Source organism: Streptomyces venezuelae (assembly GCF_008642335.1).
In the GTDB taxonomy this organism is placed as follows: Bacteria; Actinomycetota; Actinomycetes; order Streptomycetales; family Streptomycetaceae; genus Streptomyces; species Streptomyces venezuelae_F.
In genome coordinates, this window is record NZ_CP029191.1 from 3914171 (window position 1) to 4027464 (window position 113294).

The 113294-nt window shown below is 70.1% G+C and carries 104 protein-coding genes, 2 tRNA genes and 1 riboswitch (1 of these 107 cut by a window edge); of the genes, 57 read left to right on the forward strand and 49 right to left on the reverse strand.

The features are described from left to right. Positions 1 to 62 precede the first annotated feature (62 nt). Positions 63 to 153 (reverse strand) — tRNA-Ser (locus tag DEJ49_RS17600). Between the two features lie 193 nt (positions 154 to 346). Here DEJ49_RS17600 and DEJ49_RS17605 point away from each other — a divergent pair. Together DEJ49_RS17605 and DEJ49_RS17610 are read left to right on the forward strand one after the other, a co-directional pair. Then, a complete protein-coding gene (locus DEJ49_RS17605) occupies positions 347 to 775 on the forward strand; it encodes an SSI family serine proteinase inhibitor (protein WP_150185000.1) in 429 nt (142 codons plus the stop codon). A 167-nt stretch (positions 776 to 942) separates the two neighbouring features. Continuing rightward, positions 943 to 5292 carry a PAS domain-containing protein gene (locus DEJ49_RS17610; RefSeq protein ID WP_150185001.1) on the forward strand — a complete coding sequence of 1450 codons (4350 nt, stop codon included), beginning with the start codon at positions 943 to 945 and terminating at the stop codon, positions 5290 to 5292. A 16-nt stretch (positions 5293 to 5308) separates the two neighbouring features. On the opposite strand, the gene DEJ49_RS17615 is transcribed toward DEJ49_RS17610, so the two are convergent. From DEJ49_RS17615 to DEJ49_RS17655, 9 genes are all read right to left on the reverse strand, one after another. Continuing rightward, complete coding sequence (locus DEJ49_RS17615; protein ID WP_150185002.1) at positions 5309 to 6979, reverse strand: long-chain fatty acid--CoA ligase; 1671 nt, start codon at positions 6977 to 6979, stop codon at positions 5309 to 5311. A gap of 118 nt (positions 6980 to 7097) precedes the next feature. Further along, positions 7098 to 7679, reverse strand: a complete 582-nt coding sequence (locus tag DEJ49_RS17620; RefSeq protein ID WP_411757171.1) for a SigE family RNA polymerase sigma factor — start codon at positions 7677 to 7679, stop codon at positions 7098 to 7100. Between the two features lie 187 nt (positions 7680 to 7866). After that, entirely contained in the window at positions 7867 to 8745 is an 879-nt protein-coding gene (locus DEJ49_RS17625) for a DUF1906 domain-containing protein (protein WP_223832879.1), read from the reverse strand. A 52-nt stretch (positions 8746 to 8797) separates the two neighbouring features. Beyond that, positions 8798 to 9964 (reverse strand): lipid-transfer protein, encoded by a 1167-nt coding sequence (locus tag DEJ49_RS17630; protein ID WP_150185003.1) that lies wholly within the window; start codon positions 9962 to 9964, stop codon positions 8798 to 8800. Then, the gene (locus tag DEJ49_RS17635) at positions 9961 to 10389 is read right to left on the reverse strand and encodes a MaoC/PaaZ C-terminal domain-containing protein (protein WP_150185004.1); all 429 of its coding nucleotides are present in this window, start codon (positions 10387 to 10389) and stop codon (positions 9961 to 9963) included. The genes DEJ49_RS17630 and DEJ49_RS17635 overlap by 4 nt, the downstream gene beginning before the upstream one ends. Further along, positions 10386 to 11714 (reverse strand): acyl-CoA dehydrogenase family protein, encoded by a 1329-nt coding sequence (locus DEJ49_RS17640; protein WP_150185005.1) that lies wholly within the window; start codon positions 11712 to 11714, stop codon positions 10386 to 10388. Before DEJ49_RS17640 ends, DEJ49_RS17635 begins: the two co-directional genes overlap by 4 nt. A 1-nt stretch (position 11715) precedes the next feature. Beyond that, a complete protein-coding gene (locus DEJ49_RS17645) occupies positions 11716 to 12720 on the reverse strand; it encodes a bifunctional MaoC family dehydratase N-terminal/OB-fold nucleic acid binding domain-containing protein (RefSeq protein WP_411757238.1) in 1005 nt (334 codons plus the stop codon). Between the two features lie 62 nt (positions 12721 to 12782). Next, entirely contained in the window at positions 12783 to 13946 is a 1164-nt protein-coding gene (locus tag DEJ49_RS17650) for an acyl-CoA dehydrogenase family protein (protein ID WP_150185007.1), read from the reverse strand. A gap of 196 nt (positions 13947 to 14142) precedes the next feature. Continuing rightward, complete coding sequence (locus tag DEJ49_RS17655) at positions 14143 to 14454, reverse strand: hypothetical protein (protein WP_150185008.1); 312 nt, start codon at positions 14452 to 14454, stop codon at positions 14143 to 14145. 404 nt (positions 14455 to 14858) lie between these two features. On the opposite strand from DEJ49_RS17655, the gene DEJ49_RS17660 reads away from it, so the two are divergent. Then, positions 14859 to 15767: a bifunctional DNA primase/polymerase gene (locus tag DEJ49_RS17660; RefSeq protein WP_150185009.1), complete on the forward strand. Its 909-nt coding sequence runs from the start codon at positions 14859 to 14861 to the stop codon at positions 15765 to 15767. Positions 15768 to 17425: 1658 nt separating this feature from the next. On the opposite strand, the gene DEJ49_RS17665 is transcribed toward DEJ49_RS17660, so the two are convergent. Further along, entirely contained in the window at positions 17426 to 18103 is a 678-nt protein-coding gene (locus DEJ49_RS17665) for an AAA family ATPase (RefSeq protein WP_223832880.1), read from the reverse strand. Next, positions 18100 to 18858: a GntR family transcriptional regulator gene (locus DEJ49_RS17670; RefSeq protein ID WP_150185011.1), complete on the reverse strand. Its 759-nt coding sequence runs from the start codon at positions 18856 to 18858 to the stop codon at positions 18100 to 18102. Before DEJ49_RS17670 ends, DEJ49_RS17665 begins: the two co-directional genes overlap by 4 nt. A gap of 402 nt (positions 18859 to 19260) precedes the next feature. Here DEJ49_RS17670 and DEJ49_RS35980 point away from each other — a divergent pair, with 402 nt between their 5' ends. From DEJ49_RS35980 to DEJ49_RS17740, 15 genes are all read left to right on the forward strand, one after another. Further along, positions 19261 to 19416 (forward strand): hypothetical protein, encoded by a 156-nt coding sequence (locus DEJ49_RS35980; RefSeq protein ID WP_190329378.1) that lies wholly within the window; start codon positions 19261 to 19263, stop codon positions 19414 to 19416. Between the two features lie 154 nt (positions 19417 to 19570). Further along, positions 19571 to 19834, forward strand: a complete 264-nt coding sequence (locus tag DEJ49_RS17675) for a DUF6284 family protein (RefSeq protein WP_150185012.1) — start codon at positions 19571 to 19573, stop codon at positions 19832 to 19834. Then, positions 19831 to 20283 (forward strand): Pycsar system effector family protein, encoded by a 453-nt coding sequence (locus DEJ49_RS17680; protein ID WP_150185013.1) that lies wholly within the window; start codon positions 19831 to 19833, stop codon positions 20281 to 20283. Before DEJ49_RS17675 ends, DEJ49_RS17680 begins: the two co-directional genes overlap by 4 nt. Beyond that, on the forward strand, positions 20280 to 21173 hold the full coding sequence (locus DEJ49_RS17685; protein ID WP_150185014.1) for a DUF2637 domain-containing protein: 894 nt from the start codon (positions 20280 to 20282) through the stop codon (positions 21171 to 21173). The genes DEJ49_RS17680 and DEJ49_RS17685 overlap by 4 nt, the downstream gene beginning before the upstream one ends. After that, positions 21170 to 21994, forward strand: coding sequence for a phosphoadenosine phosphosulfate reductase (locus tag DEJ49_RS17690; RefSeq protein WP_150185015.1), 825 nt, complete (start codon positions 21170 to 21172; stop codon positions 21992 to 21994). The genes DEJ49_RS17685 and DEJ49_RS17690 overlap by 4 nt, the downstream gene beginning before the upstream one ends. A 75-nt stretch (positions 21995 to 22069) precedes the next feature. Then, positions 22070 to 22396 (forward strand): hypothetical protein, encoded by a 327-nt coding sequence (locus DEJ49_RS17695; protein WP_150185016.1) that lies wholly within the window; start codon positions 22070 to 22072, stop codon positions 22394 to 22396. Between the two features lie 2 nt (positions 22397 to 22398). Continuing rightward, positions 22399 to 22566 carry a pRL2-8 gene (locus DEJ49_RS17700; protein WP_411757172.1) on the forward strand — a complete coding sequence of 56 codons (168 nt, stop codon included), beginning with the start codon at positions 22399 to 22401 and terminating at the stop codon, positions 22564 to 22566. 68 nt (positions 22567 to 22634) lie between these two features. After that, a complete protein-coding gene (locus tag DEJ49_RS17705) occupies positions 22635 to 24761 on the forward strand; it encodes an FtsK/SpoIIIE domain-containing protein (protein ID WP_150185017.1) in 2127 nt (708 codons plus the stop codon). Positions 24762 to 24965: 204 nt separating this feature from the next. Beyond that, positions 24966 to 25400, forward strand: a complete 435-nt coding sequence (locus DEJ49_RS17710; RefSeq protein ID WP_150185018.1) for a hypothetical protein — start codon at positions 24966 to 24968, stop codon at positions 25398 to 25400. A 24-nt stretch (positions 25401 to 25424) separates the two neighbouring features. Next, on the forward strand, positions 25425 to 25832 hold the full coding sequence (locus DEJ49_RS17715; protein ID WP_150185019.1) for a hypothetical protein: 408 nt from the start codon (positions 25425 to 25427) through the stop codon (positions 25830 to 25832). Between the two features lie 85 nt (positions 25833 to 25917). Continuing rightward, complete coding sequence (locus DEJ49_RS17720) at positions 25918 to 26832, forward strand: bifunctional DNA primase/polymerase (RefSeq protein WP_150185020.1); 915 nt, start codon at positions 25918 to 25920, stop codon at positions 26830 to 26832. After that, positions 26829 to 27182, forward strand: coding sequence for a hypothetical protein (locus tag DEJ49_RS36425; RefSeq protein WP_223832881.1), 354 nt, complete (start codon positions 26829 to 26831; stop codon positions 27180 to 27182). Before DEJ49_RS17720 ends, DEJ49_RS36425 begins: the two co-directional genes overlap by 4 nt. Continuing rightward, entirely contained in the window at positions 27179 to 28342 is a 1164-nt protein-coding gene (locus tag DEJ49_RS17730) for a DUF3631 domain-containing protein (RefSeq protein ID WP_150185021.1), read from the forward strand. Before DEJ49_RS36425 ends, DEJ49_RS17730 begins: the two co-directional genes overlap by 4 nt. A gap of 185 nt (positions 28343 to 28527) precedes the next feature. Further along, the gene (locus DEJ49_RS17735) at positions 28528 to 28716 is read left to right on the forward strand and encodes a helix-turn-helix transcriptional regulator (RefSeq protein WP_150185022.1); all 189 of its coding nucleotides are present in this window, start codon (positions 28528 to 28530) and stop codon (positions 28714 to 28716) included. 66 nt (positions 28717 to 28782) lie between these two features. Beyond that, a complete protein-coding gene (locus DEJ49_RS17740) occupies positions 28783 to 30192 on the forward strand; it encodes a tyrosine-type recombinase/integrase (protein ID WP_150185023.1) in 1410 nt (469 codons plus the stop codon). A gap of 137 nt (positions 30193 to 30329) precedes the next feature. Here DEJ49_RS17740 and DEJ49_RS17745 read toward each other — a convergent pair. Both DEJ49_RS17745 and DEJ49_RS17750 read right to left on the reverse strand, forming a co-directional pair. After that, positions 30330 to 30414 (reverse strand) — tRNA-Ser (locus DEJ49_RS17745). 62 nt (positions 30415 to 30476) lie between these two features. Continuing rightward, complete coding sequence (locus DEJ49_RS17750) at positions 30477 to 32045, reverse strand: S1C family serine protease (protein WP_150185024.1); 1569 nt, start codon at positions 32043 to 32045, stop codon at positions 30477 to 30479. A gap of 256 nt (positions 32046 to 32301) precedes the next feature. Between DEJ49_RS17750 and DEJ49_RS17755 the strand changes: the two genes are divergently transcribed. The 3 genes from DEJ49_RS17755 to DEJ49_RS17765 all read left to right on the forward strand — a co-directional run bounded on the left by DEJ49_RS17755 (position 32302) and on the right by DEJ49_RS17765 (position 34879). Next, positions 32302 to 33150, forward strand: coding sequence for a glycerophosphodiester phosphodiesterase (locus tag DEJ49_RS17755; protein WP_150185025.1), 849 nt, complete (start codon positions 32302 to 32304; stop codon positions 33148 to 33150). Positions 33151 to 33203: 53 nt separating this feature from the next. After that, positions 33204 to 33821: an ATP-binding protein gene (locus tag DEJ49_RS17760; protein ID WP_150185026.1), complete on the forward strand. Its 618-nt coding sequence runs from the start codon at positions 33204 to 33206 to the stop codon at positions 33819 to 33821. A 68-nt stretch (positions 33822 to 33889) separates the two neighbouring features. Continuing rightward, positions 33890 to 34879, forward strand: a complete 990-nt coding sequence (locus DEJ49_RS17765) for a DUF5926 family protein (protein WP_150185027.1) — start codon at positions 33890 to 33892, stop codon at positions 34877 to 34879. Between the two features lie 242 nt (positions 34880 to 35121). Here DEJ49_RS17765 and DEJ49_RS17770 read toward each other — a convergent pair whose 3' ends face one another. After that, a complete protein-coding gene (locus DEJ49_RS17770) occupies positions 35122 to 35625 on the reverse strand; it encodes a hypothetical protein (protein WP_150185028.1) in 504 nt (167 codons plus the stop codon). 55 nt (positions 35626 to 35680) lie between these two features. After that, positions 35681 to 36358 (reverse strand): bifunctional DNA primase/polymerase, encoded by a 678-nt coding sequence (locus DEJ49_RS17775; protein WP_150185029.1) that lies wholly within the window; start codon positions 36356 to 36358, stop codon positions 35681 to 35683. A gap of 453 nt (positions 36359 to 36811) precedes the next feature. Here DEJ49_RS17775 and DEJ49_RS17780 point away from each other — a divergent pair, with 453 nt between their 5' ends. After that, on the forward strand, positions 36812 to 38347 hold the full coding sequence (locus DEJ49_RS17780) for a PP2C family protein-serine/threonine phosphatase (protein WP_150185030.1): 1536 nt from the start codon (positions 36812 to 36814) through the stop codon (positions 38345 to 38347). Positions 38348 to 38483: 136 nt separating this feature from the next. Next, entirely contained in the window at positions 38484 to 39944 is a 1461-nt protein-coding gene (locus tag DEJ49_RS17785) for an aminopeptidase P family protein (RefSeq protein ID WP_150185031.1), read from the forward strand. 82 nt (positions 39945 to 40026) lie between these two features. Here the strand turns inward: DEJ49_RS17785 and DEJ49_RS17790 are convergent, their stop codons facing one another. Next, entirely contained in the window at positions 40027 to 40515 is a 489-nt protein-coding gene (locus DEJ49_RS17790; protein ID WP_150185032.1) for a carboxymuconolactone decarboxylase family protein, read from the reverse strand. Positions 40516 to 40556: 41 nt separating this feature from the next. Here DEJ49_RS17790 and DEJ49_RS17795 point away from each other — a divergent pair, with 41 nt between their 5' ends. Continuing rightward, entirely contained in the window at positions 40557 to 42044 is a 1488-nt protein-coding gene (locus tag DEJ49_RS17795) for a PLP-dependent aminotransferase family protein (protein ID WP_150185033.1), read from the forward strand. A 16-nt stretch (positions 42045 to 42060) separates the two neighbouring features. On the opposite strand, the gene DEJ49_RS17800 is transcribed toward DEJ49_RS17795, so the two are convergent. Further along, the gene (locus tag DEJ49_RS17800; RefSeq protein ID WP_150185034.1) at positions 42061 to 42531 is read right to left on the reverse strand and encodes an ATP-binding protein; all 471 of its coding nucleotides are present in this window, start codon (positions 42529 to 42531) and stop codon (positions 42061 to 42063) included. Between the two features lie 252 nt (positions 42532 to 42783). Here DEJ49_RS17800 and DEJ49_RS17805 point away from each other — a divergent pair, with 252 nt between their 5' ends. The 9 genes from DEJ49_RS17805 (at position 42784) to DEJ49_RS17845 (ending at position 52755) form a co-directional block, all read left to right on the forward strand. Further along, on the forward strand, positions 42784 to 43683 hold the full coding sequence (locus tag DEJ49_RS17805; RefSeq protein ID WP_150185035.1) for a hypothetical protein: 900 nt from the start codon (positions 42784 to 42786) through the stop codon (positions 43681 to 43683). A gap of 174 nt (positions 43684 to 43857) precedes the next feature. Continuing rightward, entirely contained in the window at positions 43858 to 44583 is a 726-nt protein-coding gene (locus DEJ49_RS17810) for a YcnI family protein (RefSeq protein ID WP_150185036.1), read from the forward strand. Between the two features lie 90 nt (positions 44584 to 44673). Continuing rightward, positions 44674 to 45336: an SCO family protein gene (locus DEJ49_RS17815; RefSeq protein WP_150185037.1), complete on the forward strand. Its 663-nt coding sequence runs from the start codon at positions 44674 to 44676 to the stop codon at positions 45334 to 45336. Continuing rightward, entirely contained in the window at positions 45333 to 45857 is a 525-nt protein-coding gene (locus tag DEJ49_RS17820) for a copper chaperone PCu(A)C (protein ID WP_150185038.1), read from the forward strand. Before DEJ49_RS17815 ends, DEJ49_RS17820 begins: the two co-directional genes overlap by 4 nt. Before the next feature lie 14 nt (positions 45858 to 45871). Further along, a complete protein-coding gene (locus tag DEJ49_RS17825) occupies positions 45872 to 47854 on the forward strand; it encodes a copper resistance CopC/CopD family protein (protein ID WP_150185039.1) in 1983 nt (660 codons plus the stop codon). Between the two features lie 14 nt (positions 47855 to 47868). Further along, positions 47869 to 49113, forward strand: coding sequence for an iron uptake transporter deferrochelatase/peroxidase subunit (efeB, locus tag DEJ49_RS17830; RefSeq protein ID WP_223832882.1), 1245 nt, complete (start codon positions 47869 to 47871; stop codon positions 49111 to 49113). A gap of 59 nt (positions 49114 to 49172) precedes the next feature. Then, a complete protein-coding gene (gene pheA / locus DEJ49_RS17835) occupies positions 49173 to 50108 on the forward strand; it encodes a prephenate dehydratase (RefSeq protein WP_150185041.1) in 936 nt (311 codons plus the stop codon). Between the two features lie 548 nt (positions 50109 to 50656). Beyond that, complete coding sequence (serS, locus tag DEJ49_RS17840) at positions 50657 to 51934, forward strand: serine--tRNA ligase (RefSeq protein ID WP_150185042.1); 1278 nt, start codon at positions 50657 to 50659, stop codon at positions 51932 to 51934. Continuing rightward, on the forward strand, positions 51931 to 52755 hold the full coding sequence (locus tag DEJ49_RS17845) for an HAD family hydrolase (protein WP_150185043.1): 825 nt from the start codon (positions 51931 to 51933) through the stop codon (positions 52753 to 52755). Before serS ends, DEJ49_RS17845 begins: the two co-directional genes overlap by 4 nt. Before the next feature lie 293 nt (positions 52756 to 53048). Here DEJ49_RS17845 and DEJ49_RS17850 read toward each other — a convergent pair whose 3' ends face one another. From DEJ49_RS17850 to DEJ49_RS17870, 4 genes are read right to left on the reverse strand one after another with little or no spacing between them, the layout of a single operon-like run. Further along, positions 53049 to 53768 (reverse strand): ABC transporter permease, encoded by a 720-nt coding sequence (locus DEJ49_RS17850; RefSeq protein WP_150185044.1) that lies wholly within the window; start codon positions 53766 to 53768, stop codon positions 53049 to 53051. An 11-nt stretch (positions 53769 to 53779) separates the two neighbouring features. Further along, entirely contained in the window at positions 53780 to 54691 is a 912-nt protein-coding gene (locus DEJ49_RS17855) for an ABC transporter ATP-binding protein (RefSeq protein ID WP_150185045.1), read from the reverse strand. Next, positions 54688 to 55572: an ABC transporter permease gene (locus DEJ49_RS17860; RefSeq protein WP_150185046.1), complete on the reverse strand. Its 885-nt coding sequence runs from the start codon at positions 55570 to 55572 to the stop codon at positions 54688 to 54690. Before DEJ49_RS17860 ends, DEJ49_RS17855 begins: the two co-directional genes overlap by 4 nt. Further along, positions 55569 to 56618, reverse strand: a complete 1050-nt coding sequence (locus DEJ49_RS17870; RefSeq protein WP_223833194.1) for an ABC transporter ATP-binding protein — start codon at positions 56616 to 56618, stop codon at positions 55569 to 55571. Before DEJ49_RS17870 ends, DEJ49_RS17860 begins: the two co-directional genes overlap by 4 nt. Positions 56619 to 56878: 260 nt before the next feature. Here DEJ49_RS17870 and DEJ49_RS17875 point away from each other — a divergent pair, with 260 nt between their 5' ends. The 5 genes from DEJ49_RS17875 (at position 56879) to DEJ49_RS17895 (ending at position 62184) form a co-directional block, all read left to right on the forward strand. Further along, on the forward strand, positions 56879 to 57730 hold the full coding sequence (locus DEJ49_RS17875) for a M24 family metallopeptidase (protein WP_150185047.1): 852 nt from the start codon (positions 56879 to 56881) through the stop codon (positions 57728 to 57730). Then, entirely contained in the window at positions 57727 to 59544 is a 1818-nt protein-coding gene (locus tag DEJ49_RS17880) for an SDR family oxidoreductase (protein ID WP_150185048.1), read from the forward strand. The genes DEJ49_RS17875 and DEJ49_RS17880 overlap by 4 nt, the downstream gene beginning before the upstream one ends. Beyond that, positions 59541 to 60473, forward strand: coding sequence for a metal-dependent hydrolase (locus DEJ49_RS17885; protein ID WP_150185049.1), 933 nt, complete (start codon positions 59541 to 59543; stop codon positions 60471 to 60473). Before DEJ49_RS17880 ends, DEJ49_RS17885 begins: the two co-directional genes overlap by 4 nt. Positions 60474 to 60522: 49 nt before the next feature. Further along, the gene (locus tag DEJ49_RS17890) at positions 60523 to 61428 is read left to right on the forward strand and encodes a MerR family transcriptional regulator (protein ID WP_150185050.1); all 906 of its coding nucleotides are present in this window, start codon (positions 60523 to 60525) and stop codon (positions 61426 to 61428) included. Positions 61429 to 61596: 168 nt separating this feature from the next. Further along, positions 61597 to 62184: an RNA 2'-phosphotransferase gene (locus DEJ49_RS17895; RefSeq protein ID WP_190329379.1), complete on the forward strand. Its 588-nt coding sequence runs from the start codon at positions 61597 to 61599 to the stop codon at positions 62182 to 62184. A 20-nt stretch (positions 62185 to 62204) separates the two neighbouring features. Here DEJ49_RS17895 and DEJ49_RS17900 read toward each other — a convergent pair whose 3' ends face one another. Further along, positions 62205 to 63116 carry an LLM class flavin-dependent oxidoreductase gene (locus tag DEJ49_RS17900; protein ID WP_150185051.1) on the reverse strand — a complete coding sequence of 304 codons (912 nt, stop codon included), beginning with the start codon at positions 63114 to 63116 and terminating at the stop codon, positions 62205 to 62207. A 94-nt stretch (positions 63117 to 63210) separates the two neighbouring features. Here DEJ49_RS17900 and DEJ49_RS17905 point away from each other — a divergent pair, with 94 nt between their 5' ends. Next, entirely contained in the window at positions 63211 to 64137 is a 927-nt protein-coding gene (locus DEJ49_RS17905) for a Cof-type HAD-IIB family hydrolase (protein ID WP_150185052.1), read from the forward strand. 18 nt (positions 64138 to 64155) lie between these two features. Here DEJ49_RS17905 and DEJ49_RS17910 read toward each other — a convergent pair whose 3' ends face one another. The 6 genes from DEJ49_RS17910 to hisC form a co-directional block, all read right to left on the reverse strand. Beyond that, on the reverse strand, positions 64156 to 65232 hold the full coding sequence (locus DEJ49_RS17910) for a M23 family metallopeptidase (RefSeq protein WP_150185053.1): 1077 nt from the start codon (positions 65230 to 65232) through the stop codon (positions 64156 to 64158). A gap of 127 nt (positions 65233 to 65359) precedes the next feature. After that, entirely contained in the window at positions 65360 to 67102 is a 1743-nt protein-coding gene (locus DEJ49_RS17915; protein ID WP_223832883.1) for a GAF domain-containing sensor histidine kinase, read from the reverse strand. Positions 67103 to 67189: 87 nt separating this feature from the next. Continuing rightward, positions 67190 to 70765 carry a thiol reductant ABC exporter subunit CydD gene (gene cydD / locus DEJ49_RS17920; protein WP_150185054.1) on the reverse strand — a complete coding sequence of 1192 codons (3576 nt, stop codon included), beginning with the start codon at positions 70763 to 70765 and terminating at the stop codon, positions 67190 to 67192. Positions 70766 to 70801: 36 nt separating this feature from the next. Beyond that, a complete protein-coding gene (cydB, locus tag DEJ49_RS17925) occupies positions 70802 to 71806 on the reverse strand; it encodes a cytochrome d ubiquinol oxidase subunit II (RefSeq protein WP_150185055.1) in 1005 nt (334 codons plus the stop codon). Positions 71807 to 71825: 19 nt separating this feature from the next. Next, positions 71826 to 73376 (reverse strand): cytochrome ubiquinol oxidase subunit I, encoded by a 1551-nt coding sequence (locus DEJ49_RS17930; protein ID WP_150185056.1) that lies wholly within the window; start codon positions 73374 to 73376, stop codon positions 71826 to 71828. A gap of 304 nt (positions 73377 to 73680) precedes the next feature. Then, a complete protein-coding gene (gene hisC / locus DEJ49_RS17935; protein WP_150185057.1) occupies positions 73681 to 74763 on the reverse strand; it encodes a histidinol-phosphate transaminase in 1083 nt (360 codons plus the stop codon). Between the two features lie 412 nt (positions 74764 to 75175). Between hisC and DEJ49_RS17940 the strand changes: the two genes are divergently transcribed. The 3 genes from DEJ49_RS17940 (at position 75176) to DEJ49_RS17950 (ending at position 78667) form a co-directional block, all read left to right on the forward strand. Further along, on the forward strand, positions 75176 to 76297 hold the full coding sequence (locus DEJ49_RS17940; protein WP_055565761.1) for a LacI family DNA-binding transcriptional regulator: 1122 nt from the start codon (positions 75176 to 75178) through the stop codon (positions 76295 to 76297). 240 nt (positions 76298 to 76537) lie between these two features. Next, positions 76538 to 77593, forward strand: coding sequence for a metallophosphoesterase (locus DEJ49_RS17945; protein ID WP_150185058.1), 1056 nt, complete (start codon positions 76538 to 76540; stop codon positions 77591 to 77593). A 180-nt stretch (positions 77594 to 77773) separates the two neighbouring features. After that, positions 77774 to 78667: a hypothetical protein gene (locus DEJ49_RS17950; protein WP_150185059.1), complete on the forward strand. Its 894-nt coding sequence runs from the start codon at positions 77774 to 77776 to the stop codon at positions 78665 to 78667. A gap of 101 nt (positions 78668 to 78768) precedes the next feature. Here the strand turns inward: DEJ49_RS17950 and thiC are convergent, their stop codons facing one another. After that, positions 78769 to 80556, reverse strand: coding sequence for a phosphomethylpyrimidine synthase ThiC (thiC, locus tag DEJ49_RS17955; RefSeq protein ID WP_150185060.1), 1788 nt, complete (start codon positions 80554 to 80556; stop codon positions 78769 to 78771). After that, positions 80549 to 80704, reverse strand: a riboswitch (TPP riboswitch). It overlaps the preceding gene by 8 nt. Before the next feature lie 71 nt (positions 80705 to 80775). Between thiC and DEJ49_RS17960 the strand changes: the two genes are divergently transcribed. After that, the gene (locus tag DEJ49_RS17960) at positions 80776 to 82161 is read left to right on the forward strand and encodes a YibE/F family protein (protein ID WP_150185061.1); all 1386 of its coding nucleotides are present in this window, start codon (positions 80776 to 80778) and stop codon (positions 82159 to 82161) included. 88 nt (positions 82162 to 82249) lie between these two features. Here DEJ49_RS17960 and DEJ49_RS17965 read toward each other — a convergent pair whose 3' ends face one another. The 4 genes from DEJ49_RS17965 to DEJ49_RS17980 form a co-directional block, all read right to left on the reverse strand. After that, positions 82250 to 82693, reverse strand: a complete 444-nt coding sequence (locus DEJ49_RS17965) for an SsgA family sporulation/cell division regulator (RefSeq protein ID WP_190329380.1) — start codon at positions 82691 to 82693, stop codon at positions 82250 to 82252. 114 nt (positions 82694 to 82807) lie between these two features. Then, positions 82808 to 83521 (reverse strand): IclR family transcriptional regulator, encoded by a 714-nt coding sequence (locus tag DEJ49_RS17970; protein WP_190329615.1) that lies wholly within the window; start codon positions 83519 to 83521, stop codon positions 82808 to 82810. Between the two features lie 274 nt (positions 83522 to 83795). Continuing rightward, a complete protein-coding gene (locus DEJ49_RS17975) occupies positions 83796 to 84017 on the reverse strand; it encodes a DUF5326 family protein (RefSeq protein ID WP_150185062.1) in 222 nt (73 codons plus the stop codon). Between the two features lie 205 nt (positions 84018 to 84222). Beyond that, positions 84223 to 84540, reverse strand: coding sequence for a cupin domain-containing protein (locus tag DEJ49_RS17980; protein WP_055565768.1), 318 nt, complete (start codon positions 84538 to 84540; stop codon positions 84223 to 84225). A gap of 120 nt (positions 84541 to 84660) precedes the next feature. Between DEJ49_RS17980 and DEJ49_RS17985 the strand changes: the two genes are divergently transcribed. The 4 genes from DEJ49_RS17985 (at position 84661) to DEJ49_RS18000 (ending at position 88121) form a co-directional block, all read left to right on the forward strand. Next, positions 84661 to 85038 carry a phage holin family protein gene (locus DEJ49_RS17985; RefSeq protein ID WP_150185063.1) on the forward strand — a complete coding sequence of 126 codons (378 nt, stop codon included), beginning with the start codon at positions 84661 to 84663 and terminating at the stop codon, positions 85036 to 85038. Positions 85039 to 85272: 234 nt separating this feature from the next. After that, positions 85273 to 86451 (forward strand): cystathionine gamma-lyase, encoded by a 1179-nt coding sequence (locus DEJ49_RS17990; protein WP_150188311.1) that lies wholly within the window; start codon positions 85273 to 85275, stop codon positions 86449 to 86451. A gap of 223 nt (positions 86452 to 86674) precedes the next feature. Further along, the gene (locus DEJ49_RS17995) at positions 86675 to 87580 is read left to right on the forward strand and encodes a LysR family transcriptional regulator (RefSeq protein WP_150185064.1); all 906 of its coding nucleotides are present in this window, start codon (positions 86675 to 86677) and stop codon (positions 87578 to 87580) included. 58 nt (positions 87581 to 87638) lie between these two features. Continuing rightward, the gene (locus DEJ49_RS18000) at positions 87639 to 88121 is read left to right on the forward strand and encodes an NUDIX domain-containing protein (protein ID WP_150169858.1); all 483 of its coding nucleotides are present in this window, start codon (positions 87639 to 87641) and stop codon (positions 88119 to 88121) included. Between the two features lie 6 nt (positions 88122 to 88127). Here DEJ49_RS18000 and DEJ49_RS18005 read toward each other — a convergent pair whose 3' ends face one another. Both DEJ49_RS18005 and DEJ49_RS18010 read right to left on the reverse strand, forming a co-directional pair. After that, a complete protein-coding gene (locus tag DEJ49_RS18005) occupies positions 88128 to 89555 on the reverse strand; it encodes a globin domain-containing protein (protein WP_223832884.1) in 1428 nt (475 codons plus the stop codon). Positions 89556 to 89984: 429 nt separating this feature from the next. After that, positions 89985 to 90617 carry an HAD family hydrolase gene (locus DEJ49_RS18010; protein WP_150185066.1) on the reverse strand — a complete coding sequence of 211 codons (633 nt, stop codon included), beginning with the start codon at positions 90615 to 90617 and terminating at the stop codon, positions 89985 to 89987. 141 nt (positions 90618 to 90758) lie between these two features. Here DEJ49_RS18010 and DEJ49_RS18015 point away from each other — a divergent pair, with 141 nt between their 5' ends. Continuing rightward, the gene (locus tag DEJ49_RS18015; RefSeq protein ID WP_150185067.1) at positions 90759 to 91637 is read left to right on the forward strand and encodes a GNAT family N-acetyltransferase; all 879 of its coding nucleotides are present in this window, start codon (positions 90759 to 90761) and stop codon (positions 91635 to 91637) included. 124 nt (positions 91638 to 91761) lie between these two features. Here the strand turns inward: DEJ49_RS18015 and DEJ49_RS18020 are convergent, their stop codons facing one another. Together DEJ49_RS18020 and DEJ49_RS18025 are read right to left on the reverse strand one after the other, a co-directional pair. Further along, positions 91762 to 92190, reverse strand: a complete 429-nt coding sequence (locus DEJ49_RS18020; protein ID WP_150185068.1) for a GlcG/HbpS family heme-binding protein — start codon at positions 92188 to 92190, stop codon at positions 91762 to 91764. A 74-nt stretch (positions 92191 to 92264) separates the two neighbouring features. Continuing rightward, positions 92265 to 93473 carry an MFS transporter gene (locus DEJ49_RS18025; RefSeq protein ID WP_150185069.1) on the reverse strand — a complete coding sequence of 403 codons (1209 nt, stop codon included), beginning with the start codon at positions 93471 to 93473 and terminating at the stop codon, positions 92265 to 92267. A 138-nt stretch (positions 93474 to 93611) separates the two neighbouring features. On the opposite strand from DEJ49_RS18025, the gene DEJ49_RS18030 reads away from it, so the two are divergent. Together DEJ49_RS18030 and DEJ49_RS18035 are read left to right on the forward strand one after the other, a co-directional pair. Further along, on the forward strand, positions 93612 to 94064 hold the full coding sequence (locus tag DEJ49_RS18030; RefSeq protein ID WP_150185070.1) for a MarR family winged helix-turn-helix transcriptional regulator: 453 nt from the start codon (positions 93612 to 93614) through the stop codon (positions 94062 to 94064). Between the two features lie 49 nt (positions 94065 to 94113). Next, the gene (locus DEJ49_RS18035) at positions 94114 to 94566 is read left to right on the forward strand and encodes a GNAT family N-acetyltransferase (protein WP_150185071.1); all 453 of its coding nucleotides are present in this window, start codon (positions 94114 to 94116) and stop codon (positions 94564 to 94566) included. A gap of 88 nt (positions 94567 to 94654) precedes the next feature. Here the strand turns inward: DEJ49_RS18035 and DEJ49_RS18040 are convergent, their stop codons facing one another. The 3 genes from DEJ49_RS18040 to DEJ49_RS18050 all read right to left on the reverse strand — a co-directional run bounded on the left by DEJ49_RS18040 (position 94655) and on the right by DEJ49_RS18050 (position 97108). After that, the gene (locus DEJ49_RS18040) at positions 94655 to 96031 is read right to left on the reverse strand and encodes a serine hydrolase domain-containing protein (RefSeq protein WP_150185072.1); all 1377 of its coding nucleotides are present in this window, start codon (positions 96029 to 96031) and stop codon (positions 94655 to 94657) included. A gap of 69 nt (positions 96032 to 96100) precedes the next feature. Beyond that, complete coding sequence (locus DEJ49_RS18045; RefSeq protein ID WP_150185073.1) at positions 96101 to 96565, reverse strand: carboxymuconolactone decarboxylase family protein; 465 nt, start codon at positions 96563 to 96565, stop codon at positions 96101 to 96103. 63 nt (positions 96566 to 96628) lie between these two features. Further along, positions 96629 to 97108: a MerR family transcriptional regulator gene (locus DEJ49_RS18050; protein ID WP_150185074.1), complete on the reverse strand. Its 480-nt coding sequence runs from the start codon at positions 97106 to 97108 to the stop codon at positions 96629 to 96631. Positions 97109 to 97178: 70 nt separating this feature from the next. Here DEJ49_RS18050 and DEJ49_RS18055 point away from each other — a divergent pair, with 70 nt between their 5' ends. After that, positions 97179 to 98132, forward strand: a complete 954-nt coding sequence (locus DEJ49_RS18055; RefSeq protein ID WP_150185075.1) for an SDR family NAD(P)-dependent oxidoreductase — start codon at positions 97179 to 97181, stop codon at positions 98130 to 98132. Positions 98133 to 98165: 33 nt separating this feature from the next. On the opposite strand, the gene DEJ49_RS18060 is transcribed toward DEJ49_RS18055, so the two are convergent. Beyond that, positions 98166 to 98780 carry a TetR/AcrR family transcriptional regulator gene (locus tag DEJ49_RS18060; protein ID WP_150185076.1) on the reverse strand — a complete coding sequence of 205 codons (615 nt, stop codon included), beginning with the start codon at positions 98778 to 98780 and terminating at the stop codon, positions 98166 to 98168. A gap of 71 nt (positions 98781 to 98851) precedes the next feature. Between DEJ49_RS18060 and DEJ49_RS18065 the strand changes: the two genes are divergently transcribed. Next, the gene (locus DEJ49_RS18065; protein WP_150185077.1) at positions 98852 to 99763 is read left to right on the forward strand and encodes an NADP-dependent oxidoreductase; all 912 of its coding nucleotides are present in this window, start codon (positions 98852 to 98854) and stop codon (positions 99761 to 99763) included. Positions 99764 to 99786: 23 nt separating this feature from the next. On the opposite strand, the gene dnaB is transcribed toward DEJ49_RS18065, so the two are convergent. Continuing rightward, the gene (gene dnaB / locus DEJ49_RS18070; protein ID WP_150185078.1) at positions 99787 to 101268 is read right to left on the reverse strand and encodes a replicative DNA helicase; all 1482 of its coding nucleotides are present in this window, start codon (positions 101266 to 101268) and stop codon (positions 99787 to 99789) included. 460 nt (positions 101269 to 101728) lie between these two features. Between dnaB and DEJ49_RS18075 the strand changes: the two genes are divergently transcribed. Beyond that, positions 101729 to 103066 carry an MATE family efflux transporter gene (locus DEJ49_RS18075; RefSeq protein WP_150185079.1) on the forward strand — a complete coding sequence of 446 codons (1338 nt, stop codon included), beginning with the start codon at positions 101729 to 101731 and terminating at the stop codon, positions 103064 to 103066. 155 nt (positions 103067 to 103221) lie between these two features. On the opposite strand, the gene rplI is transcribed toward DEJ49_RS18075, so the two are convergent. The 4 genes from rplI to rpsF form a co-directional block, all read right to left on the reverse strand. Continuing rightward, positions 103222 to 103668 carry a 50S ribosomal protein L9 gene (gene rplI / locus DEJ49_RS18080; RefSeq protein ID WP_150185080.1) on the reverse strand — a complete coding sequence of 149 codons (447 nt, stop codon included), beginning with the start codon at positions 103666 to 103668 and terminating at the stop codon, positions 103222 to 103224. Between the two features lie 18 nt (positions 103669 to 103686). Next, positions 103687 to 103923, reverse strand: a complete 237-nt coding sequence (rpsR, locus tag DEJ49_RS18085; RefSeq protein ID WP_003949403.1) for a 30S ribosomal protein S18 — start codon at positions 103921 to 103923, stop codon at positions 103687 to 103689. Between the two features lie 73 nt (positions 103924 to 103996). Further along, positions 103997 to 104593, reverse strand: a complete 597-nt coding sequence (locus DEJ49_RS18090) for a single-stranded DNA-binding protein (protein WP_150169892.1) — start codon at positions 104591 to 104593, stop codon at positions 103997 to 103999. Between the two features lie 79 nt (positions 104594 to 104672). After that, positions 104673 to 104963 (reverse strand): 30S ribosomal protein S6, encoded by a 291-nt coding sequence (rpsF, locus tag DEJ49_RS18095; protein WP_016644628.1) that lies wholly within the window; start codon positions 104961 to 104963, stop codon positions 104673 to 104675. A 266-nt stretch (positions 104964 to 105229) separates the two neighbouring features. On the opposite strand from rpsF, the gene DEJ49_RS18100 reads away from it, so the two are divergent. The 3 genes from DEJ49_RS18100 (at position 105230) to DEJ49_RS18110 (ending at position 107911) form a co-directional block, all read left to right on the forward strand. Beyond that, positions 105230 to 105544, forward strand: a complete 315-nt coding sequence (locus tag DEJ49_RS18100) for a hypothetical protein (protein WP_150185081.1) — start codon at positions 105230 to 105232, stop codon at positions 105542 to 105544. A gap of 149 nt (positions 105545 to 105693) precedes the next feature. Beyond that, a complete protein-coding gene (locus DEJ49_RS18105) occupies positions 105694 to 106815 on the forward strand; it encodes a lipid II:glycine glycyltransferase FemX (protein ID WP_150185082.1) in 1122 nt (373 codons plus the stop codon). Positions 106816 to 106879: 64 nt separating this feature from the next. Then, positions 106880 to 107911, forward strand: a complete 1032-nt coding sequence (locus DEJ49_RS18110; RefSeq protein WP_150185083.1) for an alanine racemase — start codon at positions 106880 to 106882, stop codon at positions 107909 to 107911. A gap of 74 nt (positions 107912 to 107985) precedes the next feature. Here DEJ49_RS18110 and DEJ49_RS18115 read toward each other — a convergent pair whose 3' ends face one another. Further along, positions 107986 to 109521: a glycosyltransferase family 87 protein gene (locus DEJ49_RS18115; protein WP_190329381.1), complete on the reverse strand. Its 1536-nt coding sequence runs from the start codon at positions 109519 to 109521 to the stop codon at positions 107986 to 107988. Positions 109522 to 109649: 128 nt separating this feature from the next. Beyond that, positions 109650 to 112421: a transglycosylase domain-containing protein gene (locus tag DEJ49_RS18120; protein WP_150185085.1), complete on the reverse strand. Its 2772-nt coding sequence runs from the start codon at positions 112419 to 112421 to the stop codon at positions 109650 to 109652. Between the two features lie 373 nt (positions 112422 to 112794). Here DEJ49_RS18120 and DEJ49_RS18125 point away from each other — a divergent pair, with 373 nt between their 5' ends. Beyond that, positions 112795 to 113294, forward strand: the 5' portion of a protein-coding gene (locus tag DEJ49_RS18125) for a PadR family transcriptional regulator (protein ID WP_150185086.1). It continues 187 nt past the right edge of the window; 500 of the gene's 687 nt are visible here — the first part of the coding sequence; the start codon lies at positions 112795 to 112797; its stop codon lies beyond the right edge, outside the window.

A 113294-nucleotide genomic window follows, 5' to 3' on the forward strand; every position in this document is an offset into this window, starting at 1 on the left:
GAAACGTCCTCCAGAACCATCGAAGCCCCGGTCCGTGAGGACCGGGGCTTCGGATCGAGCTGCGGAGGCGGAGGGATTTGAACCCTCGATGGGATTTAAGTCCCAAACCGCATTAGCAGTGCGGCGCCATAGACCGGACTAGGCGACGCCTCCAGCTTGCACACCTGCGCGAGCGGGGGTGCGTGCAGATGATGACACAGCCAGTGGGTGTGTCACCAATCGCGGCACCCACGGTACTAGGCGTGCCGCCCGCAGGGCAAAGCGTTACGCCGCACCGCAACATCGCGGGGCGGACGGCGTTAGTTCCGTAGAGCCAACCGTCCCGAACGTACTCGTGGAGCCAGAAATGCTGCGTCGCCTCGTCCTCACTGCCGCCGCCTCCGTCGCCGCGCTGTCCGCCCTCCCCGCCACCGCCCAGGCCACCGCGGACGCGTCCCCTTCCGCCCCCACCGACCACCTCACCGTCACGGTCTCCGGGTCGGGCGGTGCCGGCGACGGGACGTACGAACTGAACTGCCACCCGACGGGCGGCACGCACCCGGACGCGGCGAAGGCGTGCGAGCGGCTGCGGGAGGTCACCGTCTGGGGGACCGACCCGTTCGCGCCCGTGCCCAAGGACTCGATGTGCACGATGCAGTACGGCGGACCCGCCACCGCACACGTCACGGGAACCTGGCAGGGCCGGCCGGTCGACGCGACGTACGACCGCAGCAACGGCTGCGAGATCTCGCGATGGGACGGTCTCGTACCGGTACTGCCCGCGACCTCCGCGTGACCAGGCCGTACGGAAAACTCACATCTTCTGCGTGCGACCTCCCTCTCATCCGGCGTCGCGCCCACAACCACTCCCCGTAGACTCCCTCCCGTGACACGCCACGGGCCGAGGGGCAAAATGGCCTGAGCGAGTCGGCAAGCAGCGGTAACCAGGGAGGAAGCGTCGTCGTGAGCAGCAGGCCATCCCGAGGCGCTGCTCGCCTCGCAGCCATACTCGACGCGCTCCCTGACGCGCTCGTCCTCGTCAACGCCAACGGCACGGTCGTGAACGCCAACGCCATCGCCCTTGAGGCGTTCGAGGCACCCGGCACCGCGCTCGTGGGGCGCGGTCTGCTCGATCTGCTGCCGCAGTTCGACTCCCGGCTCATCCCCGGCTCCATGCGACGCCCGGACACCATCGACGAGCGCGGCCGCACCAAGCCGACCCGGATGATCGCCCGGCGCACGGACGGCATCGAGTTCCCCGTCGAGGTCACGAGCTCCCCGCTGGAGGACAGCAGGAACGCCTACGACCAGCACGGGTACACGGGCGACGAACTGCTCATGCTCGTCGTACGCGACCTTTCGGGCACCGTGGACACCGAGGCCGAACTGGCGCGTTCGCAGCGGCAGACCGAGATGATCCTGCGGGCCGCGGCCGAGGGCGTCGTCGGCACGGACACCGACGGACGCGTCGTGCTCGTCAACCCGGCCGCCGCCCAGATACTGGGCTTCCGGGCGAGCGACCTCGGCGGGCAGGAACTGCACCCGCTGGTCCTGCACTCGCGCGCCGACGGCGAGCCGTTCCCGTACGAAGAGTCCCCGCTCGCCGACACCCTGCGCTCCGGGCGCAAGCACCGGGTGCGCGGGCAGGTCCTGTGGTCCAAGAGCGGCGCCAAGGTCCCCGTCGACCTGACGACGTCGCCGGTACGCGACGGCGACCAGCTCGTCGGCGCGGTCATGACCTTCACCGACCGCAGGCCCTACGACGAGCTGAACGAGAAGTACGAGGCGGCCCTCGCCCGGCACGCGGAGGAGCTCACCACCGCCGCCGAGGAGCGCGCCGCCGAGATCAAGGCCGCGGAGGAGCAGCGGGCCGAGGAGCTCGCCGCCGAACAGGAGCGGTACGCGGCGCTCGCCGAGCGCGAGAAGGACCGCTTCGAAGAGCTCGCCGAACGCGAGAAGGCGCGCTACGAAACACTGGCCGCGCGGCACGAGCAGCTGCTCGCCGTCCTCGGCTCGTCGCTGCGCGGGCCCCTGGACGAGCTGCGCCGCGAGCTGAACGCGCTCGCCTCCGACGACGCGGGCCAGCTGTGGCCCGAGGCCAACCAGGTCCTGCACCACCTCTCCGCCGGGTACGCCCGGATGACCACGCTCGTCGACAACGTCCTCGGCTACCAGCGTCTCGACGCGGGCGACGAACAGCTCTCCCGTACGCCGGTGCTGCTCGACGCGGTCGTCGCCGCCGGTGTGGAGGGCGCGGTCGAGCTGATCGGGCCCGGGCGCGCCCAGTTCGCGGTGCACGCGCCGCCGATCGAGCTCGTCGCCGACGCGGGACGGCTCGCCACGGCCCTCGCCCACCTCGTCGCGGACGTGGCGGGCATCGACGCGACCGGCAACGCGCGCTCGGACGTCGGCGCGGGCGTCTCCGGCGGCTATGTGGACTCGACGATCGTCGTCGCCGCCGCCCAGCGCGGCGAGGTCGTCCGCATCGAGGTGCGGGGGCCGTTCGCCGGCGGGGACCCGGTGCACGAGCCGATCGTGCGGGGCATCGTGCGGGCGCACGGAGGCGTGCTGCAGACGCACGAGGTGCCGGGCATGGGCGGCAGTGCGTATGTGCTGGAGGTGCCGATCGGGGCGGTTCCCGACGGCTCCGCGGAGGGTGGCAGCGGTTCGGTCGTGGTGCCTGCTCAGGCGTCCGGTCCCTCGGGTGCGGGTGCGGGTGCCGGTGCCGGTGGTGGGCGTCGGCGGGCTCGGCGTTCCTCGACGGACTCCTTCCTGGAGAGCGCGAGTGCGGGCGGGGGCGCGGGCGAGGGCGCGGGAGCTACGGGCTCGGAGGCCGGTCCGGCGGTAGCTGGTGAAGCCGGTGCCGGTGAAGGTGTCGCGCCGAGCGGGACCGGGCGGCGTCGGGGGCGGCGTGCGGCGGAGGCCTCTCCGGAGAGCCCCGGCGGGTCCGTGGCCACGGATCTCGTGGGTCCGCGGATGGGCGGACCCGGGGTGACGGCCCAAGCTCCGTCTCCGTCGCCGTCTCCGTCGCCGGAGGCCTCTGGTGGCGGTACGGGGCGGCGGCGCGGTCGGCCGAGCGCGGCCGAGGGCGCCGTGATGACGGCGGCGGAACACGCGGCCGGATCCGCCGCGTTGGGCGAGACGGTGCCGCCGCAGGGCGTGCCCGTGCCCAGCGGGGCGACGGGACGGCGCGCCCGGCGCGTCGGCGAGCAGCACGCGCTGCCCGCACTGGCCTCGGGCCCCGCGGAGACGCCCGGTGCCGGGCAGGGCGAGGGCGCGGGGAAGCCCACGGGGCGTCGTGCGCGGCGCGCGCTGGCCGCCGCCAAGGAGCGTGCCGCGGCCGAGGAGGCGAACAACGGACGCGTCTTCGCGCTGCCGCCCGCCACGGCCGACCGCGCCCCGGGCCAGGAGTACGCCGGCCAGGAGTACACCGGTCAGCAGTACGCGGGTCAGGAGAGCGGGGCCGTCCAGGGTGGCGGCGCGCAGGGCGGTGGCGTACCGGGCGGTGGTGTGCAGGGCGGTGGCGTACCGGGCGACACCGGGCAGCACGTCAACGCCGTACGCGGCGAAGACGACCACACCCCGCCGCAGCCGCATCCGACGCAGGCCCCGACGGGCCACCGCTCCCGCCAGGCTCCGCCCGCCCAGGGCCCGCGGAACCCGCGGCAGGGTGGCCGGGACGCCGAGTCCGGCCCGCTGCCCGCACCCGCTCCCGCGCCGCAGCCGTGGCCCGAAGGCACGACTCCGCCCGGTGGCGTGCCCGCGCAGGGCACCTCGCACTCCGCCGGTACTCCCGCACACGGCGTCCCGACGCCCGGCCGGGGCACGGCGCTCCCGCCCGAGCGCGGTGCGCAGGCACGGGCGGCCCAGCCGCTGCCCGCCGAGGCCGCGCCGGGTGACCCCAACTCGACGCAGGGGCGCGCCATCAGCGTGCGTACGCTCGGGCAGGGCGTGCCGTTCGGCCAGCAGATCGCCGAGCAGCAGGCGGGCCCGCAGCAGGGGGCGCCGCAGGGCGCTGCCACCATTCCCGGCCAGGGCCGACCGCAACAGCCGCAACAGCCGCAACAACCGTCGCAGGGGCAACAGGGACAGCAGGGGCAGCAGCACGGACAGCAGCCGCCCCGAGCCCCCCGCATCCCCCAGTCACCGCAGCCCCCGCACGCGCCGCAGGCCCCGCAGCCCCCGGCGGCCGCCACGGCAGGACCGATGCCGGCACCTGAAGCACCCGCAACCGGCCCTGCCCCTGGCCCCGCCGCCCCACAGTCGCAGTCGCAGACCCTCGGCGGCTCCGGCCGCAGGCGCAGGCTGTCCACGCCGCCCGACCCCGCGGCCGACGAGCGCCCCGAGGCCTCGGCACGCCCGCACCCCCAGCCCCAACCGCAGCCCCAGCCGTCCCCGTCGCCGTCGGCTGCTCCGGCGCAGCACCCGCAGTCGCGCATCGCGTCGGCGTCGGCCTCCGAGGGCGCGGGACGTTCGTACGCGATCGGCGCCCCGGACGAGGACGCGGACGAGGGTCCCGAGCCGCTCGACGGGCCCGGCGGCGCCGTGGAGGTCGCGAACCGGCCGCAGCCCCAGCCCATGGACGACGAACTGCCGCCCGAGCCGCTGGACAACCCGCGCCGCCTCCTGGTGTGGCCCGCGCCGGACGTCACCACGCAGCAGGCGCTGAGCGACCGCGGCTACCGCCCCGTGATCGTCCACTCCCGCGAGGAGGTCGACGCGCAGATCGCGGCGTTCCCCGCGGCGCTCTTCGTGGACCCGCTGACCGGGCCGATCACGCGCACGGCGCTCCAGTCGCTGCGGCAGGCCGCCGTGGCCGCCGAGGTGCCCGTCCTCGTGACGGCGGGGCTCGGGCAGGCGACGCGCGAGGCGGCGTACGGCGCCGATCCCGCCGTACTCCTGAAGGCCCTGGCGCCGCGCGACAGCGAGCAGCACCCTTCGCGCGTCCTGCTCATCGAGGAGCACGAGGAGATCGCGCTCGCCCTGACGGCCACGCTGGAGCGGCGCGGCATGCAGGTCGCGCGGGCCGAGAGCGACGCGGACGCGGTGACGCTCGCGGCGCAGATGCGGCCGAACCTCGTGGTGATGGACCTGCTGCAGGTACGACGCCGCAGGGCCGGAATCGTCGACTGGCTGCGCGCCAACGGCCAGTTGAACCGCACACCGCTGGTCGTCTACACAGCCGCCGTCGACGAGACCGAGCTCCCCAAGCTCGCCGCGGGCGAGACCGTCCTGTTCCTGGCGGAGCGGTCCACGAGCGCGGAGGTTCAGGGCCGGATCGTGGACCTGCTGGCGAAGATCGGCACGAACTGAGTACGTACGAAGCGCGTCAGAGCTTCGTGACGTCCAGTTCCCCGTCGGCGTACTGCCTGCGCAGGACCTTCTTGTCGAACTTGCCGACGCTGGTCTTCGGGACCGCCGGAATGAACGCCCAGCGCTCCGGGAGCTGCCACTTGGCGATACGGCCTGCGAGGAAGTCGCGGAGGGACGCGTATTCGGCCGTCGCGCCCTCGCGCAGCACCACGGTGGCGAGGGGGCGCTCGCCCCACCTGTCGTCGGGCACGGCGACGACCGCGGCCTCGGCGACGTCCGGGTGGGACATCAGGGCGTTCTCCAGCTCGACGGAGGAGATCCACTCGCCGCCCGACTTGATGACGTCCTTGGCGCGGTCGGTGAGCGTCAGGAACCCGTCGGCGGTGATGACGCCGACGTCACCCGTCTTCAGCCAGCCGTCGTCGCTGAACTTGTCCTCGGGGCGCAGGACGTCGCCACCCGCGCCGCCGTAGTAGGCGCCCGCGATCCAGGGACCGCGCACCTCCAGCTCACCGGCCGACGTACCGTCCCACGGCAGGTGTTCGCCGCCGGGCCCGACCAGGCGGGCCTCGACGGAGGCGGGGAAGCGGCCCTGCGTGAGCCGGTAGCCGAACTCCTCCTCGGTGCCCGCGGCGTGGGCCGGCGGGCGGGCGACCGTGCCGAGCGGGGACGTCTCCGTCATGCCCCAGGCGTGGCAGACGCGCATGCCGAGCTTGTCGAAGGCCTCCATGAGGGAGGGCGGGCAGGCGGAGCCGCCGATGGTGACCTGGCCGAGGGAGCTGACGTTGCGCGGCTTCGCGGTGAGCTCGGCGAGCAGGCCCTGCCAGATGGTGGGGACGGCGGCCGCGTGTGTGGGCCGCTCCTTCTCGATCATCTCGGCGAGCGGCGCGGGCTGCAGGAAGCGGTCCGGCATCAGCATGTTCACGCCGGTCATGAGGGTGGCGTGCGGCAGCCCCCACGCGTTGACGTGGAACTGCGGGACGACGACGAGTGACGTGTCGGCGTCCGTGAGTCCCATCGACTGGGCCATGTTGACCTGCATGGAGTGCAGGTAGATGGAGCGGTGGGAGTAGACGACGCCCTTGGGGTCGCCGGTGGTGCCGGAGGTGTAGCACATGGCGGCCGCGGTGCGCTCGTCGAGCTCGGGCCAGTCGTACGCGGTGGGCTTGCCCGCGAGCAGCTCCTCGTACTCGTGCACCTGCGCGTGCGCCCCCGCAAGGAGCGAACGGTCGCCGGGGCCCGAGACCACCAGGTGCTCCACGCTCGGCAGCTGCGGCAGTAGCGGCGCGAGCAGGCCGAGGAGGGAGCCGTTGACGATGATGACGCGGTCGGCGGCGTGGTTGACGATCCACACCAGCTGGTCCGCGGGCAGCCGCAGGTTGAGGGTGTGCAGTATGGCGCCCATACAGGGCACGGCGTAGTAGGCCTCGACGTGCTCGGCGTTGTTCCACATGAAGGTCGCGACGCGCTCGTCGTCCGTGACGCCGAGGTCCTCGCGCAGGGCGTGCGCGAGCTGTGCCGTGCGCTCACCGATCTCGCGGTAGGAGCGCCGCTGCGGCTCACCCTCGCCGGTCCAGGTCGTGACCTGCGACGTCCCGTGCACGGTCATGCCGTGCCGGAGGATGCGGGTGACGGTCAGCGGTACGTCCTGCATGGTGCTCAGCACGGCGTCCTCCTGATGCGACATCGCCTGGACATCGCCTACGCGGCAGTAAGGGGGCTGCGCTGATTCTGCGCGCATACCGCGCGGTATGTCACTAGTCCAGGGGATGATCGATCATCGTCAGCCGTTCCCATGGCCGCGCTCAGCGGGCCTGCGTCAGCTCCGGGTCCTCGCGGAGCTTGCCGAGCGCGCGCGACACCGCGCTCTTGACGGTGCCGATGGACACCCCGAGCACCTCGGCGGTCTGCGCCTCGCTCAGGTCCTCGTAATACCTGAGGACGACCATCGCCCGCTGCCGCGCCGGCAGCTTCATGATCGCGCGCCACATCGCGTCGCGGAGCACCTGCTGCTCGGCCGGGTCCCCCGCCGGCGTCACCTCCGGCTCCGGCAGCTCGTCGCACGCGAACTCGTCGACCTTCCGCTTGCGCCACTGTGACGTGCGCGTGTTCAGCAGGGCGCGGCGCACATAGCCGTCGAGCGCCCGGTGGTCCTCGATCCGGTCCCACGCCACGTAAGTCTTGGTGAGCGCGGTCTGCAGCAGGTCCTCGGCATCGCTCGGGTTCGCGGTCAGCGAGCGGGCGGTGCGCAGCAGTACGGGCTGGCGTGCCCGTACGTAGGACGCGAACGACGGGTACGCGGAGGGCCCGGCGGCCCTCGTCGGCCCCGTGCCCCGCGTCGCGGCATTCGATGCGCTGGTGCACACGGTCACCATGGATGCGGTCATGGCTCCACGCTAGAAGCGCCCCCTACTTCTACGGATCGGCCGCAGGTCCCGAAGCCGTGTCCGCCTCAGGTTGTACGAGTGGGGCTGGCTCCACCTCCTACAGGTGGAGGAGCGGGGGTGACCCCTGAGGGTTCACCCCTGAGAACCGCCCTGAGCCACCCCGCACCAACGGCACCCGGCACACGCCCTAGCCGACTCGCGCCACGGGAGCGTGCATCAGGTTGCGGTCGATGACCAGCGTGCGCCCGCCGTGCTTCTCCTTCTTGTTTCCCGCGTACTGGTGGATACGCCGTGCCGGACGCCACGCGTCACTCGCCAGCGCGGGCTCCCGGTAGAGGTCGGGCTTGGTGTGCCAGCGCGCGAACCACATCACCGACGGCAGGTCCCGTACGCCCGCACGCCGTGCCGCCTCCATGTGCCGGACCCCGGAGTCGGCGCTGCTGTAGAACCCGGGGACGTATCCGAGCCGGCGCACCTCGCGGTCCCAGGACCTGACGAAGGAGAGCGTCGTCGCCGCGCATCCCTTCTTCCGGTAGGTGTACGCCTCCATGTCCAGGTAGAGCGGGCTGTGCTGCCGGACGCCGATGGCCTTCGCCGCGCGTACCGCGTCGCTTCCCTCCTTCTTCCCCTGCTCCCAGGGGTGCTTCCCGATACGGACGTGCTTCTTGTTCTTGGCGATGACGCACGGCGGCTGCGACCCGACGTACACCGGGAGGACCCGCCAGCCCATCTCCTTCACGGCGCGCATCCAGGCGTGGTTCAGATGCGGCTGCCGCTTGCAGGCCCGGCCGCGGCCCCCGTAGTACACGCCGACGGCGCGGTACTTGGAGTCGCGCCAGCGGCGCATCGTGTCGGTGGACTGGGTGAGGCAGGTGTCGAAGGCCCACCCGCGGAAGGTCGTCACCTCTGCGGCCGCGCGTGGGGTGGAGCGGTCGGGCGCGGTGGCGCGGTCTGGCTGTCCTCCCGGGGTGGCCGGTGCGGCCGCGCCCGGTGGTGACGCGGTCAGGTCCATGCTCAGGGCCGTCAGGACGAGGACGAATCCAATGATCATCTTCCGGATACGCATACGGCGAGTGAAAGCCCGCCGGCCCGCCCCGCCGCCGGGACACGCGCCGCGTTCAGCCGTCCGACCCCAGAATCAGCCCCGATGTGGGGACCCCCGTGCCCGCGGTGACCAGTGTCCGCGCGGCGCCCGGTATCTGGTTCACGGAGGTGCCGCGCACCTGACGGACCGCTTCCGCTATGCCGTTCATCCCGTGGAGGTAGGCCTCTCCCAGCTGTCCGCCGTGCGTGTTCAGCGGCAGCCTCGCCGCGGCCACGAAATCCGCGGCCTCACCCGGCCCGCAGAACCCGAACTCCTCCAGTTGCATCAGCACGAACGGGGTGAAGTGGTCGTAGAGGATCCCCACGTCGATGTCCGAGGGGGCGAGACCCGACGTACGCCACAACTGCTTCGCCACCACCCCCATCTCCGGCAGCCCCCGCAGATCGTCGCGGTAGAAGCTGGTCATCTGCTCCTGCGCCCGGCCGGCGCCCTGGGCCGCCGCGGCGATCACGGCCGGCGGGTGCCGGAGGTCGCGGGCCCGCTCCGCACTCGTGACGACGATCGCCTGGGCGCCGTCCGTCTCCTGGCAGCAGTCCAGGAGCCGCAGGGGTTCGACGATCCAGCGGGACGCGGCATGGTCCTCCAGCGTGATCGGGTTGCCGTGGAAGTACGCCGCGGGATTGGTGGCCGCGTACTTCCGGTCCATGACGGCCACGTGCCCGAACACCTCCGGTGTCAGGCCGTACGCGTGCAGATAGCGCTGGGCCGCCATCGCCACCCAGGAGGCGGGCGTCAGCAAGCCGAACGGCAGGGCCCAGCCGAGCGCGGCGCCCTCGGCGGAGGGTTCGCGCCGCTGCACTCCCGAGCCGAATCTGCGCCCGGAGCGTTCGTTGAACGCGCGGTAGCAGACGACGACTTCGGCCACCCCGGTCGCCACGGCCAGGGCTGCCTGCTGGACGGTGGCGCAGGCCGCGCCCCCGCCGTAGTGGATGCGGGAGAAGAAGGACAGCTCTCCTACGCCGGCCGCCTGGGCGACCGTGATCTCCGGGTTGGTGTCCATGGTGAAGGTGACCATGCCGTCGACGTCGTCCGGGGTCAGCCCGGCGTCGTCCAGCGCCGCGCCGACCGCCTCCACGGCCAGTTTGAGCTCGCTGCGGCCCGAGTCCTTGGAGAACTCCGTCGCCCCTATGCCGACGATCGCGGCCCTGCCGCCGAGGCGGTCGCGCGAACGGACGCTCATGCGGGGCCTCCTGCGGGGCCTCGTGCGGGGACGGTCACCGTGACCGTGCCGGTGACGTGGTTGCCGATGTCGTTGGCCCCGACGACCCTGACCACGGCCGTCGCCCCTTCGGGGGAGGGATCGAGCTGCTCGACGGTTCCGCGCAACACCATCGTGTCGCCGGGGTAGTTGGGCGCCCCGAGCCGTATCGCCACCTTGCGCAGCACGGCCGTCGGGCCGAAGTGGTCCGTGATGTACCGCCCGACCAGGCCGTTCGTCGTCAGGATGTTCATGAAGATGTCGGGGGAGCCCTTGGCCCGCGCGAGCTCCGCGTCGTGGTGCACGTCCTGGTAGTCCCGGGACGCGATGGCCCCGGACACGATCAGGGTGCGGGTGATCGGGATCTCCAGCGGAGCCAGTACGTCACCTTGTGCCGTCTTCGTCATACGTCCCCCCTTGCGCTGTTGTCCTGCGCCGCGATCAACTCGCCCAGCTCCTCCAGCACTTCGCTGCCGCACCCCAGATACGCGTCCAGCTGCCGCCCCCACAGGAAGTGCCGGTGCACCGGATGGTCGAGGTCGGCTCCCGCGCCGCCGTGCAGGTGCTGGCCCGCGTGGACGACGCGCTTGCCCGCCTCCGACGCCCACCACGCGGCGGTGAGGGCGTGCGTGTCGTACGGCAGGCCCGTGTCCCTGCGCCACGCTGCTTCGTAGGCCGTGACGCGTATCGCCTCCGTGTCCATGTAGGCGTCGGCGGCGCGGAGCTGCACGGCCTGTTTCGCGGCGAGGGGGCGGCCGAACTGTTCCCGCTCGTTCGTGTGGGCCACCGCACGGGCCAGCGATCCCGCGCAGACGCCGGCCTGCAGCCCGGCGAACGCGGTCCGCGCGTCCGCCAGCACGCCGTCGTAGGCCCCGGGGCGGCCCGGACCCTCCAGACCCCCCGGACCCCCCAGACGCTCCCCGGGCGTGCCGTCGAGGACGAGCCTCCCCGCCGCCCAGGGCGCGGTCAGCTCCACGGGCTCCACCTGCGCGTCGGCGACCCGCACCAGCCACAGGGTGTGGTCTCGCGCCGCCACGAGGACGACCGAGGCGTCCCGAAGCCACGGCACCCACGCCACGGTGCCGCTCAGCACCCCGTCCACCGACGACGCCCCGGCCGCCGACGTCACCCCGTCCACCGATGACGCGCCGACCTCCGACGTCACTTCGCCCACCGATAACGCCCCGGCCGCCGACGCCGCTGTCCCGTCCACCGACGCCGTCGCCCCGCCCGCAGACGCCGTTATCCCGTCCGCCGCCATCGTCGTCCCGCCCGCAGACGCCGTTATCCCGTCCACCGCCATCGTCGTCCCGCCCGCAGACGCCGTTATCCCGTCCGCCGCCATCGTTGTCCCGATCACCGACGCCGTCACACCGCCCCGCGCCGGAAACGCCCCCGTCGCGACCGCGCTCCCCTGCCGGAGGGCGGGCAGCAACCGGTCCCGCTGTTCCGCCGTCCCGTGCGCGGCGACCGCCAGCACCCCATAGACGCAGCTCGCGGCGAACGGCACCTGCGCCGTCACCCGCCCCTGCTCCTCCAGGAGCAGCACGAGCCCGAGCAGCCCGATGTCCTCCACCGCGCCCGGCAGCCCGGCCGCGCACAACGCCTTCCACAGCTCGGCGTCCGAACCGGTGCCCGCCGCCGCGAGCCGCTCCGGTGTGGCCAGGTCGGCGAAGATCTCCGCGGCGAGGTCGCGCGCCGCGGCCTGCTCCTCCGTGGGCGTGAAGTCCATGTCAGCCCCCACCTCCCGCGTCTCCGGCGCCACCTGCGCCAGCCGTACCACCCGCGCCAGCCGCGCCGCCCGCCTCGCCCACGCCGCCCGCGTCGGCCCGGAACACCGGCAGCTCCACGTCCGCGTCCACCCGCAGGAACTCGAGCCGCACGGGCATCCCTATCCGCACCTTGTCGTACGGCACCCCCACGATGTTGCTGACGATCCGGACGCCCTCCGCCAGCTCGACGAGCCCCACGGCGTAGGGAGGGTCGAACGCGGGGAAGGGCGGGTGGTGCATCACCACGTACGAATAGACCGTGCCCTCACCGCTCGCCTCGACCGTGTCCCACTCGGGCGAACCGCACGCGTTGCAGCCGGGCAGCCAGGGGAAGCGCGGCGTGCCGCAGCCGCCGCAGCGCTGGATCAGCAGCCGGTGCCCGGCGACGCCCTCCCAGAACCCCGCGTTGTCGCGGTTGACGACAGGACGGGGACGCTTGGCCTTCGATTCCGGCAGCACTTCCACCTGCGGTCCCCGCTTCCGCTGCGCCGGGGCGTACTTGAGGATGCGGAAGCGATGTGTCCCCGCGAGCGCACCCCCCGCGTGGATGTCCATCCGGGTCGTGACGAAGTGCCCGGTCCCCAGCTTGGTCGTCTTGCGCTCCGACACCGACTCGATCACCGCGTCGAACGTGATCTCGTCGCCCGGCCGCAGCTCCCGCACGTACTCCTGCTCGCAGTCCGTGGCGACCACCGAGGTGTACCCGGCACCGTCGAGCAGGGCCAACAACTCGTCGTACGCCGACGAACGGCCGTCGTGGCCGGAGAGGCCGCCCATCGTCCAGACCTGCAGCATCGTCGCGGGCGCCACCGGGTCCGCCCCCGCGTAGGCATGACTGGTATCGCCCATCGCCTCGCACCAGTGCCTGATCATGGGCGCGTTGACGGGGTCCTTGCCGCGGCCCGCCTCCGCTGCGGCCCTGCCCTCGAACGCCCGCAACTCCTCGTACGCGATGTCCCGCACCACGGCCTGCACCACCCCCTCGACCGCTGCCCCCTCGCCCGCTGCCTTCTCCACCGCTGCCCCCGTCACCGCCGCCCCCTCCGCATGCCGAGCCGCATCGTCGCGACGATCTCGCGCTGCACCTCGCTCACCCCGCCCCCGAACGTGTTGATCTGCGCGGCCCTGTTCATCCGCTCCAGCTCGCCGTCCCCGAAACCGCCCGGCGAACCCGCCCGCACGAGCCCCGCCTCGCCCGCGATCTCCTGACACATGCGATACGACTCGACCGCCGATTCCGTTCCCATGAACTTCACGCCGCTCGCGTCCCCCGGGGCCAGCCGACCCGCCCCCACGTCGCCCACCAAACGCCAGTTGAGCAGGCGTGATGCCGCGAGCCGGGCATGCACTTCGGCCAGTCGAAATCGCACCCAAGAGGTGTCAACGCGGCGCTCACGAGTCACCGGATCGGGTGTACGCGCCCGGTCGAGTACCGCCGCGTAGAAGTCCTCGGCCTGCATGCCGATGGCGGCGAGCGCCACCCGCTCGTGGTTGAGCTGGTTGGTGATGAGACCCCAGCCGCCGTTCTCCTCGCCGACGAGGTTCGCGGCCGGTACGCGGATCCCGTCGTAGTACGTCGCCGTCGTCGTCAGACCTCCCACCGTGTCGATCGGGGTCCAGGAGAAACCGGGGGCGTCGGTCGGGACGAGGAGGATGGAGATGCCCTGGTGTTTGGGGGCGTCGGGGTCGGTGCGGCAGGCCAGCCAGATCCAGTCGGCGTTCTGCGCGTTCGAGGTGAAGATCTTCTGACCGTCGATGACCCACTCGTCGCCGTCGCGCACGGCTCTGGTCCGCAGTGCGGCCAGGTCGGTGCCGGCCGAGGGCTCGCTGTAGCCGATCGCGAAGACGAATTCGCCGCTGAGGATGCGGGGCAGGAAGGCGGCCTTCTGCTCCTCGGTCCCGTACTTCATGAGGGTCGGCCCGACGGTGTTCAGGGTGACCATGGAGACGGGGGCGCCGGCGCGGTAGGCCTCGTCGAAGAACACGAACTGCTCGTCGGCGCCGCGCCCTTGTCCGCCGTACTCGACGGGCCAGCCGAGCCCCAGCATGCCGTCGGCACCGATGCGTCGCAGCAGCTGCCGCTGGCCCTCGGCGTCCGTGCCGTCGGGCGGCCCGTCGGGCATCACGTCCCGGAAGTACGTGCGCAGGTCGACGCGGAGCCGGCGTTGGCGTTCGGTGGGGGCGAGGTGCACGGGGGCGGCCTCTCCGTCTCGTACGACAAGGGTTTCTGACTGTCCGTCAGATACGGTGCCGATGTCAAGAGACGAACGCCCCTGCACACACCTGTGCGGCGGCGCCGAAGCACCGCCGCACAGGGAGCGTCACACCCCACGGTTCACTGATGCACCGCCCTGGGAGCCGTCCCGATCGCCTCCCAGGGCTGCCGGCTCACCAGAGCTGGGCGAAGTTGACGGCGACGTTCTCGTTCGACTGGTCGATCGCCGTGAACGCGGAGCCGTTCACCTGAGCGCTGTTGTTCTGGTTGGACGCGCCGTTGCCGACGGCCTGCTGCTGCGTGGTGGACGAGTTGCCCGAGTTGTCGTCACCGACGCCACTTCCGTTCACGGTCGCCACACCGGCGTTCGATCCGTTGTTCGCGAAGGCGCCGTTGTCGGCCAACGCGACGCCCGAGAAGAGCGCGGCAGCCAGCGGCACGGCAGCGGCGGCGGCGATGATGCGGGCGGTACGGATGCTTGCCATGTCTTTTCCTCCAGAGCAGGTGGTCCGCGCCGGCCGGAGCCGGGCGTACCTGAAGTACGGCGGTTTTCCGGGCGGTTGGCCGACCACCTCGGAGTGCTGCACAACGTCGCGAGTCCAGAGTTGCCCACCGAATCCCCGGCGAACTACCCCGGAAGCCGCGATTCGCCCGCAAGCGTGATGACATGTCGATAAACCCGCCGCGCGCCCCACGGCCTGATCCACGGCCTCCGCCGACCGCAGTCGCGTCGCAGCTCAGCCCAGGCGCCGCAAGCGCAGAAGCGTTCCGCCAACAGCCACCTCCGCCCCCGTCCGCCGGGGCGCCGCCCTACCGGAACCCCCCTTTCCGGCCCCTGACCCCATCGCTCCCCCTTCCCTTCTTCGAACACGTGTACGAACATGGAGTCATGGCCACCACCGACCGCCATGCCACCACCCTCGCGCTCGCCCACGCTCTGTCCGCCGCCGAGCGCGGGCTCGCGGTGCTCCCGCTCTCGCGCTCCAAACTTCCCGCCCTGCGCTCCCCCCACCACGAGGACCCCCACCCCACGGCCCTCTGCCACGGCGAATGCGGGCGCCTGGGACATGGCGTGTACGACGCGTCGGCGGACCCGCGACGCATCCGCGAGCTCTTCGCCGCGGCCCCCTGGGCCACCGGATACGGCATCGCCTGCGGGCTGCCGCCCCACCACCTGATCGGCATCGACCTGGACACCAAGTCCGGTACGGACGCGTCGGCGGCCCTGCGCGAACTGGCGCTGCGCCACCTCTTCACGATCCCCGGCACCGTCGTCGTGATCACGCCCAGCGGAGGACGCCACATCTGGCTGGCGGGCCCGCCTGACCTCGTGATCCCCAACTCGGCCGGCCGACTCGCTCCCGGCATCGACATCAGGGGCGCCGGCGGCTACCTGGTGGGCCCCGGCTCCCGTACGGAACACGGCGTCTACAGCACCGTTCCCGGCACGGCCCACCTGCCGCCCGCCCCTTGTCCGCCCGCCCTACTGCGCCTGCTCACCCTCTCGCGCCGCGCACAACGGCACACACCCCCGCACTCCGCGCCGTCGCCCGGCACCCACGCGTCCCCCGAACCATCCCCGCACCAACGAGGCCAGGGCCTGGTCCAGTTCGTGCTCGCCGCCCACGAGGGCCAACGCAACACCCGCCTCTTCTGGGCGGCCTGCCGCGCCTACGAGAACGGCATCGGCGAAACCCTGTCCCCCCAGCTCACCGACGCCGCGATCCGCGTCGGCCTCACCGAACGCGAGGCCCTCTCGACCATCGCCTCAGCGGCCCGCCTCACGGGCCACGCGTGAGCCACGCGCGTGCGGGGACATGAAAAAAGGGTGCCTCTCTGAAGAGGCACCCTTTCTGGTCGGCAGTCACGCCGAACCACAGGCGGTGGGTGTGGGATTTGAACCCACGGTGGCGTGAACCACGACGGTTTTCAAGACCGCCAAGGGGTGCTAGAGATTCCCCTGATCAGGGACATCTTGATCTTCCCTCATGCCTCGCCTGGCCCACACATGGCCCACAAGCTCCACGTACGGCGGCTACAGACGAGATCGCCAGATGGTTAATCACGCCTGGATCGTCGCGCACCCACCAGCACTCCAACAAGCCCCAGTGAGACGCTCAGAGGACCCGCCGACGCTGGCACCACCGCAACGAAGCCACACATGGCCGTCGCGAGGGCGGCGATGCCGACACCAGGCCTCACCCGGCTCCACCAAGCGGCACGCGATTGAGCCGACAGCTCCCGGTCGCCTACGTTCTCTTGCAGCACCTATTCCCCTCCACTGGTTTGGGTGCGGCGGCCTTCCCGATGCTGCGGGGAGGCCGCCATCTTTACCTGAACGCCTGACCTTGGCGATTACGCCGCCCGGCTGGCGTCCCGACACACCTTGACCTGCGGAAGCGGGGTTTGCCCAGTTCCACGGACAGACCCTTTGGCCCGCATGTAGTTTCTAGTCCGTACGAGTCACTCAGCAGGTCAGAGCGCTATTGGCGTGCGGCCAAAGGGTCGCAAGAAGTGGGGGCCCTGGTGGCACGAGCGCAAGACCGGTACGCAACTCGGCTTCAGCAGGTCGAGGGCCTCCGCACGCAGGTCGATCTGGCAACAAGCCACCTCCGATCTCTGCGCAGCAAACTCCGCTTTTCCGTGCGGAGCGAATTCATACACTCCTATTCGGGAAACCCTACAATCTCTAGACTAAGCGCCCCCCGAGGCATCAACATTCAACTCTATTTGATCCTACTAATGGAGGCCCAAAGCAGATCACAGGGAGGACGCCCCGCACCGAGCTCTATACCTTTGCTTGCTGGCCCGAGCAATATCTCGTGGACTAATATGGTCGTGGCTTCAGCCAAAGGCAATCTCAACGCCGCAGTTCGCATATCGGAGCAGGGAAATCGCGCCCGCCAGGTCAGGTCAGCATTTAGCCGACTGGAACAGGAAGGGCTGGTGTACCTGAATTCTGGTCGACGTCGCAGCACATTTAGAGTGTCATTGCTTCACGAGTCCGGAGCACAGGAAGCGAGCCACCCCTATACCATCCCGGCCTTTGATGAAAGCGTAGTCCACCTACCTCAGAGTTTCTACACAAGGGGGTGGGTGCACTTGTTGTCACCATCAGAGATTCGAATGTACATGGCTCTGAGGCACCTGAGTCAAAGACTTCCCGGGAAACACTCGACCGAAGGCGTTTACTGCGCCGGTTTCGAGCGGGTCAACGCCTACGCAATATCACGAGACGTCTATGAGTCGCATATTATGCTCGCCAAATTTGGACTAATTCAGAATATGAACAACCCACTAAGACATCGCGACGGAAAATACGTGCGAGCGCAGGAAAAACTGGCAACAGGAAAAGCCCTACCGGCTCACAGGTTCAAGGTGTGTCCCGATACTGCCTTATTTGACTCTGCTTTCCACAGGATACGAAGGGGGCTCAGAAGTGTTCTCCCCTAAGCGTCATGACTGCAGAGCTTCGAGCGCTGCGACTGTGGCCGCGGGGTCGCCCTCGTACAACAGGTGAGGTTCATCTGCCTTTGGGGGGAAGAACCGGTTGCGGTACCGCTGTAGGTCGCTCTCGGCGAAGTAGATCGCGTTTGGGTCATCAGCGTGGAACTCGTTGCGCTTGCTGATCCTCGCCCACAGTTCTTCGTGGGTGGCGGCAAGGTAGACGAGTACGGGGGTGGCGCCGGCATCGACGGCAATTGCTCGCCACTTCGATCGGTCTTCCGGAGTCCAAAAGCCGTGGTCAACGACGACATCGTGCCCGGCCTTGAGCTGATCCCGTAGGTCGATCGCCACGTCTTCCAGGACCGGCCGCTCAAGGGTAGGGAAGACACCCCTTGGGAAGTCCACTCCGTAGACGCCGTGTCGACGGAACATCTCTTCATCCGGGCACAGCCGTACGTAGCCCCGCGCGGTGAGAGCGCGGGAGAGAGTCGTCTTGCCGGAGCCGGGGAGCCCGGCCATCAGGACACAGAACGGGGGGCGCGGGGTCATCGCTCTCGTCATAATTCGGGAGATGGCGGCCATCTCCAATTCGCCTTCGGGGGTGACTGTGCCAGTCCTGCGGGCGGCCAGCAGTTTATCCAGGCGGTCTTCGAGCACGCTCGCGAGCGTGTCATCCATGACCGTCACGGAGAGACCTCCGACTCCGTGCGCCACGTTCGACCGGGGCCTCCGAGGTCCACGCCGTACTCAACGATGTTGCCTTCGCTGTCGATGAACTTGGCTGTCATCACTACCACCGGAGCCGTCGGCGGGTTGTCGGAGTCCAGTTCCAAAAGCCGCGCGTATTCCGGGGTCAGCAGCAGGGCGGACGCGGTGTCGACTCGGTGACTGATCGGATGGCCGGTCGCTTGGGCGATGAGCTGTAGCGATGTACCGCCCGTCAGGCGCTCGCTCGCTGCCAACTGAGGAATGAGCTTCCCGTAGCGAGCGGGAATCCAGGATGTGCTGTGAGCGACGATGCCGTGCCGGTCCCTATAGACCCGGCTACGGCGAACCACGTCGGAGCCGGGCTGAATGTCCAGCGCTAGCGCCACTTCATCCGGCGCCGGCACTACAGCCGCCTGGTGGGAGTCGGACCGCTCGCCTTCTCCCCAGCTAGACCCGGTGCGGCGACCTCGGTCCTGCCGCTGGGCTCCTGACGACATCGGAGTCGGCTGGTCCAGAACTTCGGTGCCGATGCCGTGGATGCCACGCACAAGCCCCTCGTTGCGCAGCTTGCGCAGGGCCTTCTCGGCTGTAGCCGTGCTCACCTTCCACTCTTCCGAGAGGTTCTTGATGCTCGGCATGAGGGTCCCTGGCTGTAGCTGACCAGACGTAATCAGCTCCGTGTAGTGAGCAGCGATTTTCGCGTACGGCGCACGATTGTCGGCCTGGCCTGCCATGACACCTGCTTCCTGTCGTCACTTCCCTGAGGTTCCCTAGCCTACTGCTTGACACCACAGGGAACCCTAGGGAACCTTAGGGATGTGCCCGCCAGTCAGATCGGTTGAGCAGCGGACACGTCGACACACCTATGTCCGCGCCCGGCGGGTCCCGCTCATGCGGGAGCCCCTTTGACCAGGGGTTACCGCGCTCGTCGGGGAGTGGTCGTTCCTTGACAACTGAATGGGGATCACGCCGCCTCTCCTCGGCCAAGTAGGCGGCTACGCGGGCTTCCGCGTGATGTACAGCGCAACCCATCCTCCGCAGCGCACTGCCGCTGCGGCCGGTTGCCTCCGCTGTTCGTCTCGTACGAGCGGCGCTGAGGGGAGCCGGGAACGTCCCGGGCTCGGGAGGAGAAGCCCATGAGCGACAACAAGGCCGTCTTCGACTTCGGGGACAACGTCACGTTCGGCGGAGACATCGTCCTGGGGGACCAGGTCGGTGTGTCCGGCGGTGTCGTCTACGGCGACGTGGTCATGGGTGGCGGTGCGAGCACCGACGCCGACGACGACGAGTAGAACCCCACCCGCCCCGCTGGGGGCGTTGCGGCCGCTTCTGTCGGCCGTGCCGCGCGCTTGCTGCGCGGCTTCCACCACGACGGCGCGCGCCCCCGGAGTTGCAGCTCCGGGGGCGCTGTTCGGGCCGTACCTACTGCTAGGGAGAGACGACCCAATGAACCACATCGTTACTGTTCAGGAGGCTGTTACTGCCTTCGAGCCGTGGATGGAGCCCACGGCCGCTGAGCTGGACGCCATCGAGCACGAGATGCCCGTCATCCTGGCGGACGTCGACCTGTTGGACGCGCAGATCGTCACCCTTGACCGAAGCCCGTCCGAGCTGGACGCACGGCGCCTTCGTCGGGCCCGCCGTAAGGCCCTGGCCGCACGCCTGACCCTCGCCAACACCGCCGCCACGGTTGCGGGGGTGGGCGCGTGAGTGCCATCGACTCGAACCTGTCGGCCGCGCACTCTGAGGTGAAGGCCGAGATCGCCCGCACCGACACCAAGACCAGTCTCCTGCTCGCCTTTGTCGGTGCGCTGCTGGCCGGGACGTGGACGGTCGCCAAGGACGCGTCCCTGTCCGTGCCCGCCTGCGTGGTGGGCAGTCTGGGGATGGCGTTGCTGCTCGCGGCGGCGGGGCTGTTGCTGTCGTCGGTACGTCCGAACCTTGGCGGTCGGCACGGCTTCCCGCTGTGGGCGACGCTCAGCGCCGAGGAGATCACCGCCGAGCTCGCCCAGGACCAGCGGGCGCGGGACATCGCTGGACTCTCCCGCATCGCGGTCGCCAAGTTCACCGGCCTGAAGCGGGCCGTTGACCTGACCCGCGCTGGCGGTGCCCTGCTCGTGCTCGCCACGCTCCTCCAGGCCGGGGGTGCGTTGGTATGAACCGCAAGGGCAAGATCCTGCTGGTCCTCGCCCTGGTCGGTGTGGTCGGCATGGCCTTTCGGGTCTCGTGGAACGCGTTGCGGGACATCGCGAACGCGGTCGGTGCCGACGAGCGGGCCGCGACGCTGTACCCGTTCGTGGTCGACGGGCTGATGGCGCTGGCCCTGGTCGCCACCCTCGTCCTGGTCGGCGACGACCGCAGGTTCGCACTGCGGGTGCTGGGCACCTACACCGTCGCCTCACTGGTCCTGAACTACGTGCATGGTCTGGTGCCGGAACTGCACGACCAGACCGTGGCCTGGGGTCGACTGGCCGACTGGGACCTGGCCAACTGGGTGCTGGTGCTGCTGGCCACGTCGCTGCCGGTCGGGTCGATCTACTTCGGATCCGATCTGGTCGCCAAGGTGCTCCACCACCGCCCCGCCCCGATCGACCCGCCGATGATGAATGCGGAGGAATCTACTGAGACCGTCGTAAAACGGTCTACGGCTGACCTGCCGGTATCGACTCCGGCGCCGATCAACCCCAGCGCGATGACGCTGCCCCGACCTGTGCCTGTCGGCTTTGTGAAGTCGACCCTTCCGGCCAAGCCGCTCCCTTCGATCGCTCCGGCTCCGGTCGTGCCGATCGAGCGGGGCGTGGTGGCTGCCGAGTCAGCCCGACCGCGTCGCGCCACCGGCCGCGTGCCAGACGCGGCGAAGCCGCGACAGCCCAAGCGCACGCCGGAACAACTGCTCGCCGAAGCACGAGCGGCGACGGCTGCTTGGCCGGACGCGAAGGTGACCGGCGAGGGCATCCGCCGCGCGATCCGCACCTCCCCGGCCAACGCCCGGGTGCTGCGGGACACGCTCCTTGCGGAGCGGGCCCGCACGGCGGGGGTGGCCACATGAGCACGCCCACCACCGCGGCGGTGAAGTCGTTCAGCTTCGGCGGGGGCTGGCAGTCCATGGCCGCCCTGGTCCTCGCCGCCCGTGGGGAGCTGGACTATCGCACGTTCTTGATGGCGAACGTCGGGGACGACTCCGAGCACCCCGGCACCCTCGCTTACCTCAAGCAGTACGCCCTCCCCTACGCCAAAGCCCACGGCCTTGAGCTGGTCGTCCTGGATCGGGTGATGAAGCGCTCAGGCGAGGTCCGCACCCTGTTCCAGGACCTCACCCGCGAGGGCTCGCGGTCGCTGAAGATCCCGGTACGGATGTCGAACGGGGCCCCCGGCACCCGCTCGTGCACGGCTCAGTTCAAAATCAAGGTCGTTGGCGACGAACTCAAGCGCCGCGGTGCCACCAAGGACGCCCCGGCCACGGTCGGGATCGGCATCAGCCTCGATGAGATTCACCGGGCGAACAAACGGCGCTGCGAGCCGCACGAGGTCATCGAATACCCGCTGCTGGAACGCGGTATCCGACGGATCGACTGTGCCCGGATCATCCGCAGCGCGGGCCTACCGGTGCCGCCGAAGTCCTCGTGCTGGTTCTGCCCCTTCAAGCGGCCGGAAGCCTGGCACGACATGCGTCGCGACGAGCCGGAGCTGTTCGAGCGGGCGTGCCAGCTCGAAGAGCTCTTGAACCGCCGCCGCGACGAACTCGGCAAGGACCACGTCTGGCTGACCCGGTTCAACCGGCCGCTACGGGCCGCGATCCCGGATGGCGTGGACACGCTGCCGTTCGACGAATTCGACTCCGGCTGTGACTCCGGCTGGTGCATGACCTGACCTCCGCTTCATCCCCTCGTGCGGGGCCTCTGCGCGCCCCGCACCTCCCCTCTCTGCCTCTCCTAGGAGTGAGTGATGGGCAAGCCCGACACGCGCCACCTCGACCGCCAGATACGCGAGACGACCCGCAAGCTCGACGCCGCCCGGCAGCGCCAGATGTGGCCGCTGAACGGCCGTGAACGCCGCGCCATCCTCGCCGCTATGACCAGCGTTTCCGTCAAGGTGGCGCGGCACAAGAGCACCGATCGCGACGTCACGAAGGCCGACCAGGCGTGGGAGTCGGCCGCGACCCGGCTTCAGGCGGAGATCACCGCCCTGGAGACGGAGCGGCAGAACGCCGTGAACGCGGCCGCTGCTGAGAAGGCGGCCAAGACCGCGAAGAAGTCCTCGGGGTGGTGGTGACCGTGGCTGCCAAACCGGCGCCTCCCGGTGAGTGCCCGCAGTGCTGGGCGCACGCCCACGACAAGAGCATCCACAAGGCCCTCAAGGGCGAGCAGTGCCAGCCCTGCCTGGACCACATGAACAACGGCCACCCCGTCCTCGTGCCCAAGAAGCCGTCCAGCTGGTGGTGACCACCCCCGCCCCTGCTCTTCCCCCTCGCCTTCCCGCCCCGTCCGGGGCAGTCAGGAGTGATGCCGTCATGAGCGGCAACGTCGTACCCCTGCACAAAACCCCCGCCCCGCCCGACACCGAACCGGGCCCGAACCTCACCGTGGTGCCCGAGCCCGCCCCGGCGCCCGTCGTGCCGCTGTGGGTGCGCTCCGGGCGCGCCGTGCGGCACGCGGTCACCCACGAACGCACCCGTGAGGCGGGCCGGTTGGCCGTGCGGCACGGCATGTACGTGGTCGGCGGCACCCGCATCGTCACCCGTCGTACGTGGGACGGCCGCACCGGCGCCCGCTACGAACGCCTCCTCCGCGCTGCCGAGGCCACCGGAAACTACGAGGTGGCCGCGGAGTGGGAGGAGCGGCTGCAGCGCTTCCGCGAAGCCCGTCACCGCCGCCGCATGGACCTCCTCAAGTCCCCCGTGGACGTGGCCAAGGGACTCGCGGTCGGGACCGGCGCCGGCATCGGCACGCTCGTCGGACTCGGGGTCGTGCTGGCCATCGCCAACGAGGACATCGCCGATGTCCTCACGCCGTTGCTGGCGGTCATCGAGTTCATCCGGCTCCTGATTACCATCGTCTCCGTCGTCTGGGGCCCCGCCCTCAAGGTCGGGCCGCTGCTGGTGCTGCTCGCGCTGTGGAGCGTGGGCCGCAAGCAGCAAGCCGCACCGAACTGGGTCCTGCCCGCCACCGTCCGATCCGGTGAGGGTGAGCCGATCACTCCCTCGATCGTCGTCAAGGCTCTGCGGGACCTGGGCATCGCCCCGCTGAAGAGCGCCATTAAGGAGATGGGCGACGCGGGCGCGGCGATGCTGGGGCCCATCCGGATCGCCGGATGCGGCGTGGAAGTCGACGTGACCCTGCCCTCTGGGGTGTCGACGAACGAGGTTCAGCAGCGGCGGCGCAAGCTTGCCGAGAACCTGACCCGGCACGAGCACGAGGTGTTCATCACCATCCCCGAAGCCGCCCGCACCGTGCGGCTGTGGATCGCCGACTCGGGTGCGTTGGATGAGCCGATCGGCCCGTCTCCGCTGGTCACCGACGAGACGATGACCGCGAACTATAAGACTGGCAAGGCGCCGTGGGGTCAGGACCTGCGCGGCGACGCGGCAGAGCTGAGCGTCTACCAACGGCACCTGCTCATCACTGGACGCTCGAACCAGGGCAAGACCGCTGCTCTGCGCGCCATCGCGCTGTGGCTGGCGCTCGACAAGTCCGTGCAGTTCTGGATCGCCGACCTCAAGGGCGTCGGAGACTGGAGCATGTTCGACGGCATCGCCGACGTCCTCATCGAGGGCCCCTCCGACGACCACGTCATCCAGGCGACCGAGATGGTCGAAGCCGCGGTGGAAGAGATGAACCGCCGTATCGAGGTACGCCGCAACGACCCGGCCGCGACGTTCCCGCCGCTCATCGTCAATGTCGACGAAGCACAGGTCGCGTTCATGTGCCCGGCCATCGGCGACGACAAGCGGCCCTACGGCGGCTCCAAGGCCGCATCCCGGTACTTCATGGCCGTCCGCAAAATCCACAACCAGGGACGCGCGGTCGACGTGCTGATGTGGCAGGGCACCCAGGACCCGACCAACGAGAACCTGCCCAAGCTCGTCCGCGAGGGCGCACACACCCGCGCCTCCCTCGTACTGGGCACCGACACCCAGTCCCGGATGGCCCTCGGTGACAAGGCCGTGGACGACGGTGCGGCCCCGCACCTGCTGCGTCAGGGCCTGGACAAGGGCACCCTCGTCGTCGCCTCGGACGGCATCGACCTTCCCAAGGGCCAGTCGTTCATCACGGTGCGCACGCACTTCATCGACGACGAACCGGCCGTTGAGATCGCCGCACGAGCCAAGGCACTGCGGGACGGGATCGCGACCGTGCACGCCATCAACCCGGGCGAGCAGCGCGACCCGCTCGCCGACATCGCCGACGTGTTCGGCGACGCCCCGCGGCTGCGCACCAACGAGGTGCTGAAGCGGCTGCACGCGCTGGACCCGAAGTTCTACGGCGACCAGTGGACCAACGACCGGCTCAAGCGCGAGCTGGAGGAGCACGGCGAGGAGCCGAAGAAGTCCCACGGGGTCATGGTCGTCCACCGCGATCACGTCCTGCGGGCCCTCGCCAACCGCGACAACAACGGTTCCGCTTCCCCCGTCGGATAGCGGGGAGCCGAGGCCGCCCGGTCCGGGGAGGCGGGGAGAACTCCCCAACCGCCTCCCCGGGCCGCCTCCCCCGCTCTGATCAGCGAAAACACCACTTCGGGGAGGCGGGGAGGCGTGCAGGTCAGCACCCCTGAAACCCCCTCCACAGCACCCCCGGCAGGGGGTGCCTGTGCCTCCCCGACCACTGTCGTGAAGGGATTCCGCATGCACCCCGACACCACCCCCGAGACGGGTGCCACGGGCGCCGGTCTGAGCGAAGCACAGGCCGAAACGGAGGCGCGGCGGATCATCGCCGACGCCTACCGCGACACCACCCCCGTCGCCCAGCCCGGACGGCCGCCGATGAGTCAGGGCGCCACCGACGCCAGCGTGCTCCTGCTCGCCGGGGGCGCCACCACGGTCATGGTCGGCGGCACGGCCGGTGTGCTGATGTACGTCTCGCAGTTCGCCGACCCGATCGTCTGCGGACTCGTCTTCGGCGCCCCGAGCTTCCTCGTGCTCGCCCTGGCCCGCCTCGCCCGACGGGCCAAGCCCGCCCCGGACATCCACCACCACTACGCCGGTCCGGTCCATCAGGACCAGCGCACCGTCCACAGCCGCACGAGCGGCGTGTGGGCCAAGACCCGTAACCAGCACTGACCAGCCACGGAAGGGAAGCCCACTGTGAGCAGCGGACAACACTGCAAGACCATCCGCTACATCGCCCCGACGGAGGCGTACGCGCTGGCCCCGAGCATCCTCAGCGAGATCGGTTGGACGACGCGCACTGTCGCCGACGCGGAGTGCTTCGACGAGTTGGAGCGGGAGTACTACCTGCGCAAGGCCGCGCTGCTCGACCGCATCGCGCTGCTGGATGAGCCCGACCTGTTCAGTGACGGTGACGTCACGGAGACCGCGCTCGCCGCGGCCCTGATGCTGCTGGACATCGACCGGCCGCACCTCGCCGCGCACCTCGCGGCAGAGGGTGAGAAGGACCCGCGCGGCTACGTCCGCCAGCAGTACGAACGGCAAGCCGTCTGTGTCTGCGACGACCCCGGCGAAGGCCCCTGCTTCCTGCACCCCGACCGCTAGCTACGCCAAGGGCGGCCCCCTCGTCTCGCCAAAGTCGCGGGGCCGCCCTTGTCACCAGCACCTATCAGAACTGGAGACATCCAGCATGACGCAACCGACCGACATCCGGCGAGAGAGCCTGCTCACCGCCGCTGTGAACGCTGCGGAACGGGGATGGTGCGTCTTCCCGCTCCGTCCCGGCACCAAGCGGCCCGCGCTGCACGGCGAGGCCGCCTGCCCGCGCACGGGCCCGTGCGCCGACGGGCACCGCAAGTGGGAGCAGCGGGCCACGACCGACGTGGACCGTATCCGGTCCACCTGGTCGCACGCCCCGTACAACGTCGGCATCGCCACCGGTCCCTCCCGCCTGCTCGTCGTCGACCTGGACATGCCGAAGGACAACGGCAGTGCGGACGCGCCTTGCGGCGCGACGACCTTCACGGCGCTCTGCGAGCGCGCCGGGCATGCCGTCCCCGACACCTACCGGGTCCGGACTGCGAGCGGCGGGCAGCACCTGTACTTCACCGCGCCCGACAGCGTCCGTCTGGCCAACACGGCGGGCACCATCGCCCCGTTGGTCGACACCCGAGCGTGGGGTGGCTACGTTGTCGCTGCGGGCAGCACCACCCCTTCCGGAAGCTACGAAGCTCTCAGCGGCCCTCTGGCGGCCCCGGTGCCGTCCTGGTTGCTGAGCATTCTCAAACCGGCCCGCAAGGCCGTACAGGCCCCTTCTGTGGCCGTAACGGCACAATCCCGCCGATACGCTGACACGGCGCTCGCCAATGAGACGCGCACCGTCAGCGGGGCCCAACGCGGGGAGCGCGAGGCGAAGTTGTTCGCGGCGGCGCGAGCCCTGGGGCGGTTCATCGCGTGGGGCGACCTCCCCCGAGCACGGGTGGAGGCTGCTCTTCAGGAGGCGGGGGAGGCCACGGGACTGCCCGCGTCACAGTGCCGCTCGACTCTGCGCAGCGCGCTCAACTGGTCCATCGCCCACAACCCGCAGCGCCGGACGACGGCATGAGTGCCCCCAACCGCCCCCGCCTGAAGAGCATTCCGCCCACCCCGACCGGCCCGCGCCCCGCCCAACAGCGTGGGCCGCGCCCGACCGTGGGCGCCCCGAAGGGCGTCGCCGAAGGCGTCCCCATTGCTGTTCGCCCTGACCCGCAGGCTGGCGACGGACGGTACGCCATCGCGTGGCTGCACATCTGCGCCCCGCGCGGCGCGGTGCCCACCGCCACCTCGCGGTGCGAGTGCGGCCGTGACCGCAGTGCGGTCGGCCTCTTGAAGGTGCTCTCACTGATCACCGAGCACAAGAACCACCGCGACGCATGCCCCCTGCGCAACCCCCAGGAAGGAAGGGCCGCCGCATGAGCGAGACCATCGACGGCGCGGCACTGCTCGATGAGGTGGAGGCCTTCCACCGCCGCTTCAACGTCTTCCCGACGGAGGCCGCCTACGTCGCCGTGGCGCTGTGGGACGCGCACGCCCACCTGCTCGACTGCTTCGAGTCCACCCCGCGCCTGGCTTTCCTCTCCCCCGAGCCGGGTTCCGGCAAGTCCCGGGCACTGGAGATCGTGGAAACGCTCGTGCCGAACGCGATGGCCGCTGTCGACGCCTCCGCCGCCGCCCTCTTCCGCGCGGTCTCGGGCGTCGACGGCCAGCGGCCCACGATCCTCTTCGACGAGATCGACACCATCTTCGGCCCAAAGGCCGGGGAGAACGAACAACTCCGAGGGTTCATCAACGCGGGCCACCGCCGCAATCGACCCATGTTCCGCTGCGTGGGCGACGGCGCCAACCAGACCGTGCAGGCCTTCCACTCCTACACCGCTGTCGCCGTGGCCGGGCTCGGCTCTCTACCGGACACGATCCTGACCCGCTCGGTCGTCATCCGCATGCGGCGCAGGGCTCGGAACGAGAAGGTCGAGCCCTACCGCACCCGTATCCACGAGAAAGAGGGCTTCGCCCTGCGCGATCGGCTCGCCGCGTGGGCAGAGCAGGTCTCCGAGCGCGTGATGGGCGCCTGGCCGGAGATGCCCGAGGGCATCACGGACCGGCCGGCCGACGTCTGGGAGCCCCTGCTCGCCATCGCGGACGCGGCAGGCGGCGCCTGGCCGGAGCGGGCCCGCGCGGCATGCATGACCCTGGTCAAGGCGGCTCAGACCACGGACAAGCACAGCGTCGGAATCCGGCTGCTCACCGACCTGCGCGACCACGTCCTGATCGGTGTGGACAAGCTGCCCACCATCGCGATTCTCGACCGGCTCAACGCCCTCGACGACGCCCCGTGGGCCGACCTCGACGGCAAGCCCCTCGACAACCGGCGGCTCGCCAGGATGCTCGGGGAGTACATGACCGTCGACAACACGCCGGTCAAGTCCCGCAACATCCGCACGGCGGGCGGTGTCTTCAAGGGCTTCCACGCTGAGGATCTGGCCGACGCATGGGCACGGTACTGCCCGCCCCCTGCCCAGGAATCCGCTACATCCGCTACGCCGCTACAGCCCAGCTCAGAGCCCCTGAATCTGTAGCGGCACCCCAGCGTGTAGCGGCTACGCCCGCTACGCCGTAGCGCATGCGTAGCCGCTACACGCCACCCCTCCGCTACAAAAACGCCCCCGCTGACCTGCGATGTAGCGCTGTAGCGGATGTAGCGGACTTCCGAGAACGGGGCCAAGCGCCCCGCCATGACGATGCCTCCCCGAAGGAGTCGACCGTGGCCCGCCCCCAGATGCTCAAACTCCCCGAAGTCCTCGACGAAATCGGCATGAGCCGCGCCGCCTTCTACCGCATGCGCGCCCGTGGTCAGGCCCCCCGCCTCCGCAAGCTCCCCAACGGCCAACTCCGGGTCAGCCGCTCGGATTTGGACCGTTGGTGGGAGTCCTGCGAGCAGAGCGCCGCCTGAGTCAACCCTGCGTACAGGCGCCCGCCACCGGCCTGCCGAGGCGGGCGCCGCTTCACCTGGAGAGACATGCTCACATACGACGTCGTCTTTTGGTCCATCCGTAAACGCTCAGGCCGGCCGAAGCCGTGGGAGCTCCGTTGGCGGGTCGGGGCCGAGCCGCACTCGAAGAGCTACAAGCTCAAACCCCAGGCCGAAGGCCGCCTGTCGGAACTGATGACGGCCCTTCGGGAAGGGCAGCAGTTCGACGTGGAGACGGGTCTGCCCGCCCGAGAGTTGGCCACCCTCTCCATGCCCACATGGTTCGACCACGCCAAGGCATACGCCGTCATGAAGTGGCCCGGCGCGGCAGCAAAGCACCGAGCGAGCATCGCGGAATCCCTGGCAGTCGTGACCCCGGTGTTCGTCAGCACGAACAAGGGGCGCCCGGACCCCAAGATCCTGCGCGCCGCCCTCTACCAGTGGGCCTTCCGTGCAGCCCTGTCTGAGGGCGGCGAGCACGTCGCACGCTGCGAGGCCGAGGACGTGCCCGAGGAGATCAAGCGCGCCCTCGACTGGATCGCGAAGAACTCACTGAAGGTCGACGAGGCGGCCCAGCCCGAACGCGTCCGCGCCGCCTTCGCCGCGCTCTCGAAGTTGCTCAACGGGAAGCAGGCTGCGGAGAACACTGCCAACCGCAAGCGCATGGTCCTGAGCAACGCCTTTCGCTACGCAGTCGAAGAGCGCGCCCTGCTCACCCGCCACCCGTTCCTCGCCGTCGACTGGTCCGCTCCCGCTTCGTCGGACGAGGTGGACTTCCGCTACGTCCCGGGGCCCAAGCTCGCCCGCAAACTGCTCGACGCTGTCGCACAACAAGGGCCACGCGGACGGCATTTGCTGGCGTTCTTCGGGAGCATCTACTACGTCGCCACCCGCCCCGGGGAAGCGGTGACGCTCAGGAAGAAGGACTTCATCCTGCCTCCCGAGGATGAACCCGGCGCCTGGGGCGAAGTCCTCGTCTCGGAGAGCCACCCGGAGGTGGGCTCGGGCTGGACAGATGGCGGCAAGTCGCACGACGAACGCGGACTCAAGCACCGCGCCCGCAACGCTGTCCGCTCGGTGCCGATGCCACCGGCGTACGTGCGCATGATCCGGGCCCACATCAAAGAGTTCGGTGTCGCCGATGACGGACGACTCTTCCGGGCGGCCCGCAACGGACGGGTCACCTCGAACGAGTACTGCGACGTATGGAACGCGGCACGCGAGCAAGCCCTCAGTCCCGAAGAGGCCAAGACAGACATGGCCGACGTGCCGTACTGCCTACGGCACGCGGCGGTCTCGTTCTGGATCAAGAGCGGCGTGGACCCGGTGGAAGTCGCCTACCGCGCCGGCCACAGTGTCGCCGTTCTCTACCGCTTCTACGCCAAGATCCTTAAGGGCGCCTCAGAGCACGCGAACCGGCTCATTCAGAAGGCGTTCGAGGCAGAGGACAGTGGGTGATTCTGGCCCACGTCTGGCCCACACGTACTGGTCAGAGGCGGTACACACCCGATTCAAGGTGAGACAAGGTGAACGAGAAGGGCGCGAACCCCATCAGGATTCGCGCCCTCTGACCAGCCAGTTCGCTGACCTGCATGCGGTGGGTGTGGGATTTGAACCCACGGTGGCGTGAACCACGACGGTTTTCAAGACCGTTCCCTTAGGCCGCTCGGGCAACCCACCCCGCGCCGTCGTCCACCGGAAACAGGACCGGAACCGGACGGCGCGGGGACAAGACTAGCGGGTCAGCTGTCGCCCTTGCGCTGGCCCAGCGTCACGTCGACCGTGTGCTCCTTGCCGTCGCGCTCGTAAGTGATCTTGACCTTGTCGCCGGGCTTGTGGGTCCAGATCTGGCCGATCAGGGTCGGGCCGCTGTCGATCACCATGTCGTCCAGCTTCGTGATGACGTCGCCGGGCTTGAGGCCCGCCTTGTCCGCAGGGCCGTTCGGAGTGACCGGCTCCGAACCGCTCACGGCCTCCTTGGAGATCGTCGCGCCGTTCGCGCCCTCCTGCTGGAGGGAGACCGAGGCGCCGATGACGGGATAGACCGGCTGGCCGGTCTTGATCAGCTGCTGGGCGACCTGCTTGGCCTGGTTGACCGGGATCGCGAAGCCGAGGCCGATGGAGCCGGACTGGCCCTGGCCGCCGAGGCCGCCGCCGCTCTCGGCGGGCTTGATCGCGGAGTTGATGCCGATGACCGCCCCGCGCGCGTCCAGGAGCGGGCCACCGGAGTTGCCGGGGTTGATGGACGCGTCGGTCTGCAGAGCGCTCATGTACGAACTCTTGCCGCTCTGTCCACCGTCGCTGGAGGTCACCGGGCGGTTCTTCGCACTGATGATGCCGGTGGTGACCGTGTTCGAGAGTCCGAAGGGCGCGCCGATCGCGATGGTCGAGTCGCCGACGGCGACCCGGTCGGAGTTGCCGAGCTTGAGCGGCTGCAGGCCGGAGGGGGCGTTCTTGAGCTTGATGACCGCTACGTCGTACCCCTCGGCGCGGCCGATGACCTCCGCGGCGTACTTCTTCCCGTTCGAGAACGTCACCTGGAGCTTGCCGCCCTCGGCGGCCGACGCCACGACGTGGTTGTTGGTGAGGATGTGGCCCTGCGTGTCGTAGACGAAGCCGGTGCCCGTGCCGCCCTCGCCGCCGCCGCTCTGCGCCTCGATGGTGACGACGCTGGGCAGGGCCTTGTTCGCGATGTCGGAGACCGAGCCGGGCTCGCGCTTCAGGTCGGCGGGCGTGTCGGGCGCGGAGACCGTGGTCGAATTCGTGTCGCTGTCGCCGCGCTCGGCCGCCCAGTAGCCGACGCCGCCGCCGATGCCGCCCGCGAGCAGCGCGGCCGCCAGCACCGCGGCGACCAGACCGCCGCGCCGGCCGCCGGGCTTCGGCTCCTGCGGGTGGTACGAGGCGCCCCAGCCCGAACCGGAGCCGCCGCCCGTGGCGTACGACGGGACGGCGGGCGGCTGCGGCGGCGGCCAGTTCCCGGCACCGGAAGCGGCCTGGGGTGCGGGAGCGGCCTGGGGTGCGGAACCGGGCTGCGGCGCGCCGTGGTGGGCGGTGCCGTGCGAAGTGCCGTGCGGCGCTCCGTAAGGCGCCGCCTCGGAGGGGGCGTGCGCGGGAGCGGAAGGCGCCCCCTCGTGCCCCTGCGGCGCGGCGGACGCGCCGGACGCCGAGGGACCTGCGGCCGCGGAGGGTCCTGCGGCACCGCTCACGGAACCGGAGTCGGCGGAGTCTGCGGGAACAGCGGGAGCGTCCACCGGCGCGGGGGGCGCGGACGGGGCCTGGGGTACCTCGTTGCCCTCGTTCTCGGTGCTCACAGCTCTTCTCCTCGGTCCATGCTGTCGTTACGTGCGTTCTCGGTCACGGCCTGGTGGTGCCGGCTGTGCGGACCCTGCGGCTGGCACGTGGCCGGCACGCGGATGTCACGCGGTCGCACGGTCACAGTCGCAGTTGTCTGCAGTCAGCTTTTCCCATGGGCTGTCAGGGCACCATAAGCCGATCCTGTGTGTCCGGCGCCCCGGGAGGGCCTCGCCCGGCGAGCCTCCGGGTACCCCGTGATGGCACCATGACGCGGTGACCCTCGCACGACAGCACCAGATTCAGGTCGTCGCCCACCGCGGAGCCTCCGAGGACGCTCCCGAGCACACGCTGGCCGCGTACAAGAAGGCGGTCGAGGACGGTGCCGACGCCCTCGAATGCGATGTACGGCTCACGGCCGACGGCCACCTCGTCTGTGTCCACGACAGGCGCGTCAACCGTACGTCGAACGGCCGCGGCGCCGTCTCCGCCCTCGAACTGGCCGACCTCGCCGCCCTGGACTTCGGTTCCTGGAAGAAGCACCACGGAGAGGCCGAGGAGGACCCCGACTGGGCGTCCGCCACGGGTGAGGACACCGGGGCGGACACCTCGGTCCTGACCCTGGAGCGCCTCCTCGAGCTCGTGGCCGAAAGTAATGCTTCTGGCCGCCGCGTACGCCTCGCGATCGAGACGAAACACCCCACCCGGTGGGCGGGACAGGTGGAGGAGCGCCTGCTTCTGCTGCTCAAGCGGTTCGGCCTGGACGCGCCGCCCGCGGAGGGCCCCTCGCCGGTCCGTGTCATGAGTTTCTCGGCGCGTTCCCTGCACCGTGTCCGGGCCGCTTCCCCGACGCTGCCGACCGTTTACCTGATGCAGTTCGTCTCGCCGCGCCACCGCGACGGACGCCTCCCCGAAGGGGTTCGCATCGCTGGTCCGGCCATGCGGATCCTGCGCAACCACCCTTCGTACGTCGCGAAGCTGAAGCGCGCGGGACACCAGGTTCACGTATGGACGGTGAACGAGCCGGAGGATGTCGAACTCTGTGCGGAACTGGGCGTCGACGCGATCATCACCAACCGCCCCAAGCAAGTTCTGTCACAACTGAATCACCTTGGACTCCATTAACTCCGGTTACAGGGAGTGCACCGGCGCGTTCGTTCCGTATTCGATCGTCACGAGTGCGTCACCGGACGTGGATTGGCCGGTTTCCGGTCCAGTCCATTGGGGCATCCACACCGTGGCGTGGGGCGAAGGAGGTCTCGGGGGTGGCGTTGGTGGTGGCACGGGAGGTGCCCACGTCGTCGAGCATGGCCGTTCCCCATGGCCCTGCGGGCGTGGGGGAAGCAAGGCACCACATGCGCAATCAGCTGCGCATGAGCGGGGTGTCCGAATCGGTCGTCGACGATGCCGTACTGATCCTGTCGGAACTGCTCAGCAACGCCTGCCGGCATGGCAGGCCACTGGGCCGAGGAATGGTCGGCGACGGCGACGTGCGCGTGGCGTGGCACATCGACGAGGCGGGCCGGCTGACGGTCGAGGTGACGGACGGCGGCGGCCCGACCCGCCCGGTGCCCGCCACTCCGTCGGTCACGGCGCACGGCGGCCGGGGGCTCAACATCATCACGGCGCTCTCCGACGCCTGGGGCGTCCGCGACGACGTGCACGGCGAGGTCACCGTGTGGGCCGTCGTGCAGGGAGGCCACCACCACGAGGATTTCGCTACGCGCGTCGCCGCCCCGTCGGTGGCCGCGATATCCGAGCTCGCCTTCGTGGACCCCTTCGACGATCTGGACTGAATCCGCGAACGGCTAGGCTCGCGCCCGTACGGAAGAGTGCAACAGAGCCGCAGCCGGGAGACACCCAGATGGCCAAGAAGCGCCCTCAGACCAAGGGCAAGCAGCAGTCGCAGGTCAAGGACGGAGCCCGCACCGGCGGCGCTGAGAACTATCCGGTCGTCGGCGCCCGTGAGCCCTGCCCCTGCGGCTCGGGCCGGCGTTACAAGGCGTGTCACGGCCGTGCCGCCGCGCACGCGGTGACCGAGCTGGTCCAGCGCCCGTTCGAGGGCCTGCCCGGCGAGTGCGACTGGATCGCGCTGCGCGAGCTGGTGCCCGCGGCCACGGTCGAGCTGACCCTCAAGGACGGGCTGCCCGACGGCATCCCGTCGGTGTCCCTCGCCACCGTGCTGCCGATGGCCTGGCCCGCGCTGCGCCGCGACGACGGTTCGGTCCTGCTCGGCCTGCAGAACGACACCGCGTCCGGCGACATCAGCCGCGACCTGGCCGACACCCTGCAGCGCGCCCTGGAGGCCGAGCCGGGTACGCCGGTGAAGGGCCGCCGTGCCCCCGCCGACGGGCCGCGGCTGCAGGACCTGATCGACCCGGAGGGCCGTTTCGAGCCGGTTGTGCACTCGGGCTTCGAGTTCTGGGTGCCGGACGCGGAGAACGCCACGCCGGAGGTGTCCGCCTCCCTCGAACGGGCGAACGACGCCGCCATTCCGACGGTGAAGCTGACCGGTGTGGACGCCGCGTACTGGTGCGAGACGCCGGACAAGAACCACCTGCGCTGGGTCATGCCGCACCCCGAGGAGCAGCTCCTCGACGCGCTGGCCCGGCTGCACGCGGCCGGTACGTCGAGCCTCGGCGAGGGCACCCGCCTTGTCGGTTCCTTCCGTGCGCACGGTCTGACCGTCCCGGTGTGGGACCTGCCGAGCGGTGTCTCGGCGGCGGACGTCGAGAAGCCCGCGGCGGAGTTCGCCGAGCGGCTCGCGACGGCGCTCGCCTCGCAGACCCCGCTGACCGCGGACGAGCGCCGTGCGCGCGGTGGCCTCACCAACCGCCAGGTCACGCTCAGCTGACCCCACCGGACCCACACGCGCTGTTCCGTACCGACTGACGCACCAGTCAGTCGGTACGGCTGTGAACGGAATCGGTGACTCCAGTCACAACTCCCCGTAGCGGTAAGTAAATCCCTGTCCGGATAACTGGGATCGAATTTGCCAAGAGCCGATCTCTTGTTACCGTTCAGGTAGCCCGGTTGCTGGTGCATCCCCCGTCGCCAGCAACCGGGCCCTTTCATGTCCGGGGACCGGTCGGCGATTCAACTGCCCTGTGGGGGCGCCGAGTTGCTGCCCGAACGCAGCAGCAGTCCGTCCGCCTCGCTCGCCGCGTACTCCGCCACGGCCGTGTACGCCGCCGCCTCGCCCGCCGACCGCTCGCGCGGGGTCTCGCACGCTGCCGGTTCGTCACCCGCCTCCACCTCGCAGTGCATCTGCACGGTGCGCCCGCCGGGGCCCATCAGGGTCAGGACGGCGGTCAGCTCGTCGCCGGTGGCGTTGCGGTAATAGGTACGCGCCCAGGTGTCGCGGGCCAGGGTGAGCACACAGGTCTGGGCCTCGATGCCGTCGGGCGAGGAGAGTTCGGGGCCGCACCGGGAAATGGTCTCCGCGCGCGGCTCCGAAGGTGCGTTCGACGGGGCGGCTGAGGGGGTGGGGAGGGGCGACTTCGCGTCACCGTCGCCCACCGGCCCCGCGGACGCCCCGGCGAGCGGCAGGAGAACCGTGACGGCCGCGACGCCCAGGAGCATGATCAGGCGGGGTTGCATGAGCCGAAGATAACGACAGTGGGCGCGCGGCCCGCTCGCCGCGCGCCCAATTCCCCTACAACTCGGGCGCGCTCACACCCGTACGAGTGAGGGCGTCGACGACGGCGTCCACGACCGCCTCGACGTCCGGCACCCAGGGGGCGGCCGATCCGGGCAGCGGGGCGCGCTCCCACCGGACCTGGCCCTGTCCGGTCACGGAGGGCGGCAGGGCGATGTAGCCCCCCTCGCCGTGGAAGCGGAGGGAGCCCGGGACGTAGTCCTTCGCGTAGAGGAGCTCGCCCAACTGGGCCATCGAGTACGGCGCGACGAGGATGTGGAGTCTGGCGTCCGTGGCGACCACCGGGCCGAGCCTGATGCCCGCCTCGTCGAGCGCGGCGAGGGCGCGCACGCCGGCTTCCGCGGGGAGGCTGACGGCGCACGGGGCGCGGTCTCCGGTGGCGAGGACGATGGGCGCGCCGGGTCGGTTGGTCCACCACCAGCGGACCATCCGCTCGTCGGTGGTGGCGGCGAGGAGGCCGGGGTCGAGGGGGTGCGCGCCCGGTACCGCGCAGTCGGGGTCGGGGCAGGCGCACCGGGTGCCGTCGCGCCGGTCGAGACCGACTCCTGGCAGTACGGGCCACCGCCATGCGGTCGCGAAGGTCAGAGCCGCGCCGAGCTGTCCGGCGCTCCGGCCGGGCTTCCTTCCGATTCGCCAGGACAGGAGCCTGCGTCGCCTTCCGAGGATCTCGCGCATGAGCGCTCGTTCCTTTCCGTTGCACGCCGGCGTTAGCCGGGGAGACTGCGGGCCACATCACACCATGTGTGGATCACTTCGCTGTACGTACGAGCTGGCACATCTGCACCCAGCCTGCGGCATGGGGAACCACTCTGAACCGAGCGTTGACGTGGCGTGGGGTGGCGGCGCCTGGCGTTTGCCGTCCCGCGATATTGCTTGCCGCCTCCGCCACGGGAGGATGGGGCACGGTCGTCGTGAGTTAGGACGCCCGGGTCCTTCGACAGGTTCCGGATCGGTCCCAACTGCCCCTGGCCATCACTGAGTACGTACCCAGCGCGACCACTGCAACGCTTTACCGAACAACGTCAGTCGATCCTAATATGCCCCAACCCGGCGCTGTTTTCAGCCAACTTTTCAAGATCTTTTAGGATTCACGGAATTCCCCCGAACACCATGAATCCCGGCAGGACAATGCTGGACATCCCCTCACCAGTGCGTGTACATCTGGAGGCATTGCTAGCGGCGCATAGTGACATGGGGGTTTGCGATGCTTTTGAGCATTACGCACCGGCCGGAAAGCCGTCAGCCATGAACGCCCCGCACCTTCCGAAAGTGGCCGGAATCGATTCCACAGTTCCGCCACCGGCACACACTGTCGCGCCCACCGCGCAGACCACACCCGCAGCGGCACGCGCGGCGGGCACTCCCGTCGCCGGCGCACCCGGCGCGGTGATCCAGGACCGGCTCGCGGGCTGGGTCTCCGACCTCACCACGTTGCACGAACTCACCGAGCGGCTCGCCCGCACGGCCACCCTCGACGAGGCGCTGCGCGAACTGCTGCGCGCCGGGGCGGCCCTCGTGGGCGCCCGGCGCGGCCTCGCCGTCATCGAACCGGCCGACGGGCTCGGCCCCGAGACCACGATCGGCCTGGGCCTCGGCCGCGCCGACCTCGGGCACATCGAGACGGTGCCGCGCCGCGCCACCTCGTACGGCAGGCTCCTGGACGCCGGCGACGGCAGACCCGGCACCGTGCCGGACGAGATCGCGCAGCCCGACCTCCTCGCCGACGAGAGCCTCGACCCCCGTCACCGCGAGGTCGCCGCCGTCCTCGGCTACGCCGCGAGCTACGCACTGCCCCTGGCCACCGAGACGGCGGGCCGGATCGGCGCCGCCGTCTGGCTGTACGACGAACCCGCGGAGCCGGACGAACGCCGACGCCACCTCGTGGGGCTCTACGCACGCCAGGCATCCGAGCACGTGGCGCAGTTGCTCGTCCTGGACCGCGCCCGCACCACCGAGGCCACCCTCCGCGAGGAGCTCATGCCCTCGCGGCCGCCGCGGGTCGCCGGGGTGCAGCTCGCCGCCCGGCACCGCACCGGGCCGCGCGGCGGCGGCGACTGGCACGACGCGCTGCCGCTGCCCGACGCGGCGCTCGGCCTCGCGGTCGGCTCCGTCACCGGGTCGGGTCCCAGCGCCGTGGCCGCGATGGGGCGTCTGCGCGCCTCCCTGCGGGCGTACGCGGTGATGGAGGGCGAGGACCCCGTGGCCGTCCTCTCCGACCTGGAGCTGCTGCTGCGGCTGACCGAGCCCGCGCGGTCGGCGACGGCGCTCTTCGCGTACTGCGAACCGGCCCGGCGCAAGATCGTCCTCGCCGGTGCCGGGCACAGCCCGCCGCTGATCATCGGGGAGCGGCGCACGGAGTACGTGGAGACGTCCCTGTCCGCACCGCTCGGCATGCTCGCCTGCTGGGAGGCGCCGAGTGTGGAGATCGCTCCGGAGCCCGGAGAAACGGTGCTTCTCTACACCGACGGCCTCCTGCACCGCACCGGCGACCCGATGGACCGGGCCTTCGCGCGGCTGCACGCGGCGGCGGCGAGCGTCCCCAAGGGCATCAGGGACGACCCCGGGGCGATCGCCGACCACGTGCTGCACACCGTCCTGCCGGACGGGCTCGACGCCGCGGACAGCGACGAGGACGTCGTGCTCCTGGCGGCGCGCTTCGAGTGAGGCGTGTCCACGCGCGCGTGGAGGGCTTCCGGGTGAGGCTCCGGGCACGCTGTGTAAGTGGCCTTCCGGCCCTGGGACCCCTTCCGTACGCCCGTACGATGGAGGGTGGCCCAGTGTCGTACATAGGAGGCAGATCGTGTCGGAGGCGCTCAACCCGGCGACCCCGGAAGAGACCGAAGAAGAGCCGATCAAGCAGCGCAAGAACGGCCTGTACCCGGGCGTTTCCGATGAGCTCGCCGAGAGCATGAAGTCCGGCTGGGCCGACACCGAGCTGCACGACCTGCAGCCCGTCGCGCAGGCCGAGAACACCGCCGCCCGCCGCGCCGCGCTCTCCGCGCGCTTCCCGGGCGAGCGTCTGGTGATCCCCGCGGGGAACCTGAAGACCCGCTCGAACGACACCGAGTACGCCTTCCGCGCCTCCGTCGAGTACGCCTACCTCACCGGCAACCAGACCGAGGACGGCGTCCTCGTCATGGAGCCGGTCTCCGACGGGCACAAGGCCACGATCTACCTGCTGCCGCGCTCCAACCGCGAGAACGGCGAGTTCTGGCTGGACGGCCAGGGCGAGCTCTGGGTCGGCCGCCGCCACTCCCTCACCGAGGCGGAGAAGCTGTACGGCATCCCCGCGTCCGACGTGCGCGAGCTGACCGACAAGCTGCGCGAGGCCACCGGCCCCGTCCGTGTCGTGCGCGGCTACGACGCCGGCATCGAGGCGGCCCTGACCGACAAGGTCACCGCCGAGCGCGACGAGGAGCTGCGGGTCTTCCTCTCCGAGGCCCGCCTGGTCAAGGACGACTTCGAGGTCGGCGAGCTCCAGAAGGCCGTCGACTCCACCGTCCGCGGCTTCGAGGACGTCGTGAAGGTCCTCGACAAGGCCGAGGCGACCAGCGAGCGCTACATCGAGGGAACGTTCTTCCTGCGCGCCCGCGTCGAGGGCAACGACATCGGCTACGGCTCGATCTGCGCCGCGGGCCCGCACGCCACCACCCTGCACTGGGTGCGCAACGACGGCGCCGTCCGCTCCGGCGAGCTGCTCCTGCTCGACGCCGGCGTGGAGACGCACTCGTACTACACCGCGGACGTCACCCGCACGCTGCCGATCAACGGCCGCTTCGACGAGTTGCAGAAAAAGATCTACGACGCCGTGTACGAGGCGCAGGAGGCCGGCATCGCGGCGGTGAAGCCGGGCGCCAAGTTCCGCGACTTCCACGACGCGTCGCAGCGCGTGCTCGCCGAGAAGCTGGTCGAGTGGGGCATCGTCGAGGGCCCCGTCGAGCGCGTCCTGGAGCTGGGTCTGCAGCGCCGCTGGACGCTGCACGGCACCGGTCACATGCTCGGCATGGACGTCCACGACTGCGCCGTCGCGCGCACCGAGACGTACGTGGACGGCACGCTGGAGCCCGGCATGTGCCTGACGGTCGAGCCCGGCCTGTACTTCCAGGCGGACGACCTCACCGTGCCGGAGGAGTACCGCGGTATCGGCGTCCGGATCGAGGACGACATCCTCGTGACGGCCGACGGCAACAAGAACCTGTCGGCCGCGCTGCCGCGTACGTCCGACGACGTCGAGGCGTGGATGGCGCAGCTCAAGGGCTGAGTCCCCCCTGTCGTACGACGGAAGGCCGGTCCCCTCTGGGGGGCCGGCCTTTTCAGTGGGCTTCAGTGGGCTTCAGTGGGCCTCAGTGGGAGACCCTTTCGTCCTCGCCCGCGACCTTCGCGGTGCTCAGGGCGATGCGGTTCCAGGTGTTGATCGTGAAGATCAGGGCGAGGACCCGGGCGAGTTCGGACTCGTCGAAGTGCCGAGTGGCCTCTACGTAGACATCGTCCGGGACGCCGCCCTGCGCCACAAGGGTGACCGATTCGGTCAGGGCGAGGGCGGCCTGCTCCTTCTCCGTGAAGAAGGTGCGGGCCTCGCGCCACACGCCGACCATGTGCAGCCGCGCCTCGTCCTCACCCGCCTTGCGGGCGTCGGAGGTGTGCATGTGGAGGCAGTACGCGCAGCCGTTGAGGAGCGAGGCGCGGATCTGGATGAGCTCCACGAGGGCCGGGTCGAGACCGTCGCGGGCGGCTGCGTCGAAGCCGATGAGGGCCTTGAAGGCCTTGGGGGCGGCCTTGGCGAAGTTGAGGCGGGGGCTCGTGCCGTGCGTCGTGTCGTTCGTCATGACCATGAATCTAGGCGCGTGAAAGACCTCCAGTAGGGTGCATTTCCATGCCGGAATCATGGGTCAATTTGGCGGAGCGCATCGGCAGTGACCTGCATGTCGATCTGTCAGGTCCCGGCAGCCGCCGGGCCGTTCTCATCCGGGCGCTGCGGGATGCCGTGCGCGAGGGCAGGCTCGCCCCCGGCACGCGTCTGCCGCCCTACCGTTCGCTCGCCGCCGACCTCGGCCTGGCGCGCAACACGGTCGCCGACGCCTACGCCGAGCTGGTCGCGGAGGGTTGGCTGACGGCGCGGCAGGGGTCGGGGACGCGCGTGGCGGAGCGGGCGGAGCCGCCCAAGCGCCCGCGGCGGCCGAAGCCCGCCCCCACGCGCCCCGAGGCACCCGCGTACAACCTGCGCCAGGGGCAGCCGGACGCCTCGTCCTTCCCCCGCACCGCCTGGCTGGCGGCCGCCCGTCGGGCCCTGAACGGCGCGCCCAACGACGCCTTCGGCCCCGGTGACCCGCGGGGCCGCGTCGAGCTGCGCGGGGCGCTCGCCGACTATCTGACGCGGGCACGCGGCGTGCGCGCCGACCCCGAACGCATCGTCGTCTGCTCGGGGTTCGCACACGCGCTGCGGCTGCTCTTCGCGGGCGCGCGCGGGGCGGGCGGCGGTGTGCTGCGCGGATCGTTCGCCGTGGAGTCGTACGGGCTCGGGTTCCACCGCGAGATCCTGGAGGACTCGGGCGTACGTACGGTCCCGTTGGGTCTGGACGAACAGGGCACGCGCGTGGCGGAGTTGACCGGGCGGGCAGCGGAGCCGACGGCCGGGAAAGCGGCGGATTCGAACGTAAAGCAGGCTCCACGCGTGCGTGGTGTCCTCCTCACGCCCACCCACCAGTTCCCGACCGGGGGCCCGCTGCACCCCACCCGGCGCGCGGCGGTCGTCGACTGGGCGCGTAGCAGTGGCGGTCTCATCCTTGAGGACGACTACGACGGGGAGTTCCGCTACGACCGCGAGCCGGTCGGCGCCGTGCAGGGCCTGGACCCCGAACGCGTCGTCTACCTCGGCTCGGTCAGCAAGAGCCTGTCCCCCGCGGTGCGCATCGGCTGGATGGTCCTGCCCGAGCACCTCGTGGAGGGCGTCCTCGCGGCCAAGGGGGAGCGGGAGGCGTGGGCGAGCGTCCTCGACCAGCTCACGCTCGCCGAGTTCATCGCCTCCGGGCAGTACGACCGGCACATCCGGCGGATGCGGCAGCGCTACCGGCACCGCCGCGACCGGCTCGTCACGGCTCTCGCCGAGCGATCCCCGCACATCACGGCCACCGGCATCGCGGCGGGCCTGCACGCGGTCCTGCGGCTGCCGCCCGGGACGGAGGCGTCCGCGGTCAAGGCGGCGGCCTGGCAGGGCATCGCCCTGGACGGACTCGCGGCGTTCCGCCACCCGCGGGCGACGATGCCCGCCGAGGACGGACTCGTCGTCGGCTACTCGACACCGACGGAACACACGTACGGGGCGGCCCTTGAGGCGCTGCTGCGGACGCTGCCGCCGGCCTGAGAAGCGTGACCAACGCCTACGCCGTCAGCAACGGCATCATCAGCGGCGCGTCCTCGCGCCACTTGAGGATCTTGTCGAAGCTGATCACCGCACCGCCGCCCCTGCCCGGCTTGTTGCCGAGGTGGACGTGGTCGGCGAGCTCCTCGATCAGACCGAGGCCGCGGCCGTGCTCGTCGGTCTCCGAGGCGACGGGCCGGGGCGCCGGGCGGGACGTACCGGGAAAGCCGGGGCCGGAGTCGGTGACCTCGATGCGGCACTTCTCGCCGTCCAGGTAGGCCGTGACCCGGTATCCGCCCGGCGTGCTCCCGGGGGCGCTCGCGCCCCCGTGCTCGACGGCGTTCGCACACGCCTCGCTGAGGGCCACCGACAAGTCGTAGGAGACGTCCGGGTCCACGCCCGCGGTCTCCATCGTGCCGATCAGCAGACGGCGGGCGAGCGGGACGCTCGCGGCTTCGCGCCGCAAATGGAGAGACCACCACATGCTCATGCTCCAGCCTCCTGGCTGCGGCTCGACATACCGATACGTATTGCCGCCCGCGCACCCGAATAAGCGCGCGATGGACGTGATGCCGCCCATACGGCGGACGCGCGCCACCCGCCACTCGGTGTAGGACGCCGGGACGCGGACGGCCTGACATGCCCCGTCTGTTCCCCGTCGATGCCCCACCTATCACCTGGAACAGGACCTTCCGGACCTGCCGTGTGCACGGGGAGTGCCCAGTGCGATGATGGCCCGGCCATGACTGCCCCCCACCAGCGCCAGCCGCGCGACGGAGCCGACTTCCGGCTGCTGAGGGCCGCGACGTTCGCCGCGGTCTGCGTCGCGCTGTCCGCCGGGGGCCATGTGCTCGCTTCCTGCGCCGCCGTCCCGCTGTGGACGCTGGGCGCGGGTCTCCTCGCCGTCTTCGCGGTCGCGCTGCCGCTCGCCGGGCGGGCCCGCTCGCTGCCGGGCATCGCGGCGCTGCTCGCGGCCGGACAGCTGGGTCTGCACGCGCTGTTCGGGCTCGGCCAGCACGGCACGGCGGCGACGTCCGCCGCGGGCGGTGACGCCTCCCTGGTGGAGCGGGCCGCGCGCCTGGTCTGCGGGGCGGGCGCCGCGACGATCACGCCGGCGCAGGCCCACCGGATCCTCACCACCGCGGGGCTCGGCCCCGGCGGAACGGGTGGTTCCGGAGCGGCCGGTGGTTCCGCGGGACACCGGCACGGCGGTTCCGCCGCCGCTGCCGCCGACTCGGCGCTGGACTCGATGACGTCCGGTACGCAGGGCGGCGCGGGCATGGGGTCGATGAGCGGCATGGGGCTCGTGCCGTCCCTGCCGATGCTCATCGCGCACGTCCTCGCGGCCCTCGCCGCGGGGTGGCTGCTCCGGCGCGGCGATCTCGCGCTGCTCCGCCTCGTCCGGCTCGCCGACGGGGCGCACGGGGTGGCCGAAGGGGCGCTCGTACGTTCCCTGCGCTCGGCGCTCACTCTCGTACGCGCCCTGCGGGCAGGTCTGCCCGGCGCGCCCGAGACGACCGGGCCGCGGGCTCCCCGCACCGCGCTGCTCGTCCCCGCGAAGCCGCGCACGGTCGCGCTCGAGGACGCGGTGATCAGGCGCGGCCCGCCGGCCGGCCCCCGCGACGTCGAACTCGCCGCCTGAAGCGACACACTCCACAGCGCAGTACGGAGGGGTCGCTCGGCGCGCACGCGCGCGTGCCTACGCGGCCGCACGCACCCCCGTACCCCGTACCCCGTACCACGCATCCCGTACCCGGCACGGCGCCCTGCGCGCCCCCTGCCCGGTCACCACTGACGAAAGTGGAGTGTTCCTGTCATGAAGATGTCCCGTATCGCCGCCGCAGGCACCGTCGCCGCCTCCGCCGTTCTCGTGCTCTCGGCGCCCGCGTTCGCGCACGTCAGCGTCTCGCCGGAGGGCCAGGCCGCCAAGGGCGGTTACGCCACGGTCAACTTCAAGGTCCCGAACGAGCAGGACGACGCGTCGACCAACAAGGTCGAGGTCTCCTTCCCGAGCGAGCACCCGCTCGCCTCCGTCATGACGACGCCCGTCCCCGGCTGGACCGTGAAGGTCACCAAGGCCAAGCTCGACAAGCCGCTGGAGATCCACGGCGAGAAGATCGACGAGGCCGTCTCCAAGGTCACCTGGACCGCCGACGGCAAGGGCATCCAGCCGGGCACCTTCCAGAAGTTCCCGGTCTCCATGGGTCAGCTCCCCGAGGACGCCGACGAACTCGTCTTCAAGGCCGTCCAGACGTACGACAACAAGGACGTCGTCCGCTGGATCGAGCCGCAGCAGAAGGGCCAGGAGGAGCCGGAGCACCCGGCGCCCGCCCTCGCGCTGACCGCCGCTTCCGACGAGCACGGCGCCCCCGCCGACACCGCCAAGGCGGACGACAAGGGCGGCAAGTCGGAGAACGCGTCGTCGGACTCCTCCGACAGCAGTGACACCACCGCGCGCGTGCTCGGCATCGTCGGCATCGTCATCGGTGTCGCGGGCGTCGCGTTCGGCGTGCTCGCGGGCCGTCGCCGCGCCACGAGCTGAGCCGCAGGCTGAGCCCCCTTCGGGGTGCGCCGAGGCGGCGTACAGCCGCCCCGGCGCGCCCCGGCCCCCTCACATCTGGGACATTTTCGTATGCGCACCAAGAGCACGAACAAGAAGCTCGCCGCCGCTGCCCTGCTGGCCGTGGCCGCCCTCACCCTGACCGCCTGCGGCGGCGGTGACGACAAGAAGCCGGTCGCCGAGGTCTCCGCGGAGACCGACTCCGGCAAGGCCGCCACGGTCCTGGACAAGCCGTACAAGAAGCCGAACCTCGTCCTCACCGACACGCACGGCAAGAAGTACGACCTGCGCGAGGAGACGAAGGGCAAGCCGACGCTGATCTACTTCGGCTACACGCACTGCCCCGACGTCTGCCCGCTGACGATGAACAACATCGCGGTCGCCAAGAAGGCGCTGCCCAAGGCCGACCAGGACAAGCTCAAGGTCGTCTTCGTCACCACCGACCCCGAGCGCGACACCCCCGCCGAGCTCGGCAAGTGGCTCAAGGGCGTGGACGCCGACTTCGTCGGTCTGACGGGCGACTTCGCCACCATCCAGGCCGGCGCACGCCAGCTCGCCATCAGCATCGAGCCGTCCAAGAAGGACAAGAACGGCAAGATCGTCTCGATGCACGGCACGCAGGTCCTCGCGTTCTCGCCGAAGAACGACGCGGGATACGTCCTCTACGGAGAGGACGCCACCGCCGGCGACTACACCAAGGACCTCCCCAAGCTCCTCAAGGGACAGACCCCGTGAACCACCGCACCACCAAGCACCGCGCACTCACCGCCGGGGCCCTGGCCCTGACCGCCGTCCTCGCCCTCGCCGGCTGCGACGACGACTCGGACTCCGGCTCCGGGAACACCGTGAAGAAGCCCGACATCAAGGTCAGCGGGGCCTACGTCCCCGAGCCCACCATGGCCGACATGGCGGCGGGCTTCTTCACGCTGACGAACAAGGGCGCCGCCGACAAGCTCACCTCCGCCACCAGCGACAGCGCGGGATCCGTCACGCTGCACAGCACCAAGGGCGGCACGATGAAGGAGGAGAAATCCTTCGACGTGCCCGCGAACGGTGAGCTCTCCTTCACGAGCGGCGGCAACCACGTCATGTTCGAGAAGCTCGCGCACAAGCCGAAGAAGGGCGAGAAGGTCGCCCTGACGCTGCACTTCCAGAAGTCGGACCCGATCACGGTCGAGGTTCCGGTCAAGGAAGCGACGTACAACCCCGGGCAGCACGACAGCAACGCCTCGCACACGTCGCACAAGTCGCACTGAGGGACGGACCGCTGATGCAGACCATCGCTTCCCGCTGCAGGATCCCGCGTCTTTGGCAGCTTCTTCTGGTGCTCCTCGCCACGACCGGGCTCTTCCTCGCCGGTGCCGCGCCCACGTCCGCGCACGCCGCGCTGACCGGCAGCGACCCGAAGCAGGGAGCGGTGGTCGACCGGGCTCCCGACCAGGTCAAGCTCACCTTCTCCGAGAAGGTCGCCATGTCGGACGGTTCCGTGCGGGTGCTCGACCCGTCCGGCAAGCGGGTCGACACGAACAAGACGACGGACCTGGGCTCCAACACGTACGGCGTGCGGCTCCGTCCGGGCCTGCCCGACGGCACCTTCACCGTCGCCTACCAAGTCGTCTCCGCCGACAGCCACCCGGTCGCCGGCGCCTACACGTTCTCCATCGGCGCGCCCTCCGACACGAAGGTCGCGCTGCCCGACCAGGAGGCGGGCGGCGGCCTCGTCGGCGCGCTCTACGACGCCGCGCGCTACCTGTCGTACGCCGGGTTCATCCTGCTCGTCGGCGGTGCCGCGTTCGTCCTCGGCTGCTGGCCGCGGGGCGCGAGCGTGCGGCCCGTGCAGCGGCTCGTGACGGGCGGCTGGGTCACGCTCACCGCCGCCACCCTCGCGCTGCTGCTCCTGCGCGCCCCCTACACGAGCTCCGGGAAGCTCGGGGACGCCTTCGACATGGGCAAACTCGGCGACGTCCTGAACACCAAGACCGGCGCGGCCCTCGTCTCCCGGCTGCTGCTGCTCGCCGCCGCCGCGCTGTTCATCGCGGTGCTCTTCGGCGCGTACGAGAAGCGCGAGGATCCCAAGGAGAAGAAGGACCTCACCTTCGGGCTCGCCATCGGCGGCACCGTCGTCGCCCTCGGCATCGCGGCGACGTGGGCCATGGCCGAGCACGCCTCGACCGGCATCCAGGCGGGCATCGCGATGCCCGTCGACGTGCTGCACCTGCTGGCCGTCGCCGCCTGGCTCGGCGGCCTCGCGTCGCTGCTCGTCGCGCTGTTCCGCACGACCGCGGTGGACGCCTCGGCGGTACAGCGGTTCTCGACCGTGGCGTTCACCAGCGTCGTCGTGCTCGCCGCCACCGGCACCTACCAGGCGTGGCGGCAGGTCGGCTCGTGGTCGGCGCTGACCGGCACCTCGTACGGGCAGCTGCTCCTCGTCAAGATCGGACTGGTCGTCGTCCTGGTGGGCGTCGCCTCCGTGTCGCGGCGGTGGACCGGGCGGATCGCCGCCGAGGCGAGCGGTCTCGCTCCGGAAGCCGCGGCCGCCGTGGTCGTCGAGCAGCGCATGAAGCAGACGGCGCATCAGGCGTCCCGGCAGACGTCGAAGAAGCCCCAGAAGAAGGCGGCCGCGAAGCCCGCCCCCAAGCCGGTCACCGTGCCGGCCTCCGGGCAGGGCGGCGACGACGATCCCGAGCGCTCCGCCCAGCTGGCGCGCCAGCAGGCCGCCATGGACAGCGCCCGCGAGAAGCGCATCCGCGACGCCGATCCGTACCGCTCCGGGCTGCGCCGCTCCGTGCTCGCCGAGGCGGGCATCGCCGTCGTCCTGCTGGGCGTGACGACGTTCCTCACGACGACCGAGCCGGGCCGCACCGAGGAGGAGGCCGCCAAGGCCACGTCCGCGGCGGCCGCGCAGCGCTCGGGCCCCCTCCAGCTCAAGGTCCCGTTCGACACGGGCGGCACCGACGGCAAGGGCACCGTGCAGCTGGACCTCGACCCCGGCCGCACCGGCAGCAACACCATGCACCTGTACGTGAAGCGGCCCAACGGCAGCGCCTTCGACGTCCCCGAGGTGAAGGTCTCCCTCACCAACGAGGCCAAGGACGTCGGCCCGCTGCCCATCGCCCCGGACCACATCGCCACCGGACACTGGAGTGCGAACGGCGTGCAGGTCCCGATGGCAGGCACATGGAAGATCGCGGTGACGGTGCGGACCTCCGACATCGACCAGATCACCGTGAAGAAGAACGCGCAGATCGGCTGAACGGAACAACCACCATGGCGGACAACGGGATTTCCAGGCGGCGGCTGATCGGCACCGCCGGCGCGACGGGCCTCGCGCTCGGCGCGGCGGGCGGCGCCATCGGGTACGCGGCGGCCCCCTCGGACGCTGCGGACGCCGCGGCCGCCGCCGGTTCGGAGCTGGCCTCCCTCGGCTCCGGACAGGTGATGTTTCACGGGAAACATCAGCCCGGCATCACCACGCCCTTGCAGTCCCGCGGCCATCTGATCGCCTTCGACCTGGCGGCGGGGGCGGGCCGCAAGGAGGCGGCGGCCCTGTTGCGCCGCTGGTCGGCCACGGCCGAGCGGCTGATGGCGGGCGAGCCCGCCGACGGCCGGGACACGGCGGTCGCCCGGGACGCGGGCCCGTCCTCGCTGTCCGTCACCTTCGGATTCGGCGCCTCCTTCTTCTCCCGCACGGGTCTGGAAAAGCAGCGCCCGGCCGCGCTCGACCCGCTGCCCGACTTCTCCTCCGACCACCTCGACAAGGCACGCAGCAACGGCGACCTGTGGGTGCAGATCGGTGCGAACGATCCGCTCGTCGCGTTCCACGCCCTGCGCGCGATCCAGAGGGAGGCGTCGGGGACGGCGCGGGTGCGGTGGCAGATGAACGGCTTCAACCGTTCGCCGGGCGCCACCGCACGGCCGATGACGACCCGCAACCTGATGGGCCAGGTCGACGGCACGAACAACCCGAAGCCTTCGGACAAGGACTTCGACGAGCGGATCTTCGTGCCCTCGAACGGTGACCCTTCATGGATGGCGGGCGGTTCCTACGCCGTCGTACGCCGTATCCGGATGCTCCTCGACGACTGGGAGGAGCTCGGCACGAAGGCGCAGGAAGCGGTGATCGGGCGGCACAAGTCGGACGGCTCGCCCCTGACCGGCGGCACGGAGACCACCGAGCCGAAGCTCGACAAGACCGGCCCGGACGGCAAGGTCGTCATCGCGGCCAACGCGCACGCCCGCATCACCCGTCCCGACCAGAACGGGGGCGCCGCGATGCTGCGCCGCCCGTTCTCGTACCACGACGGCTTCGACGACAAGGGCGAGCCGGACGCGGGGCTGCTCTTCGTCTGCTGGCAGGCGGACCCGATGCGCGGCTTCGTCCCGGTGCAGCGCAAGCTCGACCGGGGGGACGCCCTTTCGGAGTTCATCCGGCACGAGGCGAGCGGGCTCTTCGCGGTGCCGGGCGGGGCGAAGAAGGGCGAGTACGTGGGGCAGCGGCTGCTGGAGGGGTGACCCGGGCCGCTGGCTGAGACGCGTGAGCCACGCCACGCGCGGCGCATTAGGGTGACGGTATGTCGGCGACGCGCTATACGTACCTGGGCCCCGAGGGCACCTTCACCGAGGCGGCTCTCCGTACGCTGCCCGAGGCGGCCACCCGGGAGCTCGTCCCGATGGTCTCCGTCCCCGCCGCGCTGGACGCGGTCCGCAGCGGTGAGGCGGCGGCCGCGCTGGTGCCGATCGAGAACTCGGTCGAGGGCGGCGTCACGACCACCGTCGACGAGCTCGCCAAGGGTGCGCCCTTGATGATCTACCGCGAGGTCGTCCTGCCGATCGCCTTCGCGCTGCTCGTGCGGCCCGGCACGAAGCTCAAGGACATCAAGACGGTGACGGGTCACCCGGTGGCGCAGCCGCAGGTCCGCAACTGGCTGGCCGCGCATCTGCCGGACGCCGTGTGGGAGTCGGCGGCGTCGAACGCGGACGGCGCCCGGCTGGTCCAGGAGGGCCGGTTCGACGCGGCCTTCGCGGGTGAGTTCGCGGCGGCCACGTACGGCCTGGAGGCGCTGGTCAGCGAGATCCACGACGCGGCAAACGCCGAGACCCGCTTCGTGCTGGTCGGCCGTCCGGCCCGGCCCGCCGCGCCGACGGGTGCCGACAAGACCTCCGTCGTGATCTGGCTGGGTGACGACCACCCGGGTGCCCTGCTCGAACTGCTTCAGGAATTCGCGGTTCGCGGCGTCAACCTGATGCGGATCGAGTCGCGGCCCACGGGTCAGGGGATCGGCAATTACTGCTTCTCCGTGGACGCCGAGGGGCACATCACGGACCGCCGGGTCGGCGAGGCCCTGATGGGGCTCAAGCGGATCTGTCCGCAGGTGCGCTTCCTCGGGTCGTATCCGCGGGCGGGGGTGGCCACGGAGGACGTCAAGCCGCCGCGGCCCGGTACGACGGACCCCGAGTTCATGGCGGCGTCGGACTGGCTGACGCGCTGCCAGGACGGCCGTTTCTAGCCGGTCCCGTCGCTCGTACTGCGGTCCTACCTGCAGATTTACGTTATCCACAGAAGTTATCCACAGGCTTGCGTCTCGACCTGGGGACAAGTCGACAACGAAGCATGACATGGTCGACAAATCGCCCTGGAGCACCCAAGGGCGTCCACAGTCCCGCACGTCACCCCTCGTCCACTCTTTTCCATTGATCAACTCTTTGGAGCGAGGTATTTCCACTCGAAAGTGGGTGTGCGGGTGGTTTGGGAAGGCATTCCCCGGGCGCATGAACAGCTGACGGAATGGGATGTTCCAACATCCACAGATCTTTCGCACACCCTGTGGATAACCGTCCGGACGCCCTGGTTCCTGTGGACAACGGCGGTGGACAAGCGCGCCAAGTCCCGCTCCCCGCAAGGGGTTCCGGTCAAGCGGTGCGCACCCTCTGCCCCGTTTCGGGGAATGCCGCCCCTTTTTATTGACCGGGAATTCACATTCCGGCAAATCGGGCATACCGTACGCAACGGAATATGGAGTCGTGGGCCGGAACCGGGCGACGGTAGCCTTGAGGGGTGATTGACCTTCGCCTGCTCCGTGAGGACCCCGACCGTGTTCGCGCCTCCCAGCGCGCCCGTGGAGAGGACGTCGCGCTCGTCGACGCCCTGCTCTCCGCCGACGAGCGGCGCAGGTCGTCCGGCCTCCGCTTCGACGAGCTCCGCGCCGAACAGAAGGCGCTCGGCAAGCTCATCCCCAAGGCCGCGCCCGAGGAGAAGCAGGAGCTCCTGAAGAAGGCGGGCGAGCTCTCCGCCGCCGTCAAGGCCGCGGACGCCGCGCAGGACGAGGCCGACGACGAGACCAAGCGCCTCCTGCAGCAGCTCGGCAACCTCGTCCACCCGGACGTCCCGGTCGGCGGCGAGGAGGACTTCGTCGTCCTCGACACCATCGGCACCCCGCGCGACTTCGCCGCCGAGGGCTTCGAGCCCAAGGACCACCTGGAGCTCGGCGAGGCCCTCGGCGCCATCGACGTCGAGCGCGGCGCGAAGGTCTCCGGCTCGCGCTTCTACTACCTGACGGGCGTCGGCGCCCTCCTGGAGCTGGCCCTTGTCAACGCGGCGATCGCCCAGGCGACGGAGGCCGGGTTCATCCCGATGCTGACGCCGTCGCTGGTCCGCCCCCGCGCGATGGAGGGCACGGGCTTCCTCGGCCAGGCCGCGGAGAACGTGTACCACCTGGAGAAGGACGACTACTACCTGGTCGGCACCTCCGAGGTCCCCCTCGCGGCGTACCACATGGACGAGATCATCGAGGCGGGCAAGCTCCCGCTGCGGTACGCGGGCTTCTCGCCCTGCTACCGGCGCGAAGCCGGCACGTACGGCAAGGACACCCGCGGCATCTTCCGCGTCCACCAGTTCGACAAGGTCGAGATGTTCTCGTACGTCGACCCGGAGGACGCGGAGAACGAGCACAAGCGCCTCCTGGAGTGGGAGAAGCAGTGGCTGACCGGCCTCGGCCTGCCCTTCCAGGTGATCGACGTGGCGACGGGTGACCTCGGTGCCTCGGCCTCGCGCAAGTACGACTGCGAGGCGTGGATCCCCACCCAGGGCAAGTACCGCGAGCTGACCTCGGCCTCGAACTGCGACAGCTTCCAGGCCCGCCGCCTGTCGGTGCGCATGCGCGACGGCAAGAAGGTGCAGCCCCTCGCGACGCTGAACGGCACGCTGTGCGCCGTCCCGCGGACGATCGTGGCCATCCTGGAGAATCACCAGCAGGCCGACGGCTCCGTGGTGGTGCCCGAGGTCCTGCGTCCGTACCTCGGGGGCCGAGAGATTTTGGAGCCCATCGCCAAGTGAGCCATCCAGCTCCGGTCACGCCCTCCTTCCCGTACAAGCTGGTCGCGACCGACCTCGACGGGACGCTGCTGCGCCCCGACGACACGGTGTCGGAACGGACGCGCCACGCGCTCACCGCGGCCACCGCGGCGGGCGCGGCGCACATCGTCGTCACCGGCCGCGCGGTGCCCTGGACCCGCCACATCCTCGACGACCTCGGCTACGACGGCATCGCGGTCTGCGGCCAGGGCGCGCAGGTCTACCACGCGGGGGAGCACCGGCTGCTCACCTCGGTGACGCTCGACCGGCAGCTGGCCGGTCTGGCGCTCGCCAAGATCGAGGCGGAGATCGGCCCGCTGGCGCTCGCGGCGAGCCGTGACGGCATCGACGGCGAGGTCCTGGTCGGCCCGGGGTACGCGGTCCAGGAGGGCCCGCTCCCCGCGACCCCGTTCACGGACATCGCCGACCTGTGGGCGGCGCCGCTGAACAAGCTGTACATCCAGCACCCCGGTCTCGGCGACGACGCGCTCACCGACGTGGCACGCCAGGTCGCGGGCGATCTGGTCGGCGTGACCATGGCGGGCGAGGGCATAGTCGAACTCCTGCCGCTCGGCCTCTCCAAGGCGACGGGCCTCTCGCTGGCGGCGCGGCGCCTGGGCGCGAAGGCCGTGGACACGATCGCGTTCGGCGACATGCCGAACGACATCCCGATGTTCGCCTGGGCGGCGCACGGCGTGGCCATGGCCAACGCCCACGAGGAGCTCAAGGCGGTCGCCGACGAGGTGACGACGTCGAACGAGGCGGACGGCATCGCGGTGGTGCTGGAGCGGTTGCTGGGCTGAGGCCTTGGCCCCTTTCGGGGGAGGTTTCGGCCCCCTCTGGGGGGGCGGCCCGCGCAGCGATGCGGATTCTGCGCGCTCGAAGCGGCCGCCCCGGGCAGCTCCCCCGTGCGCGGACTCGACGGAGCGGATAACCGCTCCGGAGCCTCTCACGGCTGCCCTGCCGGGAACTCGACGGACCGTGGTGGCGGTCGCGTCGGCTCCTCTCCCAGAAGGTGAGCGTCAGATGTTCCTGACGCGGTGGCACCAACTACTGTGCCTGCGGCCGGACTTCACCGCCACCGAATAAAAAGCGACTACTCCTCGCCCGCCAGCGTCAGCGAGCGGAGCTTCTGGCCCGCGTACCACGTGGCGGCCGCCGTGACCGCGAGCAGCAGGATCGTCCCCGTCGTCAGGCCGACGTCCGAGGTGATCAGATCACCCTTGCCGACCTTCTCGGCCACGGCGAGGGACCACTGCTGGACGCTGAGGGTGCGCGCTCCGGAGACCAGCGAGCCGAAGAGGGCCTCCCACACCAGGGCGTAGACGAGGCCGAAGACCACGGCGTGCCGGGTGACCGTGCCGAGGAGCAGGAAGATCGCGGCGTACGTGATGGAGGCGACGAGGGCCGCGATCGTGTAGGCGACGGCGATCTGCTGGCCGTTGCCGTTGAGGATCATCCCCGCGATGAACGTGGGGATCGCGGAGAACGCCATGGTCACGGCGATGGCGACGATCAGCTTGGTGAAGATGATCGCGGGCCGCTTGATGGGCTTGGAGAGCAGGTAGACGACCGAGCCGTCGTCGATCTCCGGGCCGATCGCGCCCGTGCCCGCGATGACGCCGATGATCGGCACCATCGTGGCGAGCGCGAAGCCGCCGAGGACGTCGACGGCCACTTGGTCGTCGGCGCCGCTGAAGCCGCGTACCGCCGCGGAGATGGCGATCAGCAGGACGGGCAGGGCGAAGAGGATGAGTGCCCGGCGGCGGCCGAGCAGGGCCCGGTAGGTGAGCCGGGCGACAGTGGGGTCGTACATGAGGGCTCCCTTCAGGCCGCGACGAGGTAGGAGAAGACCGACTCGAGGGACTCGTCCGAGGGCGAGACCGTCAGGAGCCGGATGCCGTGCTCCCGGGCGACCCGGGGCAGCAGCGTGGTGAACCGCGCGAAATCGACCGCCTGGATGCGCAGGGCGCCCTCCTTGAGGTCGACTTCGATGCCGGCCGTGGAGGGGTCGGCGATCAGCGCGGCGGCCAGGGCGCGGTCGTCGCTGGAGCGGATCAGGTAGCGGTGGGGCCGGTCGGTCATGAGCCGGCGGATGCGGCGGAAGTCACCGCTGGCCGCGTGGCGCCCGGCGACGATCACCTCGATGTGCGAGGCCAGTTGCTCGACCTCTTCGAGGATGTGCGAGGAGAAGAGGACCGTGCGGCCCTGGTCCCCCATGGTCCGCAGGAGCTCCATCAGCTGCATGCGCTGACGCGGGTCCATGCCGTTGAAGGGCTCGTCGAGCAGCAGCACCGCCGGGTCGTGGACCAGGGCGGACGCCATCTTCACGCGCTGGCGCATGCCCTTGGAGTACGTGGAGATCTTCCGGTCCTGCGCGTACTCCATCTCGACCGTGGCCAGTGCCTTCTTGGCGGCCCGTTCGTCGAGTCCGTGCAACTCGGCGTTGGCGACGACGAACTCGCGGCCCGTGAGGAAGTCGTACATGGCCTCCCGCTCGGGGACGATGCCGATGTCCTTGTAGATCTGTTCGTTCCGCCAGATCGGCTTGTCGTCGAGGGTGACGCTGCCGGTGGAGGGGGCGAGGAAGCCGCCCATCATGTTGATGAGGGTTGATTTGCCCGCGCCGTTCGGGCCGAGGAGGCCCGTGACGCCGGGGCCGATGTTCATGGTGATGTCGTTGACGGCCACCACGTTCCCGAACCAGCGGGAGGCATGGTCAATATTGATCGTGCTCACAGCCCGACCTTTCGGTAGCGGCGCATCATCGCGCCGTAGCAGCCCGCGATGAGGCCGAGGACGACGACTACGTAGACGACGCCCACGCCGGACGAGGGGCCTTCCCCTCCGGGGAAGGCGGAGGTCGCGCCGAGGAACGCGGTCTGGACGCCGTCGATGAGCGTGATCGGCGAGAAGAGCCCGAGCCAGCTGATGGCGTCGGCGCTGCTGTCCTGCGCGAACGCGATGGACTGGACCGTGGACACCGCTCCGTAGGTGATGGTCAGGACGGCGATGACGGCGGCGATGCCGAAGCCGCGGCGGGGGGTGATCGCCGAGATGACGAGGGCGATGCCGGAGAAGAGCAGGGAGAGCAGCGCCACGGAGACCAGTCCCTGGGCGAACCCCTTGCTCTGGTCGACGAAGTCGAGCTTGGCGAGAAGCGCCCCTGCGTAGAGCACGAGGAGCGGGGCGGCCGTGAGGACGAAGAGGGCGGAGGTCATCGCGGCGAACTTCGCCAGGACGTAGTCACCGCGCTCGATGGGCCGTGAGAAGTAGAGCGGGACGGTCTTGAAGCGCAGGTCGCGCGACACGGTCTGGGGGGCCTGGGCGGCCAGGAAGAGGCTGATGACGGCCTGCATGACGATGGCGTAGCGCGTGTAGTCCACGGGGAGGTCGTCGGCCTTGGTGGCCACGGCGACGGCCACCATGATCGCCGCGGGCAGGCACATCACCGCGAAGAGGATCATCGGCAGGACCTTGGACTTGGCGGAGCGCCCGAGTCCGTACGCGCCGCGCAGGCTCTGCGAGAAGAGCGAGCGGCGGGCGTAGGCGCGGCCGAGGCGGGGGCCGTCGTAGTTCCGGTAGCCGATGTTGTGGATCTGGGTGGACTCGGTGCTCATCGCGCCCCTCCCTCCTTGTGCGGTGCGGCGGCGGTGGCGGCCTGCTGTGCGGAAGCGGCCTCCTGTGCGGCGGCGGTGGCGGCCCAGGCGGCCGCGCGCTCGGTCACGGGCTCCTGTTGCGGCTCGTCCTTGAAGACCTCCGCGATGTGGTGCCTGCGCTGTTCCATGCGGACCAGGCCGAGGCCGAGGTCGGCGACGAGGTCGCGCACGATGTCGTACGTCTCCTCGCCCTCCGCGGTGAGCAGGATCGTGTGCCCGGCACCGGGCAGTTCACCGCCGGTCTCCGTGTCGATGCCGCGCGTCCGCAGCGCGTCGCGCAGCGCTTGGGTGCCGTCGGCGTGTTCGTCGTTGTCCGTGACCTCGACGGCGAGCGTCGTCGTGGTCTGGGTGAAGTCGGTGGTGGAGCTGGACCGCAGGAGCTTGCCGCCGTCGATGACGACGACGTGGTCGCAGGTGCGTTCCAGCTCGCCGAGGAGGTGCGAGGTGACGAGGACCGAGATGCCGAAGTCGGTGTGGACGCGGCGGATCAGGCCGAGCATCTCGTCGCGTCCGACCGGGTCGAGGCCGTTCGTCGGCTCGTCGAGGAAGACCAGCTGGGGGTCGTGGACGAGCGCCTGAGCGAGCTTCACGCGCTGCTTCATGCCGGTCGAGTAGCCGCCCATGGGGCGGTACCGCTCTTCGTAGAGCCCGACGTGGCGCAGGGTGTCCGCGGTGCGTTCGCGGGCGGCCGTGGGCGGGAGGCCGGACATGCGTGCCATGTGGACGACGAACTCGGTGGCCGAGACGTCGGGGGGCAGGCAGTCGTGTTCCGGCATGTATCCGACGCGCTCGCGGATCTCGCCGCCGCGGGTGGCGACGTCGAGTCCCAGCACGGCGGCGCGGCCCTCCGTGGCGGGGGACAGACCCAGCAGGATCTTGATCAGTGTGGACTTGCCGGCTCCATTGGCTCCGACGAGTCCGGTCACACCGGGCCCGATATCCATGGAGAGCCGGTCAAGCGCGGTCACCCTCGGGAACCGCTTGCTCAGGCTTTCGGTCGCGATCACAGTCACGGTTCGACCGTAGTGGCGCACACCACATCGGGTCGTCAGACCATGGGCTTGGCCCGCCCTCACTCTGGAGTATTACGGGCCCGTAAGGGTCGTCCTGAAGTCGACCCCTGGGGGTTCTTCCGGACCTTCCCCGCAGGGTTGGACAGAACTATTGACGTAGCCGCCGGGCATTGTCACATTCATCAGTGTCAAGTTACGACCGCGTACGGCGATGGACCGGACACGGGAAGACCGGACTCGGGACGGACGGTGGCATGACCTCAGCAGTGGCAGGCGAACTCTCCGCGGAACTGCGGGGGTTCAGAGAGGTTCAGACTCTGGCGTACGCATGCGCGGAGGCGGTCGCGGCACAACTCAAGCCGGGCGTGACGGAGCGCGAGGCGGCGCGGATGCAGCGCGAGTGGTTGCGCGAGCGGGGCGTGCGGGACTGGTTCCATCTGCCGTTCGCCTGGTTCGGCGACCGCACGGCGTTCGTGAACTTCCGTGTCCCGCTGCAGTTCTTCCCCACCAACCGCAGGCTGGAGCCGGGGATGCCGTTCATCCTCGACATGGCCCCGGTGTACAAGGGATTCACGGCGGACATCGGCTACTCCGGCTGTCTCGGCCTCAACCCGGTGCACGACAAGCTCCTCGCCGACCTGGAGGCGCACCGCGAGCTGATCCTGCGCGAGGTCCGCGAGCGCCGCCCGCTGCGGGAGATCTACGAGGACGTGGACCGCCTCATGGTCCGCCAGGGGTACGCGAACCGGCATCGGGCGTATCCGTTCGGCGTCATCGCGCACAAGGTCGACCGGGTCAAGGAGCGCCGGCTCACCCCGCACCTGTTCGGGTTCGGCACGCAGTCGCTGAAGGGCCTGGCGAGCGACGCCCTGCACGGGCACCGGGACGGCTGGTCGCCGCTGTGGTCCCCGTACAAATTCTCCGACCACCCGCCCCGTCAGGGGCTCTGGGCGGTCGAACCGCACCTCGGATTCAGGGGTACGGGCGCCAAGTTCGAGGAGATCCTGGTCGTCACCGACTCCAAGGACCCCGAGCAGAGCGCGTTCTGGCTGGACGACGACCTGCCGCATGTGCGGCGCTGGGCTGAGGAGAGGGCCGCCGCATGACGACCGGAGACATCACCGAGGGCACCGGCAAGAGCCCGGGCGGGGGCACTGGCAGGGGGCTGCGGGACGCGCGTGAGCGCTGGGTGCGGACGGGGGGCGTGGAGCTGTGCGTCGCCGAGCTCGGCGACCCGGAGCGGCCCACGGTCCTCCTTGTGCACGGCTATCCGGACTCCAAGGAGGTCTGGTCCGAGGTCGCCGAGCGCCTGGCCGACCACTTCCACGTCGTGCTGTACGACGTCCGGGGACACGGCAGGTCGACGGCTCCGCGGCCGCTCCGCGGCGGCTTCACCCTGGAGAAGCTGACCGACGACTTCGTGGCGGTCATCGACGCGGTCAGCCCGGACAGGCCGGTGCACGTGGTCGGGCACGACTGGGGCTCGGTGCAGTCCTGGGAGTTCGTCACGGTCAAGCGGACCGAGGGCCGCATCGCGTCCTTCACGTCGATGTCGGGACCGTCGCTCGACCACTTCGGCCACTGGATCAAGAAGCGCGTATCGCGGCCGACCCCACGCAAGGTGGGCCAACTCCTCGGCCAGGGCGCCAAGTCCTGGTACGTGTACATGCTGCACACCCCGGTCCTGCCCGAGCTCGCCTGGCGCGGCCCGCTCGGCAAGCAGTGGCCGAAGATCCTGCAACGCATGGAGAAGGTCCCCGCGGGCGACTACCCGACGGCGTCGCTGCCCCAGGACGCCGCACACGGCGCCTGGCTCTACCGGGACAACGTCCGCGCACGCCTGCGCAGGCCGCGCACCGATGCGTACGCGCACGCGCCCGTGCAGCTCATCACGCCCTCCGGGGACATCTTCCTGTCCGAGCGGCTCTACGACGAGCTGGAGTTGTGGGCCCCGCAGCTCGTCCGGCGCACCCTGCCGGCCAAGCACTGGGTGCCGCGCACCAGGCCCGACCGGCTGGCGGCGTGGATCGGTGAGTTCGTGACGGCCAACGAGGACGGCTTGCCCTCCAAGGTGAGTTCGGCCACCGGCAAGCACGCCGACCGGTTCGGCGGCCAGCTCGTCCTGGTCACCGGGGCGGGCAGCGGCATCGGACGGGCCACCGCCTTCGCGTTCGCCGAGGCGGGTGCGCGCGTGGTGGCCGTCGACCGGGACGCGGAGAGCGCGGCCCGCACGGCGGAGATGTCCCGCCTGATAGGCGCCCCGGACGCCTGGGGCGAGGCGGTCGACGTCTCCGACGAGCAGGCCATGGAGAAGCTCGCGGCCCGGGTCGCCGCGGAGTACGGCGTGGTGGACGTCCTGGTGAACAACGCGGGCATCGGCCTCGCCGGCTCCTTCCTCGACACGACGGGCGACGACTGGAAGAAGGTCCTCGACGTCAACCTGTGGGGCGTGATCCACGGCTGTCGGCTCTTCGGCAAGCAGATGGCCGAGCGCGGGCAGGGCGGCCACATCGTGAACACCGCGTCGGCCGCGGCGTACCAGCCGTCCAAGAGCCTTCCCGCCTACAGCACCTCGAAGGCCGCGGTCCTGATGCTCAGCGAGTGCCTGCGCGCGGAGCTCGCGGACCAGGGCATCGGTGTCTCCGCGATCTGCCCGGGCTTCGTGAACACCAACATCACGTCGACGTCCCGTTTCGTGGGCGTCGGGGCGGAGGAGGAGAAGCGCCGCCAGAAGAAGTCCGCCCGGCTGTACGGCCTGCGGAACTACCCGCCGGAGAAGGTCGCCGACGCGATCCTGCACGCCGTCGTCAAGAACCAGGCGGTGGTCCCGGTCACCCCCGAGGCGCGCGGCGCCCGCTTCATGTCGCGCCTCAGCCCGAAGGCCTTGCGCGCGATCGCCCGATTGGAGCCGCCGTTGTGAGCGCGGAGAGGGAGCCGGGCACAGGCGCCGAGGAGCACTACGCGATCGTGCCGCGCCGGGTCTCGTTCGACTGGGACGGGACGCCGCTGCACTGGATACCGGACGAGCCGACCGCCACGCACGTCATCAACGTTCTGCATCTGCTGCTCCCGGCGGGGGAGCGGTGGTTCGTGAAGGTCTTCAAGGAGGGCCTGCCGCTGATCACCGATCCGGTGCTGCGGGGCGACGTGAAGGGGTTCATGGGCCAGGAGGCCACGCACAGCGTGCAGCACGCGCACGTGCTGGACCACCTGGCGGCCCAGCGCCTCGACACCGCGGCCTTCACGAAGTACGTCGACTTCCTCTTCGAGAAGCTCCTCGGGGAGAGGCCGCCACTGGGGGCTCCGGTGCCGGCGCAGGAGTGGCTGCGCTTCCGGCTGTCGATCATCGCCGCCATCGAGCAGTTCACGGCGGTCCTCGGCAACTGGGTCCTGCACGCCGAGGGCCTCGACCGCGCGGGGTCCGACGAGGTGATGCTGGACCTGCTGCGCTGGCACGGCGCGGAGGAGGTCGAGCACCGCGCGGTCGCCTTCGACATGTTCCAGCACTGCGGTGGGCAGGGCCTGCCCCGGTATGCCCGACGCGTCGCGGGCATGACGGTCACGGCGCCGGTGATGCTGTACCTGTGGGTGTGGGGCACCGCCTACCTGATCCGCCACGACCCTCAACTCGCGGGCCGGGTGCGGTACTCACTGGCCGAGCACAACCGGGCGGTCCGGAAGGGCCTGCTGCCCGCCTGGCGTGAGCTCGGCGCGGCGATACCGCGCTATCTGCGGCGGTCGTACCATCCCTCGCAGGAAGGCTCGTTGCGCAAAGCGGTCGAGTATCTGGCCCAGTCGCCCGCGGCGCGGGTGGCGGCGGGCGCGATCGGCCGGACGGCCACCGGCTAGGCCGGTCGCACGGGGGCTTCGGCACGAGTCATCACGGAGGACGGGCAGCGTGGAGTACCGCATCGAGGATCTGGCGCACCACAGCGGTGCGACGGTCCGGACCATCCGCGCCTATCAGGACCGCGGTCTGCTACCCCGCCCGGAGCGCCGCGGTCGGGCCAACGTGTACGGGGACGCGCACCTGGCACGGCTGCGGCAGATCGCTGACCTGCTGGAGCGCGGTTACACCCTGGCCTCCATCAAGGAGCTCCTGGAGGCCTGGGACGCCGGGCGCGGCCTCGGCGGGGTGCTCGGCCTGGTCGCCGAGGTCGACGGGCCGTGGACGGACGAGAAGGCCGACCGGATCACCCGGGCCGAGCTCGACGCGGCGTTCGGCGGCACCCCGGACGAGGCGGCGGTGGCCGACGCGGTCGCTCTGGGTGTCCTGGAACCGGTGCCGGGGCGCGAGGACGAGTACCTGGTACCGAGCCCTCAAGAGCTTTCCGTGGCCGTGGAGTTGTACGCGGCCGGCGTTCCGCTGCTCGCGATTTCGGGGCACTTGCGGGAGTTGAGGGGTCAGGTCGAGCACATAGCCTCTCGTTTCCTGGAGTTCACGACCGAGCACGTCTTCGCGCGCTACCTCGACCATCACCCGCCGACGGAAGCGGACGCGGCCGAGGCGGCCTCCCTCGTACGCAAATTGCGACCACTGGCCCAGCAGTCGGTCGACGCCGAACTGGCGCGGGCCATGCGGCTGTTCGCGACGAAGCATCTGCGGCAGCACTTGGAGGCGGGAGCGGTGCTGCCCGCGGCAGAAGAGCCGCAGTATGTGGCGCTACCCGCCTCGACAATGCGGGCTGTCCAGGCGTTGGTTGGGGAGGAGGGCGCGGCGGCTTTCATCGCGGCTGCCGCCGAACGCGAGGTGCAAAAACGGACTTTGGACGCCCTTGCGTCAAATGTGCGCATCGAAGGGTAAGTTGGGCAAACGCCGTGTAGCGGGCGGCAGTTGTCCACAGATTTGTCAACTGACCTGTGGATAACTCGACTTGGTTGTGGATCAAACCTTTGGACCGGAATCTCTCGATGAAAAACCGATGGACGAAAATCGAGTGCGCGGAGAACGAGGGGCCGAGACGCTGAGCGCATGAAAGAAGGACGTCCCGCAGCAAAGGGACCCCGCACAGCGGACGAACAGCGCACCGTGAAGGTGTCCAAGTACCTGTCGAAACACCTGCGCCACAGCCCCGGCCGGATCGGGCTCACCCTCGACGCGAACGGCTGGGTGGAGATCGACGCGCTCCTCGCCGCGGCCGCCGCCCACCGCTTCCCCTTCACCCGGGCCGAGCTCGACCACGTGGTGGCCGTCAACGACAAGCAGCGCTTCGCCGTAGAGGACGGCCGGATCCGCGCGAGCCAGGGCCACTCCGTCGACGTCGACCTGGACCTGCCCCCGGCACCCCCTCCCGCGTACCTCTACCACGGCACCGTCGCCGCCCACCTGGCCGCGATCCGCGCCGAAGGCCTGCGCCCCATGAACCGGCACGCCGTGCACCTGTCGCCCGACCGCGAGACCGCGACCCGCGTCGGCGCCCGCCGGGGACGGCCCGTCGTCCTGTCCGTCGACGCGGGCGCGATGCACCGCGCCGGGCACGTCTTCCAGGTCAGCGCCAACGGCGTCTGGCTCACCGCCGCGGTGCCGCCCGGCTTCCTGCGGTTTCCGGGAACGCGCTGATTCCTGCAATAGATTCGGTCTCAGCCGAGCTGGGCGACCGCCTCGGTGGCGATCCGCTCGAACACCGACTGGTCGGCGGCGAAGTCGGAGCCGGGAATCGGCCAGTGGACGGCGAGCTCGGTGAAGCCGAGCTCCTGGTGGCGGCCCGCGAAGTCCACGAAGGCGTCCAGCGACTCCAGCGGACCGTTGCGGTCCGGGGTGAAGCCCGTCAGAAGGATCTTGTCGAGTTCGGCCACGTCGCGGCCGGCCTCCGCGCACGCCTTGCCGAGCTTGTCGACCTGGCCGCGGATCGCCTCGCGGGACTCCTCGGGCGTACCCGACTCGTAGAGCTTCGGGTCCCCCGTGGTCACCCACGCCTGACCGTGCCGGGCCGCGAGCCGCAGACCGCGCGGACCGGTGGCGGCGACCGCGAAGGGCAGCCTCGGCCGCTGCGCGCAGCCCGGGATGTTGCGCGCCTCACGCGCCGAGTAGAAAGTCCCCTCGTACGTCACCGCGTCCTCGGTGAGCAGCCGGTCGAGCAGCGGCACGAACTCCCCGAAGCGGTCGGCCCGCTCGCGCGGGGTCCACGGCTCCTCGTCGCCCTTGAGCAGCGTCGTCGCGTCGAAGCCGTTGCCGCCCGCGCCGATGCCGAGCGTGATCCGGCCGCCGGAGATGTCGTCGAGCGAGATGAGTTCCTTGGCGAGCGTCACGGGGTGCCGGAAGTTGGGCGACGTGACGAGCGTGCCGAGGCGCAGCCGCTCGGTGACCGTCGCGGCGGCCGTCAGCGTCGGCACCGCGCCGAACCACGGGCCGTCGCGGAACGTGCGCCAGGCCAGGTGGTCGTACGTGTACGCCGTGTGGAAGCCGAGCTCCTCGGCCCGCAGCCACTGATCGCGGCCACCCTCGTTCCAGCGGTGCACGGGGAGAATCACGGTGCTCAGGCGCAGACTCATGCCTCAGAGCTTACGGGGGCCCGGAGAGCGCTCGCCCACTCAGATGTGCGCCCCCGCGCACGCCCGTGCAGGCATGTGCGGGACAATCGACGGCGTGACCTCAGCTACCCCTGGGCCCCGGACCCCGGCCCCCTCCGCCCCCGCAGCCGGCAGCCCGGCCGCACCGCGGCCGCGGCCCCGGCTGATCGCGACGGACCTGGACGGCACGTTGCTGCGCGACGACAAGACGGTCTCCGACCGAACGGTCGCCGCCCTCGCCGCCGCCGAGGCAGCGGGGATCGAAGTCTTCTTCGTGACCGGCCGGCCGGCCCGCTGGATGGACGTCGTCAGTGCCCACGTCCACGGTCACGGCCTCACCATCTGCGGCAACGGCGCCGCGGTCGTCGACCTGCACGGCGGCCCCGGCACCCACAGCTTCGTCAAGATCCGTGAGCTGTCGCGGGAGTGCGCGCTCGACGTCGTGCACCGGTTGCGCGCCGCCGCGCCGGGCACGTCCTTCGCCATCGAGCGCACCGGAGGGCTGCACCACGAGGAGACCTACCCGCCGCTCCACATGGAGCCGGGCGAGAGCGTCGCGCCCGCGGAGAAGCTTCTCGCCGAGACCCTCGCGGACTCCGCGGCCGCCGAGCAGCCCGTCCTGAAGGTGCTCGCCTTCCACCCCGGTCTCGCGCCCGACGAGTTCCTGGTCCTCGCCCGCGCGGCCATCGGCGACCGGGCGACGGTCACCCGGTCGAGCCCCAGCGCCCTCCTGGAGATCAGCGGCCCGGGCGTCTCCAAGGCCAGCACCCTGGAGCTGTGCTGCGCCGAGCGCGGCATCACGCCCGCGGAAGTCGTCGCCTTCGGAGACATGCCGAACGACATCGAGATGCTCGCCTGGGCGGGCACGTCGTACGCGATGGGCAACGCGCATCCGGACGTCATCGCCGCGGCCTCCGGGCGCACGGTCGCCAACAACGACGACGGGGTGGCGGTCGTGATCGAGCGGATCCTGGCGGACCGGCGGGCGTCGGACGGCGGCTGACCCCAGACGGCAAGCGCCTCACAGGATGACCCCCCGCTCCGCCAGCCACCTCCGCGGGTCCACACCCGACCCCAGGTAGGGCGTGAGCCGGGCCTCGAAGTGCAGGTGCGGTCCGGTCGAGTTGCCCGTGGTGCCCGCCTGCCCGACCCACTGCCCCGCCCGCACCCGGTCCCCCTGGTCGACGGTGACGGCCGCGAGATGCGCGTACTGCGTGAAGTACCCGCCCTTGTGCCGCACCACGACCTCGATACCGAAGCCCCCGCCGCACGACACGCTCTCGACGCGTCCGGCACCGACCGACCGCACCGGCGCCCCGACCCCGACCGCGAAGTCCTGGCCCGTGTGCCGGTGCGCCCAGCGCCCGCCGGCGCTGTCGAAGCCCGCCGAGAGCTCGTACGACTCCACGGGCGTCACCCACGCGCGCGTGACGGGCGTCCTCTGCTGGTTCAGCCGCACGGCACCACGGCATCGCCCCGCGGCGACCGACCGGTCGGCCTCGCCCTGCAGGGTCCACCGCGCCCGCTCCAGCTTCCGTTCGATGCCGCGCTTGAGGTCCGCGAGGCGGGCGTTGTGCCGGTCCAGGGACCGCTTGGCGCGGTCCGCCCTGCGCTTGGCGACGGCAAGGCCCGACGCTGCCCGCCGGGTCTTGGCGACGGCACTGTTGACGGCCAGGTCCGCGTGCAGCATGACCTGCTTGCCGCGCATCAGGGCGTCCGGACTGTCGGCCAGGAGGAGCTGCACGGTGTGGGGCAGGCCGCCTCCGGCGCGGTACTGGGCGCTGGCCAGCCTGCCCAGGTCCGCGTGCAGCACCGCCATGTGGCGCCGCTCCGCCGCCAGGAGTCGGTCCAGTTTCCGGACCCTCGTCTTCTGGACGCGGGCCGCCCGACGCCCCTCTACGTAGCGTGCGGTCGCGGCGGAGGCCTCTTCGTAGAGCCGCACCACGTCGGCACTCGCACTCGGCCCCTCAGAAGACACGTGTCCCTCGGAAGACACGTGTCCCTCGGCGGACGCGGCGGGAGGCGTCGGGACGAGCAGCGCGCACAGCAGTACCGGCACGCAGACGAACAGGTGCGGACGACGACGGCGCAGAGGCATGACACGGATCGTTGCCCGCCGGGACGGCACGGGCCCCGCCGGACCCGTGCACCGCCGGACGCGGTGCCCCGTACGGCCCAGACGCGTACCGCCGAACAGGGGCGGCCGGTCAGGCGCCCGCGAGAGCTCAGTACGGCGCTTCCCACACCACCGTCGTACCGCCCCCGTCCTCACCGATGCCCGGCCCGTACCAACTGTCGCCGCCCAGCGACTCGGCGCGCCGCTTGAGGTTCTTCAGGCCGCTGCGCCTGCCGCCCTCCGCGATGCCCACGCCGTCGTCGGCGACCGTCAGACGCACGCCGTGCTGCCCGTCCGCGAGGACCACGGTCGAGTCCACCACGACGTCGATACGGGCGGCCTGCGCGTGCCGGAAGGCGTTGGACAGCGCCTCCCGCAACGCCGCGATGAGGTTCTTGCCCGTCAGTTCGCCGACCACCGCGTCGACGGGGCCCACGAAGTGGTGCGAGGGCTTGAAGCCCAGCGGTACGGCGGCCATGTTGATCTCGCGCAGGACGCGGGTGCGCAGCCCTGAGGGCGCCTCCGCGGGGCCCTGTTGCAGCGCGAAGATCGCCGTGCGGATCTCCTGGATCGTCACGTCGAGCTCGTCGACGGCCCGGCCGACACCGACCTGCACCTCCGGCACGACCGACCTGCGCTGCGCGCTCTCCAGCATCATCCCGGTGGCGAACAACCGCTGGATCACGAGGTCGTGCAGGTCCCTGGCGATGCGGTCGCGGTCCTCGTACACGGCGAGCCGCTCCCGGTCGCGCTGGGCCTCGGCCATCATCAGCGCGAGCGCGGCCTGCGAGGCGAACTGCGTGGCGAGGGTCCGCTCGGCCTCGCTGAAAGGGCGTGCCCCACGCGCGCGGGGCGTCACGAGCGTCCCCAGGACGCGGCCGTCGCTCTGGAGGGGCAGCATCATGACGGGCCCGTAGGCGCGGGCGATCTCGGTCATGATGATGCGGGGGTCGGACGCCGCGTCGTCGACGAAGACCGGCTCTCCTTCGAGGAGGTCGGCGACGATACGGCTCTCCGGGGGGACGATCACGCCGAGCGCCCCGTTGGGCTCGTCCGAGGAGACCGCGACGACCTCCATGCCGCCCTCTTCGTCGGGCAGCAGCACGATTCCCGCGGCGGAGTCCGCGAGGTGCCTGGCCTGCTCGGCGACGACCGCGAGCGCCTCCTCGGCGTCGCTGCCGGACAGCAGCGCGGTGGTGACCGCCACGGAGCCGTCGATCCACCGTTCGCGCTGCTTGGCGGCTTCGTAGAGGCGCGCGTTGCCGATGGCGATGCCCGCCTCCGTGGCGAGGACACGGACCATGTGCACGTCGTAGTCGTTGAACTCGGCGCCGTCGCGCTTCTCGGTCAGGTAGAGGTTTCCGAAGATCTCTCCCTGTACGCGGATGGGAACGCCGAGGAACGTCCGCATCGGCGGGTGGTGGGCCGGAAAGCCGCAGGAGCGCGGGTCGGTGGAGAGGTCCGCCAGACGCAGCGTCCTCGGCTGGTGGATGAGGGCGCCGAGGAGCCCGCGGTGCCCGTCCGGCAGGCGTCCGATCCGCTCCGCCGTCGCCTCGTCGATGCCGTGGTAGACGAAGTCGGAGAGGCCCTCGCCGTCCTCGGCGACGACACCGATCGCGGCGTAGTGCGCGTTTGCGAGCTCGGCGGCGGTCTCGCAGATGCGGTCCAGGGTGATGTGCAGTTCGAGCCCGGTGCCGACCGAGCGCATCGCTTCGAGCAGCTGCGGCACGCGTGACGTCAGCTCGGGGGACAGCCCTTGGAGGCTGCGGGTCGCCCGCGCCGCCGCGGCTTCCACCGTGTCCGGTGAGCCGTCGGGGAGCGGGGAGTCGGCGGAGGCCGAGGGTGCTGACATGCCTTTGAGCCTAGTAAGTCCTATTTACAGGGGAAAGTCGAAACCGTATGCGGCCGGGCGTCGGCACCCATGCGCCACGAGCCCGCCTCACCCGGCCACCAGCAGATCCGCCGCCCTCTCCACGTCCAGCATCCGCCGCAACGGCCCCTCCTCGGCCGCCAGCTCCGCGTACGTGCCGCGCTGCACCACCCGGCCCGCGTCCAGGACGATCACCTCGTCCACGGCGTCGAGCCCGGCGAGGCGGTGCGTGATGAGCAGCGTCGTGCGCCCCTCGGTCGCGGCCAGGAGGTCCGCGGTCAGGGCGTCGGCGGTCGGCAGGTCGAGGTGTTCGGCGGGCTCGTCCAGTACGAGGACGGGGAAGTCGGCGAGGAGCGCGCGGGCCAGCGCGAGCCGCTGCCGCTGCCCTCCGGAGAGCCGCGCCCCGTGCTCGCCGACGAGCGTGTCGAGCCCGTCGGGCAGCGCGTAGGCCCAGCCGTCGAGCCGCGCGCGCTCCAGGGCGTCGCGCAGTTCGTCGTCCGTGGCGTCCTTCTTGGCGAGCAGCAGGTTCTCGCGCACCGAGCTGTCGAAGATGTGGGCGTCCTGCGCGCACAGGCCGACCATGCGGCGCACGGTGTCCCCGTCCAGCGCGGGCACGTCGCCGCCACCGAACGCACACGTCCCACCGGACACGTGCTTCCCACCAGCCACGTGCGTCCCACCGAGCGTGTACGTCCCTTCGTACGCTCCGAGGAACCCGAGCAGCACCTGCGCCAGCGTCGTCTTGCCCGATCCGGACGGGCCGACGACGGCGATCCGCCGTCCCCGGTCCAGCGTGAGGTCCACGCCCGCGAGCGCGTCCCGGTCCTGACCCTCGTACCGCGCGCGCAGCCCTTCGACGCGCAGCGGGAAGGGCGTCTGTGGCGCCTGCGCGGGCTCGGCGGGCTCGGGTACCGGCACGGGCGCGTCGAGGACCTCGTAGACCCGCTCAGCGCTCTTCAGGACCCGCTGGCGGTACTGCACGGCGAGCGGCAGGCCCATCACCGCCTCGAAGGCGGCGAGCGGGGTGAGCACGACCGCGGCGAGGGCGACGCCGCTGAGCCGTCCGTCGTGGACGGCCTGCACGCCGACGAGCGCGGCCGCGGCCACGGTGAGCCCGGTGACGAGGGCGCCGAGTCCGTCGCCGAGGGCGGTGGCGGTGGCGCCCCGGGAGGCGATGCGGGTCAGCTCGGCATCGGCCTCGACGGCCTTGGCGGTACGTCGCCTCAGCGCACCGGCGACGGTCAACTCGGCTGTCCCCGTGAGCAGATCGGCCACCCGCGTGGCGAGCACCCCGCGCGCGGGAGCCAGCTTTCGCTCCGCACGGCGCGCCACGGCGCCGCTCACCAGCGGCACGGCGACGCCCGCGGCGAGCAGTCCGGCGGCGAGCACGGCGCCCGCCTCGGGCAGCAGCCAGGCGGTGAACCCGACGGCTCCCGCGCCGACGACTGCGGCCGACGCGGCGGGCAGCAGCCAGCGCAGCCAGTAGTCCTGCAGCGCGTCGACGTCGGCGACCAGCCGGGAGAGGAGGTCGCCGCGCCGAGTGCCGCGCAGTCCTGCCGGGGCGAGCCGTTCCAGGCGCCGGTAGACGGCGACCCGGGTGTCGGCGAGCATCCGCAGCACCGCGTCGTGCGAGACCAGGCGCTCGGCGTACCGGAAGACGGCGCGGCCGATGCCGAAGGCGCGAGTCGCCGTCACGGCGATCATCAGATACATCACCGGGGGCTGCTCCGAGGCCCGCGAGATCAGCCACCCCGAGGTGGCCATGAGCCCGACGGCGCTCGCGAGCGCGAGGCTTCCCAGGAGCAGGGCGAGCGCCAGCTGCCCGCGCCGCGCCTGGGCGGCGTCCCGGACCCTGGCCAGCACCCCGGCGCCCGAACGGGACGCCCCGGAGCCGTCGGGAACGCTCGTGGGCCCGCTCTTCGGAGCGTCCGGCGTCACCACGTCACCGGTCACGCCCTCCGCACCGCGAGCGGCCGCACCGGTCCTGCTGCCTACGGCCGACCGGTCATCCCTCTCCCCGCCTTCCAGCCGCACCACACGATCCGCCACGGCCAGCAGCGCGGGGCGGTGCACGACCAGCAGCACCGTCCGCCCGACAGCCAGCCGGCGCACCGCTTCCACCACGGCCGCCTCGGTCCCGCCGTCCAGCGCCGCCGTCGGCTCGTCGAGCAGCACCACGGGACGGTCCGCGAGGAAAGCGCGGGCCAGCGCGAGCCGTTGCCGCTGCCCGGCGGAGAGCCCGGCACCGTCCTCCCCGAGCAGGGTCTCCATCCCGTCGGGCAGCGCGTCCACGAACTCCAGCGCACCCGCGTCCCGCAGCGCGTCCCGCAGCTGCGCGTCGTCCGCGTCCGGCCGCGCGAGCCGTACGTTCTCCGCGACGCTCCCGGCGAACAGGTGCGGCCGCTGCGGCACCCACGCGACGCGCTCGCGCCACCGCTCCGGCGAGACCTCCGCCAGATCGACGCCCCCGACACACACCCGCCCCTCGGTGGGCCGCACAAAACCGAGCACCACGTTCAGCAGCGTCGACTTGCCCACCCCGCTGGGCCCCACGAGCGCCACCGTCTCCCCGGGCGCCACCTCGAAGGACGCCCCCGAGACCGCGTCGGCCGTCCGCCCCGGGTACCGGACCGTCACGCCCTCCACGGTCAGGACACCGGACGGCGCCGGCCCGGTCCCGGCGGCCGGCGCCGGGGCCTCCAGGACCTCGAAGATCTCTTCGGCGGCCGAGAGCCCCTCCGCCGCCGCGTGGTACTGCGCACCGACCTGGCGCAGCGGCAGGTAGGCCTCGGGAGCGAGGACGAGGACGACGAGTCCGTCGTACAGCTCCATCTCGCCGTGGACGAGCCGCATGCCGATGGTCACAGCGACCAGCGCGACCGAGATCGTCGCGAGCAGTTCCAGGGCGAACGACGACAGGAAGGCGATGCGCAGCGTCCGCATCGTGGCCTGCCGGTACTCGCCGGTGATCTTGCGGATCGACTCGGCCTGCGCCTTGGCGCGGCCGAACACCTTCAGGGTCGGGAGGCCGGCGACCACGTCGAGGAAGTGCCCCGACAGGCGCGAGAGGAGCCGCCACTGGCGGTCCATGCGGTTCTGCGTGGCCCAGCCGATCAGAATCATGAAGACCGGGATGAGCGGCAGCGTCACGACGATGATCGCCGCCGACACCCAGTCCTCGGTGACGATGCGGGCGAGCACCGCCACCGGCACCACCACCGCGAGCCCCAACTGCGGCAGGTAGCGCGAGAAGTAGTCGTCGAGCGCGTCCACGCCGCGCGTCGCGAGCGAGACCAGCGAGCCGGTCCGCTGACCGGTCAGCCACCCCGGCCCGAGCTCCCCCGCCCGCTCAAGGAGGCGCCCCCGCAGCTCGGACTTGACCGCCGCGCTCGCCCGGTGCGCGGCGAGCTCGGTCAGCCAGGAGACCAGCCCCCGCCCCGCCGCGACCACCGCGAGCAGCACCAGGGGAGTGCCCAGGTCACCTACGGAACGGCCGTCCTGGAAGGCGCCCACCACGATCTCGGCGATGAGCATCGCCTGCCCGACGACCAGGCCCGCTCCGGCCAGCCCGAGGACCACGACCGCGACCAGGAAGAAGCGAGTGGCGCGGGCGTACCGGAGCAGGCGCGGGTCGATCGGTTTCACGTGAAACACACCCTCCAACAGAAACGGTGAACGGCCTCAGTGCGCGGCATCCGCGATGTGCTGCGTCCCGATCCGCTTGCGGAACACCCAGTACGTCCACGACTGGTAGAGCAGCACGACCGGCGTCGCGACGCCCGCGCACCACGTCATGATCTTCAGGGTGTACGGGCTGGACGAGGCGTTGGTGACCGTGAGGCTCCACTCCTCGTTCAGCGACGACGGCATGACGTTCGGGAAGAGCGTGAGGAAGAGCATCGCGACGGCCGCCGCGATCGTGATCCCCGACAGCGCGAACGACCAGCCCTCGCGCCCGATCTTGATCGCCGCGATGGCGCCGACCAGGGCCACCACCGCCACGATCATCGCGATCAGGCTCTTGCCGTCGCCCTTGTCCGCCTGGGTCCAGATCAGGAACCCGAGCGCGAGAACGGCCGTGACGAGCCCGAGTCCGAGCGCCGTCTTGCGCGCCCGCATCCGGATGTCGCCCACCGTCTTGAGCGAGGCGAACACCGCGCCGTGGAACGTGAACAGCGTCAGGGTGACCAGACCGCCGAGGATCGCGTACGGGTTGAGCAGGTCCCAGAAGGTGCCCACGTACTCCTTGTGGGCGTCGATCTTCACGCCCCGCACGATGTTGCCGAACGCGACGCCCCAGAGCACCGCCGGGATCAGCGAGGTCCAGAAGATCGCGTGCTCCCAGTTGGTCTGCCAGCGCTCCTCCGGCCGCTTGGCGCGGTACTCGAAGGCGACACCGCGCACGATCAGGCAGATCAGGATGATCAGCAGCGGCAGGTAGAACCCGGAGAACAGCGTCGCGTACCAGTCGGGGAAGGCGGCGAAGGTCGCGCCGCCCGCGGTGAGCAGCCAGACCTCGTTGCCGTCCCAGACGGGCCCGATGGTGTTGATGAGGACCCGCTTCTCGACCCGGTCACGGGCGAGCATCTTGGTCAGAACGCCGATCCCGAAGTCGAAGCCCTCCAGGAAGAAGTAGCCGATCCACAGGACCGCGATCAGTACGAACCAGACGTCGTGAAGTTCCATGTCCGCGTCGCTCCTTCCTTCAGTACGAGAAGGCCATGGGCCGGTCGGCGTCGGAATCGGAGTCGGAATCCGAGCCGGTGCCCTTGCCCGATCCGGGTCCGCCGATCTTGGTGGGCGGGTTGAGGTCCGCCTCCGTCAGCTCGGGCGGGCCCTTCCTGACGTACTTGAGCAGCAGCTTCACCTCGATCACGGCGAGGATCGCGTAGATCAGCGTGAACCCGATGAGTGAGGTGAGCACCTCGCCCTGCGAGACCCCGGGGGAGACCGCGTCCCGGGTGCGCAGGACTCCGTAGACCACCCAGGGCTGCCGTCCCGTCTCGGTGAAGATCCAGCCCCAGGCGGTGCCGATGAGGGGGAAGATCAGCGTCCACTGCGAGAGCTTCCACCACCAGTTGCCGATCTTCGGCGCGAGCTCCTTGTTCTTGGTGAGCATCAGCTTGGGGATCTCGTCCCCGTCCGTGCGGTGCTCGGGCGCGAGCCAGAACTTCTTCCGCGTCAGCCACAGGCCCGCGGTGCACAGTGCCATCGAGACCCCGCCGAAGCCGATCATCCAGCGGTACGACCAGTAGGCGGTGGGGATGTTGGGCCGGTAGTCACCGGGCCCGTACTTCTCCTGCGCCTGCTTGTTCAGGTCGTTGATGCCGGGAATCTCGGCGTTGAAGTTGTTCTTGGCGAGGAAGGACAGGACGCCGGGCACCTCGATGGCGACGTCGTTGTGTCCCTTGGCGACATCGCCGTACGCGAAGAGCGAGAACGGCGCCGGCTTCTCGGTCTCCCACAGCGCCTCGGCCGCCGACATCTTCATCGGCTGCTGCTCGTACATCACCTTGCCGAGGGTGTCGGCGCTGACGACGGTGAGCAGGGTGCCGACGAACGCGGTGACCAGGCCGAGCCGCATCGACATCCGCATGGTGCGGATGTGCTGCTTCTTGCGCAGGTGGACGATGGCGATGCCGGTCATGAAGGCGCCGCCGACCAGGATGGCCGCCGAGATGACGTGGAAGAAGTTGACGAGCGTCGTCTCCTGGAACAGCACCTTCGCGAAGTCGGTGAGCTCCGCGCGCTTGGTGCCGTCCCGTTCCACGATCTTGTAGCCGACCGGGTGCTGCATAAAGGCGTTGGCGGCGATGATGAAGTACGCCGACAGGATGGTGCCGATCGAGACGATCCAGATCGTCGCGCAGTGCAGCTTCTTCGGCAGCTTGTCCCAGCCGAAGATCCACAGGCCGATGAAGGTCGACTCGAAGAAGAAGGCGATCAGCGCCTCGAAGGCGAGCGGCGCCCCGAAGACGTCACCGACGAAGCGGGAGTAGTCGGACCAGTTCATGCCGAACTGGAACTCCTGCACGATGCCGGTGACAACGCCCATGGCGATATTGATCAGGAACAGCTTTCCCCAGAACTTCGTCGCCCTGAGGTAGTGCTCCTTGCCCGTCCGCACCCATGCCGTCTCGAGGATCGCCGTCAGGGCGGCGAGCGAGATCGTCAGGGGGACGAACAGGAAGTGGTAGACGGTCGTGATGCCGAACTGCCATCGCGCCAGGGTTTCCGGCGCCAGAGCCAGGTCCACTGCGTCTCTCCTTACTCGCCGTGCCCACAGCGACCAGTCGCCCCTTTTTTCCCACTGATCTCGGGACGAACCGGGGCACGCTTGTGAACGCGTTCACATTCACAAGCATTATGTCGTACGGACTGTCGGAACACGAAAGGGGGTCCCACTTACCGTGGGGAACGCCACGAGCACCGGGGGGCGCCACGAGCACACAAGAAGGCCCCGGGCGTCACACCCGAGGCCTTCCCAAGAACTTCAACACTTTGTGGTCATGCCGCTCCGGACCGACGGCGACACCCACGCACTCCCCTACGGGTAAGCCCTACAGCTCCTTGCGGAAGGCCTCCGCAGCCTGCAGGAAGATGTCGTTGGCCTCGGTCTCGCCGATCGTGGCCCGCATCCCCTCGCCCGCGAACGGCCGCACGACCACACCGGCCTTCTCGCACGCCGCCGCGAAGTCCGCCGTACGGTCCCCGAGCCGCAGCCACACGAAGTTCGCCTGCGTCTCGGGCACCGTCCAGCCCTGCCCGCGCAGCGCCTCGACCACCCGCGTGCGCTCGCCGACCAGCGAACCGACCCGGCCCATCAGCTCGTCCTCGGCGCGCAGCGACGCCACCGCCGCGTCCTGCGCCAGCTGGCTCACACCGAAGGGCACCGCTGTCTTGCGCAGCGCGGCGGCCACCGGCTCGTGGGCGACCGCGAAGCCGACGCGCAGCCCCGCGAGGCCGTACGCCTTCGAGAACGTACGCAGCACGCAGACGTTCGGGCGGTCGCGGTAGATCTCGATGCCGTCCGGGACCTCGGGGTCACGGATGAACTCGCGGTACGCCTCGTCCAGGACGACCAGGACGTCCTTCGGCACGCGGTCGACGAACCGTTCCAGCTCAGCCCTGCGGACGACGGTGCCCGTGGGGTTGTTGGGGTTGCAGACAAAGATGAGCCGGGTGCGGTCGGTGATGGCGTCGGCCATCGCGTCGAGGTCGTGCACCTCGCCGTCCGTCAGCGGCACCCGCACCGACGTCGCGCCGCTGACCTGCGTGATGATCGGGTAGGCCTCGAAGGAGCGCCACGCGTAGATCACCTCGTCGCCCGGCCCCGAGGTGGCCTGGAGGAGCTGCTGGGCGACGCCCACGGAGCCGGTGCCGGTGGCGATGTGCGACGTCGGCACCCCGAAGCGGTCGGCCAGCTCGCTCATCAGGGCCGTGCACGCCATGTCGGGGTAACGGTTGAAGGACCCGGCGGCGGCGAGTGCACTCTCCATCACGCCGGGCAGCGGCGGATAGGGGTTCTCGTTGGAGGACAGCTTGTAGGCCGCGGGACCGTCGGCCGCCGCAGCGGGCTTGCCCGGCTTGTAGGTGGGGATCCCCTCGAGCTCGGCGCGCAGCCTCGGGTTCGTCTCGCTCACCGCAGTCCTCCTCTGAGCCATTCACACTCGTGCCGTCACATCAGTTCGAATACTGCTTACCTTATGAGGATTCGGCCCCGCTGCGAATGGGCTGCCGGAATCCGCGTACGAACCCTCCGGAACCACCCCCTGCGCGAGGCGCGCGGAGAGGGGGGAGCGCCCCATGCTCCCGTGCGCGCCGGTGGCTCACTCCGTGGCGCGCGTCCCTCGTGAAGGTGAGTTGAGACCTCTTCGAGACCTGACACCTTTGGCAGGCCCGCGCGCGACGATCAGGTGCAGCTACTGCCGGATCGTCGCAACTCCCTTGCATTCCAAGGTCATTGACCCGCTCCGGCCATGCAGAAACGTGCCTGTCAACGAGTGAATATGCGCCCCTGCTACCCACCCTCATGAGCCCTACTATCGGCTCGCCATGACAGCAGCAGGGAAGCACCAGGTGAGCCGAGCGGAGACCGCACGCCGGGGCAACCGGCAGAGTCGAGCGGGCATCAGAGACGTCGCCGCCGCAGCCGGTGTCTCCATCACGACTGTCTCCGACGCCCTCAACGGCAAGGGTCGGCTGCCCGACGCCACCCGACGCCACGTCCGCGAGGTCGCAGAGCGGCTGGGCTACCGCCCGTCCGCCGCGGCCCGCACCCTCCGTACCGGCAAGTCGGGCCTCATCGGCCTGACCGTGACGACGTACGGGGATGAACCTTTCACCTTCACCGAATTCGCCTACTTCGCCGAGATGGCCAGAGCCGCCACCTCGGCCGCCCTGGCCCGGGGCTACGCCCTGGTCATCCTCCCCGCCACCTCCCGGCGCAGCCCCGTGGACGTGTGGTCGAACGTCGCACTCGACGGCACCGTGGTCGTCGACCCCTCCGACCACGACCCCGTGGTCAGTGAGCTGGTCCGACAGGGCCTGCCCGTGGTCTCCGACGGACGTCCGGCGGGGTCCCTGCCGGTCACGGCCTGGGTCGACAACGACCACGAGGCGGCGGTCCTGGAGATCCTCGACCACCTGGCCGCCGCCGGCGCCCGCCGGATCGGCCTGCTCACCGGCACCACCACGGACACGTACACCCACCTGTCCACCACCGCCTACCTGCGCTGGTGCGAACGCGTCGGCCAGGACCCCGTCTACGAGTCCTACCCCGCCCACGACCCGTGCGCGGGCGCCGTCGCCGCCGACCGGCTCCTGGCCAGACCCGACCGGCCCGACGCCGTCTACGGCCTCTTCGACCCCAACGGCACCGACCTGCTCGCCGCCGCCCGGCGCTACGGCCTGCGCGTCCCCGACGACCTCCTGCTCGTCTGCTGCAGCGAGTCCACGGTCTACGCCACCACCGAACCACCCATCACCACGCTCTCCCTCAAACCCCGGCGCATCGGCACAGCCGTCGTCCAGCTGCTGATCGACGCCATCGAAGGCCTCGACTCGGGACGCCCGGTCGAGCAGGTGATACCGACCGAACTGATCGTGCGCACCTCGTCCGAGCGACGACCGCCGCGCACGACGGTCAGCCCGCCCCGCTCGCCCGGCTCCGGCTGATCGCTCCCGCCCACACCCCGACCCGGGCAGAGGCAGGCATCCAACCCGCGACCAGCGGGGAAACCTCTGCCCAATTCGGGAGAAAAGCGCGGTGAATCAAGGTCCGGCACCGATTCACCACCCCTGGTGCACCACACAGCGGGAGCCGCATTCCTATGATGGGCGGACGACACCGCGGGCCGCTTCGACCAAGCAGTCCGATCTCGGTGCAGATGCGGCGCAATGGTGGTGGAGGGGTCGATGACTCAGGGGGCCGGTCAGGGACCCGATGTGCGGACGGCGACGCTGCGCGACTTCCGCGTTCCCGCGTACATCCATGAGACGACCGGACCCGCCCCGGTGAACCCCGGCGCGCCAGGCGCAGCGCCGGACGAGGGGTACACGCCGACCCAGCGCGACCTGCCCGTCATCAACCGCGGCGACACCGTCCAGGTGCAGGTCATGCCGGAGCCCCCGCAGCCGCGGGCGAGCGAGGAGTACGGCCCGCTGTTCGTCGTCGGCGATGTCCACGGTTACCTGGACGAGCTCGTCGCGGCCCTCCAGGAGCAGGGCCTCCTCGACGCCGAGGGCAACTGGTCCGCGGGCAACGCGCGCCTCTGGTTCCTCGGCGACTTCACCGACCGCGGGCCCGACGGCATCGGCGTCATCGACCTCGTGATGCGGCTCTCCGCGGAGGCCGCCGCCGCCGGCGGCTACTGCAAGGCACTCATGGGCAACCACGAGCTGCTCCTGCTCGGCGCCAAACGCTTCGGCGACACCCCGGTGAACTCGGGCGCCGGCACCGCCACCTTCCAGGCCGCCTGGCTCCTGAACGGCGGGCAGAAGACCGACATGGAGCGTCTGGAGGACCACCACCTCCAGTGGATGGCCCGCCTCGACGCGATGGAGGAGGCCGACGGCCACCTGCTCGTGCACTCCGACACCACCGCCTATCTGGATTACGGTGACTCGATCGAGGCGGTGAACGACACCATCCGGGAGACCCTCACGCGCAACGACGCGGACGAATGCTGGGACCTCTTCCGCAAGTTCACCAAGCGCTTCGCGTTCCGCGACGAGTCGGGCCCCTCGGCCGTACGCGAACTCCTGGACATGTACGGCGGCACACGCATCGTCCACGGCCACAGCCCCATCCCCTACCTCCTGGGTGACGTCGGCTCCGAGGACGAGTCGGACGGCGCGGGTCCGGTCATCGAGGGTCCGCATGTCTACGCCGACGGTCTGGCCATCGCCATGGACGGCGGGGTGACCATGGCCGGAAAGCTGCTGGTCTGCCAACTCCCGCTGTCTGTCTGAACGTTCGTCGAGCACACGCCCCTCTACACGATCACGCTGGCCAGGGGGGCAATTTCCGGAAACCCCCTGTCACCGCGTGCCGTCACGGCTCTACCATCGGCTTATCCGTAGCAGGCTCCCCTCCGTTTCTGCCCAACGGCTCGTAGCCATGCGAGCCTCAGCCCTACGGAGCATCGGGGGATGCACATGAACAGCGCTCCACACCTGCTCAATGAGGACCGCCCCGAATACGAGCGGATCCTCGACGAGGCGCTGCGCACCGCACCTGAACGTCCCGAACTCGCCGCAGTGGGCCGGCGGCTCAACACCGAACAACTGCGCACCATGGCCCTGAACGCGACAGCACTGATCACGGCCGCAGCCGCGGTCGAGTACGCGCACTACGTGAAGGTTCGCGAGGAGTTGCGCGAACCTCGACCGACATCCACCTCGATCCGCGAAGGGAGCGGACAGAGCGCCGCGGAGTCGGGCTCCGGCGGCGTCGGCCTCGCCACGACGATGGGCGAGGTCGCCGAACCGGCGGCAGCGGCGGGCGCCGGAGCGATCGCCGTGGTCGCGGTCCTCGCACCCGTTCTCGCGGGGACGGCCGCCGCGATATTCCTGCTCGTCGGCTACATCCTGAAGATGCTCAACCCCGAGCCCGCCTTCGCGGACACCCTGCTCACCGCGGGATGGCTGTTCGGCGCGCTCACCGCGGGGGGCATCCTGGTCGCCGCGGTCGGTCTGCTTCTGACCGCCCTGCGCAACGGATCCACCTCGCTCCCGGCGGGGCTACACGGCGAGCGGCACGAGGAGGTGTCCCGGGCCAGGGAAGACTGGGGCCGGGCGCTCCTCGAACGTGGCGTCGTGCCGTTCCTCCGGGAGGCCCTGAGGGAGCCGGGCGGTGCTCCCGCCGCCCGTACGCCGTCGGGGAAGCCGGGCGGCACCGGCGCCAACGGCCGGATGCCTCAACTCGGCTATCACAGGCCGGGGTTCAGCAGCCCGGACGGCGGCCCCGCGGGCCCGCGTCCGAGCTACTCGAGCCCCGACTTCTCCAGCCCCGACTTCGGCGGGCCCGACCACAAGCCGGAGTAACGGCCCGGCCGAAACCGCACCGCCTCGGGGCTGTACCACCGCTTCGTGGCCCCGCCACCCCACTGGGGGCGCGGGACCACGGAGCCATGGGCCACGGTGCCTCAGTCGGCGATCGGCAGATAGACCCGGTTGCCCGCGGCCGCGAACTCCTTGGACTTCTGCTCCATGCCGGCCTCGATGTCCTCGGAGCCGAGGTCTCCGCCGTGCTGGCGCCGGATGTCCTGCGAGATCTTCATCGAGCAGAACTTCGGCCCGCACATCGAGCAGAAGTGCGCCGTCTTCGCGGGCTCGGCCGGCAGGGTCTCGTCGTGGAACTCCCGCGCCGTGACCGGGTCGAGGGCCAGATTGAACTGATCCTCCCAGCGGAACTCGAAGCGCGCGTCCGACAGCGCGTCATCCCAGTCCTGTGCGCCCGGGTGCCCCTTGGCGAGGTCCGCCGCGTGCGCCGCGATCTTGTACGTGATGACGCCCGTCTTCACGTCGTCGCGGTTGGGCAGGCCCAGGTGCTCCTTCGGCGTGACGTAGCAGAGCATCGCCGTGCCCCACCAGCCGATCATCGCGGCGCCGATGCCGGAGGTGATGTGGTCGTAGGCAGGCGCGATGTCCGTGGTCAGCGGGCCGAGCGTGTAGAACGGCGCCTCTTCGCAGATCTCCTGCTGGAGGTCGATGTTCTCCTTGATCTTGTGCATCGGGACGTGACCGGGGCCCTCGATCATCGTCTGTACGTTGTGACGCTTGGCGATCGTGTTGAGTTCCCCGAGCGTCCGCAGCTCGGCGAACTGCGCCTCGTCGTTGGCGTCCGCGATCGAACCGGGCCGCAGGCCGTCGCCGAGCGAGTACGTCACGTCGTACGCCGCGAGGATCTCGCACAGCTCCTCGAAGTGCTCGTAGAGGAAGCTCTCCTTGTGGTGCGCGAGGCACCAAGCGGCCATGATCGAGCCGCCGCGCGAGACGATGCCGGTCTTGCGGCGCGCGGTGAGCGGTACGTACGGGAGGCGCACGCCCGCGTGGACCGTCATGTAGTCCACGCCCTGCTCGGCCTGCTCGATGACCGTGTCCTTGTAGATCTCCCAGGTCAGCTCCTCGGCCTTGCCGTCGACCTTCTCCAGGGCCTGGTAGAGGGGGACGGTGCCGATCGGCACGGGGGAGTTGCGCAGGACCCACTCGCGGGTGGTGTGGATGTTGCGCCCGGTGGAGAGGTCCATGACCGTGTCGGCGCCCCACTGGGTCGCCCAGGTCATCTTGTCCACCTCCTCCTCGATGGAGGAGGTCACCGCGGAGTTGCCGATGTTCGCGTTCACCTTCACCAGGAACTTCTTGCCGATGATCATCGGCTCGATCTCCGGGTGGTTCACGTTGGCGGGAATCACCGCGCGGCCCGCGGCGACCTCCTCGCGCACGATCTCCGGGTCCATGCCCTCGCGGATCCCGATGAACTCCATCTCGGGCGTGATCTCCCCGCGCCTGGCGTACGCGAGCTGCGTCACCGCCTGCCCGTCACGGCCGCGGCGCGGCTGGCGGGGGCGGCCGGGGAAGACCGCGTCGAGGTTCTTGAGCCCACCGCGGGGCGAGGTGTGCTTGATGCCGTCGTCCTCGGGACGCGGCGGGCGGCCCACGTACTCCTCCGTGTCGCCGCGGGCGATGATCCAGTTCTCCCGCAGCGGCGGCAGCCCGCGGCGGACGTCGGTCTCGGCCGACGGGTCGGTGTACGGGCCCGAAGTGTCGTACAGGGTGACGGCCTTGCCATTGGTGAGGTGCACCTGGCGGACCGGCACGCGCAGGTCGGGGCGCGAACCCTCGACATACGCCTTGTGCCAGCCGATGGACTTCCCGGCCTCGTCGCCCTGGATCTGCGTCGAGGCAGGCGTGCGTGCGTCCGATGTGGTCATGAGACCTACTCCCTACGCCGGCATTACCCGGTAACAGGTTCGGCGGTCGACGCAGCGGATCCCGTACGGCTCGTGCACTTTTTGTGCCGCTTCGTACGGAGGTCAGCGCCCTCTCAGCCCGGTGCTCCGAGCTCCCGCGATTGCAAAGGTGGCTCCACGCTAGCGTCATGTCGGGCGCGCTGAACAGAGGGCCCCTCCCGTTCTTGCGATGATCGGGCAGTGACCACCACAGAGCCGCCGCCCCCGCCGCCCCCGCAGCCGCCCGTCTCCGGGACGCCGCCGGAGGGCCATGGACACGGCCACGGACACGGGCATTCCCACAGTCACGGCCCCGCCGCGCCGGTCTCCCAGCACCTGCGCAAGGTCATCGCCGCCGTACTGATCCCCTTCGCCACCGCGGTCGTCGTCGGCCTCGTGGTGCTCTGGCCCGGTGGCACGCCGAGCCACGAACGCACCGGCGTCGGCTTCGACCGGCAGACGCAGTCGGCGAAGGTCACGAAGGTGCAGGAACTGCCCTGCAAGGAGCTCAGTCCCTCGCAGACCCCGCCGAACGGCGACACGTCCACCGCCGAGGGCCAGTCCGCGCAGTCCACGGCCACAGGCATCTGCAAGAAGGCGACGATCGAGGTCACCAGCGGCGAGGACAAGGGCCGTACCTTCGTCGAGATCATCCAGCCGGACTCCCCGCGCCAGCTGAAGCAGGGCCAAGAGGTGGTGGTCGCCTACGAGCCCAAGGCCCCCGAAGGACTGCAGTACTCCGTCACCGACGTGAACCGCAAGATCCCGATGGCGCTGCTCGCCGGCATCTTCGCACTCGCCGTCGTCGTCGTGGGCCGGCTCCGCGGTGTGATGGCGCTGGTCGCCCTCGCCATCAGCTTCATGGTGCTCACGTTCTTCATCCTTCCCGCGATCCTCCAGGGCTCGAATCCCCTGGTCGTGGCGGTGATCGGAGCGAGCGCCATCATGCTGATCGCGCTCTATCTCTGCCACGGCCTGACAGCACGGACCTCCGTCGCGGTACTCGGCACGCTCATCTCCCTCCTCCTCATCGGCCTGCTCGGCTCACTCTTCATCGGCTGGGCCGCCCTCACCGGCAACACGGACGACAACACCGGCCTCATCCATGGCCTGTACCCGTCCATCGACATGAGCGGTCTGCTGCTCGCGGGCGTCATCATCGGTTCGCTCGGCGTCCTCGACGACGTGACGGTCACCCAGACCTCCGCGGTCTGGGAGCTGCATCAGGCCAACCCGACGATGGGCTGGCGTGGCCTGTACCGCGCGGGCATCCGCATCGGCCGCGACCACATCGCCTCGGTCGTCAACACCCTCGTCCTCGCCTACGCGGGCGCCGCACTCCCCCTGCTGCTCCTGTTCTCCATCGCCCAGTCCAGCGTGGGCACGGTGGCCAACAGCGAGCTGGTCGCCGAGGAGATCGTGCGCACCCTGATCGGCTCCATCGGCCTGGTCGCCTCGGTGCCGGTGACGACCGCGCTGGCCGCCCTGGTCGTCTCGGCGGACCGCTCCACCCCTCCGGGGCGGACCGCGGCGGGCGGGTCGACCCGGGCTTCCCGCGGGGGGAAGGGCCGGCGCCGCAAGCGTTAGCTTCGGAACGCGCAGGGCGTCGGCCTCGGTCTCGACCTCATGAAATGCACCAAAATGCCGTAGGTCTCCGTCCGTTGACGTCAGCGGTTCAACCCGCGTTCTGCTCCTCCGCGAGGATGCGGTCGAGCGTCTCGTCGAGGTGCGCCTCGAAGTCGGCCAGCGCCCGCTCCTGCCCCAGCGGCACCAACTTGTCCGTACGGTCGAGGAAGGCGAGCAGCGGAGGGATGCCCACCCTGAACAGCGCCTGGTCCCCGCCGACCTGAAGCCGGATCAGGGCTTCGTCCAGCATCAGGGAATCCGTGGGCTCGACGCGCACATCCCCGTCCCCACACGGCCTGCCCACCCCGTCGATCAACAACTCCCTGCCGAAGGCCCAGGTCACCGGCGCGTCACCCGGCAAGTGGAACGTCAGCCGCACCGCATAGGGATCCTCGAGCTCGTAACGCAACTCCACCGGGATGCGGAACGACAGCTCCTCGGAAACGAGGAAGCTCATCATGACCTCTGCCTGCACCGTCTCGGTCTCGCCCATCGCGCGCCCTACCCCGTCACTTGGCCCTCGAGGCCCTCACGTGGCCAGGAACCAGCTCCCTGACACCCTCCGCATCTTGCTTAACGTGAGCACTGGATCACAAGGAGTGAGTTTTCAGATGCTGATAGAGAAAGCGAGTGTCCCTAGTAGCTTTCCGATCTCCCGCTGCAACTTCTCGGCTGTCGGCAGCAGTCGGTCGGCCTGCGCGGAGGGGACGGAAATGGCCATGGTCGCCGCGGTGTCGCCGGCCATGATCGGGACGGCCGCGCAGAGTGTCCCGAGCGCGTACTCCTGCCGCTCCACGACGGGCCGCATGCGCTCCATCGAGTCGAGCCGCCGGATGAACGCCCGGTCGTCCCGGACCGAGTAGCGCGTGATCGACTGAACCGGGTAGCGGTCGAGGTGGTCCTGTCGCGCCTCGTCGTCGAGCTGGCCCAGCAGGCACTGCCCGATCGCGTGGGCATGCCCGGTCTCCCGGAAGTCCGCCCACTCCTCGACGGCGGGGTTGCCCGGGGTGTCCGCGACAGCCACGACGTCGATCTCCCCCTCTCGGTAGACGGCGAAGTACATGGGGACGCCGAGAGTGTCCCGCAGGTGCGCCAGGGTCTCGTTGATCCGTGCGCGCCGGTTCTGTTGCGCCCCGCTGCTGCTCAGCCGCTCGGCTGCCTCGCCGAGCACGAACAGGCCCTTGTCCCGGCGCAGATATCCCTCGTGGGTCAGGGTGCGGAGCAGGTGGTACGCGGTGGGGAGCGCGAGGCCCGCTTCTCGCGCCAACTGCTTGGCGGGCGCCCCGCTCTGGTGCGACGCGGCGGCTTCCAGGAGCCGCATCGCCCGCTGCACGGAGCCGATGAGGGTGGGGCCGACGGCAGGGTCTGTGCTGGTGTCGACCGGTGAGCTGGTGGTGTCGACCGCTGCCAAGGTTCACTCCCGAAGCGCGTGGAAGCCCGCCCGTGCCCGGGTGGCGAGGGAGGAGCGGTGCACGTACGTACGCCCGTGCGTGGGGGTCGACCCCCACGTCGGAAGTTGGACTCTAATCCTCGGCCACCGTCTTACGGCGTCCTACCGGGAAACTTCCCTCGCCCGAGGGAACTCTCGCGAAAATTCACCAGTCCGTGCGCGACGAGGACGAGCCGGATATGAACTTCCGTACGACATAGATGAGTCCGCCGACCAAGGCTACGAATATGAGCGCCTTGAAGAGCAAGCCGACCACGAATCCGACCACGGTCGCTATCAAGCTGCCGAACACGACGAGTGCGACGACCGGAACGGCCACCCACTTCACCCACCACGGCATTCCCGCAAAGATCTCCTTGGCTGCCATCGTCCTTACCTCTCTCCGCTCTGATTCCTGAATCTCCGCAGGTTCCCGGCTTCTTGCATTCGATGCTAGAGCGCCGAAGGGCTCCGCGGGGGCCTCGGAGCCCTTGTCCTCCCCTGATCCGACCCTTAGGGAACCCCGAGGTCGCAGCCCTGAGGAGGTCGACCTGCGGGGGAGAACGGGGCGCTGTGGCGGGAGGCGGAGGAGGTCAGGACTCCGGGGGAGAGAACACGACGAGCACCCTCAAGTCCTCGCTGATGTGGTGGAACTTGTGGGCTACACCGGCCGGAACGTAGACGACGCTGCCCCGTGCGACCTGCGTCGTCTCCATTCCGACGGTGATCGCCGCGCGGCCGCTGACGACCATGTACACCTCGTCCTGTCCGTGCGGCTGCTGCGGGTCGGTGTCCCCGGCGTTGAGCGCGTACAGCCCGACCGACATGTTTCGCTCCCGCAGGAACTGCAGATACGCGCCGTCGTTCGCGGCACGCTCCGCCTCCAGCTCGTCCAGTCGGAAAGCCTTCATCGCCTTCGTACACCCCTTGCTGGTGACCGTGTTGCCGCTGCTCGCCGTGGGCTGCTCGCGGTCCTTTGTGGGCCTTCGTGGGCCGACCGTTCCCGGCCCGTGTCTGCCACGATCAGACACATGAAGAATTTCGTAGTCAAGACGATCGCCAACGCCGGGGCCCTGGCCGTCGCCGTGTGGCTGCTCGACAAGATCACCCTGACCGGGGACAGCACGGGCAAGAAGGTCGGCACACTTATCGTCGTCGCCCTGCTCTTCGGGCTCGTGAACTTCCTGGTCAAGCCGGTGGTGAAGGTCCTCACCTTCCCGCTGTTCATCCTGACCCTCGGCCTGATCACCCTCGTGGTCAACGCCCTGATGCTGCTGCTCACCTCGTGGCTCGCCGACAAGCTCGACGTCAGCTTCCACGTCGAGGGCTTCTGGACCGCCGTCCTCGGTGGCTTGATCATCTCGATCGTGTCCTGGGCTCTGCACGTCGCCCTGCCCGACGACGACTGATCGAGCAGCCCGGGAGCGTGTCCGAGAATGACGGAGGCGGCGAGCGAAGGCCTGCTCGACGCTGTACGTGCAGCAGTGGGAAAGGCGGGCGGCATGACGGAAGCGGGACGCAAGGACGGCAGCGGGACCGGACCCGGGGCCGGGACCGGACCCGGGGCCGGGACCGGGACCGGACCTGGTGACGGCACCCGGGCGGTCACGGATGACGGCACGCGTGCGGCCCTCGGCGACGGCATGCGGGCAGCCCTCGGCGACGGCACGCGGGCGGTCCGGGTCGGGCTGCCCGAGCCGGTAAAGCACGAGCCGACGCTGCCCGGGCCGGTCTTCGCCGCGCACTTCCACCTGCCGGGCGACCCGACGGGCGGCTACGCGTACGGGCGCGACGAGAACCCCACCTGGACGCACCTGGAGCGGGCCATCGGCGAGCTCGAGGCGCCGGACGCGGGGACGGAGGCAGGGTCTGAAGCTGGGTCGGAAGCGGGGGCGGACGTCGAGACCCTTGTCTTCGCCTCCGGCATGGCGGCGATCTCGGCGGTCCTCTTCTCGCAGCTGCGCGCGGGAGACACCGTGGTCCTGCCGGACGACGGTTACCAGGTCCTTCCGCTGGTCCGCGAGCAGCTCACGGCGTACGGCATCGAGGTGCGCACCGCTCCGACCGGTGACGACGCGCAGCTCGACGTCCTGGACGGCGCCAAGCTGCTGTGGATCGAGACTCCGTCCAACCCCGGCCTCGACGTGTGCGACGTGCGGCGGCTCGCCGAGGCGGCCCATGCGCGGGGCGTGCTGGTGGCGGTCGACAACACCCTGGCGACGCCGCTCGGCCAGCGTCCTCTCGAACTCGGCGCGGACTTCGCCGTGGCGAGCGGCACCAAGATGCTCACCGGGCACGGCGACATCCTCCTGGGGTACGTCGCCTGCCGTGACGCGGAGCTGATGGCGTCGGTGCGGCGCTGGCGCAAGATCGTCGGTGCGATTCCGGGCCCGATGGAAGCCTGGCTCGCGCATCGCTCGCTGGCTACGCTGCAGTTGCGGGCCGACCGGCAGAACGCGAACGCCCTCATCCTCGCCGAGGCCCTGCGCGGGCGCACCGAGGTGACCGGGCTGCGCTACCCCGGACTGCCCGACGACCCCTCGCACAAGGTCGCCGCGCGGCAGATGCGCCGCTTCGGGTGCGTGCTCTCGTTCACGCTGCCCACGCGCGCACGTGCCGAGCGTTTCCTCGAAGCGCTGCGGCTGGTCGACGACGCGACGAGCTTCGGCGGTGTGCGGTCGACGGCCGAACGCCGCGGACGCTGGGGTGGCGACGCCGTTCCGGAGGGCTTCATCCGCTTCTCCGCGGGCGCCGAGGACCCCGACGACCTGCTGGCGGATGTGCTGCGTGCGCTGGACGAGTCGGCCGCGGCGGCCGACTGAGCGGATGCGGCAGTCGCGTGCGAGGCACTCGCCGCGGCTACGTACAACGAACGGTCCGAGCCTCCCCCCTCGTGGCTCGGACCGTTCCGGTTCTGCGCCCGGAGAACCGCGCCAACAAGGCTAGTTGACTCTGTGTCAGTGTCCAATCACAGTAGCGACAGAAAGCTATCGGCATATTTATGGTTGGGCGCACCCTGAGGGCACGAAGGGGAGGCACGTCGCCATGGATCTGGCCCTGCTGCGCACCTTCGTGACCGTGCACCGGGCCGGGTCCTTCACGCGTGCCGCAGCGCTGCTCGGGCTCTCCCAGCCCGCCGTCACGTCCCAGATACGCACTCTGGAGCGGCAGTTGGGCCGGCCGCTCTTCCTGCGTCAGGCCCGCGGGGTGACCCCCACGACCATCGGCGACGAGCTCGCGCACAAGGCCGCCCCGCATCTGGACGCCCTCGTGGAGATCGCCGAGACAGGTCTCGACGAGGACTCTTCGGTACGCACCCTGCACCTCGTGGGGCCCCCGGAGTTCACCGCCGAGCGCGCGCTGCCCGCACTCGCCGCTCTGGACGGCCAGGACGGACAGAGCCACGCCCTGCGTGCCTCGTTCGGCAACGCGGAGGAGGCCCTGGAAGGGCTGTCGGCCGGCCATCACGACCTGGCCATCGCCACGGCCCGGCCACGCGGTCCGCTGCTCACCGCGACACCGCTCTGCGACGAGGAGCACGTCCTGGTCGCGGAGCAGCGCTGGATGCCGCGTATCGGAGGCGGCAGGCTGCGTCGCCGGACGGCGGCGGCGTTCCGGGACATTCCGGTGGTCGAGGTCCACGAGTCGCTGCCGTTCGTGTCCCGCTACTGGACGGCCGTCTTCGACGCCAGGCCCACGGCATCGGGCGCCGTCATCGTGCCGGACCTGCGGGCTGTCCTCGCCTGTGTGACCGCAGGGGCGGGGCTCGCCGTGCTGCCCCGGTATCTCTGCGCGCCGGCTCTGGAACGTGGCGACATCGTGGCCCTGCTCGACCCCGCCGTACCTCCGCTGCGTACGTACTTCTTGGCGGTGCGCACCGGAACACTCGTCATGCCGCACATTGCGCGGGCGCACGAGTGGTTGGTGCGTGCCGCAACCGACTGGGCTTGATGGGGGCGCGGCTGGTTCACGATGTTTCACGTGGAACAGTCCGGGCCACATTTCCCCCATGACCGTCCGACCCGTGGTCAAGCGCACCGCACGTGCCGTCCTGCTGGACGGAGACGACCTGATCCTGATCAAGCGCACCAAGCCGGGCGTCGATCCGTACTGGATCACTCCGGGAGGCGGCGTGGAGGCGGAGGACGATTCCGTCGTCGACGCACTCCACCGTGAGGTCCATGAGGAGCTGGGCGCCAAGATCACCGATGTCGTGCCGTGCTTCGTCGACACCGTCGAGCACATCGGGGAGGACGGCGGCGCGACCGGCGTAAAGGTGCAGCACTTTTTCGTCTGCCGCCTGGAGTCCATGGACCTCGGTCAGCGGCACGGCCCGGAGGTCGAGGAGCCGTGCGGCGAGTATGAGGTCGTGCACGTGCCGTTCACCAGAGTCGGTATTGCCTCGGTCCATCTCGTACCGCTGTCCCTGCGGCACTACTTGGACGGCAACATCGAGGGCGTACGTGCGATGCACGCCCCCGATCTAGGCTGAGGTTTCCTAGTCCGACGCCACCAGTTCCTCCACCGCGTCGTGGCGGATCCTGCCCTCCGGAATGCCGATGTCCCGCAGCGCGTCGACACCGTTGCGGATCATGCCGGGCGGTCCAGAGAGGTACGCGTCGTACTCGTTCCACGGACCGTATTCGCGGACGGCGTCCGGCAGCTGTGCCCGTTGGTCGACGACCGGCCGGACGGCGAGCCAGGGGTGGGACCGCTGCAGGCGCAGCATCGTGTCGATGTCGTACAGGTCATGGTCGGTGCGTGCTCCGTAGAAGACCTCTACGGGGCGCCGCCTGCCGTGCTCGGCGACGTCCTCGACAAGAGCCTTGATGGGCGCGATGCCCGTACCGCCGCCCAGACAGAGCAGTCCGCTGTCGGTGGTGTGGTCGACGGTCATCGAACCGGTCGGCGGGCCGAGGCGCAGGATGTCGCCTGGGCGGGCGTGGTGCACCAGGGCGTTGGAGACCCAGCCGGCCGGCACGGCCTTGACGTGGAAGGAGAGCAGCCCGTCCGGGCGTGGGGCCGACGCGAAGGAGTAGTGCCGCCAGACCCGGGGCCACCAAGGGGTCTCCAGGCTCGTGTACTGCCCCGCGAGGAACGGGTACGGCTGGTCGGGCCGGACCGTGACGACAGCGATGTCAGGGGTCCTGAGATCGTGCGAGACGACTTCGGCGAACCACCAGGCGGGGGCGCGCATCTCGTCCTCGGCCGCCGCGTCGATCATGATCTGGGAGATCGTCGTGTACGTCCGGACCCAGGCGGCCTCGGTCTCCTCGTCCCAGGTCGCGCTCGCGTACCGGCTCAGCGAGCCGATCAGGCACTCGCCGACGGCCGGATAGTGCTCGGCCTGGGTGCCGTACTTCCGGTGTCCGCGCCCGAGATTCCTCAGATACGCGACGAGCACGTCGGTGTGGTCGATGTGCTCGGCCGCGGTCAGCAGCGCCTTGAGGATGCGGTCCCGTTGGGTGTCCATCGCCGCGGGGAACAGGGCTCGGAGGTCCGGGTGGCGGGTGAAGAGCAGCGCGTAGAAGTACGAGGTGACCTTGTCGGCGACGGGCTCTATCTCGGCCATCGTGCGCTGCACCAGGAGGGCGTCCGCTGAGGCCTTCTGCGCCGGTTTCGCCTGTCGGACGGATATCAGGGGCGCGGTGGACTGTGCCTGTGGGGGCGACGCCTGATGCTGGGGCGCTCGCGCGGCTTCCGTGGCTCGCGGGGCTTCCCTGGCTCCGAGGGCTTCCTTTGCTTGCGGAGCTTCGCGGGTTTCGGGGGCCTCCGGAGCTTCTCCGTCTTCCGGAGCTTCCTGGGTGGTCGGGGCGGTGGTTATTCGCCCGTCCTCCGGCCCCTTCGACGGCTTGCGCGGGGTGAACCAGCCGCCGCCGTCGCCGGGCGTGCCGTCATCGGCCGACGTGGTGGTCGGAGCGTCCATGTTGTGCCTCGCCTCGAACATCTCTCGGTCGGTCTGGGCACTCCCTGCCGGAAGCTGCCTGCTGTCCCCGTTCTGCGTCTGCCCCTTCTGGCCGCGCTCTTCCCGCTCTTCTGTCCCGGTGGCCGATATGGCCACATTGAACCCCGGCCCCCCGGGCCCTACGGACAAGTAGGTCGAGAATGTGACATTGACCGCAGTCCCCTCATCGCAGCATCCCATTCCCCGCCGCCGCGTCGGCCGCATAACAGGAAGTACCGGTTCTGGATCTCTATGCCCCGTTAGGCTTCATTCACCTGCGCGCCGCGCTCCGGAGTGTGGGGAGACGCACCCGGCGCGGACCTTGATCGACCATACCGGCAGCCGCCGAACGCACAAGCCCCTCTCCCTTCGTCCCCCGAATTCGAGGGCGCCGCCTGCCAATTGCCTCAATTACCGGTCTTGCCGGACCAATTCGTACGCCTTGCGGAGATCACGCCCGACATAGGAGTGGGTGGCCAGGCTCACCAGCCGTTGATCCGCATTGACCGCCACGGAAACCGGCACCGCTCCGAACAACTCCAGGTCGGAAAGCGAGTCGCCGTACGCGACACAGTCGCTCCGGCTCACCCCGAACTCTTCACAGAGACGGTCCGCGATCTTCACCTTGGCCGCGGCGTTGAGAATGCCCGTGGGATTCACGGGTTCGGTGAACGGCACGGCCGGGAAGAGCGACCCGTGCGCGGCATGCGCACCCCATCCGGCGAGCCTCTCCACGAAGAAGGACGGGGAGAGGGAGATGACCGCGCAGTAGTCACCGCCATCGCGGATCTCGGCCCAGGTCTCCTGGATGCCGTCGAGCCAGGGAGCGCCCTCGAAGGCCGCCGTCACATGGGCCTCCGTGAGCTCCGCCCACAGGGCGTGCACCCGTTCCGCATAATCGGGTGAGCCCAAGTGCCCTGCCACGAACTCGCGCTCCAGTTCGGCGATCTCGGCGTCCAGGCCGAGCTGACGCGATATCTCCACCGGAGCTGCCGTGCCGTGCAGCAGCGTCCCGTCCAGGTCGAAGAGGTGTAGGCGTGCCATGTAGGCCGAGGCTAGTGCCCTCGCTCGACCCTCGTCGTGGTGTTTCACGTGAAACGAGCAGCTGAACCGTGGCCGAAAGCTACGTGGTTCTGCCCACAAACGGCTGGACGCCGAGGATGTACGTCAGACAGCCTGGCCCGCGTGTCGACACCTTCCCTCTCCGCACCGCCCATCCGCCGACTGACCCCCCGCGATCTGCAGCTCTGCGCCGATCTGTCCGAGGACCGGGGCTGGCCGCGTGAAGAACACAAGTGGGGCCTGCTGCTGTCGGCCGGAACGGGCTACGGCATCGATGCCCCTGACGGCAACGGCCTCATGGGCACCTACGTAGTGACCCAATACGGCCCTCCCGGGCGCCCCGCTCTCGCGGCGATCGGCATGGTCCTCGTAGCCGAGCGGTATGCCCGACAGGGTGTCGGCCGCAGACTGATGCGGAACGCCGTCGAGGAGGCGGGCTCCACCCCGCTCACCCTCCACGCGACGCCGAACGGCCGTCCCCTCTACGAACAGCTCGGCTTCGAGGTGATCGGCCGGGCCGAGATGGTCATGGGGCACTTCACTCCGGCAGGAGACCCGGCGGACCTGCCGGATGTCGTCACCCGGCCGGCCACCGCGGAAGACCTGACGTCCATCCTGCGGCTCGACACCGAGGTCTTCGGCCACGACCGCATGCACGTGATCACCCGGCTCCCCGCCTTCACGGATCAGCTGCGGGTCGCGGAAGCCGGCGGCGAGATCATCGGATACGCGGGTGCCTGGCCCAACATGGCGACCCATGTCGTGGGCCCGCTCGTCGCACGGGACACCGAGACCGCGAAGGCCCTCATCGCCTCCCTCGGTGCCGGCACCGACCGGCCGCTCCGCACCGACATCGACGTACGGCATGCGGAGCTGCTGGCCTGGGTGAAGGGGCACGGCCTCGAATCCGTCGCCTTCAACGCCGTGATGGCGTACGGCGTGCCGGAGCTGCCCGGCGACTGGACCCGCCGTTTCGCGCCGCTGACCGTCGCGGCAGGTTGAGCCGAGCGCAGATCGCAGTCTTCGCACCACGGCCCCACGCAGAAGGCCCGCCCCCGGGTTCACCGGGAGCGGGCCTTCTTGTGCATCCGTTGGCGTACGCCCGTACGCGTACGCCTCGGACCTGCTACACGAGGGCCTCGACGGCCGCCGTCGCGAAGCCGTGGTCCTGCTCGGGCGCGCCGCCGCCGACACCGACCGCGCCGATCAGCCGACCGTCACGGTGGACCGGCACACCACCCGCGATGAAGAGCAGGGGGCGGTCGAGGGCGGTGGGCAGGGTGTGGAAGAGGCCGCCGGGCTGGACCGCGTCGACCAGGTCGGCGGTCGGAGCGTTCAGCTGGAGGGCGGTGTACGCCTTGCGGGTGCTGGTCTCACCGGAGATCAGGACGGCCCTGTCGTCGCGTCGGAAGGCGAGGAGGTGGCCGCCCGCGTCGAGGATGGTGACGCTGACCGTGACACCGGCCTCCTCGGCGGCGCGGCGGGCCGCGGTGACGAGGGCCTCGGCGTCCCCGATGGTCAGCGGGGCGACAGCGGTGGGGGTGGTGGTGCTCATGAGGGGGTTCTCCTTGCGAGGTAGTGCTTGGGGGTACCGAGGGGGGTTGTGGGGGCGGTTTCAGAGGTGTGGGGTCAGTGGTGGACGGGCGTCCGCTGCTCGACGGGTGCCGGGGCGGCCACGATCGGGACGGACGCTGTGGAACGACGCTCCAGAGCGGCCGAAACAAGGGCCAGGACGAGAGCGGAGGCGGCGAGCACCGCGCCGACCCAGTTGGGAGCGGTGTAGCCGAGGCCCACGGAGATGACGAGGCCGCCGAGCCAGGCCGAGAGCGCGTTGCCCAGGTTGAAGGCGCCGATGTTCACCGCGGAGGCGAGCGTCGGGGCACCCGAGGCGTAGTCCAGGACGCGCTTCTGCAGCGGCGGCACCGTCGCGAAACCCAGCGCTCCGATCAGCAGCACCGTCACAGCGGCCGTGACCTTGTTGTGCGCGGTGAGGGTGAACAGGGCGAGCACCAGGGCGAGGGAGCCGAGCGACACGTACAGCATCGGCATCAGCGCGCGGTCCGCGAACCGGCCCCCGACGAGGTTTCCGCCGACCATGCCGAGTCCGAAGAGAACGAGCAGCCAGGTGACGGAGGAGTCCGCGTAACCGGCGACGTCCGTCATCATCGGCGTGATGTAGGTGATGGCCGCGAAGACGCCGCCGAAGCCGAGCACCGTCATCGCCATGGCCAGCAGCACCTGTACGTTGCGGAAGGCCCCGATCTCGTCACGCAGCCGTACGCCTTCGGGCTTGGGCAGGTCCGGTACGAGCCGGGCGACGCCGAACAGGCCGAGCACGCCGAGGGCGGCGACGATGACGAAGGTGATCCGCCAGCCGATGGCCTGGCCCACGAACGTGCCGAGCGGAACGCCGACCACGTTGGCGACCGTCAGGCCGGAGAACATCATGGCGATCGCTCCGGCCTTCTTCTCGGGAGCCACCAGCTCAGCCGCCACGACCGAGCCGATGCCGAAGAAGGCACCGTGGGCCAGCGAGGCGACGACGCGGCCGGCCAGCATCACGCCGAAGACGGGAGCCACCGCGGAGAGCAGGTTGCCGACGATGAAGAGGCCCATGAGCAGCATCAGCATCCGCTTGCGCGGGATCCGGGTGCCGAGAGCGGTCATCAGGGGAGCGCCGAGCACGACGCCGAGGGCGTAGCCGGTCACGAGGAAGCCGGCCGTCGGGATGGAGACACCGAAGTCACCCGCGACCTCGGGAAGCAGCCCCATGATCACGAACTCGGTGGTTCCGATTCCGAAAGCCCCGATCGCGAGGGCCAGAAGCGCGAGAGGCATGGATCTACCTTCCAAACGATTGCAGGTGCGCTTAACGTGCGTCCACAATAGTTGCAGACGCGGGCAATATGCAACCGCTGGATATTGCATCGGTGGACTACCCTGGGTGCAGCCGCTCCGGACGGAGGACCAAGAGCCATGACAGCGACAGACCCCGCACTGACCGCGCTCTCTCAAAGCTGGTGCGCCCTTTCCCTGCTCCACGGGAAGATCGAGGCCCACGTGGAGCGCGCTTTGCAGGCCAAGCACGGCCTGAGCGTGCGGGAGTACAGCCTTCTCGACGTGCTCAACCGCCAGCACGACGGCGAGGGGGGCCACCTGCAGATGAAGCAGGTCGCCGATGCCGTGGTGCTGAGTCAGAGCGCGACCACGCGCCTGGTGACCCGGCTCGAGGAGCGCGGTCTGCTGGCCCGCTATCTGTGCCCCACGGACCGTCGGGGCATCTACACCGACGTCAGTGAGGCCGGTGCCGCGCTCCTCGCAGAGGCGCGTCCCACGAACGACGCGGCACTACGCGAGGCGCTCGACGAGGCTGCCCGGAATCCGGAGCTCGCACCGCTGGTCAACGCCGTCGAAACCCTGCGCGCGTAGGTCGCTCCCCTAGGGCCTGTGTCGGAAGTCAGGCCCTAGGCTGCGCGTCATGGGAGATCTTGAGATACGCCCCGCCACCGCCGCGGACCTGCCCGCCATCGTGGGCATGCTCGCCGATGATCCGTTGGGCGCGACACGTGAATCGCCGGACGACCTCACTCCGTACGTCACGGCCTTCGAGCGGCTGAACGACGACCCGAACCAGCATCTGGTCGTAGCCGAGCGCGAGGGCCGCGTCGTCGGCACGCTCCAGCTCACGATCGTTCCGGGGCTCTCCCGGAAGGGTGCCACCCGCTCGATCATCGAAGGGGTGCGCGTGCACGCCGACGAGCGCGGCAGCGGACTCGGCACCCGGTTCATCGAATGGGCCGTGGACGAATCCCGGCGCCAGAACTGCCAGTTGGTGCAGCTGACGTCCGATGTCACGCGCACCGACGCCCACCGCTTCTACGAACGGCTCGGGTTCCAGGCGTCGCATGTCGGGTTCAAGTTGCCTCTCTGAGGCGGTACTCAGCCGCAGCAGCCGCGCGACCGGGCCTGTTTCACGTGAAACAGGCCCGGCTCCCCGAGCACATCGCGACGGAGCAGAACTAGAAGCCGCGCCACCCCTGCGGATCCACCCCGCCGGGGATCGGCGCCCCCTCGTCGTACGGCTTGCGGGTGAAGACGAACGACCCCAGGTCGAGATGGCTCACCGAACCGTCGGACCGCCGCACGGCCTGCAACAGCTCCCCCGCGTAATACCCGTTGAGCCCCGTCCAGGTGCCGTCACCATTGGGCCGGAACCGGGCCTGACGCCCCCACCCGGACAACGGCCCCAGCTCCACACCGCCGTCGGCCGTCAGGCGCAGCACGAGCACCTGAGTGCCCCAGTACCAAGGGCCCGCCAGCTCCAGCACCTTCGGGTCGACATCGGGCAGCGGCCGCCACGGTTCGGGAATCCGGGGCTCGGCCTCGGAAACGATCTTCACCAGGTCGATGGCCAACGCCGCCACCGGCGGCCCCGACGTGCAGTTGGCGAGCGCGACGGCGGCCACGCCATCCGCCTCGCTCACCCACAGGGCGGCCAGGAAGCCCGGCAGCGACCCGCCGTGCCCCGCCAGGCTGCCCTTGTCCCACCGCAGCAGGTCCACTCCCAGCCCGTACGCCCTGTCCCACTCACCCGTCGGCAGCGGCGCCGCCGGAGTCCGCATCTCCCGTACGGAATCCGCGCCGAGGACCCGGTCGTCGCCCGTGACCAGGAAGTGCCCGAACCGCACCAGGTCGGCCGTCGTGGACCACAACTGCCCGGCGGGCGCCATCAGGCCCAGGTCCTCGGCGGGCTCCGGCATCATCACGTCCGCCCACGGGTGCACGGCCCACCCGCCTGCGTGCGGGGCCTGCGGCTGCGCACTGGTACGGGTCAACCCCAGCGGTTCGAGCACCTCGCGGCGCAGCACGTCCTCCCACGGGGCGCCCCGCAACGCCTCGACCAGTGAGCCCAGCAGCGTATAGCCGGGGTTGGAGTAGTGGTGGAGCCTGCCGACGGGGTGCTTGAAGGGCTCCTCCCCGAGGACGTCCGCGAGCTCCGGGCGGGTCGTTCCCGGGGTGCGCTCCCACCACTCTCCGGGGGTCTCGGCGGCAAGCCCGCCGGTGTGCGCGAGGAGTTCGGCGATGGTGGCCTCTCCCGCTCCGGTGCCCGGCAGGTGCTTCTCCAGCGGGTCGTTCAGGTCCAGCACGCCCTCGTCGCGCAGCCGCATCACCAGTACGGCGGTGAAGGTCTTGGTGATCGAACCGATGCGGTACTGGACGTTCTCGTCCGGCTCGTGCCCGTCCGTCATGCTGCGGCCGCCGGCCCACACCAGCTCGCCGTCCCGGGCCACCGCGGCCACCAGCGAGGGGGACCGGCCCTCCGTCTGAGCAGTGGCGAGGCGGTGCAGCAGGGCTCGGCGGGTGGAGGGGAGCAGCTCTTCACGGGGTGTCGTCATGGGACCAGTTCACCTGGGAGGCGCCCGTGCGTCGAGCGAATTCGGCGCCTGTCAGGACTACCGGGCCTGTCAGCACTCCCAAGGCTGCGAGCCGGCGAAGCGCCGCGTGATGATGTTGATCCTGTTGAGCATGTTGGCCACGCCGATGGCGAGGACGAGTGCCGCCAGCTCCCGCTCGGTGAAGTGCCGCGCGGCCTCGTCCCAGATCGCCGCCGGCACCGGATCGGGGCGGTCGGCGAGCCGCGTGGCGGCCTCCGCCAGGGCCAAGGCCGAGCGTTCCGCGTCCGTGAAGCAGGACAGGCTCCGCCAGGCGGCCACCGATGAACACTGCACGTCCGTGGCGCCCGCCGCGGCGGCACTGCGCGCGTTTCCCTCGACGCAGACGCTGCTTCCGTTGATCTGACTCACGCGCAGCTGCACCAGCTCGATCGTCGCCTGGGACAGTCCCTGCTTCCTGGAGACCTGGGACAGGCTCAGCAAGGCCGTCATGGCCTCAGGGATGATCAGGGCGGGGTTCTGCATACGAGCCTGCATGAGTTTTCTCCTCAAGCGTCTGCCCGGCGCCGCTGTTGGCCGCAGAGGCGTCGTTGTGGTCCGTCATTGCACCGACGAATCGCGACGCGGAGATGTGAGCGGCCGCGGCGACCAGAGGCCGGCGGCCGTCCCGTCGCGCAGGTGCTGCTCGTAGATGGTGACCTTGCCGTGGATGACTTCCAGGCAGGCGTTCAGGTCGTCGATCTTCGCGCGTACATCGCGCTCGTGCTCCTGGAGCAGCGCCAGGCGTTCCTCCTCGTTGCCGGGTCCTGAGCGTACGAGCGCCGCGAACTTCTTGATCGTGGCGATCGGCATGCCCGACAGACGCAGCCGCCCGCACAGCAGGAGCCAGTCCACATCCGCCTGTTCGTAGACCCGCTGTCCTCCGCCGGTCCGCGGGATGTCGCGGAGGAAGAGCCCTTCCCGCTCGAAGAAGCGCAGGGCGTGCACGCTCAGGCCGGTCGTCTCGGCGACCTTGCCTATGGACAGGCCGCCCCCGCTACCGCTGTTCTCCACGGGCACAGCGCCCGGATTCTCGCTCATGAGGCGACCGTACGCCGCGCGTCAGGCGGCTCTTGACCTAGCGCACGCTCTAGGTTTTAGCGTCGAGAGCATGATCAACAAACAGCGGAAGCTCGGCACGGGCTTCGGTGCCCACAGCACGGCCGACGACGTTCTCGCGGGCATGGATCTGGCGGGCACCACGGCTCTCGTGACCGGCGGCTACTCGGGCCTCGGGCTCGCCACGACCCGCGCCCTCGTCCACGCGGGCGCGCACGTCGTCGTCCCCGCCCGGCGCCCGGAGACCGCCGAAGACGCCCTGCGCGATCTGCCCCGGACCGAGGTGCACACCCTCGACCTCGCGGACCTGGACAGCGTCCGCGTCTTCTCCGAACACTTCCTCGACACCGGCCGGCCGCTCGACATCCTCATCAACGGCGCGGGCGTGATGGCCTGCCCCGAGACACGCGTCGGCCCCGGCTGGGAGGCGCACTTCGCCATCAACCACCTCGGACACTTCGCGCTGGCCCACCGCCTGCGCCCCGCCTTCGCACCGGACGGCGCACGCGTCGTCACCGTCGCCTCCTCCGGACACTTCCTCTCCGACATCCGCTGGACCGACCCGCACTTCGACGCCGGCTACGACCGCTGGCTGGCCTACGCCCAGTCCAAGACCGCGAACGCCCTCTTCTCCCTGCACCTGAACCGCCTCGGTGCCGACCACGACCTGCGCGCCTTCGCCGTGCACCCCGGCAGCATCCTCACTCCGCTGCAGCGCCACATCCCGCGCGAGGAGTGGCTCGCACAGGGCTGGGTGACTCCGGACGGGACGCCCGCCGTCGGCTTCAAGAGCCCCGAGCAGGGCGCTGCGACGGCCGTGTGGGCGGCGACCTCACCGCTGCTGGAGAGCCGGGGAGGGGTGTACTGCCAGGACTGCGACATCGCCGAACCGGCCACCACCGACGACATGCTGATCGGCGGCGTAAAGCCCTGGGCCGTGGACCCCGAGGCGGCGGCGCGGCTCTGGGATCTGTCCTGCGAACTCACCGGGCTCAGCGCGTTCTGAACCCGCCCCTCCCCGAAGGCCGAGCGGTGGGCATCAGGCGACCTCCCAGGCCGCCTCGATCATCCGGAAGATCTCGTCCACGGCGGCCTGCGGGTCGGCTGCATCACGGGACAGGGTGTACGCGTCGACCACGAACCGCGCGATCGTGCGGCACGCCGTCGTGGTCCGGGTCAGCTCGGGATCGGCGGCGATGGCGGCCGCCAGGGCCTCCGCGTGGCGCAGCCGCATCGACTCCTCGTACTCCCGCAGGGCACGGGTCTCGTCGATCATGCGGTAGACCGCGGCGGTGCCGTCCGCGGTGCAGTGCCGGACCATCGCGTGGATCTCATGGCGCAGCGCGGGGATGAGCGGCTCGTGCGGTGCCCTTCCGGTGACCGCCTGCGTGAGGCGCTGCTCGAAGTGGTCGTCCTGCTCGAACACCAGGGCCTCTTTGGAGGCGAAGTGGGAGAAGAGCGTGGTGACGGCGACGTCGGCCTCGGCTGCCACGTCCCGGATGCCCACCGTGTCGTACCCGCGCTCCAGGAAGAGCCGCATGGCAGTGTCGGCGATCTTCTGGCGGGTCGCGGCCTTCTTGCGTTCACGGCGCCCGGTCGGCGCGCTCGGGCCGGACGGCGCGGCTGATCCGGTGGGCGTCGGCGGGATGGTCATGGCGCTGACGCTATCAAAACCAAAGGTGTAACAGTTCCAAAAAACTAACGGTTAGTGTTACGTTCGGCGCCATGAAGAGAGTGAGCTTTGCCGAGTACGGCGGCCCTGATGTCCTGCAGCTCACCGAGGCCGAGGAGCCCCACGCGGGCCCGGGCCAGATACGTATCGCCGTACGCGCGGCGGGCGTGAACCCCGTGGACTGGCGGATCCGCGAAGGCCAGTTCCGTCAGACCGAACAGTTCCGGCAGACCCACGTGTCCGAGCTGCCCTCCGGGACCGGGCAGGACGCCGCCGGACTGGTGGACGAAATCGGCCCGGACGTCACCACGGTCGCGGTCGGCGACCGCGTGTTCGGGCGCGGTTCGAGCACGTACGCAGAGTTCGCCGTGCTGTCGGCCTGGGCCCGGATGCCCGAGAACCTGACCTTCGAAGAAGCGGCCGGGTACCCCTCCGTGGTGGAGACCGCGCTGCGGATCATCGGCCTGTCCGGTGTGCAGCCGGGACAGACGCTGCTGGTCAGCGGCGCGTCCGGGGGCGTCGGGTCAGCGGTGCTGCAGATCGCCCGCGACCGCGGCATCACGGCGATCGGCACGGCCGGTGCCGCCAACCAGGACTACCTGCGCGGCTTGGGCGCGCTCGCCACGACCTACGGAGAGGGCTGGGTCGACCGGGTCCGACAGCTCGGACACGTCGACGCCGCGCTCGATCTGGCCGGCTCGGGCGTGATCCCCGACCTCGTCGAACTGACCGGCGACCCCCAGAAGGTGATCTCCATCGCCGATCTGACCGCACCGGAACACGGCGTCCGGTTCGCCGGCGTGACCGGGAACGTGCCGCAGGCCCTCGCCGAGGCCGCCGACCTCATCGCGCGGGGCCGACTCCACATCCCGGTCGCGAAGACGTACCAGCTCACCGAAGCGGCCGCGGCCCAGGCGGACAGCCAGGCCGGACACACACGCGGACGCCGCGTCATCGTCATCTGATCCGGCCTGTCAGGACAGGCCGGTCAGGTCTGTGCCATGTCCACGAAGCGCGAGTAATGGCCCTGGAAGGCAACGGTGATCGTCGCCGTGGGGCCGTTACGGTGCTTGCCGACGATGATGTCCGCCTCGCCCGCGCGCGGCGACTCCTTCTCGTACGCGTCCTCGCGGTGCAGCAGGATCACCATGTCCGCGTCCTGCTCGATCGAGCCGGACTCACGCAGGTCGGAGACCATGGGCTTCTTGTCGGTGCGCTGCTCGGGGCCACGGTTCAGCTGCGAGAGGGCGATGACCGGCAGCTCCAGCTCCTTGGCGAGGAGCTTCAGGTTTCGCGACATGTCCGAGACTTCCTGCTGGCGGCTCTCGGACCGCTTGGATCCGCCCGACTGCATCAGCTGGAGATAGTCGATGACGACGAGTTTCAGGTCGTTCCGCTGCTTGAGGCGGCGGCACTTGGCGCGGATCTCCATCATCGACAGGTTCGGGGAGTCGTCGATGTAGAGCGGGGCGGCCGAGACGTCCGGCATGCGCCGGGCGAGGCGCGTCCAGTCCTCGTCGGTCATCGTGCCGGAGCGCATGTGGTGCAGAGCCACGCGCGCCTCGGCGGAGAGCAGACGCATGGCGATCTCGTTGCGCCCCATTTCGAGCGAGAAGATCACGCTCGGCATGTTGTGCTTGATCGAACAGGCTCGCGCGAAGTCGAGGGCCAGCGTCGACTTACCCATGGCGGGACGGGCCGCGATGATGATCATCTGGCCTGGGTGCAGGCCGTTGGTGAGCTGGTCGAGGTCGGTGAACCCGGTCGGCACGCCGGTCATCTCGCCCGACCGCGAGCCGATCGCCTCGATCTCGTCGAGGGCACCCTCCATGATGTCGCCGAGCGGCAGGTAGTCCTCGGTGGTGCGCTGCTCGGTGACGGCGTAGATCTCGGCCTGGGCGCTGTTGACGATCTCGTCGACGTCGCCGTCGGCCGCGTATCCCATCTGGGTGATCTTCGTGCCGGCCTCGACGAGGCGGCGCAGCACCGCCCGCTCGTGGACGATCTCCGCGTAGTACTCCGCGTTCGCCGCCGTCGGCACCGTCTGCACCAGCGTGTGCAGATACGACGCGCCACCGACCTTGGTGATCTCACCCCGCTTGGTGAGCTCGGCCGCCACGGTGATCGGGTCGGCCGGCTCGCCCTTCGCGTAGAGGTCGAGGATCGAGGCGTAGATCGTCTCGTGCGCGGGCCGGTAGAAGTCGTGGCCCTTGAGGACCTCGACGACGTCGGCGATCGCGTCCTTCGAGAGCAGCATGCCGCCGAGCACGGACTGCTCCGCGTCGAGGTCCTGCGGGGGAACCCGCTCGAACGACGATCCCCCGCCGTCCCAGCCGCCCTCACGGCCACGATCGTGCTGTTCGTCGCGGCCCCGGCCGCCACCGCCGTCGCGGCGCTGGCGGGAGACGGGCAGACGGTCACTGGGACCGCTGTCGGCCCAGGGGTCGTCCAAAGGCTCGGAGATACTCACCGGGCCACCTCCTCCCGTCCGCCGCGCGGACCTCGCCGTGCCCCTCTTTCGTACGGCACGACACTGACAAATAAGCGGGCCCAACTCCGGTTCTGACGCGTCGGTTTTCCGGGGTTTCCGAGGTCGTACGACGAGGCGGGCGCCGGACCACGGTAGGCCTGTGGGCACCGTCAGCCAATCTGGTTATCCACAGGCGGTGTGGATGACGGGCCCGATGCTGTGGAGAACTCCGCCAAACCTGTGCACGGCCCGGTGGACAGGCCTGTGAACAAGCCCTCAGCCCGTTCTGGAAACGGCGCCTGACCTGGGCCTTTCCCGTCCACCGGCTGTGCAGAAGAAAAACTTTCCCAGTCGGACCAAGATCGCCGCAAACGGCACGTGACGGCGCGCCCGACAGGCGTGCAAGTAAGGGTCCCAATGCCATTGCATCTCTTACCTGTGGAAGATTAGATTGGTGTGCATGACACAGGCTCCCGCGGCACCCAAGGCCGCACGGCGAAGGCATGATCGAGAGATCATCGCGCTCGCCGTCCCCGCGTTCGGCGCGCTCGTGGCCGAGCCCCTTTTCGTGCTCGCCGACAGCGCCATCGTCGGGCACCTGGGCACCGCCCAACTGGCCGGCCTCGGCGTCGCCTCGGCGCTCCTCACCACCGCGGTGAGCATCTTCGTCTTCCTCGCGTACGCCACCACGGCCGCCGTCGCCCGTCGGGTCGGCGCCGGGGACCTCCAATCCGCCATCCGGCAGGGCATGGACGGCATCTGGCTCGCGCTGCTCCTCGGCGCGGCCGTCATCGCGGTCGTCCTGCCCACCGCCCCCGCTCTCGTCGACCTCTTCGGCGCATCCGACACCGCGGCCCCGTACGCCGTCACGTATCTGCGCATCTCCTCGCTCGGCATCCCCGCCATGCTCGTCGTGCTCGCCGCGACCGGTGTACTGCGCGGGCTGCAGGACACCAGGACCCCGCTGTACGTCGCCATCGGCGGCTTCGTAGCGAACGGCGTCCTCAACGTCGGCCTGGTCTACGGCGCGGACCTCGGCATCGCCGGCTCCGCCTGGGGCACCGTCATCGCCCAGTGCGGCATGGCCGCCGTGTACCTCTACGTCGTCGTACGCGGCGCCAAGCGCCACGGTGCCTCCCTGCGACCCGACGCCGCCGGGATCCGGGCCTGTGCACAAGCCGGTGCACCGCTGCTCGTCCGTACGCTCTCGCTGCGCGCCATCCTGATGATCGCGACCGGCGTCGCCGCCCGCCTCGGCGACTCCGACGTGGCCGCCCACCAGATCGTGCTGTCCCTGTGGAGTTTGCTGGCCTTCGCGCTCGACGCCATCGCCATTGCCGGACAGGCGATCATCGGACGCTACCTGGGCGCCGACGATCCTGACGGCGCCCGCGCCGTCTGTCGGCGCATGGTCCAGTGGGGCATCGCGTCGGGGGTCGTCCTCGGCCTGCTGGTCGTCCTCGCGCGGCCTGTCTTCATCCCGCTCTTCACCGGCGACGGCGACGTCCAGGACGCGGCCCTGCCCGCCCTCGTCGTCATCGCGCTCGCCCAGCCCATCTGCGGCATCGTCTTCGTCCTGGACGGCGTCCTGATGGGAGCGGGCGACGGCCCGTACCTCGCCTGGGCAATGATCGTCACGCTGGCCGTCTTCACCCCCGTCGCACTGCTCGTACCGACCTTCGGCGGTGGCCTGACCGCGCTGTGGGGAGCGATGACGCTGATGATGGCGGTCCGGATGCTGACCCTGTGGCTGCGCTCCCGCTCCGGCCACTGGCTGGTCACGGGCGCCACGCGCTGAGGCGGCGGGAGCCGCAGGCCGAGACGCCGAAAGCGGCGGGCGGGGCCACGCTCTGTTTCACGTGAAACAGAGCCGAGCACCTTGCACGAAGCACGTTGGGCCGCACCCCAAAGGGTGCGGCCCAACGATTGCTTCAGCTCTGCCAAGCGCAGTGCTTAGGCGGAGACGACCTCGACGTTGACCTTCGCGGCAACCTCGGGGTGCAGACGCACGGACGTCGCGTGGGCGCCCAGGGTCTTGATCGGCGCGCCCAGCTCGACACGGCGCTTGTCGACCTTCGGTCCACCGGCAGCCTCGATCGCCGAAGCGATGTCGGCCGGGGTGACGGAACCGAAGAGACGACCGGCGTCGCCGGAGCGGACGGCCAGGCGGACCTTGACGCCCTCGAGCTGGGCCTTGATCTCGTTGGCCTGCTCGATGGTCGCGATCTCGTGGATCTTGCGAGCACGACGGATCTGCTCGACGTCCTTCTCGCCACCCTTGGTCCAGCGGATCGCGAAGTTCCGCGGGATCAGGTAGTTGCGGGCGTAGCCGTCCTTGACGTCTACGACCTCGCCGGCGGCGCCGAGGCCGGAGACCTCGTGGGTGAGGATGATCTTCATTAGTCGGTCACCCTTCCCTTATCGCGCGGTGGACGTGTAGGGCAGCAGCGCCATCTCACGGCTGTTCTTCACGGCCGTGGCGACGTCACGCTGGTGCTGCGTGCAGTTGCCGGTCACGCGGCGGGCACGGATCTTGCCGCGGTCGGAAATGAACTTCCGCAGCATGTTCGTGTCCTTGTAGTCCACGTACGTGACCTTGTCCTTGCAGAAAGCGCAGACCTTCTTCTTAGGCTTGCGCACAGGCGGCTTCGCCATGGTGTTTCTCCTGTGTGATCAAGAAGTGGGGTTACGGCCCACCCTCGGCCCGGAGGCCGGAAAGCCGTGAGGCTTAGAAGGGGGGCTCGTCCGAGTAGCCGCCACCGGAGCCGCCGGAGCTTCCGCCCCAGCCGCCACCGCCGCCGCCCTGCTGCTGGCCGCCGCCGGCCGGCGCACCGGTCGCCCAGGGGTCGTCGGCGGGAGCACCGCCGCCACCCTGCTGCTGACCGCCGCCGGAGCCACCGCCCCAGCCGCCGCCCTGCTGGCCGCCGCCACCGCCGCCGTAACCGCCCTGGCCGCCTCGACCGGTGGTCTTGGTGACCTTGGCCGTGGCGTTCTTCAGGCTGGCGCCGACTTCCTCGACGTCCAGCTCGTAGACCGTGCGCTTGATGCCCTCACGGTCCTCGTAGGACCGCTGCTTCAGCCGGCCCTGCACGATGACGCGCATGCCTCGCTGGAGCGACTCCGCGACGTTCTCCGCCGCCTGACGCCAGACCGAGCAGGTGAGGAAGAGGCTCTCGCCGTCCTTCCACTCGTTCGTCTGACGGTCGAAGGTGCGGGGGGTGGACGCGACACGGAACTTCGCGACCGCCGCACCGGAGGGGGTGAAGCGCAGCTCGGGGTCGTCGACAAGATTGCCGACGACCGTGATGACGGTCTCGCCTGCCATGGGGGAACCTCTCGGCGGGTTTGCTGCTGGCTGCTTGTTGCTGCTACTCGATTCCCGGGGTGCTGCTGAGCTGGAAGGCTCAGTGCATCTCGGGACGGAGGACCTTGGTCCGGAGGACCGACTCGTTCAGGTTCATCTGTCGGTCGAGCTCCTTGACGACCGCAGGCTCGGCCTGCAGGTCGATGACCGAGTAGATGCCCTCGGGCTTCTTCTTGATCTCGTAGGACAGACGACGACGGCCCCAGGTGTCGACCTTCTCGACCTTTCCGTTGCCCTCACGGACGACGGAGAGGAAGTTCTCGATCAGCGGGGAGACAGCGCGCTCCTCGAGATCGGGGTCGAGGATGACCATCACTTCGTAGTGACGCATGTGGAACCCACCTCCTTTGGACTCAGCGGCCACGGTCGTTCCGTGGCAGGAGGGTCGTGATGCGTACGCAACGGTATCGGCCGCCACTGACAATCGACTCCCGCGAGCGGGGGTTCATGTCGTGGCCAGGGCAGACACCGGTGCAGACGGTACAGAGTACCCGCACCGAGGCTTCCGGTTGAAATCCGGCGGGGGACGGGCAGAATCTGTACACATCGGGTGTCTATGGCGCTACGATGCGCCGCCTTCCGCAGGAGGTGCCTCTCATGGCACAGGTAATGCGACCGAACACCGACACTTCCCTCTTCGCCACGGACGGCAAGGCCCATCCGCTCCAGGACGCGCTCGTCGGCGTGACCCTGGTGCTCGGGGTGATCGCCTTCGTGACGGCGATGTTCCACAACCTCCACCTGATCAGCTCGTGGACGGGCCTGGTCGGGATCGCCACGGGCGCGTACGGCCAGTTCATCTCGGTGACGACGCGTGAACGCTTCGGCCTGATCCTGGGGCTCGGAGCCGCCGCGGTCGGCTTCTTCCTGGGCATGGCTCACGGCGGTCTCTTCGGCGGCGTCGTCGGCTGACGCCCTCGCGGCGCACCCCGGTCGCACACGCGGCCGGGGCCTTAGTTCCGTACGCCCAGACGGGTCGCTCGGCAGGGCGCAGTAGGCTTCGGCGCGAGAGCCGGAGCCCCTGTACCCATGGGGACACACCAGCCCGAGGAGCGCCCCGAATGAGTCTGACCCTGAGGACCATCAGTCGCGAGCAGCATCTGGCGTATATCCAGACACTGCCGTCGGCGAGTCATTGCCAGGTCCCGGCATGGGCTGACGTGAAGAGCGAATGGCGCTCGGAGAACCTGGGTTGGTTCGACGACAGGACCGGTCACCTGGTCGGCGTTGGCCTGGTGCTCTACCGACAGCTGCCCAAGCTCAAGCGTTATCTCGCGTACCTCCCCGAGGGCCCGGTCATCAACTGGTACGCCCCGAACCTCGACGAGTGGCTGCAGCCGATGCTGGCGCATCTGAAGCAGCAGGGCGCCTTCTCCGTGAAGATGGGTCCGCCGGTCGTGATCCGTCGCTGGGACGCTCCGGCGATCAAGGCGGGCATCCAGAACCCCGACGTGAAGCGGCTGCGGGACACCGAGGCCACGCACATCGAGCCGCGTGCCTTCGAGGTCTCCGACCGGCTGCGCCGGATGGGCTGGCAGCAGGGCGAGGACGGCGGCGCCGGCTTCGGTGACGTCCAGCCCCGCTTCGTCTTCCAGGTGCCGCTGGCCAACCGCTCCCTGGACGAGGTCCAGAAGGGCTTCAACCAGCTGTGGCGGCGCAACATCAAGAAGGCCGAGAAGGCGGGCGTGGAGGTCGTCCAGGGCGGCTACCACGACCTTCCCGAGTGGCAGCGTCTCTACGAGATCACCGCGGTGCGCGACAAGTTCCGCCCGCGGCCGCTCGGCTACTTCCAGCAGATGTGGCAGGCCCTCAACTCCGAGGACCCGAACCGCATGCGGCTGTACTTCGCGCGGCACAACGGCGTGAACCTGTCGGCCGCCACGATGCTCGTCGTCGGCGGGCACGTCTGGTACTCCTACGGCGCCTCGGACAACATCGGGCGCGAGGTCAGGCCCTCGAACGCGATGCAGTGGCGGATGCTCCGCGACGCGTACGCGATGGGTGCCACCGTCTATGACCTGCGCGGCATCTCCGACTCCCTGGACGAGACCGACCACCTCTTCGGCCTGATCCAGTTCAAGGTCGGCACCGGTGGCGAGGCCGCCGAGTACATCGGCGAGTGGGACTTCCCGCTCAACAAGCTGCTGCACAAGGCGCTGGACATCTACATGTCGCGCCGCTGATCCCGCACAATTTCCTTCCACAACTCTGATACACCGCAGACACGAAAGGTTCCGGGATCCAGCCATGGCGCTCACGCTCTATGTCGACACCGCGCGCTGGCGGGCACACCAGAAGCACATGCTGGAGCAGTTCCCGGGCATCGTCCCGGTCTGCAAGGGCAACGGCTACGGCTTCGGTCATGAGCGCCTCGCCGAAGAAGCCACGCGCTTCGGCTCCGACGTGCTCGCCGTGGGCACCACCTATGAGGCCGCGCGGATCAAGGACTGGTTCAGCGGCGACCTGCTGGTCCTGACCCCGTTCCGGCGGGGCGAGGAGCCGGTTCCGCTGCCCGACCGCGTCATCCGTTCCGTGTCGTCGATCGACGGCGTGCACGGCCTCGTGGGCGCCCGCGTCGTCATCGAGGTCATGTCCTCGATGAAGCGCCACGGCGTCAGCGAGCAGGAGCTTCCGCAGCTGCACGCCGCCATCGAGGACGTACGCCTCGAAGGCTTCGCGATCCACCTGCCGCTGGACCGCACCGACGGCTCCGACGCCGTCGAGGAGGTCATCGGCTGGATGGACCGCCTGCGCGCGGCCCGCCTGCCGCTGCACACGATGTTCGTCAGCCACCTCAAGGCGGGTGAACTGGCGCGCCTGCAGCAGCAGTTCCCGCAGACGCGGTTCCGTGCCCGCATCGGCACGAACCTCTGGCTCGGCGATCACGAGGCCACCGAGTACCGCGGTGCCGTCCTGGACGTCACCGCCGTCGCCAAGGGCGACCGCTTCGGCTATCGCCAGCAGAAGGCCGCGTCCGACGGCTGGCTGGTCGTCGTGGCGGGCGGCACCTCGCACGGTGTGGGCCTGGAGGCCCCGAAGGCGCTGCACGGCATGATGCCGCGGGCCAAGGGCGTGGCGCGGGCGGGTCTCGCGACCGTCAACCGCAACCTGTCGCCGTTCGTCTGGGCGGGCAAGCAGCGCTGGTTCGCGGAGCCGCCGCACATGCAGGTCTCGATCCTCTTCGTGCCCTCGGACGCGCCGGAGCCGAAGGTCGGCGAGGAGCTGGTGGCGCATCTGCGGCACACCACCACGCAGTTCGACCGGATCATCGACCGCTGAGGCGGATCGATCCAGCGCGGAAGGGCCGGTACGAGGACGCTTCGTACCGGCCCTTCCGCGTGTGCGCACACTCCTCAGCGCGGCATGTCGGCCGCTGATCCCCACTTCACGGCGGGGCCCTCCACGGTGTGCAGGGCGGCCCGGGGCCGATTCCCCGCGGTGCCCAGCACGAAGACGTCCCGCGAGCCGTCCAGGACGCCCCCTGAGGGGTCGTCATCCCCGGCCAGCCGCACCACGTCCCGCTCGGGCAGCAGAATGTCGCGCACCACCACGGCGCACAGATACAGCGTGCCCAGGAGGTGCACGACGATGGCGAGCTGGTACCCCTCGGTCGGGAGCCCCTTGTGGGCGTCTCCGCTCGTCGTGTACGCCAGGTAGAGCCAGATCCCGAGGAAGTACGCGACCTCGCACGCCTGCCAGATCAGGAAGTCGCGCCAGCGCGGCCGGGCGAGAGCGGCGAGAGGGATCAGCCACAGGACGTACTGCGGCGAGTAGACCTTGTTGGTCAGGATGAAGGCCGCGACCACCAGGAAGGCCAGCTGTACGAAGCGCGGACGTCGTGGCGCGGTGAGCCCCAGGGCGCCGACGCCCATGCAGGCGAGCAGCATCAGCGCGGTGGCCAGGGTGTTGGCCGTGTCGGTGCTCAACGGCGAGTCCATCCGCTGGGAGAGGATCAGCCAGAAGGACCCGAAGTCGACGCCGCGTTCCTGGCTGAACGTGTAGAACTTCGACCATCCGTCGTTCGCGAGCAGCATCACCGGCAGGTTCACGACCAGCCAGGCGCCCACCGTGCCCAGCAGCGCGGTGCCGAACGCCCGCCATCTGCCCGCGCGCCAGCACAGGATCAGCAGCGGCCCCAGGATGAGCACCGGATACAGCTTGGCGGCCGTGGCGAGCCCGAGGAGCACACCGAAGGCGACAGGGCGCGAGCGTGACCACATCAGCATCGCGGCGGCCGTGAGGGCCACGGCGAGCAGGTCCCAGTTGATGGTGGCGGTCAGCGCGAAGGCCGGCGCGAGGGCGACGAGGAGGCCGTCCCAGGGGCGGCGCCGGTGGGTGCGGGCGACGCACACGGCGATGACCGCGGTGCAGGCCATCAGTATCCCGGCGTTGACCATCCAGTAGATCTTCTCCTGGTGCTGGATGGATCCGCTGCCGGGCGTCACCCAGGACGCCATCTCCATGAACACGCCGGTGAGCACCGGGTACTCGAGGTACTCCATGTCGCCGGGCAGCCGGTCGAAGTACGGCACCAGACCGTCGGCGAAGCCGCGTCCCTGATAGAGGTGCGGGATGTCGGAGTAGCACGCGTGCGTGTACTGCGAGCTGGCACCGAAGAACCAGGCGCCGTTGTAGCACGGCATCTTCTGGATCATCCCGAGCGCGAACATGCCGAGCGCGACGAGGGCGATGGTGCGCACGGGGGTCCACCAGGACGCCGCGAACAGCACTCTCCGGCCGACCGGGCCGCCCACCAGCTCGCTGCCGGACCGGGCGACCTCGTCCTCTCTCGTGGGACGTACCGGCTCCTGCTCCTGCGGGCTCACAGGCTCGTACGCGCTCGTGCGCGGCGTCTCTGCGCTGGGGTCTGCACTGGGCATGCCCGCCATCCTGCCGTACGCGACTGGGAACGCGGAGAGGGCCGCCGCACCCACCGGTGCGACGACCCTCGTTTCACGTGAAACATCTGCGGGGGAGCGCCCCCGGCGGCCCGCCGGGACGTCCCGGCGACCTCGGATCAGTCCGAAGGTCCGCCGAAGATGCCGCCCCCTCCGTTGCCATTGCCATTGCTGCCGTTGGGGCCACCACCGCCGACCGGGTCCTCCGTCGGCGGCGGAGACTCCCCGCCGGGCCCGCCGTCGACACCGCCGTCGGCTCCGCCGTTCTCCTGACCGCCGTTGTGCTTGCAGTCCCAGTCGAACGGGTCACAGGACTCCTCGGGATCGGGCGACTCCGACGGCGGCTTCGTGGGCTCGGTCTCCGTGGGCGTCGGAGACTTGGTCTCCTCCGGCTCCTCGGTCTTCGTCGGGGTCGGCGGCGGAGGCGGAGTCTCGCCGACGACCTTGCCGATGGGGCCGGGCACGGGGAAGTTCACGACGGGCTTGCCCTTGAGCGCCTGCTCCATGTAGTCCTGCCAGATCTGCGCGGGGAACGAGGCGCCGTGGATCTTCTCCTCGCCACCCGTGCCGAACATCTCCAGGAACTTGCGCTTCTTGTTGGTCTCGTCGTCGTCGAGCCGGTACATGCTGACCGCCGTCGACAGCTGCGGCGTGTAGCCGACGAACCAGGCGGACTTGTTGCCGTCGGTCGTACCGGTCTTGCCGGCGACCTGGCGGCCGGCGAGCTTGGCGGAGGTACCGGTGCCCTTCTCCACGACGGTCCGCAGCACATCGGTCACGTTGTCGGCGACCTCGGGGCTGAAGGCCTGCTTGGTCTGCTTCTCGTGCCGGTAGACCGTGTCGCCCTCGTGCTCGACCTCCTTGACCGAGTACGGCTCGTTCTGCTTGCCGCTCGCCGCGAAGGTGGAGTACGCACCGGCCATCCGGATCGCGCTCGGCGACGAGGTGCCGAGGGAGAAGGACGGGTAGGTGGCACCGGCCATGGAGCTGTCGTCCTTGAGGCCGGCGTCCATGGCGGCCTCCTTCACCTTGTCCAGGCCGACGTCCATGCCGAGCTGTACATAGGCCGAGTTGACCGACTCCCGCATCGCCTCACGCAGGTCGATCTGGAAGGTGGGACGGTTGTAGGACTGGTTGCCGTCGTTCTTCTGGTTCCACTGATTGCCGTCGCGGTCCGTCCAGATCTGGCCGTTGTACTTCTGGATCTTCAGCTCGTTCTTGCCGCTGTAGAGGCTCTTCGGGTTGACGATGGTGCGCTCGGACTCGCTCTGCTCCTCCGGCCCGTCCGGGTCGCGCACGCCGTACTTGAACGCGGCGGCCAGCACGAACGGCTTGTACGTCGAACCGACCTGGGCACCGGTCTGGTCGGCGTTGTTGGTGAAGTGCTTGGTCGCGTCCTCACCGCCGTAGATGGCCTTGATCGCGCCGTCCTTCGGGTCCACCGAGGCCCCGCCGAACTGAACGTGCGTGTCCTTCTCCGGCCGCACCTTCGGCTTGATCTTCTCCTTGCGGACCTTGTTCACCGCGTTCTCGAGCTCGTTGACCTTCTTCCTCTCGAAGGTCGTGTGGATCTCGTAGCCGCCCCGCTGGAGCTGCTCGGCGGTGATGTTGGTGTTCCTGATGACGTACGCCTTGGCCAGGTCCACGAGGTAGCCGGTCTGACCTGCCAAGTCCATGTTCGACCGCGGGTTCTGGAGCTTCGGGAACTTGGTGTACTTGGCGCGCTGCTCGCTCGTCAGGCGGCCGTCCTTGACCTCCTCGTCGAGGATCCACGCCCAGCGCTTCTTGGCACGCGCGGTGTTGTCCTGCTTGTTGGCCGCGGGATCGATCTCGGGGTAGCCGGCCGGGTCGTAGTACGTGGCGCCCTTCAGCACGGTCGCCAGGAGCGCGCACTGGCTCGGGTCCAGCTCGCTGGCTTCCTTGTTGAAGTACGCCCGGGCCGCCGCCTGGATGCCGTAGGCCCCGCGCCCGTAATAAGCGGTATTGAGGTAACCGGCCATGATGTCCTCCTTGGACACCGTCCGGCCGACCTTTATCGAGATGAAGAGCTCTTTGAACTTCCTCGTGAACGTCTGCGACTGATCGCCGAGCCGCGCGTTCTTCACGTACTGCTGGGTGATCGTGGAGCCACCCTGCGTCTGCCCGCCCTTGGCCATGTTGACCAGAGCACGGGTGATGCCCATCGGGTCGACGCCCTTGTCGTCCTCGAACGTCTTGTTCTCCGCCGACATGACGGCGAAGCGCATCTCCTTGGGGATGTCGTCGTAGTCGATGATCTGGCGGTTGCGCTCACCACCGGTCGCGACCATCTGCTTGCCGTCGGCCCAGTAATAGACGTTGTTCTGGGCCTTGGCCGCCTTGTCGACCTCCGGCACCTCCACCAGGGCGTACGAGATGCCGGCGACCGCCATCAGACCGCCGAAGAAGCCGAGGAACACACCGGTGACCAGACGCCACGAGGGCACCCAGCGGCGCGCGCCGAACTTGCCCGCTCGCGGGTAGTCGATGAACCGCTTCTTACGGGGAGGCTCCGCGCCTCGGCCCCTGCCACGGCCGGGACCGGACGATCCGCCGGACCCGCCACCGCCACGACGACCGCCACCGCCGCCCGCACGCCCACCGCCGTCGGGCGCCCTGCGGCGTCCGCCGCCCGCGCCGACCGAACCGCTGCGCTGTGCGGCGCGCCGGGCCTCGGCCCTGCCGCCAGGGGGGCGGCCCCCGTCGTCGGGCGCCCCGGAACCGGGCCCCGGTCCTCCATAGGAGGCAGAGGGTGATCCTGTGTCGCCCCGCGGTGCCGCGCGTCGACCGGACGGCGCCCCTGGGGTGCCGCGCCTGGCCGCGGCGCGTCCGCCGCCCTGCGGCTGCGGCGGTTTGCGACGGTGCTCGCTCATCGAACGATTACTCCTCGGGCAGGCGCAGCTGTCCACGCCTGGAAACGGCGGCTGGTTTCCGGTCCCCCCGAAGTGCGGAAGCGCCCGTTCCTGAACGCGCCCGCACTACACCGAGGACCACGACGCTCCCTGACGTCACTTGGTTCCCGGCGGCATGCATGGCGCACAGACTACGCACCGTCAAAACCCTCTTAGAGCCGAAGTTCACCCCAAATCAGGCAAGTTACTTCCTACGAATCGGTGATGTGACGCCGTTCACCGTGCCCCCTCTTGTCTCAACCGGATCGCCGTTCTATCGTCTCGATGTATCGAGTCGATACATCAGCTCGGCATAAAGGCCGTACTGAGGGACCGTGGGAGACGGGAGGCGAAGATGAGCAGGCGCTCCGGCATCCTGGAATTCGCCGTCCTCGGTCTGCTCCGCGAATCCCCGATGCACGGCTATGAGCTGCGCAAACGACTCAATACATCGCTGGGAGTTTTCCGGGCCTTCAGCTACGGGACGCTCTACCCGTGCCTCAAGACGCTGGTCGCCAACGGCTGGTTGATCGAGGAGTCGGGCAGCACCCCCGAAGACGCCCTGGCGGCTCCGCTCGCGGGACGTCGCGCCAAGATCGTCTATCGATTGACGGCGGAAGGTAAGGAGCACTTCGAGGATCTGCTCTCGCAGACCGGCCCCGACGCGTACGAGGACGAGCACTTCGCCGCCCGCTTCGCCTTCTTCGGGCAGACCTCGCGAGATGTCCGGATGCGGGTGCTCGAGGGCCGCCGCAGCCGCCTCGAAGAGCGCCTGGAGAAGATGCGCGCCTCCCTGGCCCGTACCCGGGAGCGCCTGGACGACTACACGCTTGAGCTGCAGCGGCACGGCATGGA

Coding starts and splice junctions, on each gene's coding strand:
- DEJ49_RS18055 (WP_150185075.1), top strand. CDS start 97,179: ATGATCAACAAACAGCGGAAGCTCGGCACGGGCTTCGGTGCCCACAGC.
- DEJ49_RS18035 (WP_150185071.1), top strand. CDS start 94,114: ATGGGAGATCTTGAGATACGCCCCGCCACCGCCGCGGACCTGCCCGCC.
- DEJ49_RS18120 (WP_150185085.1), bottom strand. CDS start 112,421: ATGAGCGAGCACCGTCGCAAACCGCCGCAGCCGCAGGGCGGCGGACGC.
- DEJ49_RS18065 (WP_150185077.1), top strand. CDS start 98,852: ATGAAGAGAGTGAGCTTTGCCGAGTACGGCGGCCCTGATGTCCTGCAG.
- DEJ49_RS17980 (WP_055565768.1), bottom strand. CDS start 84,540: ATGAAGGCTTTCCGACTGGACGAGCTGGAGGCGGAGCGTGCCGCGAAC.
- DEJ49_RS35980 (WP_190329378.1), top strand. CDS start 19,261: ATGAGCGACAACAAGGCCGTCTTCGACTTCGGGGACAACGTCACGTTC.
- rpsR (WP_003949403.1), bottom strand. CDS start 103,923: ATGGCGAAGCCGCCTGTGCGCAAGCCTAAGAAGAAGGTCTGCGCTTTC.
- DEJ49_RS17795 (WP_150185033.1), top strand. CDS start 40,557: ATGCCGGAATCATGGGTCAATTTGGCGGAGCGCATCGGCAGTGACCTG.
- DEJ49_RS18030 (WP_150185070.1), top strand. CDS start 93,612: ATGACAGCGACAGACCCCGCACTGACCGCGCTCTCTCAAAGCTGGTGC.
- DEJ49_RS17660 (WP_150185009.1), top strand. CDS start 14,859: ATGGCCACCACCGACCGCCATGCCACCACCCTCGCGCTCGCCCACGCT.
- DEJ49_RS17915 (WP_223832883.1), bottom strand. CDS start 67,102: ATGTCAGCACCCTCGGCCTCCGCCGACTCCCCGCTCCCCGACGGCTCA.
- DEJ49_RS17620 (WP_411757171.1), bottom strand. CDS start 7,679: ATGACCGCATCCATGGTGACCGTGTGCACCAGCGCATCGAATGCCGCG.
- DEJ49_RS18105 (WP_150185082.1), top strand. CDS start 105,694: ATGAGTCTGACCCTGAGGACCATCAGTCGCGAGCAGCATCTGGCGTAT.
- DEJ49_RS17740 (WP_150185023.1), top strand. CDS start 28,783: ATGCTCACATACGACGTCGTCTTTTGGTCCATCCGTAAACGCTCAGGC.
- DEJ49_RS17625 (WP_223832879.1), bottom strand. CDS start 8,745: ATGCGTATCCGGAAGATGATCATTGGATTCGTCCTCGTCCTGACGGCC.
- DEJ49_RS17710 (WP_150185018.1), top strand. CDS start 24,966: ATGCACCCCGACACCACCCCCGAGACGGGTGCCACGGGCGCCGGTCTG.
- DEJ49_RS17695 (WP_150185016.1), top strand. CDS start 22,070: ATGGGCAAGCCCGACACGCGCCACCTCGACCGCCAGATACGCGAGACG.
- DEJ49_RS17895 (WP_190329379.1), top strand. CDS start 61,597: ATGAAAGAAGGACGTCCCGCAGCAAAGGGACCCCGCACAGCGGACGAA.
- DEJ49_RS17605 (WP_150185000.1), top strand. CDS start 347: ATGCTGCGTCGCCTCGTCCTCACTGCCGCCGCCTCCGTCGCCGCGCTG.
- DEJ49_RS18045 (WP_150185073.1), bottom strand. CDS start 96,565: ATGCAGGCTCGTATGCAGAACCCCGCCCTGATCATCCCTGAGGCCATG.
- rplI (WP_150185080.1), bottom strand. CDS start 103,668: ATGAAGATCATCCTCACCCACGAGGTCTCCGGCCTCGGCGCCGCCGGC.
- DEJ49_RS18005 (WP_223832884.1), bottom strand. CDS start 89,555: ATGGACGCTCCGACCACCACGTCGGCCGATGACGGCACGCCCGGCGAC.
- DEJ49_RS18115 (WP_190329381.1), bottom strand. CDS start 109,521: ATGGCGGGCATGCCCAGTGCAGACCCCAGCGCAGAGACGCCGCGCACG.
- DEJ49_RS18010 (WP_150185066.1), bottom strand. CDS start 90,617: ATGGCACGCCTACACCTCTTCGACCTGGACGGGACGCTGCTGCACGGC.
- pheA (WP_150185041.1), top strand. CDS start 49,173: ATGTCGGCGACGCGCTATACGTACCTGGGCCCCGAGGGCACCTTCACC.
- DEJ49_RS17705 (WP_150185017.1), top strand. CDS start 22,635: ATGAGCGGCAACGTCGTACCCCTGCACAAAACCCCCGCCCCGCCCGAC.
- DEJ49_RS17975 (WP_150185062.1), bottom strand. CDS start 84,017: ATGGCAGCCAAGGAGATCTTTGCGGGAATGCCGTGGTGGGTGAAGTGG.
- DEJ49_RS18100 (WP_150185081.1), top strand. CDS start 105,230: ATGGCACAGGTAATGCGACCGAACACCGACACTTCCCTCTTCGCCACG.
- DEJ49_RS18000 (WP_150169858.1), top strand. CDS start 87,639: ATGACCGTCCGACCCGTGGTCAAGCGCACCGCACGTGCCGTCCTGCTG.
- DEJ49_RS17790 (WP_150185032.1), bottom strand. CDS start 40,515: ATGGTCATGACGAACGACACGACGCACGGCACGAGCCCCCGCCTCAAC.
- DEJ49_RS17615 (WP_150185002.1), bottom strand. CDS start 6,979: ATGTCGCATCAGGAGGACGCCGTGCTGAGCACCATGCAGGACGTACCG.
- DEJ49_RS17690 (WP_150185015.1), top strand. CDS start 21,170: ATGAGCACGCCCACCACCGCGGCGGTGAAGTCGTTCAGCTTCGGCGGG.
- DEJ49_RS18020 (WP_150185068.1), bottom strand. CDS start 92,190: ATGAGCACCACCACCCCCACCGCTGTCGCCCCGCTGACCATCGGGGAC.
- DEJ49_RS18060 (WP_150185076.1), bottom strand. CDS start 98,780: ATGACCATCCCGCCGACGCCCACCGGATCAGCCGCGCCGTCCGGCCCG.
- DEJ49_RS17655 (WP_150185008.1), bottom strand. CDS start 14,454: ATGGCAAGCATCCGTACCGCCCGCATCATCGCCGCCGCCGCTGCCGTG.
- DEJ49_RS17805 (WP_150185035.1), top strand. CDS start 42,784: ATGACTGCCCCCCACCAGCGCCAGCCGCGCGACGGAGCCGACTTCCGG.
- DEJ49_RS17630 (WP_150185003.1), bottom strand. CDS start 9,964: ATGAGCGTCCGTTCGCGCGACCGCCTCGGCGGCAGGGCCGCGATCGTC.
- DEJ49_RS17860 (WP_150185046.1), bottom strand. CDS start 55,572: ATGAGCACCGAGTCCACCCAGATCCACAACATCGGCTACCGGAACTAC.
- DEJ49_RS17775 (WP_150185029.1), bottom strand. CDS start 36,358: ATGCGCGAGATCCTCGGAAGGCGACGCAGGCTCCTGTCCTGGCGAATC.
- DEJ49_RS18040 (WP_150185072.1), bottom strand. CDS start 96,031: ATGACGACACCCCGTGAAGAGCTGCTCCCCTCCACCCGCCGAGCCCTG.
- DEJ49_RS17730 (WP_150185021.1), top strand. CDS start 27,179: ATGAGCGAGACCATCGACGGCGCGGCACTGCTCGATGAGGTGGAGGCC.
- DEJ49_RS17640 (WP_150185005.1), bottom strand. CDS start 11,714: ATGGACTTCACGCCCACGGAGGAGCAGGCCGCGGCGCGCGACCTCGCC.
- DEJ49_RS17800 (WP_150185034.1), bottom strand. CDS start 42,531: ATGAGCATGTGGTGGTCTCTCCATTTGCGGCGCGAAGCCGCGAGCGTC.
- DEJ49_RS17810 (WP_150185036.1), top strand. CDS start 43,858: ATGAAGATGTCCCGTATCGCCGCCGCAGGCACCGTCGCCGCCTCCGCC.
- DEJ49_RS18075 (WP_150185079.1), top strand. CDS start 101,729: ATGACACAGGCTCCCGCGGCACCCAAGGCCGCACGGCGAAGGCATGAT.
- DEJ49_RS17825 (WP_150185039.1), top strand. CDS start 45,872: ATGCAGACCATCGCTTCCCGCTGCAGGATCCCGCGTCTTTGGCAGCTT.
- DEJ49_RS17780 (WP_150185030.1), top strand. CDS start 36,812: ATGCTGGACATCCCCTCACCAGTGCGTGTACATCTGGAGGCATTGCTA.
- cydB (WP_150185055.1), bottom strand. CDS start 71,806: ATGGAACTTCACGACGTCTGGTTCGTACTGATCGCGGTCCTGTGGATC.
- DEJ49_RS17675 (WP_150185012.1), top strand. CDS start 19,571: ATGAACCACATCGTTACTGTTCAGGAGGCTGTTACTGCCTTCGAGCCG.
- DEJ49_RS17815 (WP_150185037.1), top strand. CDS start 44,674: ATGCGCACCAAGAGCACGAACAAGAAGCTCGCCGCCGCTGCCCTGCTG.
- DEJ49_RS17910 (WP_150185053.1), bottom strand. CDS start 65,232: ATGCCTCTGCGCCGTCGTCGTCCGCACCTGTTCGTCTGCGTGCCGGTA.
- rpsF (WP_016644628.1), bottom strand. CDS start 104,963: ATGCGTCACTACGAAGTGATGGTCATCCTCGACCCCGATCTCGAGGAG.
- DEJ49_RS17850 (WP_150185044.1), bottom strand. CDS start 53,768: ATGTACGACCCCACTGTCGCCCGGCTCACCTACCGGGCCCTGCTCGGC.
- DEJ49_RS17900 (WP_150185051.1), bottom strand. CDS start 63,116: ATGAGTCTGCGCCTGAGCACCGTGATTCTCCCCGTGCACCGCTGGAAC.
- DEJ49_RS17995 (WP_150185064.1), top strand. CDS start 86,675: ATGGATCTGGCCCTGCTGCGCACCTTCGTGACCGTGCACCGGGCCGGG.
- DEJ49_RS18090 (WP_150169892.1), bottom strand. CDS start 104,593: ATGGCAGGCGAGACCGTCATCACGGTCGTCGGCAATCTTGTCGACGAC.
- DEJ49_RS36425 (WP_223832881.1), top strand. CDS start 26,829: ATGAGTGCCCCCAACCGCCCCCGCCTGAAGAGCATTCCGCCCACCCCG.
- DEJ49_RS17945 (WP_150185058.1), top strand. CDS start 76,538: ATGACTCAGGGGGCCGGTCAGGGACCCGATGTGCGGACGGCGACGCTG.
- DEJ49_RS17950 (WP_150185059.1), top strand. CDS start 77,774: ATGCACATGAACAGCGCTCCACACCTGCTCAATGAGGACCGCCCCGAA.
- DEJ49_RS17985 (WP_150185063.1), top strand. CDS start 84,661: ATGAAGAATTTCGTAGTCAAGACGATCGCCAACGCCGGGGCCCTGGCC.
- DEJ49_RS17670 (WP_150185011.1), bottom strand. CDS start 18,858: ATGGCAGGCCAGGCCGACAATCGTGCGCCGTACGCGAAAATCGCTGCT.
- DEJ49_RS18110 (WP_150185083.1), top strand. CDS start 106,880: ATGGCGCTCACGCTCTATGTCGACACCGCGCGCTGGCGGGCACACCAG.
- DEJ49_RS18025 (WP_150185069.1), bottom strand. CDS start 93,473: ATGCCTCTCGCGCTTCTGGCCCTCGCGATCGGGGCTTTCGGAATCGGA.
- DEJ49_RS17685 (WP_150185014.1), top strand. CDS start 20,280: ATGAACCGCAAGGGCAAGATCCTGCTGGTCCTCGCCCTGGTCGGTGTG.
- DEJ49_RS18050 (WP_150185074.1), bottom strand. CDS start 97,108: ATGAGCGAGAATCCGGGCGCTGTGCCCGTGGAGAACAGCGGTAGCGGG.
- DEJ49_RS17940 (WP_055565761.1), top strand. CDS start 75,176: ATGACAGCAGCAGGGAAGCACCAGGTGAGCCGAGCGGAGACCGCACGC.
- DEJ49_RS17770 (WP_150185028.1), bottom strand. CDS start 35,625: ATGCAACCCCGCCTGATCATGCTCCTGGGCGTCGCGGCCGTCACGGTT.
- DEJ49_RS17635 (WP_150185004.1), bottom strand. CDS start 10,389: ATGACGAAGACGGCACAAGGTGACGTACTGGCTCCGCTGGAGATCCCG.
- DEJ49_RS17875 (WP_150185047.1), top strand. CDS start 56,879: ATGACCTCAGCAGTGGCAGGCGAACTCTCCGCGGAACTGCGGGGGTTC.
- DEJ49_RS17965 (WP_190329380.1), bottom strand. CDS start 82,693: ATGGGCGAGACCGAGACGGTGCAGGCAGAGGTCATGATGAGCTTCCTC.
- efeB (WP_223832882.1), top strand. CDS start 47,869: ATGGCGGACAACGGGATTTCCAGGCGGCGGCTGATCGGCACCGCCGGC.
- DEJ49_RS17880 (WP_150185048.1), top strand. CDS start 57,727: ATGACGACCGGAGACATCACCGAGGGCACCGGCAAGAGCCCGGGCGGG.
- DEJ49_RS17765 (WP_150185027.1), top strand. CDS start 33,890: ATGGCCAAGAAGCGCCCTCAGACCAAGGGCAAGCAGCAGTCGCAGGTC.
- thiC (WP_150185060.1), bottom strand. CDS start 80,556: ATGACCACATCGGACGCACGCACGCCTGCCTCGACGCAGATCCAGGGC.
- DEJ49_RS17720 (WP_150185020.1), top strand. CDS start 25,918: ATGACGCAACCGACCGACATCCGGCGAGAGAGCCTGCTCACCGCCGCT.
- DEJ49_RS17990 (WP_150188311.1), top strand. CDS start 85,273: ATGCGGGCAGCCCTCGGCGACGGCACGCGGGCGGTCCGGGTCGGGCTG.
- DEJ49_RS17970 (WP_190329615.1), bottom strand. CDS start 83,521: ATGCGGCTCCTGGAAGCCGCCGCGTCGCACCAGAGCGGGGCGCCCGCC.